This is a genomic window from Paenibacillus sp. FSL R5-0636 (genome assembly GCF_037974255.1).
Classification (GTDB): Bacteria; Bacillota; Bacilli; order Paenibacillales; family Paenibacillaceae; genus Paenibacillus_AQ; species Paenibacillus_AQ odorifer.
The window spans coordinates 3,171,931-3,287,273 of the sequence record NZ_CP150232.1 but is presented as its reverse complement, the minus strand read 5'-3'; the positions used below and the strand labels follow the sequence as shown (position 1 = coordinate 3,287,273).

The following is a 115,343-nucleotide window of genomic DNA, read 5'->3' as shown; positions in this document are numbered from 1 at the left end:
TCAGTGGCTTCAATTTTTTTCTGCTGTGCATGGTACTGCCGGATATGGCTCTCGCGAAAATGCTCCTTCTGTCTCAAAAAATCAGCATATTTGCCATGATATTTCTTAATCGTTTCCCCTTCAATATCGCAAATGCTTGTTGATATTTTATCGAGAAAAGTATAGTTATGAGAGACCACAATGAAGGCTTGATCGAACGCTATCAGATATTCAGCAAGCCAGTTAATATGCGTGGTGTCGAGATAATTGGTGGGCTCGTCGAGCAATAACACATCAGGTTGTTCAAGCAACAGCTTTGCCAATATAACTTTGGTTCGCTGCCCCCCACTAAGCTGTTCAATAGGACGGTCCATCCCCATTACGTTTAACCCTAGCCCCGTAACCACTTTACTGATATTGCTCTCGATAGAATAATAGTTGAGTGCCTCGAGTCGTTCCTGAAGGTCTGCTGCCTTCTGCAAAAGCACTTCATTGCCAGTAACAGCACATTCCGCATAAAGTGCATTCATCTTTTCTTCCATTTTGTATAATTCAGTGAACGCTCGCCTTAAATAACTTTGAACTGTACTTGACCCATCAATAACCGCGTATTGATCAAGATGGCCTATTTTGATATTGGGCTGCCATTTAATCGTTCCACCATCAGGGATCACCTCGCCCGTCAGAATACCAATTAATGTGCTTTTCCCTGTTCCATTCTGACCCACCACACCTACATGCTCCCCTTTGTAGACTTCCAAAGAAACCTGTTTATACAGCACTTTATCTCCAAAAGCATGTGATAAATTAGAAACCTCAAGTAAACTCATTTACTTTCCTCTTTTCTATAATTGTTTTTAAGCACAAAAAAAGCAGAAGACACCGCGCCCTTGGGCGCAAGCCTTCTGCTTATCCGTGCACGAATAGACGGCACAAATAGATAATTGTCAGTTTGGAAACTGAACATTACAAACACAAAAGGCTGTAGACGAAAATTGTCTACAGCCTCTTAATCATTAACATCGGAAGATGGCGTAATCAAATAAGCATGAATAATCACACTAAAATGACCTAGCTATCTTTCGATGATATAAAAAGCGATTCGCTTTTTGATTAAGCTCCGGACAACGTTTCATCGTTTGTATCCGATTGTTCGGAGCAGCTTCTGGTATATAATTTTTCAGTTTCCACATGAATCATGTTGAACCATCCCTTCGTTTGGCTACATTTTAAATCGTGTACCCGCACTTGTCAACCACCATCCGAGAGGTGCTGTTATTTTTTGCGGGCGCGTTTGACCGTACCGATCCTAGTCCCTTGAGGAATTGTAATGAACTGGCTCTTCGATACACCGATAAGCTGTGAAGTATAAATACTACTATGTCCGGAGAATAAATAACTCACCACACAAGCGATAAACATGTATATGGCTCCTTCCGAACCAAACAGCTCGATCCCCATTAAAAAGCAAGCGATAGGCGTGCTAGTAGCTCCACAGAAGACAGCAATAAAACCGAGGGCAGCTAAAAAGGGTCCATACACATGTAATATTTCAGCCAAAGCATTGCCTAGTGTGGCACCAATCACAAATAACGGAGTAACCTCACCACCCTGAAATCCTGTTCCTAAGGTAAAGGCAGTAAAGATCAGCTTCCATAAAAAAGCGAACGGTGAGATATCTCCCTCAAAAGAATCCTTGATTAATGGAATTCCGAGGCCTAAGTAATCACGAGACCCTACAAGGAATACTAAGGCAATGATAATTAATCCACCTACTGCACCTTTTATCATTGGATTGCTTATCATGGCGGTGAAGATTCTTTTTAGAAAATGAGTCAGTTCACTGAAAAGCATACTCACGAGACCAAAAATTACAGAGGCCAATACCACTTTTAGAATAATCATTAAACTTAAGGCTGGAAATTCATTCACTACATAGTGTGTATGATGAACGCCCCACAATCGAGTGGTGACCAGATCACCAACAAAGCTAGCCACAAAACATGGAAGTAATGCCTGTTGACTAATAAGTCCAATGGTTACTACCTCTAGACCAAACAAAGTTCCTGCTAGTGGAGTGCCGAATATAGATCCAAAACCACCGCTAATTCCGCACATTAACAATATTTTGCGATCCATAGGACTGATTTTAATCAGCTTTCCGAACCATTCCGCAAGGCTTCCGCCCATTTGAACAGCTGTCCCTTCACGCCCAGCGGATCCACCAAATAAGTGGGTTACTAATGTTCCGAACAACACCAATGGAGCCATTCGCAAAGGTATGGTTTCTTGTCCGTCCTGAATTTGTTCTAGAATGAGGTTATTGCCTTTAGAACTGTTCTTGCCATATCGCATATATAAGAAACTAACAAGTACTCCCCCAAGAGGCAACAAATAAAGTAGCCACGGATGCTCTAAACGTACATCTGTAACGTAATCCAAGCTTTTCAGAAAAAAAGCAGAGGCGGTGCCGGATAAAATGCCAACCACACTACCAAGCACAATCCATTTGATAAAAGTACTCCAAAGTGCAAAATAACTTCGCTTCTTAGTGATTTCAAACCATCGGGTAGACCATGGATTCATCTCGACAGCTCCTAAGGACAAAATAAATTAGTCTCAACAATAAAACAGACCCCTACCAGGGAAGCTCACACTGGTAGGAGTCATTAGTCTCAGAGAGACAGTTATGGCGAACTCCATCGCCCTTTATAAAACTTAAATTATTCTTCTTCTGAATCTACGTTATGATACACTTGTTGAACATCTTCCAGGTCTTCCAAAGCATCAATCAATTTCTCGAATTGAGCTTGAGCATCTTCTGGGAGTGCCACATAGTTTTGTGGAAGCATGTTTAACTCAGCAACAGTAAATTCAGTGATGCCTGCATTTTTGAATACTTCTTGCACTGCATTGAACTGATCAGGCTCTGCATAAACAATAACTGCATCATCCTCTTCCAGCACATCGCGTACATCAAGTTCTGCATCAAACATCATTTCAATTACTTCATCAGCAGTTTTACCTTCCACACCTATAACGGCCGTAGAGTCAAACATGTAAGCTACTGATCCGCTGACACCCATATTTCCGCCATTCTTACTGAAGGTTGAACGGATCAATGGAGCTGTCCGGTTAACGTTATTTGTGAGCGCATCAACGATGATCATTGAACCGCTAGGTCCAAATCCTTCATAACGAAGCTCTTCATAATTTTCTTCAGCGCTGCCTTTAGCTTTATCAAGCGCACGGTCAATGATCGCTTTTGGTACATTGTAAGTTTTTGCACGTTCTAATACAACTTTCAGAGCCCGGTTCGCTTCTGGATCGGGTTCACCCTTCTTTGCTGCTACATAAATCTCAACACCAAACTTTGCATAAACACGACTTGTGTTTGCGTCTTTGGAAGCTTTCTTTTCTTTAATATTATTCCACTTACGACCCATATTGTTCCCGCTCTCTTTCAACATGAATTAAAAACAATTGTTACTTATTATACCCTTCTTCGATAGCTCTAGTAAAGTGCAGTAGTAGGTTAATCCTCTAAGCTGTCACAATACGCATAGAAAAAGGCTTCTGATTCAATCAGGAGCCTGCTAATTTTTTATAGATTACTGCCATATTTCATCTGCAATCTCTTTAATAAACTGCAGTTTGTCCCATTGTTGTTGATCTGTCAGATGGTTTCCTTCTTCCGTAGAGGCAAAACCACATTGTGGGCTCAGGCACAACTGATTGATATCCACATATTGCGAAGCTTCTTTAATCCGTCCTATGATTTCTTCTTTATTCTCAAGCTCACCTGACTTCGAACTGAACAAACCTAAAACCACTTGTTGATCTTTAATAAATCTAAGGGGTGCAAAATCTCCGGCCCGATCCGTATCGAACTCCAGATAGAAACCATCTACATCCACCGTTCCGAATAACACTTCTGCGATAGGCTCGTATCCGCCGGATGCTGCCCAAGTGGACGCATAGTTCCCACGGCATACATGCATCGTAATTACCATATCTGCTGGATGATCTTTTATCGCTTCGTTATTTACAAATGCGTATAGCTTAGCGATTTCGTTAACATCTACACCCTCTTTTTGACGAGCTTCCCAATATCCTTTATCACAGAGCATCCCCCATGTGCAGTCGTCCAATTGCAGATTACGGCAACCTGCCTCATAGAAGTCGCGAATAACTTCACGATAAGCTGCAGCAATATCAGCCACTAGTTCATCCTGGTTGTTGTAAACCGCTACAGTAGTCTTTTGATTGCGCTGAAGTTCAGCAAGGAACTGCGCTGGCGAAGGAATCGTTTGGCGAGCTACTACATCATTTCCCGCTATGCTAACCAATTGTCTGTAGTCAGCGATCATCGGATGGTTAGTCCCACGGATTTTTCCGGATAATTCTGCAGTTTCCGCTCTAGTCTCTACACCATTAAACAGGTAGCCCACTGGGCTGACTTTCTTTGTTACCCCTTCAAGGCCCCACATAAAATCTAAATGCCACCAAGAGCGGCGGAACTCTCCATCCGTTACACCTTTTAATCCGACCGCTTTTTGTCTTTTCACGACTCTGGTAATCTCTGTATCTTCAACCTTGCGCAATTCATCAGCGGAGATTTCATTATTTTGATATTGGACACGAGCTCTCTTAATCGTTTCCGGACGTAAGAAGCTGCCCACGATATCTACTCTGAATGGCACTTCAGTTCTTTGATTTCCTTTTTGGATGGTACTCATAGGGGTTCGTCCTCCTTCATTGTCTGTGCCTTTCTGTTGAATTCACTATAGCACTGTACAATCAGGACAGGGTAACTCCTAAAAACTATGGCCTACCATAAGCTTACGCTATAGCAGGCCACCAAATTAGCTTATTTAATTATAACCAGACCTCTCGGGCGGTTTCGATCACAAGGCGTACTTTATCCCACTGCTCTTCTTCGGTTAGAATATTTCCTTCCTCCGTAGAAGCAAATCCACACTGGGGACTTAGGCACAGCTTCTCAATATCTACATATTGCGCGGCTTCTTCGATCCTTGCCTTAAGCTGCTCTTTACTCTCCAGACCCCCATGTTTGGTTGTCACTAATCCCAACACTACAAATTGGTCTTTAATAAATCGTAAAGGCTCGAAATCACCAGCTCGTTCATTATCATATTCCAAGAAAAAGGCATCAACTTTTGTATTGGAAAAAAGCACCTCGGCAACAGGCTCATAACCACCAGCAGCGAACCAAGTGGAGCGAAAATTACCTCGGCATACGTGCAGAGCGATGGTCATATCATGCGGACGCTTCGCAATACTCTCATTAATCAGCCTAACATAATCCTTTGCTAACTGATCTGGATCTGTACCTCTACTGCGTAAATGTGCGCGATGTCTACCACTGCTCAGCGTTCCCCAAGTTGTATCGTCTAACTGGAGGTAACGGCAGCCTGCATCGTAAAATGCTTGAATCGCAGTTTGGTAAACCGCTATGATATCTTGAAATAAAGTTTCCTTATCAGGGTAAACTTCATTTCCATTAAACTCCTCCACAAAGTGAAATAATGCAGGTGAAGGAATCGTCATTTTGGGTATTCGGTCTCCCGCCATTTGCTTGAGCTTGATAAATTGCTGGAGCATCGGATGATCTTCAAAGGAAATTCGGTCAACAATTCGGAATGATTCCGCGCGCTGAACCGTTTCCGCTCTTCCACTCCCTTGGTTTAAGTTAATTTTTTCAGTTCCTTTAATTCCAACAAAGAAATCAAGATGCCACCAGGAACGGCGAAATTCACCATCTGTAACTGCTAATAATCCTACTTCCTTTTCTAGTTCCAGTAGTTTAGCAATCTCAATATTCTCTATTTCATAAAGCTCACTTCCTGTGATTTCACCATTCTCATATTGGAGGCGGGCTGCTTTAATTTCTTCCGTACGCAAGAAGCTGCCGACGATATCATAGCGAAAGGGTGGAGCATTTCTCTGGGTGCCAGTTACGGGTCTAATCATACCGATCCTCCTACAGCTATAGTAAAAAATGATTTAGATCAAAATAACTTCCGGAAACCAAGTCATTTAAGATTTCTATATACTTGGATGCCATCACACTAGGTCTGCGATCTTTATGTGCAATCCAACCAACCGTGAATACTTCATTACTCTCAAATGGAATCGTCTTCAGTCCATTACCATTCAGATCGGATGCCATGATTCCTGTACCCACCGTATAACCGTCCGTGCCCATTAATAAATTGGTCAAGGTTGCCCGGTCATTCACTTTAATATTCTTCTCAATCTGAGAAAAACTTAACATTTCCTCCGAGAAGTGAAGTGAATTGTTCTCACCTTGTTCAAAAGTAATATACGGAAAAGGTAAAATATCGTCCTGCGAAATCCTTTCCTTCTGGGCAAGCGGATGTCCAGTTCTGACATAAAGATGTGGGTCGGTATTAAAGAGTGGCGTGAATTTCAGATTACCATCACTGAACAGCTTATTCATATGCTTATAGTTGCTCTCGTTAATATAAAGAATCCCTAAATCGCTACGGAGGGTACGCACATCTTCGATGATATCGTAGGTTTGCGTCTCTCTCAAGCTGAAGTTGTACTCTGAGACATCACTTTGCTTCATGAGACTCACAAAAGCATCTACCACAAAAGCATAATGCTGAGTCGAAATGGAAAAATAGATTGGGCTACGCTTTTTCCCAGTATAACGATTCTCCATAAGCTCTGTTTGTTCAATGATTTGACGGGCATATCCGAGAAATTCCATTCCTTCTACAGAAATGCTGATTCCACGGTTCGTCCGTTCAAAGATGGTAATCCCAAGTTCATTTTCAAGCTCTTTAATAGCGTTGGACAGGCTCGGTTGAGAAACAAAGAGCTTCTTTGCCGCCTCATTCATGGAGCCACTATTTGCAATTTCGATAGCGTAGCGGAGCTGCTGCAACGTCACTCCTATTCCCCCTGTTCCAGACCTATTCGTACTGCATTCTGTTTCATACTAGCTGATATCGTAGCATAAATACATCTCTCATTCCAAGATAATCCTTTTCAGGTGCCCAATAACGCGTACTTATTGTGTTCTCTTTTTCCCAGCATCAATCTTGGCAGGATCTAGTCCTTTCCAAATATTTGGCATATCAACCTGTTCTGGATGCTCAAAAACTAAAAAGGCTGTAGGCAAATACCGCTCACCATATTGGGATGAAGGTTTATTCATAATCTCATTGTCTTTTACAAGTACCGTAGAAGATCCACCATCAAGATTAGCCGCTATCACGGCTCCATGCTTAAGCAAAATTTGCTGCACATCATAGAGATTTGCTCCAATACTATAAGTAGGCTGTCGACCGTCAATTACCACAAAAATAATAGCGCCATCTGCCCGCTGACCCATTGCTGTTCTAGGTGCAATCCCCCAACCTTCCGCTGCATTCTTAATCAATCCTTTGCCATTGACGATTAGCCGCGGGCTAAAAGTAACTGCCTCCTGAACCCCCATTTTACTAATCTCATCTAGTGTATAATTCCCGGCAACCATTTTTCCTTGTTTATCAAGACCAACAATCTGTGTAGATTTTTTACCGCCTAGACCGTTGTAATATAATTTACCTTGAGAGACTACAATTCCTATAGGTTTAAAACCGTTACCTTTCCAGTTCGGATCAGCGAACCCACCACCGTTAACTCCGGCGACAGCGCCTGTACGCTTCACCATACTGGTTACTTTTTCACCTGAACCAATCTTATTAGGTATTCCTAGCCGGACTTTGGTTGGATCATTAACAATCATTACATATCCGGTATAACCACTGCCTGAGACATTCTCAATCTCGACAAGTGGCTTCTCTACCACCTCAGGTTCGGGAGCGATCGTATGTGTATCTATTTCGTCCCCCATCTCTTCAAAGCGGGCGGTATACTCGGTTACCCGGTCCTTCAGTTGATCTTCACCTATAATATATTTAGCCATATAGCGATGTTGTGTTGTAATTAGCGTATCTGCGATCGTATAACGTAAGTTCTGAGCCGAGGGTGCAAAATAAAGCCATCCACCAGCAGCGATCATTAAGAATAAGCAGAATAAAAAAACTTTGGATAAGGTGCGAAAAAAACTTCGTTTCTTACGCTTTTTTATTGGTTTCTTAACAGGTTTCTTATTGCGTGCATTGGAACGTTGAGGTAATGATGAAGTGCTCACTTCTAAGTATTCCTCCCTAAATATTACTAATTTGATAATATGTACAACTCGTCCTTATCATAGACGATGATTTTCGTTAAAAGTTTCTGTTAAGAGAATTACTAGTTATAGTAAGTTTCTGAGCATACTCAAAAATATCGCCGTACGATTCTCATCATACGACGATTGTTAGTTCTCTTTTATAATTTCGCCATTATTTGTGGTCTCTTTATTCGCTGCAATACATAACAAATGAAGAATAGATTTATTCCCAGCAAAATAATCATAATCCCTGCTGACCACTCTAATGGATGCTTTCCACAAAATGTAACCAGTAAAGACGGCACCATCGTCAAGAAGCTTAGTGCTGAAGTAATATGTAAACCTTGTCGTGGCTTTTGCATTACCATGGATAATATTCCAGTTATAAAGATCATGAATATGCAAATCAGAAGATTATCAAAGATTAATATACTTTGTGCTGTTGAGAACCAAATGAGGCTGGTTTCATGCATAAAAATATATTGGATGAAGTTTGCTGTCAGCCAAGTAAACAATGACGATACTACCAGCATTACTAGTGAAATCAGGATTGCAATCACACTCTTCCCAATGAACATTGACTCTGTTCGTATTGGCGTTGACAATAAAGATTCAAAGGTCTTATATACTTTTTCTCCTCCAATCGAATATGAGATCATATTTACTGTTATTCGAGGCACACCTAGAGCCATAATGATGATTGGATAATAAAAGTTCAATTTGTCAAAATAAATATAGGCTAGCATCGTAAAGATGGCTGGTGCAACAATTAAGAAAAGCATGCTAAACCGAAATCGCTTTAAAGCTACGAAATATTTCCATTCATGATGAAGAACACTAGATATTTGTGATTTCATCAGTAACACCTACCTTTTTATATGATTCCGCAAAAATACGAACGATCCATTTTCTTAACTTTTATAAAGATAAAATAAGAGTTAACCCCCATCAAAACAACTAAAAATACTGCTGATAGTAAATAAGTAGCCACCATCAAATGCTGAGTAAATAAATTAAAAAGAATAACAATATAAATGTAAATCGGATAAAAAACTATAGTTAGCTTACTATTAGCCGTCTGGATATCATCAGAAGTACTGGATCTATCTACTCCTATTAAAGTGACGGTTAATAAAATTTGAATAAATAGAATCAACATACCTACCCATTCCCAAAAATTTATTTGAAAATGTTCTTTTGTGAAACTCTTCACTAATAGTATTAGAATGAATATGGATAAATAATAAACTCCACTGCTAACGAAGCAATACATACATTTTCCATAGAATAGGCTTTTGCTCTTAATTGGTGAGGATAATAATGTTTCTATCGTTTTCATTTCTTTCTCGCCCGCAAAGCTGTTGGCTGTCCATTGCTTTAACAGAATAAGTGGAAATAAGATTGATCCACTCAACAAAACAGTATCGTTCATTCGAAATACAGGAGCAACGATCCCTATGAGAACTACAGCACATAAATGAAAGATCAGAGCGCCTTTATCCTTGAAATACTCTTTTATCTGCATCCTAAAGACGATTTCTATTTCATTCATTTGGTTTCTCACCATTTTCTACCTGCATATACAGCTCTTCGAGGTCAAATTCCTTCGTTTCAATATTCTTCACATCTATCTCTAATGTGGCTAATACTTTAATCAACTTCGAAATGGCAATATTTTCTGTTAGTTCAACGATAATCGTATTTTGCTGTACCTTGTATTCAATATTTATTTCAAGACTAGACAACGCCTTATGAAGACGTTCCAAATCAGCGGACAAATCTTGGTTGCAGATAATACGGACTTTACTACTGGCTTGCTCTTTCAATGCTGCCATTGTGTTAGTATATACGTTTTTCCCATGTCGCATTATTGTGATCTTATTACAGATCTTTTTTACTTCTTCTAAATTGTGTGTGGTCAAAATAATGGTGGTCCCATACTTCTGTGCTAAATCATGCAGCATTACTCTTAAATGATCGATGCTTACTGGATCTAGTCCATTCGTGGGCTCATCTAATAGAAGGATTTCGGGTTTGTGAAGTAAGGCTCTAGTTAAAGCAACCTTCTTCTTCATCCCTGTAGAAAAACCCTTAACAGGCAAATGCTTCTTATCTAGTATTTCAAAATCACTCAATAGCTCGTCTATTCGTTTGTCGTAATCACTACGTTTCATACCATATATTTGAGCAAAATAACTTAAGTTATCATATACACTCAAAGGTTCATATAACCCAACGCCTTCTGATAAAACACCACACATTTTACGAACAGTGTCACCCTCCAGATTAGGATTACAACCAAATACAGATACTTCTCCCTCATCAGGCTCTAAAAGTCCTAATAAGAAACGAAGAGTAGTTGTTTTCCCAGCTCCATTATGTCCCAATAAGGCGTAAACATCTCCCTCCTGAATGGAGAGGCTCAATCCATTGATAGCATTTACACTCCCGAATGTCTTTTTCACATCTTTCAGTTCAATTTTCCGCATCGCACAATCCTCCTTAAGAAACCCAAAATAAGTATAGCAGACTATACATTTATTGTATAGTTAACTATACTTATTTTGATTGTGATAAAATTTTTTATTGATATAATAAGAAAGTACGACGTTGTCGTTTTTGGTTTTCATCATGAAAGCAATTTTCGATATTAATTATTACATGGGAGCATGACATGAAAACAAAAATAAGAGAATTGCGAAAAGAGCGAAAAATATCTCAAGAGGAATTAGCAAAAGCGGTTCGTGTCACTCGTCTAACCATTATTTCAATTGAGAATGAAAAATACACAGCTTCTTTAATCCTTGCTTATAAAATAGCTAAGTATTTTGGATTAATGATTGAGGAAGTATTTGATTTCTCTGAGGTGGAGGAAAATGATGAATCAAAAATATAAAGCACGGATTCAAAAACGCCTACGCGCCAAAATAGTTATCGCTGTTATTGGTGGACTTGCTGTAATAGGTACCTATTTCATTAAATTGCTCAATACCACGGCAGATTTCGCTTCTATTGATGCGTATATCACAGGATTTTTCTTTGGTATTGAAGGCGTCTGTGTGATGAACATAATACAGCTTAGAAAGCTGCTTAAAGACGAGAATGCGCTTGAAGAAATGGTGATCTATGAAGAAGATGAAAGAAATCAAAGTATCAAATTAAAAAGTTACAGCTCCACTATAAATTTTATGATTTGGTTGCTTTCATTTGGAGGTATTATCTCATCTTTCTTCAATCAGGTTATCTTTTTCACATTGGCAAGTGTTCTTGTGGTCTTGTTAGTCGTGTCTTCATTATACAGATGGTTTTATACTAGAAACTGAGTGGGGTACTTAATCTCTTTTCCATTTAAATAGCTGTCTCAGTAGTAGAATTTCTACTTGTGAGACAGCTCCTTTGCACCTCTTATTAACTACATGATTTATTTAGTGTCTTCCTACTCCACCGCCGCTGCTAGCGCTACCGCCGCCACCTGATGAGCCACCACCACCGGAAGAGCCACTATCATTGTTAGATCTGCTGCTGCTTGAAGAGCTGGAAGAATGTCTTCCTGCTCCTCCACCACTGCTGGAACCTCCACCACCATGGTTCTCGTTGCTTGAAGAGTAACGCCCTGCACCTCCACCTCTAGTAGATCCGCCTCCACCACTGTTTCCCCAGAAGCTTGATTGCGAATTGTTTGTATTCCTATGATGGTGATGATAATAACGTCTATGCCAGCGTCTGCCATAACCGTAATCAGCTTGACCATGCCAAGGACCATAACGGCGTATATTCCTTTGGCTATATGGATTAAATGGCAAACCATACATTTCTATATATCTATTGCGTCGTGAAGCAGTAAATCCAAATAAGATGAGCGAACCAAAAATTGCTGAGAAGATTAGAAAAGCCTTGCTTTTACTAACCGCCTCACCTCCAGTTATAGCAGTAGTAGAGGAAGTACCAGAGTTCGTTGTAGTTCCAGGATTAACATTGTTTCCGTTGTTTACAGTGACTCCTTGCGGATGATCCGCTCTCGCTAACAAGAAACTGTAGAACGAATTAACTGTCGTTGTAGCTCCCGTTCCGTAATCTTTTTTCACAAATTGGGGTTCAAGCACGGTATTTAAAATATTACTAATAGCCTCATTGGTTAAAACCTTGTCGATATCCTTGCCTTGTAGAACATGATAGTTGTCTCCGCCTATGTCCAATACAAGCATAACATCCTTAGGACCAGCACCTACCGAAGCAAATTTCATATAGGTATAGTCCTGCAATGTTTTATCTCCAGCATTTTTTACAGTAACCACATAAATTCCACTTCCGGTTGTTGTTTTATATCTGTTGCTGGAATCGTTCAGATAGTCTTTAGTTACTTTTTTGAGCACACCCGCATTATCGGATACGTAATTTTTGGTGCCAACATTTTCTGCCCAAGTACCGCCCATAGCTTGAATAAAAGCTCCATACGTCTTCCTAGCACCATTACTGTATGTTTTAGCTGCGAAATCCGGCTCAAGATATTGTGAAAGAATCTCTTTAATCTTACTGTTAGGCAATGATTCCTCTATACCTTTACCTTGTACCGCCCAATAATCATCATCTTTTATAGAAAGGAGCAGCAGCAGACCGTTATTTTTATCCGCAGCCCCCACACCCCAGCTATTGAAAAGCGATTTTGCATACTCTTCCATCGAAACCCCTTCAGTAGAGTCGACAGTTACAAGCACCACTTGAGCTCCAGTAGCCTGATGTAATCGAATACCGTAGTTCACCATGTAATTCTCTGCTTTCTCGTCAATCACATTCGCAAAATCATTTACATAAAATGAACCCGTATGCTTAGGTACAGCAGTTTTGGCTAAACTTACAGCCGGCAAAAGCAATACACTTAACAATAAGGCAGCAAGTGTGGTACGTAGCAGTATTTTTAGAGTTCTCGTGTTCATATGTACCTCCTGATCTATCATTATCTCTCTTATTTATCGGTTACGCGCGGTTAGCGGAATAGTTCCATTTTATTCTAAACTGGAAATTACACAACAGGAAAAAACGGTTAGAATTTGTGAGGCAGGTGATTTAAGGCGTGCGAGTCGCTTTAGGGGCAATCATCGTGTTGTGTTGAGGGATCAAACTCAAGAACATTGGAGTTTTGGAATCCTCCTACTGGATAACATACTTTTCGCCGATGCATCGGACGCAGGAGACGTTATTTAGTTCATTTGCGGGTTTACTGTAAGCTATCGGACTCAGTTGCGGCTATTTACTCAAAACCACACCACTTATCCGCAAATGTTGGCCTATAAGTGCTATGCAGTCCGATACCTCGGCAAAATGAGCTTAAAAGGCGAAATAGATGCTATACGGTCCGTAACACACTAAACTCTCTTAGCTACTTGTAATAATGGAAGTTTTGGAATCCCTCTTAAACTTCTTAGTTACTTGAGATACCCGGAATCTTGAGATACCCAGCCAATACTCCAACAACAAAAAGACTCAGCATATTGCTGAGCCTCATGATTTTAAAGCCAATTAGTTGGATCTCGAGCTCATGTTCCGTTAAAAATCAAACAGAGTAGTTGTTAAGTAACGCTCACCGGAATCCGGCAGAATTACCACGATGGTCTTGTCTTTATTCTCAGGACGCTTAGCGATTTGTGTAGCTGCGTAAACAGCTGCTCCGGAGGAGATACCCACCAGCAAACCCTCTGTTCTCGCAAGTGCACGTGATACGCTATAGGCATCATCATTTCTCACCTGAAAAATCTCATCCACTACCTCATTATCGTAATTCTCCGGAATAAAGTTAGCTCCAATGCCCTGAATCCCATGTCCCTTAGGACGGCCTCCTGATAAAACAGGGGAGTCAAACGGCTCGATGGCAACGATTTGGACTGCGGGGTTCTTTTCTTTCAACGCTTTTCCAACACCCGAGATAGTGCCTCCAGAACCAACACCCGCTATAAAAATATCTACATCTCCATCGGTATCCCGCCAAATTTCCTCAGCTGTAGTCGTTCTGTGTATTTCCGGGTTCGCAGGATTGCTGAATTGTTGGGGAATAAATGAATTTGGAATTTCCGCAGCTAATTGTTCTGCCTTTCTTACAGCTCCGCTCATCCCTTCAGTTCCCGGTGTTAACACAAGCTCAGCACCTAGTGCCAGCATTAATTTACGGCGTTCAATACTAAATGTATCTGGTAGGACGATGATCAGTGAATACCCCAAGCTAGCAGCTGCAAAAGCAAGTCCAATCCCAGTGTTTCCACTGGTAGGCTCAATAATGACAGAATCTTTATTGATGAGACCTCTCTCTTCCGCATCTTTGATCAATGCATACCCAATACGATCCTTAACACTACCTGCAGGATTAAAAGATTCCAACTTGGCAAGAACCCTTGCTTCTACGTTTTGGGTTTTACTATACTTTGAAATCTCTAATAACGGTGTATTTCCGATCAGATCGGTTAAGCTCATGTAAATATTAGCCATAATGATCCGCACCTCATTTCTTAATTTCCAATCAAATTACTCTGTATTAAGTCTAGCAGGATTTAAAGGATTTACAAGCTATTGATTCTTATTAGTCGCAAATTGAGGCCGTTAATTCGTACTACGTCTAACCGAAACACTCGACTCTCGCACGATTAATCGTGGATCAAGCTGCACCCTTTGATACTCCCCGGTAATATTATCCTGAATACGTTGTAAAAGAAGCTGTGTGGCTAAACGCGCCACTTCATTCCCCATGATGGAAACCGAACTAATCTGAGGCGTTGTAATAGTTGTCCATGAGTTATTATCCACCCCAACCACCGCCACATCTTCCGGAACACGAACGCCTAATTCTTTAAAACGATTTACAATACCTATCGCCACCATGTCATTCACTGCATAAATAGCGTCTGGCATATGTGTCAGGCTGTAGAAATAATCAGCGGCTTGTAGCCCCGTTTGCAAGGAAAAGTCTTCGCCAAAATAAACAAGCGAAATATCCACTTGTTTTAAAGCTTGCTGATAGGCAAGATAACGATCTTCAATAAGATCTTTTTGAGCTCCTGCATATGCAATTCTAGTTCGACCGATATTGATTAAATGCTCCATCACTAATTGACCTTCAAAACGTGACAAGCTGACGATGTCTGCTTTCACATTTTCTGTGATTCTTTTCCCGTAGTTAATGATGGAGACCGGAACACTCGATTTATTAATTAACTCTACCATGGTCTTTGGATAAGCAAGAGGCATGATAATGAGTCCATCTACATGTAATTTTTTGACCTCACGAATCGTTTCGAGCTCAGTGCGCGGGTTGCCAGAAGTATTAATTTGAATTACCCGATAGCTATGTTGTTTAGCGGCTTGCTCTACGGACCAGGCGATATCCGGAATAATTGCGTTGCGGATGTCAGGAACGGCCAGAGCAATTTGCTTCGTTTGGCGGATTTTAAGGCTTTGCGCAGAGGTGTTCGGAGTGAAACCCATCTCCTCAATCACTTGAAGTACCAGCGCCTTGGTCTTGGAACTAATTCCCTCTGAATTATTAATGGCTCTTGAGACAGTAGCAATACCTACCCCCGCCCGTTTCGCTACATCCTCTATGGTTACTTTGTTTTTATTAGCCACTCTGATAGTCCCCTTATTTCCGGAATCGTTTTCGTATTTATCTTTATTCCGCTCATCTAAAGTCAAAATTTCAATGTATAGATTATAACATAATAGTACATAGAAGAATACTTATCTCAGCTGCTAATGCGAACCTAAAGTCTTGATATACCTCTGTTTTAGTGAAATATTTCACTAATTTTCGATATTAATATTTTCATTATTTAAATTTGACAATATGAAAATTATGTGACATATTTGTTCTCGGAAACGTTTCCTCTTTTCCAAAAATAAAACACTATTTATTATCAATTATTAATCTAGGAGATGAATGATATGCAAGCATTAAGATGGCATAACGTCAAAGATCTACGGTTAGAAACGATTGAAGAACCAGCAGCCCTTGAAGGAAAAGTGAAAATCAAAATCGAATGGTGCGGAATTTGTGGCAGCGATCTTCATGAATATGTAGCCGGCCCTATTTTCATCCCCCAAGGTACTGTTCATCCCCTTACTGGTGAAAAAGCTCCAGTCGTAATGGGACATGAATTTTCTGGACAAATCGTAGAAGTAGGTAAAGGCGTTAGCAAGTTTAATGTTGGTGATCGCGTCGTCGTCGAGCCTGTTTTTGCATGTGGTGAATGTGTGGCTTGTCGACAAGGTAAATATAATCTTTGTGAAAAAATGGGCTTCCTAGGTTTGGCTGGTGGTGGCGGTGGATTCTCAGAATACGTCGCAGCAGACCAACATATGGTGCACAAAATTCCAGACAGCTTATCCTATGAACAAGGTGCTCTCGTGGAACCTTCTGCCGTTGCTCTACACGCTGTTCGTTCCAGTCAACTAAAGGTTGGAGATAAAGCTGTAGTATTCGGTGCTGGCCCAATCGGTTTGCTGGTCATTGAAGCTTTGAAAGCATCCGGTGCAGCGGAAATCTATGTTGTAGAACTTTCTGAAGAACGTAAGAGTAAAGCTGAAGAACTCGGTGGTATTGTAATCGATCCTAAACAATATGATGTGGTCGAAGAAATTCAAAAACGTACCGATGGTGGCGTAGATGTTGCTTTTGAAGTCACTGGCGTCCCTCCCGTTCTAACCCAAGCCATTAATTCCACTAAATTGAGTGGACAAATCATGATCGTTAGTATTTTCGAAAAAGATGCTACGATTACTCCAAACAATATCGTACTTAAAGAACGCAACTTAACTGGTATCATCGGATACCGTGATGTTTTCCCAGCTGTAATTAGCTTGATGGAACAAGGGTACTTCCCTGCTGAGAAGCTTGTTACTAAGAGAATTAAACTGAATGAAGTGATTGATCACGGGTTTGAGGCACTTTTGAAAGAAAAAAATCAAGTGAAAATCCTTGTAAGTCCTAAACAATAACCATAAGCAGCCTATTGGCTGAATCATAAAAGAAGGCGCTGCCCCAAGCAGCTCTTTCTAGAATTTGTAGCGGTCTCTGTTATTAAAAAACAACCAGGCAGCGATACTCCGGGAATTGGAGTATCGCTGCCTGGTGTTTTTGATCTGTAGCGGGGCTTAAGCAAATTTATGGGCAAATCCTTATACACTCTGATTTAACCCGCTTAAACATCCGCTGATCCACCAAAGTATAATTGTCCACACACTATGCTGGAGCTGCCAAGTCTGATGCTCTTGAGGGATCCTTTCGAACCGTCCGTAGCTTCCGTTGTATCCCCTCTTAGTATACTTCTAGCACCTAATTTAAAGGATTTGAATGAATAATGGAGAGTGATATAGGGTAAATGTGAAATAACTGCATTCTGTGCACTTATTCCGGATGAAAAAGCAACTATACTTGTTTTAATTGTATTCTGTACAATTAAAAACCTAAAAATCTACCTATACGGAAGTAAATGAGGAAAATAGATGTACTAAATACAGTTATATCTATGACCCAACCAATTAAGGAATTATAGTTGTACAAAATACAATTAAACGCTCTGCTTCAACTAATTGCTTCCATCGCCACTCTGATTCATCTATTCTAGATGAAGTGTAGCTCCCTATGGAACAGCCCCTAGCCCGTTTGTTTGCTACTATCTATACTTATGCGTATTTATCATTTATCAAATAATGCAGATTCTCTTTTACAGCAGGCCATTCGGTATCCAATATGCTAAAGACCACATTATCATGAATCGATCCGTCAGACTTGATTCTATGTTTGCGCAGAACTCCTTCTTTAACCGCCCCAATTCGTTCTACTGCTCTTTGTGACCTCAAGTTGTTCGCGACCACTGTAAATTCTACACGGATCAGCTTAAGTTCTTCAAAACAATAGTGTAGCAGCAGCGACTTGCCCTCTGTGTTCACACTAGTCCTCCAATAATCAGGCGAGATCCAGGTACATCCGATTTCCGCATTGCGATGAACCAAATCCGGATGCATAATCCTTGTGGTTCCGATAATTCGCTCCGTTGCTTTATCAATGATAGTAAAGGTAATTTGTGAACCGTTTTTTTGATTTGCTAAAGCTGTTGAGATTAATCCTTGCACCTGCTCGTCCGACGTTATTTTTCGCCAGGTAAATTCCCAGATGTCTGGATTTCTTAACACTCTCGCCAATCCTTCTGCATGACTTTCATCTATTGGAACCAGCTTAATTGTTTTCCCGTCAAGTAGTTCAGTATTCATAACACTCATTTGGTGCACCGTTCTCTCAATGAAATATGCTGAATGATATCTGCAATTTCTTCCACACGAAAGGCGATATGGTCTGCTCCGGCTTGTTCAAGCTCTTCCTTGGGACCATAACCAAAAGTCACTCCAATAGATTCGACACCACAGCCAATAGCACCGATCATATCATGCTTACGATCTCCTATCATTACCGCTTCCTCTGGATGTATGTCATTCTCATCAAGCACGTACTGAATAACCTCTTGCTTCTTAGAACGGGTACCGTCCAGATTACTTCCTCCGATATGTTTGAAATAATGATCGAGCTTATAATGCTCAAGAATCTGTGCTGCAAAAACAGTCGGTTTGGAGGTTGCTACATACAATGAGTATCCATTCGTCTTAAGTCCCTCCAGCAATTGGGGTATACCTTCAATCACCATATTCTCAAATAATCCCGTGGCACTGTAACGCTCCCGGTAAAAAGCAACCGCTTGAAGCGCTTGTTCCTCAGTGAAATGGTGCAGCTCGATAAATGAATCATATAACGGAGGACCTATGTAAGGAAGAAGCTCATCCAAATGTTCGATCTGTATATCAAATTTGTTCAAAGCGTATTCTACGCTTTTGGTGATGCCTTCTTTGGGGTCTGTTAAAGTACCATCTAAATCAAATAAAATGTTTTGTAATCCTCTTCCCACGGTTGTCTTGCTCCCCTCGACTGTTATTATTGCATATATTTATCATACCTTCGTTTCCACATACTTTCCACATACTTCTCGAATACGATAAGTAACCGAAGCTATTACATATTATCGGAGGAATATCTTATGAACATGACGCATTACATGTCTTTGCTAGCGGACAACCAGCCTTGGAACTTGATTATATTCATGGCAATCCCCGTGATTTTCGCTGAGACGATTACCATTACAGAGTTTATTATTTTGTTCACCAAGAATCTAACAGCCCCGCTACGATCCTTCAACAAAGTCTGCAGCATACTCGCAGGGTTATATTTCACAGGGGTATTCCTTTACTTGTTCCCAACTGCGTTTATTCCTTTGTCTGTGAATGGGGAATGGCACACATGGGTTGATATTGTAGCCGTGGGCTTCTATTTAAGCGGAGTACTCTTCTTATTGCCACTGGCTTTGTTAGATCTTGGTCTAATTGCTCGTAAACGATCGGAAGAGCACAAGATGAAGCTGCATTTTCTGCTTATTAGTGGATTCTTGGTCGTAGCGCATATCGCGATGATATTTGGGATGATTAATCCGGAAATTGTGGGCAGTATGGGTGGAATGGGCGATATGATGCATTAAAGTTTATTAACATAACGTAATCTAAGACAAAAAGCAGATCAAGGATCAAACCTTGATCTGCTTTTTGTCTCGTACCGGTTATCCCGCGCTTTGTACAGTTACCACAGTACGCTTCTTGCGTAATAAAAACATCAGCGGAAATCCAAACAACACGATAATGGAACCTACCACAAAAACATCATTCACACCCATCGTGAACGATAGTAAACGTATCGAATCTGTATTACTTGCACCGGAGCTGATCAACTCTTTAGAGTGGAGTAAAGATCTACTCGACAACAGGGAAGTGAATACTGCAATCCCAAGTGAGCTTAACACATTGCGGACCCAGTTGTTGATCGACGTAGCATGCCCAGACCATTCGACGGGAATTTCCTCCATTGAGGCTGTACTGCTTGGAACATTGGCTAGTCCAATGCCGAGATTACGAACGACCATCGCCCACATAATAAAGCTATAAGATATGTTCGTTTGCAGCCGACTAAGCATGAATAAACCGATGAATATAAATAAAATACCCGCAGAAATCAACTTCACAGGTCCGAACTTTGGATACAGCTTACCTACGATTGGACTCAGCAAGGCAAGGAGGATCGAGGACGGCAATAAAATCAGCCCTGTTTTAAGCGTTGTAGCCCCTTCTACCGTTTGTAAGAACAAAGGGGTTAAATAGGTTCCGGCATACATCGCAATCGTAACCAAACTATAGATACTAAGCATGGCGGTAAAACGGCGATTACGGAATACACGCAAATTCAGCAGAGGCACCTCCGCCTTCAGCTCGCGCAAAACAAACAAAATTAACAACACAACCCCCAAAAGGATTAACGATAAAGTTTTCCATGAAGTCCATCCCCAGCTGTTGCCTTGGCTAAATGCGGTTAATAACGATAAACTACCGAGGACAACGGTGAGGAAACCAGGAATATCAAATGACTTCGGAATATTCATTCGATAATATGGGATTAACGTTAGGGTTAGAATAACAGCTATAATTCCAATAGGAATGTTAATTAAGAATAACCAATGCCAGCTGGCATATTGGAGCAGCCAACCGCTAAACGTCGGACCTATGGCTGGCGCGACCATCGCGGATAGCGACCAGAGGCTTACAGCAAACGGTCTGCGTTCTCCCGGTATTACTTGAAATATGATGGTCATCGTACAAGCCATAATGAGACCGCTACACGAACCCTGAAGCATCCGAAATACAATTAATGATGTTGGATCCCATGCCAAAGCACAAAGCAAAGAGAACATGGTGAATCCCATCAAGGCGAAAAGATAAAGCCTTTTGTAGCTGAATCTTCCTCCGAGATATCCGGCGAGTGGTGCGGTTACTCCTGTCGCCAGCATAAAACCGGTGACCATCCATTGCATGGTGTTCAGACTCGTATTGAAATGATCCATTAAAAGAGGAACAGCAATGTTGATCGTCGTTGTACTTAAGACAGAGACGAAATTTCCGAAGAATATGGCAATCATGATCGGCCAAAAATGTATTTTGCTTGCTTGATTTTCTTCCATGCTTCCCCTCCTCATTATTTTTTATATGTCTACTTTTACATATATAAGGTGACTTGAATAATGTTATAATCGTATGATCAATATGTCAATGATGACATATCCCCGAAAAATTCAATGAAAACGGATTTATAATAACTGGAGGGCTTTATAGTAATGAATACACTGTCTTATGGACTTCTAGCTTTACTTAGCGCTAACTCATTGTCTGGATATGAATTAACTCAGAATATCAAGCCGCTCTGGCGTGCTGGACATAGTCAAATCTACCCTCTATTAATGAGCATGGAGCAACAAGGTTATATCACCTTTAAGCTCATTGAACAGACCGACAAACCGGATAAAAAAGAATACTCCATTACGGAAGCAGGACTGAAGCAATTGCGGCAATGGGTGGAAACTCCTGCTGAGCCTCCGGTGCTGCGGGATGAACTGCATTTTAAGCTGTATAGCTTATGGCTATCCAACCCGGCAGAAGCCAAGGACCTATTACTAAAACGTGCAGAGTTTTGTAAGAGTGAGTTGGAGCGATACAAGGTTTTGCTCAAAGCAAACGAAGTCTTGCGTGATGAACGCGGTGAGACTCGTGAGTTAAAAGCCACAACTTTTGGACGTTATTTACTGATCCGCAAACGTGTGCTTGATATGGAGAGCTCTATACAATTTTGCGAATGGGCACTTGAAGAGCTTGAGTCGAATCAATAACATTATAAACAAGCAAAAAAGAGACCTCATTTTGTATCTGAAGTCTCTTTTTACTTACATTTATTCGGATTTAGATAGATTCAATAGTTGCACCTCGCAACGAGTACCCGCTCCAGGCTGACTTATCATTCGAATCTTGCCTCCATGCAATTCCACCAGCTTTTTAACAATGGAAAGTCCCAGACCTGAACCGCCGTATTGTCTTGAACGTGATTTCTCTACCCGGTAGAAACGCTCGAAGATATAGGGAAGCTCTTCCTCAGGAATACCTATTCCTGTATCTTCAACAATTAGAGTTGCAGCATCCGCTGCAAATTCCATATGAACAATAATCTCACCTTCATCCGTATAACGAATTGCATTTTCCAGAAGGTTCATAATAATCTGTTCCATACGTTTTTGATCTCCACGGATCATATACGCATCTCCGCTAAGCTGAAGCTTCAGCAGTAACCCCTTCTCCTTTGCTTTCAGTTCAACTCTGCGCACGGCTTGTTCCGCTAGCTGACTGAGATCGATCCACTCTTGGGTAAGAGTAACCTTTCCTTCCTCCATCTTTGCCAGTTCAAATAAATCATCCACAAGATGCTGGAGCCGATGTGCTTCCTGATGAATGATATCCAAGTATAGATCTCTTTCCCCTTCGGTCTCGTAAAGTCCATCTTTTATTACCTTGGTATACCCCTCCAAATATGTAATGGGCGTTCTCAGCTCATGTGAGATATTTGCCAGAAATTCCTGACGTGTATCCCTGTATCGTTGCAGATCGACAGCCAGATCATTTATAGCCTCTGCCAAAAAACCAATCTCATCGTTGCTACGTATAGAAAGTCTCGTTTCCAGCTCGCCAGCCGCGATTTTCCGGGTTGCCTTTTGCATCTTGATCAGAGGTTTGGACAAAATCATGGCGATCACACCAGTGATCCCTATAGCCAATATAAAAGCCCCTATTCCTGCAATCAGCAGCAGGTTCCGGATGGAAGCCAAAGATTGCTTCATACTCTCTGTAGAGGACATTACATAAAGTGCAGACTGAGTTGTATCCCCCTCCATTATTGGTTTTCCAATGATAAAATAGGAATGTCCAGCAGGATCTTTATACTCAAAATCAACACTTTTCCCAGCGAAAATCCGGCTAACATCCGAAGCTTGGATGAATGAACGATCCGAACGATCATGTACACCCGAGTGGAGTATCACATTGCCATCCTTCGAGATATTAAAGATACTGACATCCGAAAATTCTGCAAAGGTACTCATCATCTGCTCATTTGAACTATCCTGCGATTCCGCCATTCCGATAAAATGTGAGGTGAGTTCCTCCGTCTCTTTTTGCATCTCGTTGTAATAGAAGCTTGTAAACATCCGGTCTATAGTAATTCCAAGAACAAGCAAAACTACTAAAAAAACAGACATTATAATATAACCAAGCTTAAGTCCGATGATGTTATTTTTCATACCAGATTACCTGGAGCGTGAAATTTATAACCTAACCCCCACACTGTTTGAACCGGATTATAGGAGAGGCCTGCCTTATGCAATTTCTCACGGATATTCTTAATATGGGTGTCGATAACACGATTCTCCCCCTCATAATTATTCCCCCATAATCGTTCCACCAGTTCTTCTCTCGTAAAAACCCGGGTAGTGTTTTGCGCCAAAGTAGCCAGTAAATCAAACTCCTTGAGAGTGAATTCAATGGATGTATCCTGAATATGTACCTCCCTAGCTTCTGGGTATATTTTAAAATCAGGGTATGTGAGCACCTTATCCTGAGGTTGGTGGGCAAATGTAAGTGTTGAACGCCGCAGCAGAGAATAAATCCTAGCCACTAATTCTTCCGGCTCAAACGGTTTAGTAAGATAATCATCTGCTCCTATACCGAGACCACGTACCTTATCCTTGGTTTCAGAACGTGCGGTTAGCATTAGAATTGGGATAGAGCTTGTCTCCCTCACCAGCTTGCAGACCTGCCAGCCATCCATATCCGGCATCATCACATCCAGCAAGATTAGGTCAAAGCTGTGTTGTTTCAACAGTTGGAGTGCCTCATGACCCGTTGACGCCTCTTTTGTAGACATCCCTTCTTTACTTAAATAAATCCGCAATAAATTCCGCATGTTCCATTCATCATCTACGATCAGTATCTGTAGCTTATTCAAGCCGTTCACCCTCTTTATGACCTAGTTCTTCTCATTATACAAAAAAATACAGAACAAGCCGACATCATCCCTAAATGATGCCAGCCTGTGATTATGGTTAGTGGCCGGAATGCGGATTGCCTCCTGCAGCAGGTGAGATTTCTAGCATATCATCAATTTCACTTTGTGCTCGCTCATTTATTGCAAGGTTATCTCCAGTTATCCAAGCATGATTGTAAGGACCTTCCGCTGGTGAATCTTGAAATTTAGGTTGAAGCTCCATCATATACTCCATTACTGAATCTGGCAGCCCGTCTTTTTCTGTAAAAATAAGCGGCGCATGTTTCCCCAAATGGGAAAACGGCGCAGCGGCGATAGCGAGCATCGTTGAATCCGTGGTTAACAAAGACAGGTTATGACCGGGTGTAGTGATTCCCCAGCCGAATCCGTTATTGGCATCCTTAAAACTTGCAAAAGCTATAGCGTTCTTAAAAACATCTTGTCCAGCTATACGGGTAACTGTTCCGTATTCTTTTAATTGCTTTTCTACATCTGCTGAGACAATGTCTTCTGGTCCTAGGATATAAATAGTTGCACTACCTCCACGTTCTTTTAAAGCCTCGACCGTTGAGTTAGGAATTTCGTCTTTGGTTACATAGAGTAGAGGTTCCGGCATATGTGCGATCCAATTCACTGCTGGCAGCGTGTACTCAGGGCTATCCATAGAACCAATTATGACCGACTTTGGAAGTTCGCCGGCTGCTTTAGCGTAATAAGTATCTATAGCCTGAGCTACAGCCGCTGGCTCATCCCCTTCTATCCGGTCTACTTTTAAATCAATGGCCTTTAATTGTTGTTCTACATTAGATGCCATAGGCCCAACAAGCACTACCTGAACCCCATTATTGCCATCAGCACCTATTGGATTCAGTCGCTTAAGTTCTGCGAGGGTAACCTCAGGAACCCCATCTTTTGTGGTATACAGGACGGGGCCGTTACTGGGATGATGAATCAAATCTGCACTAACTGCGGCAATCTGCCAATTACTCACATCCGTCAAAACTACACTTGAGGGTCTATTATTCTTTGTTTGCGCAGTCCATAAAGTCTGAGAAACTAACACTGCGGCTTGAATCGGATCTGAAGTGTTAATGCGAGTAGTATTCTTCGTAGCTATCCAAGGTGGCTCCACCGTTGCAGAACTAGCATGCGAATTAACCTTAGATGGAACATTATTGCCTGATTGGCAGCTTGTTATCACTGTACTCAAAAGCAAACTAACGGCAACAAATGGTATGATTTTTTTCATCCTAAACCCTCCTGTGTGATGTTCTCGCTTGATTTAGAGTAGTTTAGTCTACAAATGTGTGGAAAGTATGTAGAATTTAAAATAAATAAAATTTGTATATAATGCAAAAAGAGCATCCCGTAAGCCATGTATGACTCAGGATGCTCTTGGTTTAAAGTTTTTTTCAACACTTACCAGTGTTTAGCGATAAAAGTATCCCGACCGGATTGCTCCCGATCTTCTTTGTAGTGCTTAGGATTCTTATGATGATAATCCTGATGATACTCTTCTGCACGATAAAAAGTTGGCGCCGGAAGAATTTCCGTAACGACTGGACCGGAGAATCTGCCGCTGCCCGCAACCTGTTCTTTCGAGGCAAGAGCCGCTAACCGCTGTTCTTCATTATAATAGAAGATCGCTGTCCGGTACTGAGTTCCTCGATCCTGGAATTGCCCACCATCATCGGTAGGGTCAATCTGAGGCCAATATAATTCAAGCAGCTTCTCGTATGAAAAAAGCGCTGGATCAAACGTAATCTGCACAACCTCGTAATGCCCCGTTGTTCCGGTTTTGACTTCTTCGTAGGTTGGATTCTCAGTTAACCCTCCCGCATATCCCGATACAATTCCATGAATGCCTGGTAATTCCTCAAACGGTGTCACCATGCACCAAAAACATCCGCCTGCAAACATCGCTTGTTCCATATGATCAAATCTCTCCCTATCTATCTTCATCTAATAAATAATATATGCTATGACGATAAAGCCAAAAGATCATAAAGTCAATGGAAGTCAGCAGCACCATTAGAATTCAAATCTCCAAAACGTTATAATATAACAACAACAGAAGTAGAAAGGAATGCGCTATGAGAAAAAATCGTTTAGGACAATCCGATTTGTATGTAAGTGAGATAGGACTTGGCTGTATGTCTTTGGGTACGGATGAGGCGAAAGCCATTTCCATTGTTCATGAAGCACTCGATCAAGGAATCAATTTTGTTGATACAGCAGATCTTTATGATGAGGGCCGTAATGAAGAGATTATTGGCAAAGCCATTCGTCAACGTCGTCAGGATGTAATCCTAACAACAAAAGTTGGCAACCGCAGAATTCCCGGTCAAGAAGGCTGGAGCTGGGACCCTTCAAAAGCCTATATTAAAAATGCAGTCAAAGATAGTCTCAAACGGCTGCAAACGGATTACATCGATCTATACCAGCTGCATGGCGGCACTATTGAAGATCCAATTGACGAAACGATTGAAGCTTTTGAAGAACTTAAGCAAGAGGGTCTTATCCGCTATTATGGGATCTCTTCTATTCGTCCTAATGTAATTAGAGAATATGTGAAAAAATCAAATATTGTAAGTGTTATGAGCCAATATAGCATTTTAGATCGACGTCCTGAGGAAGAAATCCTTCCTCTGCTAGCTAAGCATGGAATTAGCATGATCGCACGCGGACCTTTAGCAGGGGGCATTCTATCAGAGCGTGGTCGCAGCAAGGCGGAAAAGAATTACTTAGATTACAGTAGTGAGGAACTTCTGAATTTGCATGATCGGCTTTCACAGGAAACTAGTGACTCTCGCAATCTTGCACAAACAGCGCTGCATTATCCACTAGCTAATCCATCTGTAGCCGTTATTATTCCTGGGGCAAGCAGTCTGGAGCAATTAAAAAGCAATGTAATGGCTGCTGATGTAGCTCCACTCACTTCGGAGGAACTTGCAGACATTCAGCAGATGAGCAAAGCAAATCGTTACAAGCTTCATGTATAGATTAGTCACTTTCGTTAAAAACAATGGGGTGTCCATAGCCATACAATGGCTGTTGGGCACCCTTACTTTTTGAATCTAACTGATCGCTGATCTAATCCTTAAACTTGGTTTGATTAGATATTATTCACACGAACGAAGCCGCTATAGGACACAGTTGACCTTATGCGCTACTTTTTACTATATTAAGGGTGCTCGCGGACTCCATAGCCGCTATGAGCTTGATAATCACCATATATCATCCTCTATTTAAGGAATAGCAGCACTGGGGTCCGAAATCATGCTCCAAAGGCTAAATATATGCAAATAACGTCATCTGAGTCTGAAAGTATTCAAGTCACTCCGCGTGACACATCCAGCCTGCCATAATTCCAGTAGAATAAAATCGAGTGATTCTCGTGAAGCCTGATTCTTTCAATAACTCTTCAATTTGTTTTTCAGGAAGAAAAGAAATTTTCGTAATATTGCTACTTACATTATCAAACGCTTCGGGAGATTCATACCCTGCAACCCAAAAGCTTTTCCATACATTTATTCTGTCGTGGAGTTCAGGATCATCCAAATCTCCATATGCACTTACGAGAACAAATGGAGCACCCGGTTTCAGATTATCCTTTATGGAGCGAAGCAATTTCAATTTTTCTTGAACATCATGAATGAAATGAAGGACCAAAATACAACTTGCCACATCGAACTTTGAGTCCTGCTGAGGAAGATCATCGATTGTCCCAGGAATCAGACTGACACGGCTCTCTAAGCCCAGTTCATCTATCTTTAACTTCGCGATCTTAAGCATATCTTCCGAAGGATCCACTCCAGTAAATGTCCAGTTTGGGTTAGATGGACCCCATGCCGAAAATTCATTTCCTCCCCCCGCACCGACCACGAGCAAAGATACAGGGATGTCACCTAATTCGAAGCGAAAATAAGATTGGATCATCGAAAATAATGAATCATAAGAGGGAATCGAAATACGAGTTGTTTTTTCATAGGTCGCCCTCTTGGCATTTAATTTTTGCTCATCAGTCATTGTAATCATCCTCCATTGTTTTAAACTTCACATTTTAGTATCAAAACCCGCATTAAAGTTATTACGGATTTATATTATCCCTAATAAGCCCGAAAAAAGAACGGATCTTTACTCCGTCTTCATCGTTTTTGCCAAATCTGCAATTTTCGTGTTCTCTAAGTACCGCTCCATCTGTCGCTCAGCGTCAATCACAACCTGTTGAATCAGACATTCACTTCCGTGATCTAGACTGCATTCAAAAAAGGAAGCCGTTCCTTCGATTGCATGGATAATATCCAAAAAAGAGATTTCTTCCGACTTGCGTCTGAGACGATAACCACCATTAGCGCCAGGTGCAGATTGAATTAATCCAGCCTTCACTAGCTTAGTCATCATTTTGGACAGATAGGTTTGGGAAACACCCAGCTTCTCAGCAAGCAATTGAACACCCACCGGCTTATCAGACGCCACCGTCACCATATAGAGCATTGCATGAAGTGCATAATCTGTCGCTTGGGAATATTTCATTCAGCACCTCCATTAACGACTTTAGAAATCTATGATAACTCTAACATTTTTAAAAGGCAAGTATATAATTCCTACACTCGCCCATTAAGCAATCTTCTTCATCCTCAACTAATTGGAGTATACTCTCCATTAAACTCAAATTCATAGTCATTAGCGATACGGATATAGCCATATACGCAATGCCAGCGATCTCTGTAGAAAACACTGGAATAATTCTGATTATCCCTATTTCCTTCAGCAACTAAGATCTCTTTGTCATCGCATGCTAAAACAATACCTGTATGATCGTGAGGGTCATTAGTTAGCAATTTTTCATAAATCACAATATCACCACGTTGAGGAGTAAACCCCTCTTGCCCGTCAAAATAAAAAAATGCGGTCTCAGGTAGTTGCGCCCACTCTAACCATGCCCCTACGCCAGCTAATCGAAAATCAGCATTCGGATATCGAATCGGCAGCAGAAAGCCAGCTTGCATACAGCAGTAATATACAAATGCTGCGCACCAATTGTTTTGTAATACTTTATAAATCCCTTGGTCAGGCCAATATTTACAGATTTCTCGATATCGTTCGTTTCCTGGTATTCCAACAATGTTTTCTTTTCCAAATGCTTCAGCAATATTAGCCAACTTGCCTCGTTTATCCGTAGGCTGGTGAACTTCAGCCCCGCTACTGTAATCTATCTCTTCCAAAAAATCCTCTGGAATCGTCATTTCACGAAGTACATTCCGAAGCCTATTCGTGTCCTGTTGTGTTACATTACAGTCCCTATTCTGCAAATGTAATTGTAGAACTTGAGCATCCTTTAGAATCTCTTCATAGTGACCCTTAACTTTATTCCTATCCCCTTGATGGAAGATCGCCTTTAGAATTTGAGTCAGCTCTTCATTGGTGAACATATTCAAGTCTCTTAATAAAGGCCTTACGGTATCTGCACTGTTGGGACCTGGAAAATCCTTGACTCCGGTTTTGAAGAAATAATAATTATGAAGCAGTCCTATAATGGCTGCCAATTCCTGATTTTGTTCTCTTTTCATGGCAAGCAATGAAGCGAAGCTAGACACTCCGTACAGGTGAACACACGCTTCCTGTTTCCGTTGTTCGCTACCTAAAGACATGATCATTTCTTGAACCAGCACACGCACACTATCGAGGCGCTGGTTCACTTTTGTTATCAGTCGTTGAGTCACTGGAAACCTTCCCCCTCCGTTACTGCTCAGCTGTAATAATACCAAAGCTAAAACTGACATAAATTTTTTTATCAATTCAGTCCCTAAAGACTACCTTTTTCTGTCCATCCTTGACGAATTCCACACCAAAATAATCGGTATTACCGTTCGCCCCGAATTCAGCGATCCGAGCATCAGGCTTACTCTCAAAGTGAATGTTATGTTTAATATTAGATCTTGGTAACAATGTAATCTCTTGCGGCTGAACCTCTGCGAATGACCAAATCCCTTGAGAATTACCATACTCTCGAAAGATTGGACGAATCATAACGGTTTCATTTTGCCCGCCATAGTTGATTAGCCTGATTGTACATTGAACCTTCACTATATCCTCTTGAGTACCGTACATACAGTGCGAATCTTTTTCCAGAAAATCCACAACTTCAATTCCCTCATTGTTCATATTCACAAGATAATACAATCGTTCTGTTAGAAATGGATATAACGTAATGAAAATGATGATAGCAAGCAAAACGGTTCTGCCTACATATTTTTTATAACGCTGTCTAAAGTGCTTTATAGTTAAACTCCCACTGACGATTAACATAATGATCCCGAATATCGCTGAGTAATGTAAACCATGGTTTGTCGCAGGCTCGCTCCAAGGCGGAATTCCAATGGTTTTGAAGAGGTAATCCCCAAACATAGTCCCCTGATGTGTGATTCCCACAAAAACTAAAGAAAACAGCAAAAATAAAACAGCCATCCATCCTTTACCCTTGATCATTTCATCCCTCCCAACCAATAACAGTTATGTCTTCTCTATCCTCCAAGGAAAGATTCCTATGCATATGCAATACAATTTTTTTACCGCTAAAACTTAAGGTGTAATCAACTACGTAAGGGGTTTCAATGTAATATACCGTGAGGATTAATTTAGAATCAGCATATTGCCAGCTTGCAGATGTACAAACATCCTGCTCACTAAGGGATAAGTCTTTAATAAATAAACATTTTGCATAGGCAGGCTTTAAAAAATTGAAGTTAAATTCATCTAAATGATCGTCGTAAAGTAAAGAAAAACTAAGGTGATCTTCTTCAAACTTCAGTGTTAATTCTTTGATTTTATGCTTATTATCTTCAAAGATATAAATTCCACTGTACGATCTATAATCTACTTTAACTATCCTGTCTACTAAGGAGGTAAATGTAGGAGGTTTAATAATGTTAGATACAACCGTTGGCCAATCAAGGTTCAGTAAATTTGCATATATGATATCTAAAAAATCCTGTAACTTCTTCATCTCGGTAAAACTTGAAGTTGCAGCAATCACAATCTCTCGACTCGGATCAATGAAACACAATTGACCAAAAGCTCCATTCCCCATCTTACATCCATTCCTGCACATAAAGAACTGATAACCATATCCGTTTGACCAATCAGCCTTATTTTGTCCCCAACGATTATCGCTTTGTTCATTTAGCGCCAGCTTTAAATAATCTTCAGAAACAATTCTACAGCTATTGTAAACTCCTTGATTGAGGAGCATCTGGCCAAATTTCGCAATTCCATCTGTTGGTATGCTTAGTCCCATTCCACCAGCAACAATTCCTAACGGGCAAGTCTCCCAATCCGGTCTTTCTATGTCCAATGGAGTAAATAATCTTGGCATTAGAAAATCAACAAGATTCTCTCCAGTCGTCTTTTCGATAATAGCCGAAACCATATAAGTGGCGTGTGTATTGTAATTGTAATAACTTCCCGGTTCATCTTCTACGTCCAAAGCTAAAAAGGCACGAACCCAATCAATTTGCTTGGCTATCGCACCATATATATTATTGTTATGCCCCGTATTCATGGAAAGAAGATGATGTATCGTCATCTTAGCTAAATTAGGCGAGATTGAGCTAGGAAGCTGATCCGGGAAAAAAGAGACCACTTTATCCGTTAATTCAAAATAACCGTTATCCCATGCTATGCCTGCTGCAATAGATGTAAAGCTCTTACTCAGGGAAAATAAAATTTGGGGAACGTTTTTGCGGTACGGTTGACGATAAAACTCGGTAATAACTTCTCCCTTTCGCAATAGCATAAAAGTATTAACCGGTAAATCAGATCGTTCAAGTTCTTCATAAAACTTAGACAGCGCTTGGGTCAAAATCTCTGGCTGATCCATATAAACCTCGCTTGTCATTATATTTTTGAGTTTTTTAATAATTCTCAGGTGGAGCGCTAAGTCTCGTGTCAGGTCTAAAATACTTGATATAGTTGTGGTATATTTCCGTTTCTTTAAACCCAAGGCTCTCATATAAGGCTTTCGCAAAATTCCCCTTCACTACTTCAAGTATGACCTTATCTTCACCTCTACTAATGATTTCATTAATAAGAAATTTCACAAAAGATCTTCCATAACCTTGTGATTGATGTTCTATCGAAATAGCAACCATACTTATTTTATTTCCTGCTATCTTGCCTACTGCTACTATCGTTTCATCAACTATCATTACAAACATATTATCTTTATTCTCCGCATACTGTTCCCGTTCCCATTCCACAGGTTTATAAAAAAACGAGGGATACATTCCTACACGTTGACGCATATGATAAAAAGCTAATTCGCAAACTCTGTCCCATTCAAAGTAATCCTTTTCCTCATAATTTCTAACCAGGATATTCTCTGAAGGAAAGGGAGCGCCTGTTCGTTCCATATTATAGATGGCAAAGTATACGCGATAATTATTTTTTTCCAAAACGCTGATTAATTGAGCATTGCTAGAAAGAACATTGAATACTGTATGCTCTACTGTTTCATTATGTATAAGCATGTTTTCATATTCTTCTATAAGCTTGGAGCCGACTTCCATTGTGTCATACTCATTATTAACAAACAGGATTGCTTGTGGTTTTCTTCCAAACCCGTTAAATGAAAGAAAGCCTATGGATGTATCATTCATAATGGCAACCACAATGTTCTCTCTGTTGCTTTCTTCATTTTGATAAAAACTCTTTAATAAATCCTTATTGTGAAGTAACATATGTTCAATTTGCGCCTTATCTCTTTGCGGACTATATTTTTGTATTAAAAATGAGTTCATCTTGCTCCTCCATTTGTTCATTTAGACGGCAACCTTGTCATGCTAAACCTAAAGACTTGTTATAAGTCTAGAATGATTACGGTTTTGCCAATCCAAACTCTAAAATATAACGAGCGGAACTTTACCGGTTTCACTATGCCTTTTTCTTCATATTCCGTTCCATCCTCTAACTCCGTTTCAGTTCTAATAAGCCATGTATTGCCAAGACCAAATTCGATATACTTCAGAATCTATCTCCCCCGTACAAGAGCTGCTTTTATTGCTCAATAGTTTTTATTAGATAAAGGCAGAGATCATCGTCCACACAAACATGTGCCCCAGGCTCAACAGGCTTATTATCGTACATGATTCCCCGCCCATCAGGGATAAAACCACGCTTTATATACATCCGTTGTGCGGTTCCATAGTCAGCGTATAATCCAAATCCAATACCAATAGTATTAGATATAGTAAAAGCATCTTTTTCAAGAGCTTCAATTAATACACTTCCTACCCCACGTTTCCTAAATGGCGGGATGACGTCAAAGTTTTGAATTTCAGGTATATTATTCTCTGCAAAATAAGGATATTCCGACCTGTATACCACATGTCCCCATCCAACAAACTCATTTTCACAAAAAGCTAAAAGTGTAACTCGCTTTTCATTTTGATTTTCTTGCCAACAACGCTGGACATAATCAAGAGGTTGGCTTACGTCATGCTCAGATAACCCCGTATGTATAATAGCAATATCGTTTTGTGTCATTCGACGGATTTGTAAAGGTAAGGCCATAATATAATTCCTCCTAACTTATTAAATGAGTCCATTCCTATATTAACATACTAATTAGGATTAATCTGGTAAAAACAATTATTGTTAAACTACCCTGTCAGATAAAAGAACAGGCTGCAGAATATACCGGCAGCCTGTTCTGATTTTGTTATTTTTTTATTTCTTTAAGGTAAAAGTCATATAATTGATCAATAGATGAACTTGAAAAGATAGACGTGGCTTGTTCAATTTTCTCACGTTTCCAATCGAACCAGCACATTTCCTTTAACTTTTCGATTTCTTGATCTGTAAACCGTTGCTTGATCACTTTAGCAGGATTGCCGCCTACTATCGTATACGGTGGGACATCCTTTACAACAACTGATCCTGCCGCAACAATAGCACCTTCGCCTATTTTCACACCGGGCATAATCATTGCATTCATCCCAATCCAGGCATCACTTGCAATGATTGTATCCCCTTTGGATTCGTAAGAGTTTGCAATCTGATCTACAAAAGGATACACGGTGATCCATTCAGGATGATGATTGTGATTCCCACCCATGAGAATAATTACACCACTAGCAATACAAACATAATTTCCTATAATCAATTTATCTAAATGCCAACCATAATCTTCACTGGGATTAAACAACTTTCTTGATTGTTCATCACCCCAAAGGTATCTAACACACCCATCTTCAAAATCAAGATTATCGTAATAACCAGAGTAGTAAGAGTACTCTCCTACCTCAATCATTGGGTTGGTGACAATATCCTTTAAATACTTAATTTCAGACCAGTGGCTGAACTGATGTTGTTTCATTTTCTTTCCCTCGCTTCTAAGTAATGTAATTCATTTATACTTAGAAGCTTGATGCAGTAGCGACATTCTTAAACCTTTTCAAACGACGAACCATCGTCCTCATCCTTTTCCTAATTGATGCCGTCATTGTAACAAACGAATGATTTATTCGTCAAATCAACCGTATTGTCCGAACTCAGCTCAATTATGAATTTATCGGATTACGGCTAGCCTTAACATGTTTAAGCTGGGCAACTATAATGACGCTAATGATCACTAGAAGGAACCACGAACTGATCTTACTGAAACTAACCAGTTGCCACGTTTGATATTGATCAGGATATTTCCATGCATTAAAAAATGTAGCGATATTTTCAGCTAACCAGATAAAAAATCCTACAATAAAAAAGGCCAGTGTCAAGGGCATTCGATAGGTAACCGTCCGTACCCTATAAATGATCCATGTTTTCCAGAAGACAACAACCACAAGCGCTGTCAGCCACCAACGAAAATCAGGAATGAAATGATGTGTGAAAAAATTTAAATAGATGGCTCCTCCCAACAATCCCGCTGAAGCAAGCCCCGGCCAACCGGTCATATCCATTTTCAGTCTTCGCCATATCTGGCACATAAAGCTTGCGACACTCGCATACATAAATCCACTATAGAGGGGTACACCAAACACCTTCGTAAACCCTGGCTCTGGGTATGCCCATGAACCCATCTTTACCTTATAGATTTCCAGCAACAAACCAATAACGTGAAATACACAGATTACTTTTATTTCATCCAGTGTTTCTAATCCAGTACGGTACATGAGGTACTGCACTGTAAGCAGTATTAGAAGAATGGCATCATAACGGTAAAGAAAAGGCATTTCTATTATGTTAGAAAGAGCTAAAGTCCCAAAAATCGCAATAGGAAATATGCAACTCATCGCCTGATGATATCCAAAATGCAGCAATTGTGTTATTGACTTCATTCTTAACTTTCCTCATCATTTTTGTATTCTAATAGATCTCCAGGCTGACATTCCAAAGCCTTACAAATTGCCTCTAACGTTGATAATCGCACCGCTTTTGCTTTTCCATTTTTCAATATAGAAAGGTTAGCCATTGTTATTCCAACTCTCTCCGAAAGCTCAGTAACACTCATTTTTCTTTTAGCCAGCATCACGTCGATATTAATTATAATCGCCATTGTTTTCACCTCAGACAGTTAAGTCATTTTCTGATTTTATATCAATAGCTTCTTTTAAAAGCTTTTGTAGAACTGCAGCAAAAACGGCAATCACCATGGAGGCAAAAATGATAATCAAACCGATGACTATAATCCCGGGGGCATCATCTTTCTCCGCCATGAGGTAAAAGAGTGGCATACCAACTACATACAAGCAACTGATGATGATTGCACAATATTTTATTTTCTTTAAAACCTGTACAGACATTTCCGAGAAAGCATTGTTCTTGTCAATATAGCCTAACAGTTTAAAAGCTTGATACAGTGCAAAGTAAAAAGGTATCGCCGAGGCATACAAATCAATGGCAATGAGATATTTCAATAAACTATAATCCGGATACAGTTCTGCTGCGAAACTCGCTATCTCCGGCACCACAAATATGCACAAAGCAAGCACCGGGATACCTATAAGAATAACCGCTGCCCTTAAAAAAAGTGTTGATCCTCTTTCCATAAAAAACACACCTCACAGATTTATTGTGAATTGAATTTATCACATTATTTATCGTTTTACAATATATTTTAATCGAAATACAGTTATTATTGGCTGTTTTATAATTTTCGACTAAAAGGCCAAGCTAATTGACTATTAGAAGTCATTAGCTCGGCCTTGGTACCTTTTCATATCTCTTTATCTCTATTTTTCTATTCTACAAGTAATTCTAATACTGACCGAGATCGATAAAATTCAAATCCATGTTAGTTTCATCTTCAGCCTGATTTGCAGCCTCCGTTGATACTACTTTTCCTTCGTATTCAAGGTTACCGCTTGTCAAATTGAATACATATAGACGATTACCTTTGAAATTCTTATAACCCACAATATAGAGATAGTTTTGTTTAAAATCATAGGTAATGTTTTCACTTAAATCTATATTTGTATTCTTCAAAGTAGTCTCATATTCTTTACTCACGAGATCGTAAGAAATAACAGTAAATCCTATATTCTCCTTACCCGATACAGCTTTTTGCAGGAAATAAATTTTCTGTCCATACGCATTCATAATATTATTCAATAACATTTCATGCCCTTGGAACGCGAGCGGCGAGATTTGTCCTGTTGCAACATCTACTTGATATGCCTTTTTATGATTATCTTTACTAACCGTTAAAATCCATTGATCCGTGTGATCCAGATTTTGATTGGCTAACCTAACGAATTGATTATCCCCATTTGCTGCTTCAGATTTAGCTCCTGGTAACACGAGCGGCTCATTTGTAATCTCCTTTGTTGTTAGATTAACACGGATAATCTGCGGTTCAGATACATAACCTTTGGCGCTGTGATTCAAAAACACCATTGCAACAAGCTCTTGATCAACAAGCTGTACATTTTGTACATACATATCTGAAACATCATGATCTACATTGATATCGGATGTGATTTCCAGCGTATTGTTCTTCTGCTTGTTAAGCACAGAAATACTGAGCTTAGCATTTTTCTTCGCTGAAGGATCATTGGATTGCTGCTTATCTACGGTCCAATTCACGTAAGCAAGCATATCCTGATTTTCATAAAACCCAGCTAAGTTCTTCTTTCCACGCATGAACTGACGATGCTGATCCCTCCATTTATCCAATTGTGTGTTCACTGGTCTTCGGTTTAAGCTTTGGCTGATCGTTAACTTTTCATCTGGATAATCTGTACCATTTGTAGTGATATTAGCTCGTTTGATGCCAAAAACACTATCCTTAGTCAGATAATTTCCGTATAAAGCTATATCTTCAACGAGAGAAGCATCCCCTTGAACCATCGTCAGCTTATAATTAGGTGGTGTCTCTTGTGAAGCCTGTACATAATACGTCCCGATTGTAACAACCGCGAACACTACAAGAACGGCGGTAACCATATATTTTCTCATTCCTTAACCTCCATTCCCCTTCAATTATACCGATATTTTCTTACGCAATAGATACAAGCTGTACCAAAGCGAACCTCCAGCAATAATCACTATTAATCCGAGACAAGCACCTAAGATTTCTCCGGGATAGAAGTAGCAATCGTATCTGCTATAACCCATAAGATAGGGTATTGAGGCTAATCCAGCTAGAACCGCTAAGTATAATACGATAAAGCCGATCCCTTTCAGTCTGTAGCTCCGCTCAATTAGAATCGCTGTGAACAAGACGATCAAGCCCGTAATGCCCAGTCCATAATATAGAACAAACTCAGAAAAGTAGGGCGGAACCAGTACTCTAAGCACAGTAGGATACTTCAAATAATCAAATACCGAGATGTTCCGATATAGTTCAGCAGGAAGAATCGACTGTGCTATCAAACGCTCCAGTGGCACAAGCACAATTTGCAGGGCAACAAGTCCAAATGCGAATAGCAAGATCGTAACCAGCTTGGCAAAATACAAATTCGCCCGATTGGATGGCAAGGTGAGCAGGCGATATACTATCGTATTTTTACCTCTCCAGTCACGGTACCAGATGAAGCAGCTATATATTAGTAACACTGTTATGCTCAAGAATATGGGTCCGAAATATAGAAGTCCATTATAGCGAGCATACATCATACTGTTTAGCTGAATATATCCAGTCACATTGTGATATTGCTCAAGCGTCCATTGATTCACTCTCATTGCCTCATTCGCAGAATCCAGCCAATGATTAGCACCGATGGTGACTGCTGCAAGCTGCAAGGCAACTGTCAGCACCATGAGTCCAATATATATTTTGGCAAATCGGTTCATTTCAAAATTCAATAGCTTCACAAAAGCTCTCATTTCATGTACACCTCTCTCATTACGTCCGTAATGGACTTACCTTCCTGCTCGCGAACTTCTTCACAGTAGAATTCACGCTCTACCTTCCCGTGCTGTAGCAAGACCGCTTTATCAATTAAATGCTCAATATCGTTAATTTCATGAGTTGTAATAATCACACCACGGTCCTCGATCAATTCACTCGTGAACACATCAGTAATTTGCTCGCGGCTGAACATATCAATCCCCGAGAACGGTTCGTCCATTAGGATGTAATCACAATCCAAGGCTAGTCCCAGCAACAAATTTACCTTCGCAGCCATCCCCTTCGACAATGAGGATACGCGATCCGAAGAGCTCAGTTGGAAGAACTTAAGCAATTCCTTTGCACGTTCAGCGTTCCAATTCCGATAAAAGTCAGCCATAAAGATCAAGCAATCAGCAATTCGCATATTGGAGGGCATCGTTAACGAATCTGGAATAAAAGTGATTTTCTCATACATCACAGGTGTTAGTGATACATTATCGATTAAGACCTCACCTTTGTATGGTGTCAGTCCCATGATGGACTTCAGCACCGTTGACTTCCCGGCACCATTGATTCCGATCAGGCAGGTAATCTCTCCTTTGGCAGCAGTGAAGCTAACGCCATTAAGTACCTTCTTGAATCCATAATTCTTCACCATCTGATTCACTTGGATCATCTTGTGTCACCATCCTCTGGAGATAACTTTCGCTCGGATGTATATTTTGTCTTTATGATCTCTACCAGTTCTTCAACTGGAATTTGAATATTCTGAATGGAGCTGATGAATATATCCACTGCACTTTCGATTAATTCAGCTCGAATCGAGTTAAGTATTTGCTGATCCTGTGTAATTCGGCTCGGGGAATTCCCTTCTGTTACGATCAAACCCTGTTCCTCCATTTCCTTATATGCCTTCTGCGCCGTGTTCGCATTAATCTTCATTACTGATGCAAGTTCACGCCGTGAAGGAATTTTGTCTCCCGCTCCGATTTGCCCTGTGGCGATCTGTTCCTTGAAATGACGCACAACTTGAATATATACCGGCTCACGAATATTAAAGCTGACGCCTGATTTCTGTTCTTCTGTCATACAACCAACTCCATATACTAAGTGTGTGTACTAAGTGGTTCATACATCTTATTTATGTACTATACGTGTAATACACTTTTGTGTCAATAGTTCAGGTTTGAGCAGAAAAAAAAGCTGCCTCTCGGCAGCCCTTTTATTACTAAAACACCTTTTGATTAAAAACATGTTCTTTTCCACCTAAACCCAGTGTAGCTGCTGTTGTAGTATGAATTTTCTGCAGAAGCACGGGATTATCCATAAGTGACAAGCCATAAGAAGGAATCATTTCTTTTATTTTGGGTTCCCATTCTTTTATATATTGAGGGAAACATTTGTTAAGCACTTCAAGCATCACGTGAACAGCCGTAGAAGCTCCAGGGGAAGCCCCTAACAGTGCTGCGACCGAACCATCAGCGGCACTAATAACCTCGGTACCAAATTGAAGTGTGCCTTTGCCAGCTTCTGTATCTTTGATAACTTGCACACGCTGACCAGCTACAACAAGATCCCAATCTTCAATTTTGGCATTGGGGATAAACTCTTTCAGTTCTTCCAGACGTTTTTCTTTCGATAACAGCACTTGTTCGATCAGATATTTTGTTAATGACATATTTTTAGCACCTGCCGACAGCATTGTTATGAGGTTATCCGGTTTTACAGAAGTTATTAAATCAAACATTGAGCCCGTTTTTAAGAATTTAGGTGAGAAGCCGGCAAATGGTCCAAATAACAGTGATTTTTTATTGTCGATAAATCTTGTGTCTAAGTGCGGTACGGACATTGGAGGGGCTCCAACTTTAGCTTTGCCGTATACTTTGGCATGATGCTGCGCAATAACTTCCGGATTATTACACACCATAAAAATACCGCTTACTGGGAATCCACCTATATGTTTTCCTTCAGGAATACCTGATTTCTGCAGTAAGTGCAGGCTTCCTCCCCCGCCACCAATAAACACAAATTTCGCTGTATGTTGTTCAATGTTACCGCTGGCATTTCTGATTTTTAGATCCCATAAGCCAGCACTGTTGCGCTTCATACTATTGACACTATGCTTGTAGTGGAGATCGACGTTTTTACTCTTTAAATGCTCAAATAAGATACGCGTTAAAGCACCAAAGTTAACATCCGTTCCAGAGTCAATTTTTGTAGCCGCAATGGATTCGTTCGCTGGACGATTTTGTATAATAAGCGGAATCCATTCCATCAGTTTTTTAGAGTCAGCAGAAAATTCCATACCTTGGAATAATGGATTTTTTGAGAGCGCTTCAAATCTTTTCTTTAAAAAAGCTATATCCTTCTCCCCTTGCACCAAACTCATATGAGGTAACGGCATAATAAAGTCCTGGGGATTATGTATCAGCTTACGATTTACAAGATAAGACCAAAACTGCATCGAAAGCTGAAACTGTTCATTAATCTGAATAGCTTTGCTAATATCTATAGATCCGTCTGGCTTTTCAACAGTATAATTAAGCTCACAGAGCGCCGCATGCCCGGTTCCTGCATTATTCCATTCATTAGAGCTTTCTTCCCCTGCTTTTTCAAGCTTTTCAAATACTTTAATTTTCCATTCCGGTACTAATTCCTTCAAAAGTGTTCCTAAAGTCGCACTCATGATTCCGGCACCAATTAAAATGACGTCTGTATCAGTTGCACTTTTGCCCATTATTACCATCCTTATCCCCTGAATTTTGCAGAAAGGATGTGGGCGCTCCTTCTTAGGCGTCACACCTTTTCTGTATCAATTATAACCTTATCATGGTGTATTACAATTATTTATAAATTTAATATCTACTATTATATGAAAAAAATAAAATATTTAAAAGCTTGTAAAAAAGATAGAAATAAGTCCTCAAGATTTATGGAATAAAAAAGCTGTATCATCCCCTGTTCTCATTGTAGACAATTCCGTTTTGATATCCCAAACCTACTATTGTTTTTTGAATTTCCTGATCTACTTTTCTTTTAAAAGTTGCAAACTCTAATGTAGTTAAGCCAATTGGAAGCTCTTGTTCTATAAATGAATCAAAATCGATCGCCGTTTTGAAAATACGAAGCTTGTGCAGAAAAGGTAAATGCTCCATTCCCGTCAAATGAGCCAATGTTTTACAATTCATAATCGTTAGCTCTTCCAATGTCTTCATCTGCTGATCAAAGTTAATCTCACGTAGCTGGATTTGATCTTCAATCACAAGCTTTTTTAACGCACGAAAAACCGAAATATTACTCAGATCATGAAAGCCACGAACTCTACAAATTTCCAGGCTCTCGATCTCATTCTCTTCGATGTCCTGAATATGTTCTCTGCCTCCAAGTAAAATGCGAAGTTCTTTCAATTTCTTTAGCCGATTAATAAAATGTAAGGGTTTGTTGCTAATGGAGTGCAGCGCGAGATAGGTAAGATCCTCCAGATCTCCAATAGCATCAAGGTTTTTAACCTTTCCTATTACATGCAACTGTTCTAGACGAGAGATTTCTTTTAGGTATTCCAGATTAAGCGTCTTTTTCTCCGAACTAATATTTAAAATGCTTAAAGACCGCAACGTATCTATACTCAGAATCTCCGAATTCTCAAGCTCATAAATACCCACGCTCAGACTATACAGGTTATTCAGCTTAGCCAAAACGTTCGTGTTATGTGCCTGGCGAAGACAATTCAGCAGCAGCATTTTAACATTTGGAATCTGCAGGAGTGTCTCACAATCAAAGGATACAGAATAATGGCCATAAAAACGCACTCCAAAATTTTCATCAAAACGCGCGCAAAGCTCATTTACTTCATCCAGAATCGAACCATAGGTCGATGGATCAGAGAACTGAACAATCACTTGGTTGCCGCTGTACAAGTCTTGCTGAATCTGAACTGGATCTAGTGAAATAGGATCATTGATCAGAATCCTTCTTTTCCATGTAACACTCATTCCTAACCCCTCCTACCTGCCGTTACTCATCATTTTATATTTATTGTAAATCTACGAATTACTTACCCAAGAACATAATTACATAAATCAACCCCATGGACAAGCTAAAAAGGTAGGTTATAGAATATTTAGAGTTCCGTTGATTTATGAGGATTGAGAATAAGTGATTCACATTAAAAATACAATAAGCTGTATCATTCGTAGAGTAATCTACTTTTGATACAGCTTATTTATTATTTATTCAGCCTTTTGCGATGAACTATAAATCCCCGCCACCAACTCCAGCGCTTTTATCCCTTCAGCACCATCCAACCAAAACTTTTGACCCCTGGCGACATGCTCATAGAAGTCCTCAATCAGTCTCTTATGCCCGGTACCCCAATAGGATTTACCTTCCGTAGCACTAAATCTAGGCTCACACAGCAAGGTTTCCTTTCCATCTTTCCAAAGATATAAATGATCTCTGCGGAGGTTGATAGTACCTTCTTCAAAAACTAGCTCCAGCTCCACTGGAGAATTCTCCAGATAGGTATTTGTACCATAAAAGAGCCCTCTGACATTACTAGTGAAATCGATGCAGGCGTGGGCGGTATCTTCTACCTCTATGACCCCATTTAGCACATCCGTGGTAATACTGCCTTTCACCGATGCCACCTCTCCACCAAACCACTGAAGTAAATCCAGTGTATGAATGGTTTGGTTAATTAGCAGACCTCCACCTTCCGTAGACCAGCGTCCTCTCCAGTCACTATCGCTATAATAACTTTCGCTGCGGTGCCAGGTCACGATTCCTTTCATGCAGAGCAGCTTCCCATATATTCCTGAATCAATGACCTGCTTAATATATATGGAGGCATCATTATAACGGTTCTGAAACACCACACCAAGCTGTCCTGTGCTTTGCTGTGCGGCTTCAAGTGTTCGTCTGGCTGAAGGAAGATCTGCCGCCATAGGCTTTTCGGTAAGGACATGTTTTCCTGCTCGTAACAACTCCGTAGCCATTTCTGCATGTAAATAATGAGGCGTACAGAGATGTACAACATGAATACGGTTATCCTTTAAAATTTCTCTATAATCATTAGTAGCTTGGCAGTCATATTCATTAGCCGCATGTAATGCTTTGTCAGCATCAATATCTGCAACTGCAAGTAGGCTCACACCATCGATGCCTGTTAATGTTTTTGCATGAAGAGGGAAAATGGCTCCGCATCCAATAATGGCTGCTCCAAGTTCTTTCATCTATATTACCCTCCGTTCATCATTCAATCGTTATCTGAGTATTGCCGGGGTTAGATTGATCGCTTGTTCTTGAGCCTTCAGACATAGCTCGGCAGCTTTGAACACATGGCTCTGTGTCATCGCCAGCTCTGTCCGATTCAGACAGTCAAGGATTAGCTCACCAAAGAAAGGAAAACCAACCTTCCCAGCTACATGCTCATAATGTTCCCCTTCCCCATTGACCCAGTACACATGATCCGGTGTATTTGAACGACCCATATCAGTATATTTACGCAGTTCAATATATCCTTCAGTACCCATAATCATCGTGCGCCCGTCTCCCCATGTGCCCAGCCCATCAGGCGTAAACCAATCCACACGAAAATATTGTGTTGCCCCATTGTCACCTACAAGAGTAGCATCACCAAAATCCTCTAATTCGGGATAAGTCGGATGGTTGTAATTGGCCACTTTACTATGAATAACCGAAGCATCCTGACAATCTGCATAATACAAAAATTGTTCTATTTGATGACTGCCTATGTCACACAAAATCCCACCATATTTCTCCCTTTGGAAAAACCATTCCGGCCGGTTAGGAGCATTTAGACGATGTGGCCCTAATCCAATGACTTGCAGGACACGGCCGATAGCTCCTTGCTGAATCAGCTGCCCAGCATAGATAGCGCTTTCAACGTGAAGGCGTTCACTGTAGTAGACCATATATTTCTTATTAGTTGCTGCTGCCACTGCTCTAGCGGATTCAAGCTGTTCCAGGGTTGTAAAGGGTGCTTTATCCGTAAAATAGTCCTTCCCGTGAGCCATTACCCGATTGCCTAAAGGTCCGCGTTCAGATGGAATTGCTGCCGCTGCTATTAATCGCACTTCGGGATCTTCCAGAACTTCTTCCACAGATCCTGCAGCTTTGACACCGGGATATTTACTAATAAAATTTCTGACCTTTTCCTCATCCGGATCATATACCCATTTCAGCTCTGCCCCTGCTTCAACCAGTCCGTTACACATCCCGTAAATATGACCGTGATCTAGGGCAATAGCGGCAATGATGAATTCACCCGGCTTCACTACAGGTTTGGATTCATATGTTGGTGCATAGGTCATCCCATTTTTCCGATTCATAAAACCCCTCCTAATCAGTATTACTCCATTCTATAACGTATTAAGAAGATAACGCAGACTGATCTCCAAGCTTTCAAAAGGATCACGACGGCAAACATCCTGCTCCACTACGAACCAATCAACACCCGTTTCGCGACAAACATTGATAATTTCTTTATAGTTCATATTCCCTTCACCGATTTCAGCAAAGATCTGTTTTCTATTAACAATCGCCATATCTTTTAAATGCACTACCTGCATTCTGCCTGCAACTTTGCGTATCCAATCAGCCGGACTCCCTCCGCCTGCTTGAACCCAATATAAGTCCAACTCAAAACCAACGGCAGGATCAGACTCAGTGAGCAGAATTTCCATGCCAGTCATTCCATCAAAGCGTTCAAATTCAAAATCGTGATTATGATAAACAAATTGCAGATCATGTTGATCTTTTAAAGTAACTGCAATGTCCGACATCAGCTTTGCGAATTCACGGTAACCATCTTGTCCCGTACGGAATTTTTCCGGTAAACTTCCTAGTCCAATATTTTTGCAGTTCCACAGCTTATGTTCAGCGGCTAAAGCATCCAAATCGTTCGTTAGGCGATCCCATGACACATGGGTTGCACATATTGCCAGACCTGATTCATCCGCATACTCTTTTACGAGTTTCGGATCGATTGGCCCGATGCCTGAAATCTGAATAGCTTCATAACCCATAGCAGAGACCTTTTGAAAAGTGGATCTTAAATCCTCCGCAGTTTTAGTAAAATCACGTAATGTGTACATTTGAGCAGCAATGGTTGAACGATTCATAGGATCTTTCCTCTCTGATTAGAATTTAATGAGTTCCCTTAACATCAAAGGTTTGGGCGACTGTGGTTTCTTTGTTGAAGTTAGAATTCTCTACCTTTTCCATGAGCTTCTCATAAAATAAATCTTCATCAATCGGTAACTCCACCCAATCGTCGGTCCAAGCCGATAAATACATTCCATTAGATAACGTTAGACCGTGAATACCTTCCTCACCCGGAGCTAACAATTTCTCATCGTGTAGAATGGCATTCGTAAAGTTCCGCAAAATTCCTTTATGCTGTTCACCGCCACCTTCTTCTACAGGAATCTCACATTTCCAACACTCTGGGCTGCCGAATCCTCCCGTAAACTCTGCATTGAATTGCGGCTCCGGCGTGCGTAGACGCCAAAAGGTTAGCTTCCCGTCTTCCACTACGGTTTTTCCATGATCACCAGTAATTTCGAAACGGTTAGTTCCCGGTGCTTCACCTGTTGTGGTGATAAAAAGCCCTGTCGCACCATTTTCATATTCCACATAAGCGGTTACATCATCTTCAACCTCAATATTGCGGTATTTACCAAAATGACAAAACGCTCTGATCCGCTTAGGCATCATACCTGTCGTCCACTGCCATAAATCTAGTTGATGAGGATCTTGATTCAGCAGCACCCCACCACCTTCGCCTGCCCATGTAGCCCGCCAACCACCGGAATTATAGTAACTTTGTGATCTGTACCAGTTGGTGATGATCCAATTTGTGCGGCGGATTTCGCCTAGTTCACCAGACTTTATGAGATCCCTAAGCTTTTGATATAAAGGATTCGTCCGCTGGTTATACATGATTCCGAATTTGCGATCAGACTTTGCTGCAGCTTCGTTCATCTGCTTAACAGCTTTGGTATAGACCCCAGCCGGTTTCTCTACCAATACATGATAACCATATTGAAAAGCCTCGATAGCTAAAGTTGGATGATCATAATGTGGAGTACAGATTAATATCGCATCTATGAGATGAGACTCATATAACTCTTGGGGTGTTGCAAATTTCTGTACACTTTCCGGTAAATGCTCTTCTGCCCATTTCAAACGTTCTTCCCTTACATCACATACAGCAGCAAGCTCAGCATCTTTAATATGATTCAACAGACTTTGTGCATGTGCACTCCCCATATTCCCAATTCCAATAATGCCATACCGTACTTTATTCAATCAGATCACTTCCCTATTTGAGGTTATGTTATGAGAATATACTTAATTAATAGACATGAACATGATCGAAACTAAGCATTATTTGCATAATAATAAGATGATTTAGTTAAATAAATTCGTTATAATAAGGATAATCAAGTCATAGAGGAGCTAGATGATGAATAATCCAGGTAACCTTACCGGCAGATTCCTCCAGAATCTTACCGTAAAAGTGACCCATGCCCAACTTAGAAGCGGATATAGCGGGTGGAATCGTACGCTGGAAACCCCAACATTTAATCGGCTGTATTTTATTGACCGCGGTGAGGGAAAAGTTATCATTAACGGTGTTACTTATTATCCGAGAGCAGGTCAGCTAATGATCATGCCCGCAGGAAGCACTCAAACTACAGAAACGTCAATGAATGATCCCTATACACGCTATTTCTGCCATTTTGATGCTGATATTGGGGAGTGGCCCTTGTTCCATTCGGCAAACAAACTGTTTATCTGTGATGCGCCCGACCCAGATTCCGTACGGGTTATTTTCACAGAAATGATCGAACAGTTTCAAAAAGATGATGTATTGTCCATTCTGCGTACTCAGGCGAACGTCCTCAATCTAATTGCTACTTGCCTTGAATCGAACGAGAATATCAAAACAGACTTTATGCAAGAATTTATACATACGGGGGATCAAGGAAAGCTCGCCTATGTTCTTCAATATATTGATGAGCGGCTGGATAAACCCATAGAAATAGAAGAGTTAGCAGAAATTGTCCACTTACATCCGAACTATTTCATCCCCTACTTCAAGAAATTTATAGGGGTTCCCCCCATGCATTATGTACAATTGAAAAGAATGGAGCATGCTAAAAGACAGCTTTCTTATAGCAATTTCAGCATTTCAGATATCGCGGAGCAAGTAAGTATGGAATTAGCCCATTTCTCTAAATATTTCAAAAAGACAATAGGAATCTCCCCTTCTGCCTATCGTAACAGCACTAAGTAAATTTATTAGGGAATGTCCGGATCTATGTGTTGGAACAATTAGGAGAACGACTACAAGAAATCGGAACCCATAGAGATCATGCTGTATATGTAGCTGAATCAGATCACCGATTGGTAGGATGGATACATGCGACCGTTCGAATTTTGCTTGAGTCTCCTTCATTTGTTGAAATCGGAGGTCTTGTTGTTGATCAGACTTGCCGCGGAGAAGGAATTGGCAGACAGCTTGTAGAAACCTGTGAACGATGGGCAATCCAAACAGGGATTAGTTCGTACTTGATAAGGAACTTTAATCACACTCAGGACTTTTAGGGAGGCTCAATGGTTATGCTAGAATTAACTTTGCATCCAACATTAGAAGGAAAAATCGCTGTGATTACCGGAGGAGCCGGTGTATTATGCCGGGTTATGGCGCTAGAGTTAGGTCGACAAGGAGCTAAAGTCGCGATTCTAAATCGTACCGCAGCTAAGGGAGATTTGGTTGCCGCTGAAATTACTGCCGCAGGCGGTCAAGCAATTTCACTTTCCTGTGATGTTACAGATCAACAGAGTGTTATGAAAGCCGCAGAAGCTGTTAAGAATCACTGGGGTCCTTGCGATCTATTAATTAACGGTGCTGGCGGAAATGATTCCTCAGCAAATACGACCCAAGAGATTTTCAAAAATGATGACCTGGAGAACCCGGACATATTCACTTTTTTTGACCTTAGTGTAGATGGATTTCGCAACGTGATGGACCTTAATCTGATTGGAACATTGATCCCAACCCAAGTTTTTGCCAAGCAGATGCTCGGCAGAACGGGCACATCTGTTATTAATATTTCATCCATGAGCGCACCTTCTCCAATGACCAAAGTACCTGCCTACAGCGCTGCCAAAGCAGGAATTAATAATCTCACCCAGTGGCTCTCCGTTCATTTCGCTGAGTCTGGTATACGTGTGAATGCCATTGCCCCTGGCTTTTTCCTTACTAAACAAAATGAGAAGCTGTTGGTTCGTGAAGATGGCGAGCTTACAGACCGTTCCCAAAAAATCATCTCTCATACTCCAATGCGCCGCTTTGGACAGCCGGAGGATCTGCTTGGCACACTACTCTGGTTAGCAGATGAAGCAATGTCCAGCTTTGTGACCGGAGTTACCGTCCCCGTTGACGGTGGATTTTTGGCTTATTCGGGAGTATAGACTAATCTAATGAGGGATTAAAATGATTGTAGATCCATTACGCGTATTCGTTACTGTAGCTGAACTGAGTCATTTTTCCAAAGCAGGAGAAGCGCTGAATTTATCTCAACCCGGTGTCAGTCTGCATATCCGGAATCTTGAGAATGAGCTCGGTGCTAAACTCCTGCATCGTTCTTCTAAACAGGTTAGATTAACAGAAGCCGGTAGTATTCTTTATAAACACGCCAAACAAATATTGGCTCATTTCGATGAAGCAAGTCAGGAAATCCATATGCTTCAGGACGAAGTCACTGGGAGTATACATATCGGCGCTAGTTTTACTATTGGTGAATATATTTTGCCGGCAAGACTTGCTGATTTTGCCAATCAATATCCGCAGGTCAAGCTGCAAGTGACGATAGGCAATACTGAGGAGATTATTGGAGGCGTTAAATCCAACGAACTGGACATAGGGTTTATTGAAGGCGAGGTCCATGAGAATGATCTCAACGTCACTCCTTATATGAAAGACGAGATGATTATGGTCGCCCCTGCTACCCACCCTCTGTCAAAAGCGATTTCTGTGGAGCAGAGCATGTTGCAGGATCAGGTTTGGGTGCTTCGCGAGCATGGCTCGGGCACACGAGCTTTCAGCGATCATTTCCTACAGGAGGAAGATATTTCTGTTAAAAGATCCTATGTCTTCAACAGCTCTCAAGGTGTTAAAGAAGCTGTGGCCTCCGGTCTCGGAATCGCCATGCTCTCCAGATGGATTGTACGGAAGGAACTGGAAAGTGGTGAGATCAAGGAGCTGCCAATCAGGCAACATCATCTGGAAAGGCAATTCTCGATCATCCGACATCAAGAATGTTCTTCTTCCTTAGCTACCGATGTCTTTATAAAAAAGCTACTTGTCTTTAGAAAAGACAAGTAGCTTTTTTTCTTCCACACTATGAAATTATACTTGATGTTCAACCAAATGCCCGTCTTCCAGATGCAGAACGCGGTCACACCATTCGAGCATCCGTTCATCATGAGTGACCATTACCGCTGCTTTCCCCTCACTCTTCACCTCATCAGCGATCATGCGTACAACTTCTCTTCCGCGTTTGAAGTCCAGACTGGCTGTCGGTTCATCTGCAAAGAGAATCGCTGGTTTATTCATCCATGCTCTAGCGATAGCTACACGCTGCTTCTCCCCACCGGATAGCTGCTCCGGATAGTGATTACGCCGTTTCCAGATATCCAATCGTTTCATCAAATCGGCAGCCCGTTCCTTCGCTTCCTTAGCACTCATTTTCCCCTGCTTAGCTACAAAAAGGAGTTGCTCCTCTACCTTCAAATAAGGCAATAGTTGAGCGCTTTGGAACATAAAGCCTATCTTCTCTAAACGGAGCTCTGTCAGCTCACTTTTACTTTTATCTGTAAGTGATTCTCCATCTATAAAAATCTCACCGCTAGTAGGTGTTAGAAGCGCACCAGCCGCTGAAAGGAATGTACTTTTCCCTGTTCCCGAAGGTCCAAGGACAGCAACGAATTCCCCTTCATTAACGATCAGATTCAAATTGTTCAGCACAGACACCGTTGTGTCGCCATCACCGTAGTTTTTGGTTACTTGCTTCATAATTAGTTTTGCACTCATGCTCCAGCCCTCCCAATAGCTTCTAATGCATCTACTTTTGCCACTTTAGCGACAGAAATTAGTGATCCTAAAAGAGACATCCCAACGAATAAACAGCTGGTTAAAAGAATGGTGGAAGGCTCTAGTTGGAATGGCATCGAATCTGGCAGGACCTTATTCATCCCAAAGGTAAGCAGTAAGCTAATGCAAAGACTTGATATAGCTAAAATCATGACCTGCCCTACCACGCTCCAAGCCAAGTAAGACATTTTAGTACCCATCGCCTTCAGAATACCAAACTGACTTGTTTTCTGAATCGTAATGACATAGAAGAATACCGCCAGAACAAACGCTGCGATCACAAACAGGAAAACAATCATCATTAGCAGTGAACCCTGCTCTGCCGAGTAGCCCGGAATATTGGATATAGCTACTTTTTGCGTAATGACCTCTACATCTTTTACATTCGTTGAAATCTTATCTACTTGATCAGCATTCGCATTCAGGGCAATCACATTAAACGGTACCGACGAAGAGGTTTCTTCTCCTTGGTTAACCCCCTGCTTCATAGCTTGCCAATCCTGATTGTTGATATAAACTACTGGGGTATGGCTGTATGAGCTATCCTCAACAAAACCTGCAACAGTAAATTCCATCCCGGTTGCCTGATCACGAATAATACTGCCAAGTTTGATTCCTGACTGTTCGAGGTCACGATCAACAAGGACTTTACCGTTTGTCTCATTAGTAATCTTGTCACCTTCAACTACTTTAGGGGCTAATAACCCATTCATATCTACTGCAAAAAAAGTAATATCTGCTTTAACGTCTGCATCATTAGCAGTGACAGTGCTCATCTGCATTGCAAGTGAAGACGCATTATTGTCTCCAACTACTGCACGTACATTCTGGAGCTCCGTATCTGTTAACTGAGAACGTCTAAAGGTCTGATCCGCATCACCTTGTACTACAAAATAATTCGCCGGCATGTTCTCTACTGCAGAGATATTTGCATACGCTAATCCTCTGGCTAGTCCCGTGACGAAAAGTACAAGAAAGGAAACCAATAACATGATAACCATAATTAATAGGTATCTGGCTTTAGAATGTCGCATTTCCCTTAAGGCTAAAAACATATTACCACTCCTTCTAATCTGTATAGTCACAGTTTAGAAGATGAAAATGAACGGAGTATGAATAATGAATTACAAAAGCGGAAGTGTAACTGTAAAGGTAGTCCCTTCACCCAAAGTACTGGTTACTTCAATGTTTCCGTTATGCGCTTCTACGATTTTTTGAGAAATCGCAAGTCCAAGTCCGCTGCTATGTGTTTCATGCGTTCGTGCTCGATCTACTTTATAGAAACGATCAAAGATTAACGGTAACTCCTCGGCTGAAATGCCTTCACCAGTATCCGACACAGAAACAATACAGTTCTGTTCCACTAGCTTCGCGGAAATCATAATGGAACCTTCAGCAGGTGTGTATTTTATGGCGTTGGAGAGCAGGTTCATCCATACCTGGAACAATAGATTTGAATCACCTAGAACGCTGATGTCAGCAAGATTCAAACGCACGGCCAGTTGTTTCTCCGTTAATCTCCATTCCATGATTTGTACGACCTGTCTTAGTTGTGCACGCAAGTCTGTCGACTTTTTCTGTATGGAATTAGGATCATAATCAAGTGAAGACAAGGTAAGCAGCTGTTTGCTAAGCAATGAAAGACGATGGCTTTCTTGGTCAATAATATTGAGATACTGTAACCGTTCATCCTCAGGTAAGGTAGAATCTTTTAAAGCTTGGGCAAATCCCTGAATAGATGTTAATGGCGACTCAATTTCATGCGATACATTAGCGACAAATTCCTGACGTGCCCGATTTGTTCGTTCCAGCTCCCGGCTCATAATCATAAAATGGGAAGCTAGCTGACCAATCTCATCACGCCGCCACGTATTCAATTTGATATCGTATCTGCCTTTTGAGATCCGTTTAGTGGCCGTCGTCAAACGTGTAATAGGTCTAACTACATGTAGTACGCTAATCATTACAAAGCCTAAGCTAAACAACACGGTGAACCCAATGATCACAGCGAAAAAGACGCGCAGCTCACCGAACTGTACTTCAGCATCCGGACGCATAAACAAAGCATACGTCTCATTGTTTACTTTTACAGGAACACCAATTGAATTACGCAGTTGATTATCAAAAAATCCGGTAATAAATGCACTGTCCGGGAAATCCGCGACCCCATGATAAATTTGCCCATTCAGAACCTTCTCTAGTTGCTGCTCATCCAAATCTTCTTTTCTAAAGGGCTTACCGTAGAATCTTGATTCCCCTTCAGCATCAGTTAAATAGATTTTATAACCCAGCTTGGCTATACTCCGCAAATAATCCTCCATCGTTTCCGGATGTGATTCTGCGAATTGTTGAACCTCGATAGCCATTCCGGTAAGTTTGGCATCGTTCTGAGATTTAATCTGGGCTTGATAGTAAATATTAGACACCAAAAATCCAAGAAGGCTACTCACCACAATTACTGAACAGAAGACAATACACATCCGGACATACAAGGATCTCATACGTTAACCATCTCCAATTTATAGCCAATACCTCGAACTGTTCGGATCACAAAATCTTCCTGATAATCTACGAAGCGCTGACGCAAACGTTTGATATGTACATCGACTGTTCGCTCATCACCTTCATAATCCATGCCCCATACCAGTTCAATTAACTCACTACGTGTATATAACCTGCCTGGATATTGCGCCAATTGAGCCAGAAGCTCAAACTCTTTTACCGGCAGCAGCAGAACCTCATCACCATCGGTTATTTCATAATTTTTGCGATCAATAACTAGAGAATTTAATCGAATCCGATCATCTGAAGCAATGGAATAGCGGCGGAATAAAGCTTTGATCCGAAATAGCAACTCTTCAGGCTCAAAAGGCTTCGTTACATAATCATCCGTCCCCCGCAAATAACCTTGCTCTTTATCACTCAGCTGCTGGCGTGCTGTCAATAAAATGATCGGAATATCATACGTTTCTCTAATATGCTGACATAGCTCTAACCCATCTACATGTGGCATCATTACATCTACGACCGCTAAATCCGCAATACTGTCCTGCAATTTATGTATCGCATCTCGGCCATCACTGGCCTCCATCACCTGATATCCTTCCCTTGTTAGTACATGTTTTAATAATGTTCGAATATTCACATCGTCATCTGCTACTAAAATCTTCTTCATCATTTACACTCCCTGAATAATGGATGAACTCATAGTAACAACTTTATAACGATAGAACAACTAAAGTCAGATCAAACAAAAGGCTTGATACTCTCTCTAAGTGTGGTAACCGGCCGCTCCATCAGTCTCTCCAGATCTTTTGATGTAGAAGCAGTGCCTATCTTCGCAAGAAACGAATATATCCAATGTTGAACGCTTGAATCCTCGCGAAACGTAATTCTTTTCCCTGATAACTCTGATAATACATCAACTAATTCGTTAAAGTCCCAAACGCTAGGTGCGGCTAGTTCGTAGATTTGGTTCTCATGTCCACTCGTTGTAAGAACCTTTGCCGTAGCTAAAGCGAGATCCTCACGAGTGACTGAGTTAAACTGCCAGTTCCCTGGATAAGTGGTTAGCTCGCCGCTTTCCATGGCTTCCTTCAACCCAAGCACACCCACAAAATCTATATACAAAGCGTTACGCAGAAACGTATAATCTATCCCTGATTCAAGAATCATCTGCTCAGTTAGTAAATGAACATGATAAGAAGGAATCGGACCTTTGGGGGGAAAGGTAAATCCAGTATAAAGCAGATGTTTCACATCGGCTTTTTTTGCTGCATGAATGACCTGAGCATGCTGATTTAATCTGATCTTATCATCGGTATGAGAGCTGGAGATTAGAAGTAATGTTGTGACCCCTGTAAAAGCTTCAATCAGCGAATCTAACTGGTCATAATCGCCAAAACGGACTTCGAACCCTTTTTCTAAATAATTAGCAGCTTTCTCTGGCTGACGAACACAAGCAATAACCTGACTAGCTGGAACATACTGCACAAGCTTCTCCATAATTAAGCTGCCTAATTGGCCTGTGGCTCCTGTAACCATAATCGACATACATAACACCCTTTCTGTTATTCGAATGTACTCAGTTTTTGTAATAAAAAGATAAGTTGGTGCAGCTCCTGATCATTCAGATTCTGCATTCTCTCTGCGACAGCCTGACGATTCTCTGGAAGATGCTCTAAAAGTAATTGCTTGCCTTCACTTGTAATCGAAATGACGCTTTTTCTGCCATCCTTGGTATCATTCGAACGGGTTATTAATCCATCTCGTTCCAATGGTATTAACAGCATGCTTATATTAGCTTTGGTAACTCCAATAATTTGAGCCAATGTAGAAGGTAAAATCGCACCTCCTTGTTTAGAGATCTCCACCAAGATACGAATTCTTGCTCCGTTCAATCCTTTCGACTGCCAATATTTCTCAGAGACAGAAACCAAATTTGCAGTAGCTTCAACTAATGTAAAAAATGCTTTGGTATGCAATGGCTGATTCAGCACAACTTGTTGTAAATGATCCATATTCTATAATTCAGCTCCAATATAGTTAAGTCCTTAACTTTTTTTCAAACATACTACAATCCCCATGCGTTGTCAAAAAAAAGAAGCTGCCTCACCTAGCAGAATAAATCTGCTGATGAAACAGCCTCTAAATATAAACTCACCTTAGATTAACACCGTTTTTGTGGAAACAGGCTCTTCACTGTATTTTTTAGAACCCTCCAGCATAACCTCCAGCTTAATGATCTCCGACCGGCTTGCTAAACGAATTGGGGGTCCCCATGTTCCATAACCTGACGACACGACTACATGCAAATTGTCCTTACGAAGATATCCCCAGTCCAGCTCGAACAAACGTTTAGTGATCCAGTGATTTGGAGCAATCTGTCCTCGGTGTGTATGACCAGAGAGTAGAACGTCTACCCCAGCTTGAGCGGCTACGTCGAAGCCTGTAGGCTGATGATCCATCATAATCACAGGACGTGTAAGATCAAGTCCTTCGAGCAAGGAGCTTACACTTTGTCTGCCACCGGCTTCCATCGCCTCGGCTGTCTTATCTTTTCGGCCTACAATATAGGTTCCTGCGACTTCTTCAACCTCATCTTGCAGGACCTTGATCCCAATACTACTCATCAAATCGGTATATTCCTTAATTGATCCACCATAATATTCGTGATTGCCCAGTACTGCGTAGACACCATAACGAGCTTTTAACTGTTTAATCTGTTCACTCATACTATTGCGGATAAAAGGTTCAATGCTGTCATCCAAGACATCTCCAGCCAGCAAAATCACATCGGGTTGCATAGCGTTCATTTGTGACACCATTTTTTTGAGATGACGATTGCCCACGATATTCCCTAAGTGCAGGTCTGAAGCAACCGCGATCGTTAATGGCGTGCTGGTGCCAATAGATTTATCAATAGGAATGGAATGTGTGCGTATCACGGTACTCCAGGCGTTGATTGAACCCCAGATCAGAAAAACTGCCAATAATATCAGAATTGTCCCGCCCGCTTCTGCGATGTAATAGGTACGATCGATTCCCGACCATCCCAGTATCACATATAATAGGTCTGCCAAAGGTAACGTAATGATAGCAAATTCCATACAGGCTAGATAATACGATCCAATCACTTTAAAGAATCTGGCGATCGGTTTAACCGACTTTGGCCATGGAATCATTCCAATGACATACGCAAAAGCGATGAGCATAAATAATGTCCAGAATACTGCTGACGAAACACCTGAAAACCATTCATGAATAAGTAACCAGCCGTGATAGCCAATGTAGAAATTAACAAGACCCAGAATGAGCAGCATAGCAAATCCTGAAGCTAACATTCGTAATGTTTTCATCGTTTCTCTCCCCTTTACCTTACTACTTCTCTACTTCTTATCTCAAATCATAACACAAACCGTTAACCCAGTATAAACTGCAATGCGGTGTTCGGAAAACATCGGAACTAAAAAAAGAAAATGCCCATCGGCATCTTCTTTGGAGGTTTATCTTATATCGCTTTATCACGTGTGGCCATACATTGACCAATCAGCTTATCGCATTTATTGATGTGATTTATCAGCCAGTCTGTTAACGTTCGATTAAGCTTGATGGTTGAGAGTACGGATACTCCCTTTGTTTTGACCGTTTCTTCCAATTCGAGAACTGCCTTCACGAAATCAGCATGCGTCTGACGATGTTCAGCTAGTTCAGGGAAGTTGATCTCCTCCATCAGCTGCTCTTCATTACTGAAATGTTCAATCGTGTATTCTTTCAAGAATTTCAGCGTTTCCTCAATCTTTTCTTTTCCTTGCTGATTACTGCATGCTTCAAAGAACTCGTTCAATTTCGCTAACAACTGTCTGTGCTGGCAGTCAATTTTTTCTACACCGATATCATATGAATCTTTCCAAGCGATCATGAAATCACCATTCCGTTTCTTGAAAATTACATTTCAATTTTATTTTCCACCTTTCTCCACAAAAGAACTATTAACAACATCACAGGCGTCTATATTCAACCTTTAGCTGTACATATAGCACCTACTGATTTGGTACCTATTTAATAATTTCTACTTCATCACGGGTTCGATATGTACAAGTACATTGGAAACTTGGTGCCGGTCTTTTAACTGTTCTTCAATTTCTTCCGTAATATCATGGCTCTGCACCACACTTAGCTGAGAATCCACTAGTACAGTTGTGTCTACTAATACGTTATTCCCATGGATACGGGCTTTGATATCTTTTATGGATTGTACGCCATCAATTTCTGCCACAGTTTCTTTCATCTGTTCAAGCTCTTCCGCATCAAATCCGTCCGTTAGATCATGCGTAGCCTTGCTAAAGATATCCCATGCCGTCTTACAGATGATTAGTCCGACAATGATAGCTGTAAGCGGGTCAAGCCAAGGAACGCCTAAGGAGGAAGCCACAATTCCGATAAAAGCGCCCACGCTAACTATAGCATCTGATCGATTATCCAGTGCTACTGCCCGCATTGCGTTACTGTTAATGGCGCGGGCCAGCCTAATATTATACATATAGACAGCCATCATAACTACAGCACAGCCCACTGCCGTCCACGCCGCTATGAGGTCAGGACTTTCCAGTGCTGGTTGAATAAACTTGTTCACAGCTTGATACAAAACTTGAAGCCCTACCGCAATCATAATGAATGAAGCAATTAATGAAGCCACGGTCTCCGCTCTAAAATGCCCGTAGCTGTGGTTCGAATCCGGCGGTCTTCTGGAAATCTTCAGGCCAATTAGTACCGCGATAGAAGCAATAATATCGGTACTGTTATTCAATCCATCTGCAAGCAACGCTTGAGATCCTGAGACTGTACCTATGAACAGCTTGATAGCTGATAAAAAGATATAAGCAACGATGCTTAGCCAAGCTCCTTTTTCGCCTTGTTTAATGTCGTTATAAGTTTCCAAAAAAAGAACCCCCAAAGAATAGTATTGTTCTATACTACACTTTGAGATTCGGGTGGGTCTAGAGAAACAGTGTTGCTACGGGGCGTAATAGTTCCCTCTGTCAAATAGAGTTGCAAGGTCGTAACTGTTTTGCAGAACGTAACATAGTTTGCCCCCGTTCAACTTTGCTTCCATTCTTCTGGAATAGTAACTTTTTGCTATTTTTATTGTCTAATTATAGTAATGACAAATTTAAAGGAGCGTGGAGTGATGATTCAGTCTTTGCCGAAGAAAATTGTTACGTGTTTAGCTATAGGGAGTATTTTAATTCCAGTAACAAACAGTGGATCAACGTCAGTCATTTCCGCAGAAAAAGCAGTTGTAAGCCTAAGTAACACTTATTACAGTGAAGTCACAGCCCCGATCCTAAAACCTGTTTGGTCAGCACAACTCGCCATTTTAAAAAAAGACAGAATCACCGGACAGGACATTACAGCACTCGCGGAAAACGGGAAGATCTTTGCGTTGCAGCGCAATGAAAAATTAACCGCAATGAATGCGGCAACAGGCAAAAAATTATGGGAGTTCGGAAGTGGATTAGCGCCGCTATTCACATACAATAATGGATTTATCTACGGTCTGACCCAAAGCGGCTCCCTATATGCCGTTAGTGAGGCAGGTAAAAAAGCATGGTCGGCTTCCATAACACTCCCCAAAGCTACAAATATACAGCGTTTAGGATCTACTATTTATGTTACACAAGAGGAACAATTAGCAGCAGTTGACGCCGTAACCGGAAAGATCAAATGGAAGGCTGTAGAAAAAAGTAATAACTTTACAGGCTTATCAGATCTCATGGAAACAGATGGGGTCGTTATTCGCAGCTATCTGTCTCAAGGGGCCTTAACAACTGCTGGACTAGCCGCCTATGACAGTCTGACAGGAAAAAAACTATGGGACCAGACCCGGCAATGGATGCCGTTAGCAGTGAAGGATGGACTTCTCTACTCCATTACGAATACATTTATGATGGATGATGACCCGGTAAATCGTAAAGTCAAAGTATCCGTGTTCAACATAAAGACGGGAGAATTAAAAGGAGAACGTTTATATAAATGGACAGATACCGAGAATAAGGATGGTGTGTACACTTATAATGGGATGAATGGAAACGCGTTTTTGGATGGAAAAGACTTTTATATCTTTCAGGGTAGTAAGTTTGTGAAATATGATTTCTGGAATTATTCTGCAGAGGGTAAACCGGTGCAAACCTGGACCTCGATGGTTAAAGAAAAAGACTCTCCACTGAACCAAGTTTATCAACAAAGAATGTTATTTCAAAATCAAGATAAAGGTACTTTATCCGCACTTAAGCTAGGAACTGGACAGCTTGTCGACCTCAATATTGGAGAGAATCCAGTGGTACAGACGGATCTGTTCGGAAACGTGGTTTATAGTGGACAATCTGATGGCCTATTTCACGCTTATGACATGTTAACTCTGAAGCCTATTTTCACTGTGAACACAGGCTCTCGTAACTTTGCCCCTTCCCTTAAAACTGGAGGGATGCTGATGATTCGAACGGATAATAAGCTGCTCGCCATTAAACTTCCTGCATCTATAAAATAAAAAAGCCTGATTTCTCAGGCTTTTGGGCTTCAATAACTTATTCAGCCGGAGCTGTAAAAGTACGTGCAGCAAACTCGGCATCCAGCATGTAGAAGGCGTTGCTATCTTTATCAATTCGTTTCAGTTTACTGATGATGTTGCTAAAGAGTGCTTCTTCTTCTACTTGCTCGTCTATAAACCATTTCAAGAAATAAATCGTCGCATGTTCACGCTCATCCAGAGCAAGATCAGCCAAATGATAGAACCGTTTAGTGTTCTGTTGTTCATGCGCGAAGGCATGTTCAAAAGCATCTAACATCGAGTTATATTCGTTCTTCGGCTCTGGTAGTGCTTCTAGCGTAGCACGGTTATCCCGATCGTTAAGGAACTTATAAATCTTCATGGCATGGAACCGTTCTTCTTCGGCTTGAATTAGAAAAAAGTTTGCAAATCCATCCAGACTTTCGCCGGAACAATAAGCAGCCATCGCTAGATAAACATGAGCGGAATAAAACTCGAAATTCATCTGTTCATTAAGTGCTTGTACTAATCCATCTTTCATTGGACCGTCACCTCATTATTCAAATTTAATATGTAAATATTTAAGTTTATCTTATCACCGTGCTTCTAAGTCAGCAAGGATTCCTCTCCCAATATCTAATTTAGCTAACGAAAGGACGACTATTCAGATGATTAGATTGACCCGTCACAGCCTAAAGCCTAAGATTTCCGGTACACTCTTCATTATTGCAGCTATGGTGTCACTGTTCCTCATAGCTGGCTGTTCCAATAGCAGCAATAATTCACAATCTGAAGCTACCGCTACACCGACCTCCCAATCCACACCTTCACCAACCGCTAGCGTGGCTCCCACCCCCTCAGCAATCAGCGATCCAATTGCTCTTCAGGTTGCTGAGATGACTTTGGAAGAAAAAATCGGACAAATGCTCCTAGTTGGAATTGATGGAACTGTCCTTGATGAGCAAGCTAAAAAGATGATTACCGAAGACAAAATCGGTGGAATCATCCTCTATAAGGACAATATTAAAAGCCTGAAAGGGATGATCAGTCTTATCAATTCTATGAAAAAGAGTAACACTGGCAACCCCGCCCCACTATTCATGAGTGTGGATCAAGAGGGTGGAAAAGTCAGCCGGATGCCTAAAGAATATGCTACATTCCCTTCTAACGGAACAGTGGGTGCAAGTAATGACGCTGCTGCTGCCGAGAAAATGGGAAAGCTGCTCGCAAGAGAAGTACGTTCAGCCGGATTTAATATGAACTTTGCTCCCGTTCTCGATATCAATAGCAACCCAGATAATCCAGTCATCGGAGATCGTTCGTTCGGTAATGCTGCTGGCCAAGTCATTCAACTAGGGATTGCCGAAATGAAGGGAATTGAGAGTGAAGGCGTCGTTCCTGTTGTCAAACATTTCCCAGGACACGGAGATACCTCTGTCGACTCCCATCTGGCTCTGCCGATTGTGAATAAAACAGCCGGTCAGCTAGCCGAATTAGAATGGCTCCCCTTCCAAGCAGCCATTAAAGAGGGGACGGACGCCGTAATGGTCGCTCATATTTTGTTTCCAAAATTAGATCCAGACAAACCCGCATCCTTATCGCGTACCATTATTGGTGAACAGCTTCGAGATGAAATGGGCTACCAAGGAATCGTAATTACAGATGATCTAACCATGGGAGCCATCATGAAGAACTACGATCTGGCTGCTGCAGCTGTAGATACTGTGAATGCAGGTAGTGATATTCTCCTTGTCGCTCATGGCTATGATAATGAAAAACGGGTCATGGACTCCCTCCTGCAAAACGTAAAAAACGGTAAGATTCAAGAAACACGGATTGATGAAAGCGTCTATCGGATCTTAGCCTTAAAAGCCAAATATAACCTTTCCGATGAGCAAATCCCGGTTCCTGATCTTACCGATCTTAATAAAGATATTAACGTTTGGCGGCAAACGATTGAGAAGTAAATCTAAGCGTTAGTCATTTTTACTGAAGAACAACAACATCTCCAACCTTCAACCCAGAGAGAACCTCTGTTTTGTCCGTTGTTTCCAGACCCACTTCGATATCTTTTCGTTCATATTGCCCGTCCCCTTTATCCAGCATAACGTAGGAGAGGTCTCCTTCATGCATTACAGCTATGCTGGATACAACGGTGGCATTTTCTTTGCGAACTGTTTCAATTTCTCCGTTTAAGCTTAAGCCACCGATCAAATGCTCGTCAGGCTGCAGCGTGATCACCACTTCGAATTGAGGAACTGAACTGGTAGTGGCATTCTGACCTGAAGCAGTCTTTGCAAATTTCGCTACCTTCGTAACTTCTCCAGATAACTTCAAATCTTTTATAGCTGTCATTTTTACGTCGACCTTCATGCCTGTCTTTATACGGAAGACGTCTTGTTCACCTACAAGAGCAATGAATTCAAGCTTGTTCATATCTACTATTTTTCCGATATATTGATTATCTGTCACTGTTTGCGGAATTTCGCTTGCACTGTCAAATAAGAAAATGCCGGATGCCGGAGCATAATAAAGTGCTGTTTTGAGTTTGGTTTTTTTCTCTGTTAATTCGCGTGCCTGTATTTCGGCATTGACCTGATTAAGCTCGTCCCCTAGCCGTGTTGCTTCTTGGGCTGTGAGTGCTTTAATCCGTTCTGCTTCAGTCGCACCAAGGGCTGCATTCTCCTCGTCTTGCTGGCTCACAAATTCATTCAGCTCTGCTTCCAGCTTTGCTTTTCGGATAGTCGCCTCTTGTGTAGCAATCTCATTCTTTAAGGCTTCCTGATCGAGAGTAAACAGTAAATCGCCTTTTTTGACTTGTCCACCGTTCTCAACCTTCCACTTTGTCACCTTTGAAGCATATGGAGCATAAACAAGCGTTTCTTTCTCATAATTAGAATTACCTTTAACCTGTATGGAATTGGTAATGGTCTCCTGTGTGACCTCAAAAGTTATTGCTTGTGGGGGTTCAACAGGCTCTAACTGCGCTTCAGGCTTATACATCTTATTGTATAGAAAATAACCTGCTGCAATTATAATCAGTACCAATACTATCCACTTGATTCTCCTCTTCATCACTTTGGCTTCCTTTCAACTTAAAAATAGCTAATCCCGTTTAATCGCCGTAAGTGCATTCGTTCTGGATGCACTGATCGCCGGATAAATACCTGATAATACCCCTGTCATTACCGCAAATGCGATCCCTACCGGGAGAGTCATCAGAGGAATATAAATCACCAAAGGCTCGCCTCCACCCATTCCTGAAGAGGTACCGATGAGCTTATTAATTCCTAATACAATCAAGTATGAAAAGACTATACCAAGCAATCCGCCCAACATCCCGAGCAATGCCGCTTCTGTAATGAACATATTGCGGATCTGGCCCATATTGGCGCCCAGCACTTTCATGATACCGATCTGCCGCCGTCGTTGATGAGTGGACATAGTCATCGCAACGATAATGGAGATCGAAGCAATAATTAGAATAAATACTCCTACACCGAGAGCCGCTTTCTTGACCATGCTGAAGGTATCAGCGAGTGCCTCTTTTTGATACAAATTCGTGCTTGTCGTTAGTGTAAGTTTCTGAATAAGCTTCTCTAGTTCCACGATATTCTCAGTGCTGTCTACCTTTACAATTGCTGAGTTATAGACACCCTTTTGCCCAGCGGTTCCACTCGATAGCTTCATTTGTTCTACAAGCCGCTCGCCAGTCTCTAGTGACACATAGATCTTCTTGTCGTACATAGCCATATTCTCGTTCGTTCCACTCGGGTTGTCGAGGATCCCCACCACTTGAATCGGTGAGCTAACTAACATCCCTCCGGTTTGAGAGGCGGGATCAAAAGATTGTAATTGAACCTGTTGCTTGTACATATCTGTTGGAAGCATACTTAAGCTGTTGTACTGTTCCATCAACTTATTGTTATATGGATCTGTACTCAGTTGTTCAAAAAGCCGCTGCCGAGTTTCGTTATCAATCAGTCCAACGGTTGCACCATAGTTCAGTACAGCCATTCCCACTAAATCAGAAGCCCCGCCTTGTTTGAATTTCTTATCATATTTCGTTAACAGGCGTAGATCGGTTCCAATAAGCTGTACATCTGTTATTTTATTATCGATAGTCAACATCTGTATGTACCCTAGCTCTTGAAAGGGAGCTGCTGCAGTTACATGCCGCAAGCCTTTAATAATCTCCAGCTTTTGCGCCGTCAGCCTGCCGGGATCAAGCTTTTCATTGGCCGCAGACGATCCGCTGCCACCGCTGCCTCCTCCTTGGGAGGGTATACCTCCGTTGGGAGACACCGTAATTTCATCCATTTTGAAATTGCGGTTGATTTCCCGCTCCGTGTAGCTCTGTGCGGAGTCTCCTATACTTAATGCAACTATGATTGCAGCACATCCAATGGATATGCCAGCCATACAAAGACCTGTGACAACTTTCCGCCGTTTGACCTGTTCCCAAGCCAAGCGGGAAATATCACTAATCCTCAATGAGTATACCCCCTTCGAGTTCAGTATCCGAAGAAGTTTGTTTTTCAGTAATCATATATCCGTCCCGAAGCGTGAATATCCGCTGCATTTGCTCCGCGACTTTTAGCTCGTGAGTTACAACTATGAAGGTGGTCTTCATCTTCTTGTTCAGGTTAAGCAGGATATTGATAATTTCTTCTTCTGTCTTCGAATCTAGGTTTCCGGTTGGTTCATCTGCAAAAATAACAGACGGTTCCGTAATCAAGGAACGCGCAATACTGACACGCTGCTGCTGTCCGCCAGACAGCTGGGAAGGGAACAAGTCGGCTTTATCAGGAATGCCGACCCCTTCCAACAATTCTAAAGCTTTTTGTTTACGTATAGAGGGTGCAACGGATTGAAAAACCAGCGGCAGCTCTACATTTTCACGGACTGTCATGCTAGTAATCAGCTCATACGCTTGAAAGATAAACCCGATATTTTTTCTGCGAAATTCCGATAGCTTATTCTCACTCATCTTCACGATATCTTGATCGGCAATATAAATATGGCCTTCAGTAGGCTTCATTAGTCCTGCCATCAGATTCAGCATCGTTGACTTACCGGAACCCGAGCTCCCTAGCAGTGCTACCATCTCCCCCTCTTTCACAGAAAAGTCAATTTGATGAAGCACTGCTGTAGTTTCATTACCGTTTTTATAAGAATGCGTTACATTTTCCACTCGCAACATTGGAGCTGCTCCTCTTCGTACAATAATAGATATGAAATGCTATTTCTCAGTTACAACTGCTCTATCAATCTTGATGTTATAAGCTTGACTAGCCAGCTCGATCCGTTCGCCTTGGAATTCATCGTACAGCGTGATCCGGTAGGTACCTCCTGACAAATTCTTATACATATTATTGCTAAAGCTTGCTGTATACGAGTTGTTGGTCCCTTCAAGAATATCAGTACCGATGTTCAAGCTTCGTTCCTGAGAAAGACCATATGGGTCCGTCATTTTCAGGACCAGTTTATGCGTGAAGGTACCCATATCATAGCTGCTATCACGAAGAAGATTGTAATTCATAACTATATTTATAGAGTCACTGCCTTGCAATGAGCGCCCTTCTGAACTTAGAACGGACATGGTATACGGATAAATTGCCACCTTCGTCAAGTTTTTCTCTGGTGGAGTGGTAACCGGATTTAATGACAGTGAAGCCATATTAATAAATCCAGTGGATTCCTGACCCGGTTCCGTCAGCTTATTCCCAGTAATCCCTGGCCCTAGGAACAGGCTAACATCAGAAGTATTAACGGCCTTCGGAACCTTCGCCCAGAAGGTGATTAATTGCTTACCGCCCGGAGTAGCAGAAGTATCTGGTTGATTGGCTGTAGCTTCGAATAGCTGACCGTCTCCCGTTTTGTAATAAGCTTGGAGGCGAGCCATTTTGCTTTGTCTTTTCTCTTCAATGCTCAAAAGGAGCTCTGTGTATACGAGATTGGAGTTAAGTCCTTCATAAATAATGGTTTTGTTCTCTTGCACTTTAGCGTTCTTACCTTTACCAGAGATAACATAACTTCCTCCAGTTTCAATAGAAGCTACAGCGTTCATCATGCTGTTAGTAGTAACTGATAGGAACGAGCTCTTCTCTTCTTTTACCATAGAATAAAGATTTAATTTTAGTTTATCGAACTCTTGTGTATAAGGAATTTTGGCAAACACATAGATTTCAGCGTTTTTACCTGGTCCAATCGTTGAAGTTTCCTTATCCATAAACAGTTCCGTTGAAGATGACATGTCCTCATTGTCTACCTGAACAGCTCCCTTTAATTCCGGCAGAGACAAGGCAACCGATTGGGTATTCGTAATATTTAATCTGGCAACTACGATATCGTCGTCTTTCCATGGAAAACGCTGTAAGGAAACTAAACTGTAAGTAAACGTCCCATATTCATTTGTTGCTCTATATTCGAGCCCTTTCTGTACCTCTGGACGCAAGGTATAGGAGATTGTAAAGTAAGCAACCGGAACAGTTAGTTTAGCTGTGTTGCCCGTAACGACATTGGTTCCACCAGTGCTTCCAGTTCCTGCTCCGTCTCCGGTAGTTCCCGTCTCACTATTATCTGGAGCAGAAACAGCCTCAATCATCTGCAATTGCAGTGAATTCTGTTCTACTTCAAGGGGGACTTGTGCGGTAAGTGGGATGATTTTTTCCTCCAGAGGTTTTATGGTTAATCCGCTCAAGCCCTTAGAATTGATCGGAAAGGTTGTCCCAGTTGAGGATTTGACGGCAAGCTCATAAGAAGGTAACGTAACGGCTGTCTTCCCTGTATTCTTCACTCGCAGCTGAAAAGTCCAGAATCCCTTATTGTTCTCTGCGTATACGGTTGCGTTATTTAATTGTGTTTCAATCGTATTGTTATTGATGGTAATTTTCTTGATTACACCTTTGCCAACTACCAAATTTGGTGTTGTAGCCGCAGGCAGCTTGTACGAAGATTTGGCAATCTCCAGCTTCAGCGCCTCATCCTTTTGGGTGAATTGCAGTTTCATATTATCCGTCTTCATATACGAAGGAATTTCTGTAAGATAATAAATGGTCTTTTTCTCTTGTGGCTGAATTTTATAACTAAGCTGAGAACGGTCAAGGGCTAATTCATACGAGCTTCCCCCTGCCGAGACCAAATATGCTGCGTAACCAGGATCACTTAATACTTTGCTGCCTTTATTGGTCAAGCTTATGCCCACCTTGGCATAAACCTTTCCGCTGTATTTGTAGAGCTCCAAGGATTCGCTTTTAGCAACAACCGGAATGTCATTCATTGTAGTGCTTACAGTTTTACCGTTTACAGCGGTTGGCGAATAGTTGGCGGGTATATTAAAAGTTCCTACTTGCTTGAGATACCCCTTGGTTTTGGAATCCCAAACGTACATTGGAATCTTGATACCTTTTAACGAATTTACCTGGCCGACATTAACATAATATGTAACGCGCAAGCTTTCATTAGAACCCACTTTTTTCTTAGTAGAGTCAGCACTTAGTGGATTCCCTGGAATGACAGAGCCGCCAGAGGTCATAACTCTCGAAAAATAATACAATAGGCTAGCACTTTTGTTGCTGCCATTCGAATAGTTAATTGTATAAGTTAAAATATTGCCTCCAGGTTGTGACCAAATATTCACATCTTCCAGTGTAGCTTTGATATTAGCTCCTAAAGAAACGGAACCCAGATTACTAGGAGCTGCTACAGTTGCAGCAGCTACCGCAGATTTTGGCTGAACAGAACTAACTGATGCAGCCGAAGCGGTATGCCCTGTCAACTGGCTTATGACAAAGGTGCTTAAGAGTAAAACAACATATGTACTGCTATGCTTTCTCATTGACTTCCCTCCACGAGTATTTTACTAGAATTATTATAGTGGTTAGAGCAGATCCAATTGTATCCATGTTGTAACACTTACAGGCCTTTTGTAACCTATTTGTTCCAATTTGCATATATTCTGAAAACGATTCTATAATTTCAGTTGATTTTTCAAGGCTGCAATATCAGAAGCCGCAGGCTGGTCTTCTCCGTATCTAACTTTTTCATATATTTCAATCAATTGTTCTGACGCAGCTATAGAATCTTCATCTCCCTTACGTTTATGCTTGTTACGATCTCCCCATAGCAAAACATCCCTTTTTGTTTCCTGCGGCGTAAGATAACTTTTCATTTCATAACCGTTATCGCGCTTTATATTTAGCCACCGCCGATAAAGCCAACGTACACGTTCCTGCTCGCCATTCATCTGTTCCCAGCGATCCTTTCGATGTTTTGAAGGAAGACGTGAGCTCCAGAAATCCTTCAACCCTCGAACGGTTTGTTCCCAAGTAAAGACGCTTTTCTCTTCGTCAAGATATGCTGTATTATTCTTAGGGGCATGTTCCCTACGTAACATCGATAACAATGCATCTATGGCTCTCCGCCACTTTTCTCCAGCATTTCTGTACAACCAGCGAAGTGCATAATAGGCTACAAACCCCAATAATACCGCTGCCAAAATATAGAATCCGTACTCTAGTATAATAGCTAGCCAGCCCCGCTTTTGCTCGCCAACAGGCGGTAACATCGGAGTTGCTGGCGGCAATTCTGCTGGCGGAGGCTCTGGTTCTTTTGTGCCAGAAAATAACTGATTAATAAAATTGAAAAATGAGCGTAAGAGTCTCCATACCAGTGTTCCTATAGCTTTGCCGACACCTGCTGCTAGTACAGCTGCAATAACTCCAATCACAATGACATATATACGATTATTCCGTTGTATTCCTTTGGGCAGCGTTTCATTCTCTTCAGTAAGTGCGCTGTATCGTATATAGCTGCTATTAGAAATAAGTAAAGTCAGTATTAAATACAGACTGCCACACCAGGTCAATAACGGCACACTTGGCTCCAATTCAGGAACTCTATGAAACGCTATAGTAGCTACAAAATAGATTATTATACCTATCCAAAACATTCTGAATCTATTATTTCTAGAGTCTACCGTCATCCCTAAAAATGTACATATAAATCCAGCCACACCTAAGGGAAGGCTTTCGATGGATAAACTCCCTGAAACCGCACCTAATAATACCCCGAGGATTAAGGCGGCAAGCAATTGCTTCCATCTTACATTGCAAAAATTGCGCAAAAGAATGCCCGCTAAAGCTAGTATAGGCAGCGCAATCAACCATATTTGTTCATCTTGTTGGGGCAACAAATAAATCTGAAATAGAACCCAAACCGGTAGAAATAGCAACAATTCAATAACAGACCACAACCAGAGTTTGACTGTTTCCCTTACATAGCCAGACAACGTAAGCTTCATGCGCTCTCTCTCCCTTGTTCCGGAATATCCAGCCATTCCACACCATTGCCTTGCTGCATTAGGAGATCCGTCGCCTTTTGCAATTCTGCTCCTCTATGGCAGCTTATGATTAGAAAGTCTGTGTCACTAATTCCACTCTCAACCTGCAATTCCAATAGTCGACTCATAGGAAGTGTTCTATCCAGCTTCAGCCTTGCCAGCAGCTCTAACATATCTTCGAGCTGAGCCATCGGCTCTGCTTCAATTGGATCTCTTTCGCCAGCATCGTCCAATCTGCCATTACAGATTAATCCGGTCTCAATTCCATGCTGCATTGCGTATTCAGCTATAGTCGCTGCATATCTTATTCCTTGCTCGACTCGTTCCACATCAGTCACCGTTCTCCACATGGAATCACTGTCCTCTATATTCAGACAGATGACGAGTCGGGAGTCAGCAGTATAATCTTTTTTATGAACCTGCATAACACCAGTACGTGCTGTAGCCTTCCAGTTTACCAATCCCATAGAATCTCCTGAGCTATACTCACGAATGCCAGCAGTCAGAAAAGGGTCTTCAACGATCCATCTTTTCACAGGAAGCTCACCCAGCCAGCTATGAATGGGCAATGGAAGCTCGTCTAGATTCAGCAGAACGGGATAGATCAATAACTCTAACTCGAGTGGATACGTTTTGTTTTTTCGAGTCAAACCAAATGGATCTCCCGTTGTCATAGTCACGGATTCCAAACGATATAAACCACGACGCTCACATGTCACCTGATGCCGTCTTTTAATATGACGATAAGATTTTAAATAGAATAAACTAATATGATTCTGAGAGATTTCTCCTGTACTAATCCCAAGATTATCCTGACTTCCAAATTCCAGACCTCTCGCAATACTAGACTCCAATCGGAGCCACGGCAAAGGAAGAAGTTTCGCATTAACGATCTCCTCGATCATCTCAATACGTTCTCCTTCATAAGCAGTCTTGCGTGAAAAATAGCGAGAATAACTAAGCGCTTTCAGGCCATTCCGTTTATAAATGTCAGCAAGAAGTAACACCAACGCCACAGTAATGAAAATGAACCAAGGCAAAGCCATAGGTCATTCCACCTTTCCGCCTCTTAAGGACGTCACGGGTTCAGCAGGCACCTCAACTTCACGAAGCACTTGCAAAACAATATCCGCGGCTTGTCCCTCTCTTGAGCCTAATCCCCGATGAAGCAGCAGACGATGTGCAAGCACGGAAACAGCCACGGCTTTGATATCATCCGGTGTTACATAGGACCTGCCTTGAATAAGTGCATATCCCTGAGCAGATCTAAGCAACGCGCCACTAGCACGTGGACTCGCCCCCAGTTTTACTGCCGTAGATTTGCGGGTAGCTTCCGTTATCCGTACGATATAACCTAATAAATCATCACTGATACTTACCGATGCGGCTAAACGCTGTGCGGCTTGAATATCTTGTGCCGTTGCTACAGGAAAAGACTCTTCGAGCGGATTATTCTCACGAAAACGCTGTAAAATATGTATCCCTTCATCGAAGGTAGGATAACCCGTAGTAATCCGCATCAAAAATCGATCTAACTGAGCCTCAGGCAGTGGGAAGGTCCCTTGGTTGTCTATCGGATTCTGAGTAGCAATGACAAGAAATGGTGCTTCTAATCTGTGCGTTACGCCATCGATAGTAATTTGCCGTTCCTCCATACACTCTAATAGGCTGGATTGAGTTCTAGGTGTTGCACGATTAATTTCGTCAGCCAGCAGTATATTAGCAAATACCGGACCTGGTCTGAACTGAAACTCTCCCGTCTTCTGATTGTAATAGTTGATCCCGCTTAAATCAGAAGGCAATAAATCCGGTGTAAATTGAATGCGCTTAAATGAACAATCTAATGATTTGGCAAGAACCTTTGCGAGCAAGGTTTTACCCGTTCCTGGTACATCTTCCAGCAGAACATGTCCATTCGCAAGTAATGCGGTCAGCAGCAGGTCTACTCCATCCTCTTTTCCTACAATGACTTTGGCAAGATTGGCCCTAATAGATTTGATAAGTTCAGTAACTTCTTGAAGATTCATGTGAATGCACCATCCAATCTGAGGATAATTATGTAATAAGTGCTTTAATCATAACAGAAAGCGTACCCAATTTATAATTCACACAAAAAAGGCACTGTCCATAATTAGACAGCCCCCGTCATCCTTTCGATTTTCATTTCACAGTCTTATGCCGATATCGAATGAAAGCTACAATCCCATAAAAGATAGGTATGCTTTCTACGATTAGCCAAATGATCACAATTGCAAAGCTTTTATAGTGTTCGTAATATCTGCCGACGTTTCGTGAATATAAGTATGCTATTGTCACTGAAGTCAGTGTTAAAAGAGGAACGTAAATTTTTTTACCATTAGTATTGAACAAACTCGATAGACATTTTGAAGCTATGTAGATAAGGAAAGAGCTGTGAATAAACATAGATGACGACCATATTCCAATCAAAAGCGGGTCAGTATTCCCTAATAAATTCTCTTCTTTCGAACTACGCACCATCTCAAGAAAAGGATATTGGAGCTGCTGACCAAGATGTGGACCAAAACTCAGCATCGTCAATATCCATCCAATTAAGACAGTGATTGATACATAGAGCTGTGCAAATACCAATCTTTTTAACATCTTTGCTTCAATTTTTAAATCAGGTGCAACGAACAAGAGAACAATCCATTCTCCAAACCATGACATGACCACAATAGAGTCTTTCATGGCGATTCCAGGATCATGATAATGAATAAAAGCTGGTAACATATTAAAATCCGCGTTCGAAAGGAACAAATTAAATAAAATGATCGTGGTTATTAGAAAAATAATAAATAATCCGTCGGCCATATATGTAATCGTTACAAAACCTAGACTTGCTGTGTACATAATCACCAAACCAATTACAAGCTGAATAAACAGCGGCGGAGTTCCTCTTAAATAATTTGAACCAAAGAATAGTACAAAGTTCTCTATATCGTAAGAAACATAATAAACACACCAGCATAGTAGGACCAGTAGCATAAATTTGTGTGGCCATTTGCCAATGATCTCTTTTCCAAAGTGAACCCAAGCTTGATTAGGTCGCAGCTTACCAACATAGATTGTAAACCATAATAAAATCAAGCCTAATAAAGAGCCAACTATTAATGCAATCCAGCCTTGATAGGAGGAACTAGCAATAATAGTTGGAATCAAAAAAATGGTGGTTTGTGAGCTGAAAAAAATAGTGATAAACCGGAACAGCTGCCACTTTGTTGTACGCATAACTTTTCCTTCCTCAGTTCTTTATTTTGCTGTTCCAAAATCTACAATGCGAAAGTCCGTTGCCACCTTAATATCTGCCTCGTGAGTGTAGTAATTATCCCAACGTTCTCTTACTTCCTTCCAAAGTTTCGGATCATTCCATTCCAGTAACATGCCGAGTTGTAGAACATCCGCACCTGCTTCTTGGGATAAACGTATAGCTTCGGTCAGATTAGCAGTAATTTTATCGCTTAGTTTCTCTGTAATGATATTACTGATCTCTTCTAGATTTCTTTTCTTAGGGTCCCTTAAATAAATCACACTAGCTTTTCCTTTTAATTTCACTGTGAACACTGGGCCTTTATCCGTTAGTTTTACTTTCTTTGAAGCTTTGGTGCTAACAAATACAACACTTGCCGCACTTTCTCCTCCATCCCAGGTAACAGAATAAACCGACAGCTTAAGCTTGCCTGCGGCCCATGCCAATGCCCTACCTTCTTTAAGCTTTAGTATTCCCTTCATTTTCTCATTCTGAAACAACATGGCCCCTTGAATGCCTGCCCAATATTGTGGTTTACCTTCTTTTGTAGTTTCCTCTTTTTTACCAAATGAAAGATTATTTATAGCAAACCCAACTCCAGATGCCTCGGCGAACAAGCAGTCCTTGATTGTAGTTGAAAACATATATTTTTCTGTTCCAAAGCTCATTAGTACATCAGAAGGCAATTGTTCGTAGATAGGTGTTAATGTATTCATCTCTTTGGCACTGCCGGGACTCGCCATGACATAGGTTCCAAGGGGAAGGGCTGGCTCTCGTCTAATCCATAACAGAAGTTCACCGATTCCTTGTTCTGCATAAGCTTTCCCTAAGACGATTATTTTTAATTGGGAAAGACTAAGCTGACGTGTTAGGTCTTTTTGGACTAGTAACATGGCATCTGCTATCGTATCTGCGGTCTTGGAAACTGTAGAATAACTATTTCCATCGCCGCCACCACTAGCGGGTTGGCTTGATGAGTTAAGACGATTGGGCAAAGGAGAGTTAATCGTAATTTCAACGGTGCCTGCTTCTTTGCCTACATCTATAAACAAGCCGTATACAAAGGTTAATTCGTCCAGTTCCACCTTGGACGACCAGCAGCCTGTTACATTTAGGAGTAGAAGTATAACAACTCCAATTTTTAGAGTTCTCATTTTTGTTTCTGTCTCCTTAGATTCCTGTTGCTATAAATGTTGCTTCGTTTCTTCATATAGTTAGAGGGAAAACGAGATAATGTGTCCTTCCAGTCTTGTAACACCAAAGGAGCAACGGGTTGTAAATACGGTGAACCTAACGGCCTAAGATTAGCCAGATGCCCGTAAATCAAAAAGGCTGTAATATATACCCCGAGTAATCCCATCGTCCCCCCCATAATCAATAAAGGGAAACGAAGTAAACGAAAAGTCAAACCCAGCTCATAATGGGGAATGATGTAGGTGGCAATTCCGGTAATAGAAACAACAATGACCATTGGAGCAGATACAATTCCTGCTTGTACCGCAGCTTGACCGATGACTATACCCCCAATAATAGAAACGGTCTGGCCCACAGGCTTTGGTATTCGGGTTCCAGCTTCTCTAAGGGCCTCGAAGGTAAGCTCCATGATTAAAGCCTCAGTCAAGGCTGAGAAAGGAATATTCTCTCTGGCAGATGCTATCGTAATTAACAGGTTTGAGGGAATGATCTGAGGATGAAAGGTTGTAATCGCAACATAAAGCGATGGAAGAATCATGGATATGATGGAGAACACAAATCGAACGATTCGAATCCAGCTTGCTGCATAGAAGCTTTGATAATAATCCTCAGAGGATTGTAGCATTGTAAAAAAAGATGTAGGTGCAATCATTGCAGTGGGTGTGCCATCCTGTAATATTCCAATCCGGCCTTCCATTAAAGAAGCTGCCACCGAGTCGGGGCGTTCTGTATATTGAAATACCGGAAATGGTGTCAAGTTCCCCTTCCGCAATTGTTCCGATATATAACTAATGCCCAATATTCCGTCAATTTCTATTTCATTTATTTGCTTTTCAATTTCAGCAAGAACTTCTTTTTTATAAAGACCTTCAATGTATACAACATACACATCGGTTTTTGTATATTTACCAATCGTATAATGAATAGTCTTTAGATCCGGATGTTTAATTTTGTGTCGGAGCAGGGACAGATTCGTTTCAATATCTTCAATAAATGCCTCTTGAGGTCCAATCACCACAAGTTCATTTTGTGATTCCGTGACCGATCTTTTCTGATATTGCGTGATCTCAAAATAATAAACATAAGGAAGCTCCTCAAAACAAAGCACTACTTTTCCAGCGACGATCAGATCTACAGCCTTGTTTACGTCAAACTCCTTAAGATACGGGATTGGAAAAACAGCTCCTCGATCCAGTCGTTCTAAAAAATCAGACCATTTGTGCTCTGAATTTGCTTCATTTCTTAGCGGCAATGCAATATCCTTATGAAGACTCAGGGAATTCACAATGAATGGGATATAGATCAAGTGGCAGGAATGCCCGTGAAGGCGAATGGATTGAAAAACTGCATCACTAGATCCCTCTAGTTGTTCTTTAATTGTTTCAATAATTCCAGACATCTGCGGCATACCTCCAAGATTGTGACTTGTTAATCTGGCTTAGTTTGCCAATGAAATGGAAGGTTTATTCTTATATCAGAGCAAAAAGGCATGAGTCCGGTATAGTACCGAACTCATGCCCATCAAACCCCTAGATTTCAAATCAAGGAAATGTAGCACCAATATTAGTTCCGCTAGGTGTTCCAGATCCGATTAGGTCGCTACCCCCAGTTAATTTGAGGAAACTGCCCAGACTAAAAGATCCATCAGCATTTCGCACCACTGAAGGCGTAAGACTTACAAAATCAGCGGCACTGGCTACCAAACCCTTGGCATTGGTACTTGCATTACTCTTCCACCACACATTAGTACTTAGAATATCGGTGCCACTTGTTTTATCGCTCGATCCTCCTGCAAAAGACAAGTTGTTCGTAAATTGGTGAGTACCGGTATCAAAAGCAAAGTTACTCTGTCCGTTACTCCAAGAAGTATTATTTGTTAACTGGATGGAACCTGGATTACTGTTGTAAGTGAATCCGTGTTTTTTATTTTGAAATGCGATGCTATTCAGTACAATGTGGTTTACTGCAATCTTTTCACCACCTAGTTTGAATCCATTCCCATCGCTGTTTGCCGTTGAATTTCCATCTGAGGTCTGTCCGTTCTTATAGGAGATACTATTCTTGATCGTCACCACTCCGATGGGGCCTGTTTCTGATTTACTGTAAAGATCCCAGCCGTCATCTGTATTCCATGCAGCTATACATTTATCAAATACGTTACCAGGACCTATAGTCAGCTTAGCAGCAAAACCATCAGCGTCTTCTCCATTATCTGGATCATAATTATCATGAGAGTATACTCCAATGATTTGATTATAGCTCGGCCATTGACTCATGCTGGTCAGAGATGAAGCATAACGGCTGATTTGCAGTCCCGAATCCCGATTATGATGGGTTTCAACATTCTCAATAATGTTATAGTTCCCGCCAATAAAGAGCCCATTGTCTCCTGAGCCTCTTATCTCTAATCCTTTTACCTTCCAGTAGTTACCGTATATCTGCAAACCACGTTGAGCTGGGTCAAATGGCTGGGCGTAAAAATCCAGTATAGGCTTCTCAGTCCCATATGCAGCGATGTTCTTTCGTAAGTTAGAGCTTCCGCTATTATCTTGTCCAACAATTATTGTTGAAGAATACGTGTAAACCCCTCCACGCATATAGATGGTTTCCCCGGGGGCTACCTTCGTAATCGCTGAGGCCAGTGTGGTTGGACTACCAATTGTTCCTGCGTTGCTGTCCAGACCATTAGGGGCTACATAAATCGAGCCTGCAATTGGTGTTGCAGTTGGAGTGGCGGTTGGAGCTACTGTCGCAGTGGGGTTTGCGCTTGCTGTTGGAGTAGCCGTAGGAGCTACCGTTGGTGCAATTGTTGGTGCTACGGTAGGCGTAGATGTCGGAGTGCCCGTTGTGATATCGGAGACATTGATATTGTCGAACTTCGCTGCTGTCTTATAAGCTACAAGTCCAATACCTCCTGCCGTCAAATTGTTATCGTGTGCATTTAACTGCAAAACATCATTCACATACATTTTAAGCGAATCTCCACTAAGCTCCAGCCTAACTGTATAGGCAGTTCCAGTGGTTATAGGAAAATCAGTTTTACTAGCCAGTGTTGAACTTGAACCATTCACCTTTTTTCGTATTTCAAGCGTCCCACCATTACTGTTAGATAGAGATGCAGCATAATAGTTATTTCCGTCAACATAGCGCCCGCACACATAAGTTCGATTAGTTCCATTGAAATTATCAATCTTCACATCGGCTTGAACACTGTAATCTGTCCACGTGTTACTACCGGAGAACGAACGTCCTTCGTTTTGACTGGATTGATAATACATATGATTGCCACTCTCTTCAACTACAGACCAAGTTCCTGTTGTACTCGTCCAATTGTCGGCATTTCCATTCTCAAAATCATTGCTAAAAATATTTGCTGCCTGTGCGGTAGGGTTACTCCATACCAAATTACCTAGAACCAGCGAAGTTGTAAGCGTAACCATAATTCCGAATGAAAATTGTCCTTTTAGTTTCACGTGAACATCTTCCTCCTTGTTTTTGTGATTTAAATAAAAAGCGAGGACATTCCTCCAATCCTGTGTCATCTATAACTCCAGCCTAATCTCAACTATAATTAATATTTTGAAGTTGTACAGCTACTTTGTGCCCATATTATTACATTTATTTAAATTAATATAAAAAACACCCTCGATCTCACTCGAGAGTGCCTTATCTATACCCTTAGTTTTGAATTAACGGTTTCAAAACCTTCAGTGAAGCTTGCAATTGCTCCGAACATTGTTCATACATTTTTTTAGCTTTTTCGTTATCTGTTGATAAACTGAACATCTCTAAATCAGCTTCACACTTTTTCAGCAAAGCATATAATTGTGGCTTATCCTGCGGCTGTGGGACTTTAAAGTTATCGGCATACAAATCGACTGTCAGCTCACCATAAGAATCAACTTGTCCAAGAAACACATTTTCAACAGTCAGACCCATTTTTTCAAGGGCACCATCAAGCCAGCTTCGCGTTAGATTTAGAGTATCTAATGGTTTGTCGAGCACTTTACCATCCATAATGACAACTTGTGACTCTTTCTCTGGAGCAACCTTTATACCCAATTGCTTAGGGGTTAGCGGCTGATTTTCACTCTTAAGTAAAACATTTATGGCTCCATCAGATTCCATAATCGCAAATTCCACTTCCGATATATTGAAAACGTCTTTTTTGCGTAACTCCTCCAGCAGTTCATCTGTGGTTAAACGTTCTTTTTTCATGTGATCTTCGAGAATTTTCCCGTCCTTAATTAGTACGGTAGACTTGAAATCAATAAAGTCTCTTGCTTTTTTACTCTTCATCTGAAGGTATTCGATCCCTAAAGAACAAGCTACCCATACAATCAGTGCAATGAGCCCTAAATGCCATAACTTATCCGTATCCAAAGAAATGTAAGCGGCTAAGCTGCCGACGGTTATCCCCGTAATATACTCGAAGAACGAGAGCTGCGATACTTGTCTCTTTCCCAGTAATTTTGTTAAAAAGAAAAGTACAACCACAGCAAAGAGCGTTCGAACTATAACCTCCAACCACTCCGGCATTACAAATACCCTCCTTTTTGAATCAAAGCTTGTTTACTAACACTCATTATTTGTCAATAAAGCCGCATTCACTCCGGAATTTCACTACTTATTTATGGAAAATCCTCTATTACTACAAACATGAATTTTTTTCCTGCATAACGATAGATGCATTTGAGGACAATAGCAATCGTCATGCTAATAATCCAACACAGAGGAGAGAAACTCAATGACAGTAGCCTCACAAGTAAAAACATGTTTATCTTCTTTAAAAGGTGCTCAAGCCAGTCTTGAACAATTTGCACTAGAAACACAAAACGAGAGTGCAAAAACCTTGTTCACAAACGCAGCTGAGCAAACACAACAAATCGTAACTCAAGTAGAGAACCGGGTAACCGAATTAGAGTCCGAAGAGCCTCAATATAAAGGGTTCTAATTAAAGCTAAAGGGGTCTTAGGCTAGAAAAACTAGCTTTAAGACCCCTTTTCATCATGTACAATATTCGAACGAATGCCACGCTTGCCCTTATTAGCCGGAATAAGTATCTGAACAGAAGTGCCAATTCCGACACGACTAAAAATGGTTACGCCATACTCAGATCCATATTGCAGTTTAATCCGCTGATCCACATTACGGACCCCATAACCTGTATTCGTATGGCCCTTTGGATCAAAAATTTGATCAATACGTTCCTGTCTCATGCCGATTCCATCATCAATGATGCGGAACAGAATATCATTGCCCTCTTTACGCCCAACAATGCGTAAATGAATGTGGTCACCACACCAGGCGTGCTTCAGCACGTTCTCGATAAATGGTTGTAGAATCAGTTTTATGGTCTCATAAGGCCAGATTTCTGTATCAAAATCAAACATAACTTCCAGACGATCACCGTATTTAATTTTCTGAATTTCTAAATAAGCGTTTGCTTGTTCAATTTCAGTGGGGACCGGAATCATGGTACGTCCTTCATTAAGCGTCAGGCGATAAAACTTCGCTAATTCCAGCACCATCTGCTGCAGCTTTTCATTTTGACCAAACTTGGCTAATTGAATAATAGATGACAACGTATTATATAGGAAATGAGGATTGATTTGTGATTGTAGAATTTCAAGCTCTGCTTCCTTCTTCTGGAGCTGCGTCAAATATACTTCTTTAATCAACATATCGATATTCTCGCCCATATCATTTAACGCGGTTGCAATCTGAGAGAATTCATCCTTGCCTCGATAGGAAATACGCTTGTGAAGATCACCTTCCCGATAGGCATTCAGCACGTACACGAACTTATTAATCCGAATTGAAAAATATCGGGATATAAATATGCCGACAAAACTAAAGACAACACAACAGATGAGACACATTAAAATAATAAACAGTCGTACCTTCACTGCATCCTGTTCAAGTATCGTAATTGGAACTAGCGCGTTTAATTGCCAAGCTTGGTTAGAAACCGTAACTGTTTCACTAATCGTCAGGTAATCCTTATTAAGTTCGGCTTCATTGGTATAGTGCTCTGGTAGTTCTCCCGATTGGTACATCGTTCTTCCGAACTCGTTTTTTAAAATTAGAATACTTCCTTTTCCTATCTTCGTATAATTCACACTATTAAACAGATCTGGAATGCCTACATTAATCCGCAAGAAGCCAATCTCCTTAGGCACGAGAGGGTCGTATGTATCTATTAATCTACGGAGCAACGAGATCCGATTATTTTCTACATCGCGCTCGATCTGCCACCATTTCATAGTCTCCGCGTATTTCTCGGTTGGAAAATCATAATACCAGGATTTCCCTTCAATCCGTTTCATATGGTAAAGATGATAGAAGCTACTATTATCCAGATAGCCCTCAAGTGAATTCGAATAGATCTCAGGAATGGATTCATTCTTTAAAAATAGCGACATCCCAATCCTCATACCCGTTGATTGAATAGCTACGTCCAGCTTTGGAAGTACCTTCATAGACATCCTATCATAGTTTTCCCAGCCTTCTTCATAACTTCGCAGATTCCGATAGAAATCATAATCACTATATAATTGCGTTGATATCCGAATAACTTCCCCCATTTTATAATCAATATTATCGCGAATCTGCAACAACGTACCTTTAATATTCGAACTTGTATGCTCGCGTAATGAATCATTGTACATAGAGTGAGAGACAAAACCGATCACGGATACAGGGATAATAATGAAAAAAATATAGGTCAGCATTAATTTATACCCTATCGGCACATACTTATGTTTTCTTCTTGGTTGTTTCATGCAACATCATCCCCCATCACTTCTCCCGCTTACGATACTCCATAGGTGTCATACCATAGGCTTCTTTGAATTGTCTGCTGAAGTAAGGAAGATAACGGTAACCTACCTGGCTCGCGATTTCATAGATTTTACACTTCGGATCTTTCAAAAGCTTGCCTGCTTGTTCCATTCGCAGCTGAATGAGTACTTCGCTGAACGTTTTCCCAGTTTCCTCTTTAAATAGATATCCCAAATAGTTGGGTGAGAAAGAGAACTGCTGTGCAATATCCTTTAACGTAAAATTCTCGCTCATCTTATCCTTCATCATTTGCATAATTTCTCTAATCAGTTTATTGTTCACTGACTCTGTTTTGCTTCGTAGGTACTCGGATATTTCAAACGTTTTGAGTACAAGCCAAGAGCGTATATCACTGATCGTATCGAATTGAAGCAAAATATCTAAACTATGTAACTCCATACCTAAGATTTCAAATAAATCCTCGCTAACCTCCTTCAACTGCTGATCCAGCTTCCATATAATATACATGGCTAGATTATGAATCGTAAATTTAGATCTTAGACTACTCACGGATCTGAACAGCTTATCGATCTCATCATAAATAAGGACTAACTCATATTCTTTCATCGCTTTAAAAAGCGTATCCATACGGGTATCCAACGTACGGGCATCAATCATTCCAGGTTCGCTGCTAACCGTTTCATACATAATAAGTTTGCCTTTGCCAAGAAACATCTTTCCGTCAACGGCTTCCATAGCTTGCCGATAGGAGGTGTGGACCTGTTCCATAGCAAATGTAGGCTTCCCTACACCTACGGTCATAGTGACAGGAAATTTTGTACGAATCGAGTCATAAATTTCTTCAATAAACCTCTCCATCTCCTGTTCGTTAATCAACAACGCGATTCGATAAGACGATACCTTATAGCAATGAGGCATCCCGTGCTTCTGAGCAATTGTATTCACTTCATATAGAAAGTCCTTGGACATTAGATGTTTAGTTAGATTATCCTGTTCTTGAAACCAGTTGAAATAGTCCAGCTCCAAGACCGCCACACGTATAGGCCATTCCAGCTTATCCAGACCGTAGGATTTCATAAGCTTCAACATTCCAGCTTGAGTATCCCCCTCCCATTCCCCTTCAAACAAGCGGATCAACAAATCATTTTTGGCCATAGGAATCATATGCTGATAAGCTTCTTCAACGTCACGCCGTTTACTTTCATCATCTAAATCCTGCTTAACTTTCTGAAGTGCAGCAATAAGTTCCTTGTCATCCATTGGTTTAAGGACATAGCTATACGCTTTTAGCGAAAGCGCCTGTTTCACATAACTGAAATCCTGGTAACCGCTTACAAAAATCACACGTATATCGTTTTTTTTCTCTATGGCAATCCGAGCCAGCTCTAGACCCGACATATTCGGCATATTCACATCACTAACAATAATATCAATAACATGCTGTTCTAAAATATCGCATGCGGTAAACGCGTTATTCGCTGCCTCCACGACCTGCATACCCAGTTCATTCCAAGGAATGAATTGTCTCATGCCTTCAAGATCAAGCATCTCATCGTCTACTAATAATACGTTGTACATCAACACAATCCTCCTTTGAAATGTTTTTAAACCAACCTGCTGAATTCTACTAACCAATCTTTTTCAGTATACCATTCATTCTCTTACCTAACAGCTTATAAAGCAATGAGCACTAGAAATGGGACGTAAAAACGAAGGCTCGCTAAATAGCAAACCTTCGTATTACAAATTATTATTTACCTAAAGCTTTCTTATTTTCTGTCCATACTTTTGTTACATAATCGAGGAATTTCTCATAGCCAACCTTGATAGAATCTTCATGTGCTTTATCAAGAATTGCTAATGCTTCTACATCAGTCTTCGCATACATTGATTTTGCTCTTGCTGTTAACCAGATATCTCTGACACTTTGTCTAATAATACCTTCTTCACTGTCTGGAGCCGGATCCCAATTCAGGAACTCCGTAAAGTCACCTTGTGAAGCCCAAGTAACTTCCATCTGCCAACGGTTACTAAAGTCAATCTTGTCAGCTGGAAGGGTTTGCAACATCATTTTCTTTGTATTATCCAAGAAAACTGTATTACCTACCCATACCAAGTCACCGGCTTTTCCGCTAATTTCGGACAGAGCTTCTGGCTCATTCAGATACTTATCTTTATTAAATTTAGGAGTAAGTCCATCTGCTTCAAATCCATCCCAATAACCATCTGGTCCTGGAGGACCCCAGTTAAGAACCATAGAACCTTCTGGTCCTGTCATCCAGTCAAGCATAGCGAATACAGCCTCTGGATTTTTAGCGTTTTTAGTGATTGTAGCAACGTTCCAACCTAACTGATTGTACGTTCCTGGAGTAATCTTACTTTGATCCAAACCAGCTTTGTAAATCGGTTTAATAAACATATAACCAGCTTCTGGATCCGTCTTCTTCATCTCTTCATCAGCAGTGGCGAGCAATTTCATTGGATCAAAAGTCGCAATAACAGCAAACTTGCCATTCATCGCTTTCTCTCTAATTTGATCTTCTGTTTGTGTATTCGCATCCTGCGTCATTAGCTTCTCACGCATTAATTTAGCAGCAAATACAACAGACTCACGGAATCCTTCATCCTTGTATATCGAACCCATTTTGTCGCCATCAGGTACGGCGTATATTCTAGTATACGACAGATTATTCTCTTTAAAAGAGGAAAATAACTGGTCAATTCCGTTACCATCTCTCGCTAAGCCTGTCTCGAACGGAATAACGTCAGGGAACTTCGCCTTAACAGCATTTAAATATGCATACAAATCATCTGTCGTTTCTAGCTTAGGAGAACCAAGCTCTTTGTAAATCTTCTTATTAATAGCATAACCGGCATTTCCGTTTGGTTGAGTTGTATAATAATTCGGCAGCTGATAAATCTTCCCATCAGGGGAACGAAGTAATTCCAAATGTCCAGATGTTAGGTATTTCTTAAAGTTTGGATATTTATCAATATATTCATCTAAAGGAACTAGCATATCCGCTTGGCGAAGACGTTCTACGTCAGCACCTTTCTCGGTCCACACAATATCCGGCAGCTCGTTACCAACGATCATCGTTTGCAGCTTTTGAGCGTTATTACCACCAGAGCTAATTCCTGTGACATTAATCTTCAGATTATCTAAAATCCATTTAGAAGCAGCATCTTTGCCCCATTTCGGCATTTGATACCAGCCGTAATTTCCGTAGAATGAGACTTCAAGCGGTTCTTTCCCTAATTCATACAAATCAGCCGCGGGAGCTTCAGTTGCTGTGTTGACCGCTGTTCCTCCTTCTTTCTCTGGTTCAGCAGTTGCCGCTGGAGCGCTTGAATTGTTGCCACTACAACCCGCCACCAAAGTCGTTAATAGCAAGGTAGACATCATACCGAGAAGCATCTTTCTCTTAGTCTTCAATGTATTTTCCCCTTTCAATTTGTAATCTATGTTCAAAGCAATACGCTCTAAACCCAATCTCATTCTATCATCCTACTCTTTCAATGATCCGACCAAGACCCCTTTAACGAAGAATCTTTGTAGGAATGGATACACACATACAATCGGAATGGTTGCAACCATAATCGTAGCCATCGTTAATGACTTCGAGGTTATTTTCTTAGCCGAGTTAATATGAGCAATGGAGCTTGCATCTACATTAGACAGCTGTTCTGAAGCAATATTAGAGAACAGTATCTGTCTTAAGATGGTCTGAATCGGCATTAACTCCTCTTTCGTAATGTAAATACTCGCTACGAACCACTCATTCCAGTGATTTACTGCTGTGAATAAAGATAATGTTGCTATAACTGGCCCCGACAAAGGAAGTACGATGCGGACAAAAGTCCCCCAATACCCGCAACCGTCAATCTTTGCTGACTCCTCTAAACCTTGTGGAAGACCTTGAAAGAAGGTCCGGAATATGATCATATTCCATACGCTGACCAGTGCAGGAATAATAAACACCCAAAATGAGTTGAAGAGACCTAAACTTCTGATAAGCATGTATGACGGAATCAGTCCCCCACCGAAATACATAGTAATGATACACATAATCATGTAGTATTTGCGACCCATCAGTTCACGCTTCGACATTCCATAAGCGAATATCGAAGTGGCCAGTATCGCTGTTACTGTACCGATTACCGTCCGCAATGTAGCAATGACGAATCCACCCATTAGACGAGAATCTTCAAAAACGATCTTATAATTCTCAAGCGTGAACTCACGGACCCAGAAAGTAACTCCACCTTTCGAAGTATCCATCCCCTCATTAAAGGAAATAACAAGTGAGTTCCAAAATGGATAAAAGGCGGAAAATGCCAGTAAAGTCAAGAATACATATATGAATCCTATAAATATTCGATCTCCTATATTAATACGTTTCATAGTTTGGTCCCCCTATATTGAGTAATTCATTACCACAAGCTGTTCCCTGCTCTTCTGGCAATGAAGTTGGCAAAGGTAAGTAATGTCACGCTGATCACGGCCTTAAACAATCCGATAGCAGTCGCATAGGAGTACCTGAAATTGTCTATACCGACACGTACAACATATACATCAACTGAATCTGACACTTCTCGTAGTGCTGGATTAGAAGCTAGGATCAAAATATCTTCGAATCCTGCATTCACCAGATTTCCGATTGCCAAAATCATAAAGATGATTACAACTGGCATAATTGAAGGCAACGTAATCAAATATATCTGTTTAAACCGACTTGCACCATCCATCGAAGCCGCTTCATATAAATGCGGGTCAATACCAGCAATGGCAGCTAAATAGACGATTGAAGCAAATCCAATTTCTTTCCATACATTGGTTGTAACTAGTATGCCCCAGAAATATTCTGTCATGGAAAGGAAGTTGATCGGTTCATCAATAAATTTCAATTTCTCAAGCAGCATATTTATACTGCCGTTATCTACAGATAACATCGAGGTAACCATTGAGCCGATAACTACCCAAGATAAGAAGTGAGGCAAATATGTAACGGTCTGAATAACCCGTTTAAAGAACATCTTACGAACTTCGTTCAGCATTAACGCCAAAATAATCGGTGCAGGAAATCCAAAACAAAATTTCAGTAAGCTGATGATGATTGTATTTTTCATAACCACTTCAAATTCAGGTGCATTAAAAAAGTAAATAAAGTGCTTAAAGCCAACCCAGTCACTGCTAATAAAACTATTCCCTAACTTGTAATCCTGGAATGCAATTAGAATCCCGTACATGGGGATATAGGCAAAAATAAAAACTAGAACAAGTGCTGGTAATACCATAAGCTGTAGATCTATTTGCTTAAAAAAGCGTCTGATCCCGCTAGTTCGTTGCTTGTTGAGATTCGGTCCGGATCTCTTGTCTGGTGCGACGCTTGCGTTCGCCATAGGTGAATCCTCCTTGTGATGATTTTGAAGATATGTACAGATAATTGATGTCCTTTCTCCCTCCGCTATAGTTGCAACATTTATAAAATAATCATAAGGTTTAAGCGCTTTCAAAAATATATGACAAAACAACTATTATTGATACTTTGACACTCTCTTGCATTAGCTCGTCTCATATTCCTTAAGCTTGAATAAAAAAAGACACATACAGAGATAACATCTGCATGTGTCTTTGACTTTCTCCTTAATTAGCAAGAGTACTCAGTATTTCTTCATTTATCTTTTCAGTAATTACTTTTTGGACCTTCCCATTATCCAGATAAACAATAGAAGGAACTGAATCTATTCCTAGCTTGGCGGCAAGTCCGGGTGACTTATATACATCTACCTTTGTGACCCTGACATCCGAATGGGATTGCTCAAATCCTTCAATAAGAGGCAATAACTCCCGACAGGAAGGATCTGTGGCATTCCATAAATAAACAACAGATGCTTTGCCTTGATTCAGAATTTGATGCTCATACACCTCACATTCAGATATATACTTCTCTGCACCATACCCTGCAATGGCACCATCGCCAACAGCGGTAGCAACTTGTTTTAGAAACTTATCGCACACATCTCCTGCTGCAAAGACCCCAGGGATATTCGTTTCCATTTTCTCATTAATAAGTATATATCCATTACGATTCAAATCTACTACCCCTGATAAAACTTCTGTGTTCGGGGTGTATCCAATAAATAAGAAACATGAATCGACCTTTACGTTTTGCAGTTCATTAGATTTTAAATTTTTCAGGACGACGGAATTTAAACGTTCCTCACCTTCGAAAGAATTTACCACCGTATTCCACATGAATTCCATTTTAGGGTTTTCTAGTGCCTGCGTTTTGGCAATTTCATTGCAATCCATTTTCCCATGATCATGCATGACAGATACGATCACTTTATCAGCAAACTTAGTCAGAAACATCCCTTCCTCAATAGCTGCATCACCACTGCCAACGACCATAACTGTTTTCCCCGTATTTGCCGCAGCGTCACAGGTTGCACAGAAGGAAATCCCTTTATCATATAAGAACATATCTTCATTAGCTGCACCTGTAATTCTTGGTTTTCCTCCACTGGCTATGATAATGACTTTACACTCATATCGTACCCGAAAGGTCTCCACTACTTTAATGTCTTCTGCTACCGAGACAGATTTGACATCTGTCATTTTGAAATCAACACCAAATTTTTTGGCTTGTTTATGAAATAATCCCATAAGGTCTGTTCCGGTCGTTCCTTCAGGAAAACCAGGATAATTTTCTATTTCATTAGTATAAGTCGCAAGACCGCCTACCAGCGATTTTTCCAAAAGGAGTGTCTTCAATTTTGCTCGTCCACAATAGATCCCTGCTGTTAATCCAGCAGCCCCGCCACCGATAATGACGACATCATACTGTTCTGTCTTCTTTTCCATTTCAATTGTCCCTCCTGTGTAGATTTTGATTTCAATAAAATAGGCTGACTCTCGTCAGCACTATAAGCTCAGCCTATTTCACTTTTACATAAAGAATTTGGCTAATAATTTACTGCCTATAAATGCACCAACCAGCAGGAACAATCCAAAAATCCAGCCTGAAAGCGATAAAGAAGCTATAGCCGTAAATAATGCACCTATATTACATCCATTAGCCAGTCTAGCTCCGTACCCCATGAGCAACCCACCAAGTACAGCCGCCACTACCTGCTTTTTGGACTTAATTTTCTTAAGCTTGAACTCGGAAGCAAACAATGTCGCTGCTAATGCACCTAAGATAATCCCTACATTTCGAATGGACCCACCATCATTTAAAAATCCGGAAGATAATGTTTTTTGAGCTTTCTCCGTACTAAAGTAAGCCCAGTTATCTACATTTCCTCCTACCAGTCGATACGCCCAAGCTCCCCAGTCCGCGAAGGCGCTGGTTACTCCCCATCCTTTTGAGAAAACAGCCAGATGTGCTGTAGCGAACACAGCCAGAAGTACAGCTCCAGTTACATAAGTAAACGGTTCTTTGAGCAATTGCTTGTAAAAGCGGTTAGACGATATCTTCAACCAGAATTCGTTCACCGTTTCATTCACCGTCCTTTCCTACTCAGCGATCCTATTTTACCTTCTCAATAACAACTTCCCACTCGCCATCATCGACCTCTTCGATTTCCACATTATGTCCCTGTTTTCTCGCCCATTCTGGTACGTTTTTCATTGCGCAACTATGATCAATAGCAACAACTAAAACGTCTCCAACATTTAGTTCAGTCATCTTCTTTTCTGTTCTCATTAACGGTACCGGACAAGCTTCTCCCATGCAATCAAGTGTGAATTCAGCCATCTTAAAAACCACCTTTATATTTTTTTGATACCAATAGTGAAAATATTCACGTAATAACTTATACTAATCTGCGCTTCCCATCTTTTTCTCTTGCCATTTAACTGCAGCGATGTACAACAGAAGAATGATCAGGAACTGAACAACTAGTGCTCCAAGCCAACCAAAGACGTCTGGTAAAAATACTGTTGGTGCATCCTTTATAACGTTAGCTCTCCACCAACCCATATCATGTGATCCCCAAAGTGAACCAATGATAAAAAATACAAGCGACAGCATCTGCATTGTGAACCCTTCACCTACACGCATCAATGTACCCGAAGCGCAACCACCTGCAATAACCATGCCAATTCCAAATAATACAGCGCCAATTATCAAAGCAAAACTGATTTGACCCACATTGTCCATCCCAGGAATCGGTTTACCTTCCAGGAACGCTGGATACTTAATGGCTGTAAATCCGATCGTAGCGAGAGAAAATGCTATCAGTACAGCTCTTGTTACCGATGTGCTGCCTGTAATACATGGATCTCTAAGTGATGCAGTAAAGCAGAATCGTGATCTTTGCAAAATAACGCCAAACGAAATACCGAAAAGCAGGTAGACAACCATTTTATCGTGGGAATGGTCTAGGAAAAAACCAAACCCAATAATGAGAACTGTAACCAGCAACGCGATGGGCAACTGACTCTTTTTAGGTTTTCTAGGAGCTCTGGTTCGGGTTGATTTCGTTTCGGGACTTACGGTTTGCCCCATAGTCTAACACCTCCATCGTTTTATGTAATTGACTATGTGAAAATAGTAACATACTTATTCGAGCTGTGGTTATCTGCTTTCTTTATGCTGTATAAGTGTTACTAATGGCACAGATGGAGCGTAATCAAGTATGCTATAGTGTGCACTAACAGCGGGCAACAGGAGGAATAAGTATGAATATGGAAACGCTTAAATTATTTTTAGATATTGCTTCGTTAAAAAGTATATCTAAAGCCGCTCAGAAATCTCATATCACCCAATCCGCACTTAGTCAGCAGTTGAAATCCTGGGAGAATACCCTGGGTTCTGAGCTTTTTGTGAGAAGTAATAAAGGGGCCAGCCTTACAGAAGCAGGGATTATAGCGGAGAAGTATGCAGAGCAAATCTGTAAATTATATGATGATATGGTCACAGAAATCAATCATTTACAGCCAACACAACATGAGCTGTCTATTTATGCGATTCCAGAAGTCTGTAATTATGCCCTGCCCTGTACCTTATATGAGGTAAAAAAGCATTTTCCCAATTGCCATATCACTCTAAACGAAGGGGCATCGTCACTAGTAGAGGAACGTTTGCTTCTTGAAGAAGGTGATGTTGGCTTTATTTCCGGGCCTTCCCCGAAATCTGAATTATGCTCCAATATGGTATTTTCTGATCAAGTTATGTTAGTGGCAAGCAGTACGACCGTATGTCCTGATAAAATCACACTGAATGAGCTCCCTAAATATCCGTTAATCTGGTCCTCACAGCTTCATTGTGTGCAAAGGGCTTTGAACAACATATCTGCAGGGGAGCTTAAATTAAATATACTGTTTAATCTGGACTCCATTGAGGCGGTAAAGCTTGCTGCTATTAGAGGACATGGTGTCGCCTTTCTCCCTTATATGTCCATAAAAAAAGAGTTGTATAGTAAACAACTCAAGATCATTCATATTGATCAGTTCCAGGTAAATAACGATGTCTACATGGTAAAAAAACACAATCAGCGTTGTGACAATGATACGAAACAATTAATTCGTTATATAGAAAAGACATTGATTGATACATTATGTTGAACTTATAGCTCAATCGTAATCTCCCATACCCCATTAATGACTTCTTGAATGGAACATTTTAGATTTGAACCACGACAGTAATCCGTGATAGAAACTTTCGCGCAGCTATGATCAGTAACCAGCATCACTTTTTCGCCATTTTGAATGGCTTTTTGATGTTTTTTTAACATCATTACTGGTACTGGGCAGATTTCTCCCAGACAATCAATTTCAATCATGAGGTTACCTCCATTCCATAGATCATTAAAGTTCTAATAATGACCCAGCATTATTTTCTTCACAAAAGGAGTTGATCTAACTCTTCTAACTGGGTATCACTAAGACTCCGTACACTCCAAGTGAGTATATTTTATCATTTCCCTAAATCTACCTCCCCCACAAACACCGCAGTTCCAGAAATAAACACATCCATTCTATCAGAATCTAGTCGGTACACTTCTACATTTACTTTCCCATCTCTACCGATTTCTTGTCCTTGTTCTACATCAAATTGGATTGAGTCCATGTGCGGATTAATATATTTTAAATAATAAGCCCCCATAACTCCCGATGCTGTACCTGTTACTGGATCTTCAACGGTTCCCGAAAAAGGCGATGAGAAATGTCTGGCGTGCATTAAAGCGTGCGTATCAAGCGTGTGGAGTGAAAATGGGTGTATCGATGCTTTTGGAAGCTGCGTTAAAATCTCCGGAAACAACTCGTTTATCGGTTTCATTTTATTAAAGCTATCTATACTCTTAATTGGAACTAATAGAGTCCATGCGCCAGTACAGCCATAAACAATCGGCATATCCTCATCAAATTCGTCAACTGTTAAGCCTAAAGCATGGGCAAGCTTAGCTCTATCACCGTCAAATTCAATAAACTCGGGATGATCTTGCTTCATTTTTATAAGTAAATGATCATTGTTGTCCATACTGAATTGAATCGGGAGCACACCCACGTTTGTTTCGATCTTTACCGAGCTTGCCTCTCCAAGGATACCCTTTGTTTTTAAAGCAAATAAAGAAGCCATAGTTGCATGCCCACAAAGATTGATCTCATGGCCTGGCGTAAAATACTTAAGCCTTAAATCAGCTACATCCGATGAGACTACAAAAACTGTTTCATTAAAACCGACCTTATGAGCTATTGATTGCATGTCACTTTCGCTCAAATGAGCCGCATCTAATACTACACCAGCTGGATTTCCTTTGTTCGGATAAGGAGAAAACGCATCATAATGAAGCACTTTGATGTTGTTCACTGGTACGTCTCCTTTATTAAAGATTTATGAAGGTTGGATGACTGAGTATAATAATTCAGCAGTGAATATCCTAACTCTTGGCGTTCACTATTTTTTATTTCATCATCATAGCAAGTTTCATTGATAGCCTAATGGGGAGTGCAGGATTACCCATCTGGTTTAGATCCCCCACAATGAATAAATTTTTAATAGGATAAAAAAAGGCAAACGAACCTGTTGAACCGGAGTGCCCTAGTAACTCACCTTTCCCCATGTAAAGCGTGGACAAGCCATCCAAAGGAATTCTCATATAGCCGCTGCTATAGTAAATAGGTCCCATCGATAATTGAAGTTTATTAGAAGCCGATAGCATCTTAAACAACTCATTTTTAAATAGCATCCCACCAAAGAAAGCTTTGATAAATATCATTAATTCACGAGCTGTGGTGATACATCCTCCACTCGCACGACAACTCCTAATAAATTTGGAACGGTTAATTGATTTATTTTGATAAAAGATATTCGGTACAAAATCGTTGTCACCTTCAGGGAGATATGTACTTACGAGTGACAGGGGATCAAATATGAACCGCTTATAGACTTCTGCTAATGTTGACTGCTCTACCTTCTCAATGATTTCACCTAGTAAATCAAAATTTATATCCGCATAATATGCTTTTCGTTTGGTACGAGGCATAAAATGAGGCTTCAATTTTTTAATTAATGCAATCTGTTCCTCGAAGGTAATATAATAATCCTCCTTAATCGCACGACGCTTGTCATTCTCTTTTCCTTCTTCAAATACATCTGGCAAGCCACTAACCTGAAACAATAAATCGGATATTGTCAGGTCAAACGAATAATCATTACCACCAAAGACATGAAGACCACTTAACACAGCGTTATCAAAATACTGTGTAACCTTGTCATCCAACGACAGTTTACCTCGCTCTTGTAGGGCCAAAATACAGGTGGTGGTAAACAGCTTGGTGATGCTGGCCATTAGCAAAGGTGAGTCTATATTCTTCTCCCCATATCCAATATTATAGGAGTAGTCGCCATCTGTATTCTCAATGTATAGGACGCCTTCGTGAATGTGACGTGAGCTTATCGTTTTTTTAAAGGCTTGTTCTATCTTTTGTGATGTATTAGTTGTCATAGATCATCCTTTCCTCCGCTTCATTATCCAAATAATTAATAAGACAATAACCGATGTTCCCAATAAGAAATACATCCAAATCGTTTTTTCAACCAATTCATCATTGGGATAATGGCCTTTATTATAAGCTTTTACAAAGATACCCTCTTGGGTCTTAATAGCAATAAAATCTTTTGGATCGGTATTGATAATTGAATAGTAGGGCGTACCTTTAGGATAAATATTCGAGAAATTCCCCCTGTACGTTCCTTCCTCATCGGAATATTTAGTTACATGCCCTATCTTCTTATCGATTTCTTCCGAGGGGATGAGTTCATCATCTGATATTTCGTAGATGTCACCTGAATAAACAACAAACGAACCGGCCCAATCCGCGGAGACCGCATGTAATGGCGATAAAGCAATTATAGCTAGAATTACAATAATGAATTTCTTCATCTCAACCTCCTAGCTTTGGGATTCGATTGATTTATAGATTGTTTTGAACTCTTTTCCATTATTTAATCCATCAATAAGCTCTACTAAACCTGACTTTCCAACGATTCCAAACCATCTATTAATTTCTGAATGGGCGATCTCATAATTTTCTTTTACATGTGAGGGTTCATAAAAGACATCTCTACTACTTAGCTCATTTATCTTGTCAAAACTTATAAACTTATCGCTGTTATATCTATAGTCAACTAAGGTAGCCAAACCTTCATCAAACCACACCGGAACATCATCCTTATTCTTCAACCTCTTTCTTAACTCACTATGCATCAATTCATGGGCGATTACATCCGCGTTAAATCCGTCTGGACCAATAACAATGTAATTTCCCCAATAAGTATAATAAGTCTGGCCCGTTCGATTCTTCTGAGCATACTTCTCAAGAGCGTGTGGAGATTGAACAAAAAGAAGGGTTGGATTGTCTTGTAAATCTTCGAAGAACCCAGAAACTCTCTCCCTCGATTGTTCGAAATCGTTCAAAAGTATCGTTGTTGTGACCTCTGAAATATCTGGTTCTACATAAATATGCTCACCTTGCTTCTCCATACTAGAAAAGTCTACCATCATTGCATTAACAGGTTGAGGATTTATCATATAGACTACAATCAGCATCAGAAGTAAAAATGAAAGAAATGCGGAGATGATTATGAGTTTCTTTCTTCTTTTGATCATAGGGATTAACTCCTTACGGTTTAGATACAAAGAGATTTCCGATAAATATATTTATGATCCTCATCCATATCCGATGATTTCATATATCCCACACTGCGCCAAAACCTTTCATTTGCATCATTAGTCGGGGTTAACTCGATATACTTTGCACCGTCTGCATAAACATGTTTTTCGACCATTGAATAGGCAAATTCACCATACCCTAAATTCCGATACATAGGTTCAATATAATACTCCATTAAAAAACACTTTCCACCCTCATTAAAATAAGTAACATACATTAAAAATCCAAGCATAGTACCGTCCTTATGTATAAGAAACAAATTTAAAGGATTTATTTCTCTTGTTCTTAGCTCTTCAATGATCTCTCTATACTCGTCTGAATAAAAGTAATCCAGGTCAAAATCATCGCCCATAGATACATGGAGAGATAATTCTTTTATGTAACTATTAAAGAGTCCCCAAAATATATCCACATCCGATTGATCTTTTACTACAAAAATCTCTAACTGGGTCGTATTCATTTCAACCTCCTTAATCATAGTTTTTAATAAAAATCTTAAACGAGCTTTCAATAGCGTCAAAATCAGTCGAGCCAATAATTTGATCCATAACCTTGCCATCAGAGTTTATAAAAAACAACGCAGGAAAAGCTTGTTCACCAAATTGTTTATGGAGATCACCTGTTTCATCTAGGAGAACGGGATACTTAATGTTGTAATTCGCCACGTATTGTTCTACATCAGAAAGATCATCTTGATAAAGCAAATTGATTCCGTATATGTTCACTCTATTTTTATATTTCTCATACAATGAGACAATCTTAGGAGCGTCGTCATTACAATATGGACACCATGAGGTGAAAAATACGAATACAGTGGGTTTCTTCGAGAAGTCCACTTGTATTTTGTTTCCATTCGCCAACTCTTTTATTTCAATGTTCTCAGGACTTTTAATGGGTTTTGCAGAGTTGTTTACCACGACAAATATAATCGAGCTTAATGCAATCAAAAATATAAATGTACTTACAATAATAGATATTTTCTTCAAAAATAATCCGTCCTTTTATACTTCCTTAGTTACATTAAGTTTTTTCCATTTGCGAATCTTAGAACGAAAAGTCTTAAACGGTGCTACTGAATTAATATGAATCCATTTGACCATAGGCCATCTTGGATTGTTTCCTGTCCATTTCCGCACGCCTTGCGTAAAAAGTTCTTCATCACTTAAAGAATCAATCCAGTTCTGCCACTGATGTTCTGTCTCTTGAAATAAAGATCTTAACTCGTCTAATGAGTAGGCAGCATATGTATGATAAAACGATTGATATAATCCGCCAAGTTGATTCCATTTATAATCCGGGGAAGGTGTAATAACGGTTAACCCTGCTTTTTCATCCTTATCCCATTTCATAACAAGATTCAACCAGCCCAATTGATAAGCAATGATTTCTGCTGGGGTTCGATCAACCCCTTCCATACGATTGTCTCTTTGGGAGTTCTCAATGCCATCAAATTCTTGATCAAGAGACTGATAGGCAATATGAATCGCATCTTTCAATTCTTCTTTTGATAGATAATCGGTTGACATCATACCCCTCCTTTAAATCACTTTATTAAATTACTTTACAAATGTATTAAGTACTCGCTCTGATTTCAATAAATATGCAGTCCAAATTGCACAAGTAAACGCTGACCTAATGATCCTTTTGAGTGAATCTCCATTTCCAAGTTCTCTGGCAAGAGGAATTTGATAAAGAAGTACAACATCAATGATTCCTACTACAGGGATTGCAATATAGAAAATAATCAATAACCGTGGTAAAAATGCTTTTTTTCTGTAGAAATTAATTAGAATATATACACTAAACGCTAATATAGCTATATTGAAAGTGGTTTCAAAAACAATTATAAATCCCCACAAGGGATGATAGAAATCCGAACCTTTAGAAGTAAAAGCAGTCCAGATATCGGCATCAAATGCTGTAAAAGAATCCTGAAAAAGCTGCATCAACTGAATGATAATCGTCCCATAAAGACCGATTTGTACAAGAATCAACCATCCCCCAAGTCCTGATACCCCTAATGGTTTATAATCATTTTTCTTTTCGTTTAAATTAGTTTCCACGTCAACTCTCCCTGTTTATCATCTATCACTGCTATTTATCCATAATATCCCTAAACAATTGTTCTTTTTCTTCATCTAGATCCTGATAAATCCCTAAATAATCAAAGATTTCAAATGAAAAATCAACAAATGCACGGCCTTTAGCAGTAATGATATGTTCATCTCTAACTACTCTCTTATCAACATAATTGTCTCTTGGAAATGGATCCTCTACATTAAGTTTACTGATTCTTTCCACTGAACACGAAGTAGTGAATTTACAATGGTCTAAAATGCCCGCTCGTCCTAAATACTGTGGTCCATGACATATGGCTGCCAGCATCTTCTCTTCTCGATCAAGATGGTTTATCAGATCAGTTAAATCCTGTTTTTGATTTACAATCGGACCTCCGGGAAAAATTAGCCCTTCAATATCATTAAGCTTAACTGCTTCTTTGAGGACCAAATCAGGTTGATAAGTCAGACCAGATTCGCTAACTACAGATTCATAACTGTATCCTACGGATAACACTTCTTTTTTTCCAACATTTCTAATCTTATGTAGTGCCAAGGTAATCTCAAAATCCGCAAAATCATCAGATATGAAGCAAAGAATTTTGCCCATCGCACACTCCACCTTTTTTACAAAGTGATTTTATCGCCCACAACAATACACTTACTGTTACTGCCATGCCCAATCTCAGCTGTCTTTATGATAGGAATGGAGGTGGAATGGCTAATTTCCTTCACATACGCTTCTACTATCGGAAATTCATTAAAGTTCTCTAGTTCTGAAAATGACCCTAGAATCAATCCAGCACAAGCATCAAAATATTTCAATTGCTGGAGCTGAGCAAAAAAGGAGACTATTTTGTTAGCTCTGCCACTTAAACTCTCCAACAATAATATTTTGTCCGAAGGATCCGGAAAATAGCTTGTCCCTGCCAGCTTCAAAAAGCAGCGAATATTCCCTCCGATTACTATCCCGCTCATCTGGTTACCACGGACCCAATGATACCGGAAATCGTAAAGATCGTTTTGCCCCTCGAAGAATGTTCGATAAAAAGCCCTCTGCTGCTCTGCCCCATCAGAAGACACTAAATTCATCAACTGATAATGATAGGATTTCGAATTATTTTGCGTAAATAAAGCGTTCAAAATAACTGACAAATCACTCATTCCAAAAAAGGGTTTGGGGTTCATACGGATACTTTCGTAGTCTATGTACTCTAAGATTTGGTTGGCAGAATCCCCACCTGAAATATCGAATATCGCGCTAATTTCAGTATTTTTAAATAGTTGATTCAGCTCCGCTGCCCTTTCCTTTGGATTTCCACTGAAATAACCATCTTTTCTAAACAAAGTATTAGCCACCACTACATGGAGTCCAAATGAATGCAAAACTTTTTTTAATTCCTCTACTTTAGGTAGGTTCTCTACTCTCACACCATCTGAACAAGCAATCAGTCCGACTTTATTCCCGTGTGTGAATTTTAAGGATGTGTTCATTTTAATAATCCTTTCGATTCTACTTTTTAGTTTAATCACCGCAAATTTACGATCATATTTACACCATACCATATTTAGGGAGTTGAATCATTTTCTTCTTGAAATTATGAAACCACAACATGGTAATATAAGTATAATAATGCAAGATCAAATACATTGGGGGTGTACTAATGCGTAAATCACCGTTGATATTGAGTATGATATTATTATCTCTTGCGTTAATTATCGGATGTAGTTCAGAGGTAGATGATGCCACTAAAGCCGCAGAGAAATATAAAAATGTAGAATATACCGTCAAGGCTTCTGAGGATTTAATGTCTGATGAATCCATTCTTGCGCGAAATGAAGAGATGAAACCGTATTTTACAGAATACTTTACTGAAAAGGCTATAGCGAGCCGAATTACAACTATCCCAATTAAAATCGCTGATAAACAAAAGCTTTCTTTAAAACCGGAAAACCTAAAATTTAACCTTTCCGAACAAAAAAAAGATATTATCGAGTTAAAATATACGGTGGATCTTGTCTTATTGGATAAGGATGACAAAGAAAGTAAACGTGTGCCTTTGGAAGGTATATTGACTCTCTTTGATGTGGACGGTAAATGGTTAGTGCAAGGGGATCGATTTGATACTGTAGCATTAATGAACTTGATTGATGGGTGAATTTGAATATCCTTCTTATTACAAAAAGCAGACTGCTCTAATGAGCAACCTGCTTTTTTGAATTACATTATTTTTTTACTCATCCTATAATTGACCAACAGAACACCTTTTCGTTCTACACTTTGTTTCGCAATAAGCTGGTATCCCCGTCGTTCAAAAAAAGGTTTAGCAGTGATGCTTGCTTCGGCATCCATTTCATAAAGACCCAGTTCTTTCGCTTTCAATTCAAGCTTACTCACCAATGCAGAGGCTATACCTAGTCCTTGGTAATCTTTGTGAACATATAATCGATCCAAATGTCCCTCTGCTGTCATATCAGAAAAGCCCACAATAATATTATCAATTTCGGCTACATAAGTGATATTTTGACGCAAAGAAGCTCTCCAAGTATTATGCTTAAGTACCTCTTCCTCTTTAGGTGCCCAAGCATCTAGCTGTTCCTGTGAATAGTCTTGTTTGTTTACGGAATGAACTGTTTCGTAGAACAATGAGACAATTTGACTAATATCCGATTCTCGGTAAGCTCTAATATCCATTTTGATCTCCTTGCCGGCGATTGTAGTAACAGAAGTCAATCTCAGAACTCCACTAGATCGATTTTCCGGCCAGATTCAGCACTTTCGAGCGCTCCGAACACCATTGCCATACTATACCGATTATCTCTACAATTCGTCTCTGCAGGACGTTGCTCTGCCAATGACAAGAACATCTCATCCAAACACCCGTGATGGAATGTTTTATTCATCTCAACATTATCTCCATTTATACGCTTTACGTCACGAATGAACTTATCGCTCTGATCTCCTGCAGTAACTACCTCAGCATATGGCAGCTCATGACCATCCCAGATTGCTGTTCCTTTCTCCCCGTTAACCCGCCAAGAAGCTTCCCATGACGTGGATGCACCTTCTGCACACCAAGATCCCTGATAGGTAAATATTGAACCGTCGGACATCTCGAAAATGCACACTGCCGACGCATTCCCCTCATACCATGAACCGGGAGGATTAAACTCCTGACAGTATACGGACACAGGGTTCGCGCCACTAATAAACCGGGCCTGGTCGAAGGTATGAATTGCCATATCCAACAGCAGCGGACTTTTCATAACATCACGGAATCCCCCGAAATGGGCCCCAAGGAAAAAGCTTGCACCGATAAATCCTGTTCTTCCGATGGTTCCTGATTCTATGATTTTTCTTAAAGAACGAATTCGAGGATCATAACGGCGGTTCTGCATCACAGCATGAGCATTTCCAGTCCGTTCCGAGATCTCAACAATCTTATTACATTCCTCCATAGTCTCAGCTAACGGTTTCTCACTAAACACATTACACCCAAGTTCCAATGCAGTACTAGAAATATTGAAATGACTTCCGGGAACGGTAACGTCAAAGACGAGATTTGCTGCGGTCTCCTGAATTGCCTGCTTAATATCCGTAAACGTCAGACATGAAATCCCATGCTTCGCAGCCATCGCCTCAGCCGACTCCAACCTTATATCTACTAGAGCAACGATCTTAGTATCTGGACGCAATAAAGCGTATTCAATCCATGCGTTAGCCATTCCTCCGCAACCTGCAACCGCTACACGGTACTGTGCTGTCATATTTCTCCCCCTGACTTATTAAAGCGGATTAGGCACAAAGCTGCCCCCGCGGCATTGTTTTAAATAATTCAAGGCATGTACTTGACCCATCATTTCCAGCTCATCCCGATAGACAGGATCATGCCAACCTTCAATATCAATGGTACCTTTATAACCAGCCTGACGCAAAATGGAAATAACATCCGTCCAGTTCGTATCACCAAAACCCGGAGTACGGTGCCATACATAAGGTTTTGGGCCGTGGATTCCATATTCTTTTACAATATCCCAAGCGATGGTGGCATCCTTGCCGTGTACATGGAAGATCTTATCTGTCCATTTGCGCAGCTGTGGAATCGGATCAATCAGCTGCACCATCTGATGGCAGGGCTCCCATTCAAGTCCCATATTGTCAGCAGGTACAGCGTTAAACATCTTTTCCCAGGCTATTGGATGATGAGCGATATTCCAGTCCCCTGAAGTCCAATTGCCATCCATGGAACAGTTCTCGAAGGCAATTCGTACCCCGCGATCTGCTGCTCTTTTTGTCAGCTCACCAAATACCTCGGTAAACTTCGGAATCGATTCATCAATGGACACTCCTGGTAGTCGTCCCGTGAACCCTGATACCATATCAGTACCAAATACATGAGCATGATCAATAAGCCGTTCCCAGCTCGCTAATGCATCGGAATTGTCACCAGTATTCGTCAAAGGATTGCCAAAGATGCCAACCGATGAAATCACAAAATCATGTTTTGCCGCAAGTTCTTGCACACGCTTACCAGTTTCCACAAGATCTGTTTCACCTGTAGTCTGCCAGAAGGTTAAGCTAAAAGATTCGAAGCCATGACATACGATTTGCGGAATCACTCTAACAGCATCTCCGCCACCAACTAATGTGCCTATACGCATTGTATCCTTCATCTTGTGTACCACTCCAATATTGGTTTATAGTAAGTTCTATAACCCGAGTATATACTGCATTTAAGCTTAAAACTCTTATTATATTGTGTTTATATAGTCGTATATTGTGGGAGTTGAATAAATATTGAGCTATCCTAATGATCTTAAAGAATACCCTCAATTAGAAGGAAGCATCTATCCATTTCGATTGTTTTTTAATGAATGCAGACATGCGAAAATCGGCCAGAACATCCTTTTTCTACACTGGCATGAGCATTTCGAAATCATTATCATGCAAGCAGGCAGCGCCATTTTCCACATTGACAGCAAGCCCTACGAACTGCATCCCGGAGAGGTTTTGTTTGTTCCTTCTGGAGGTTTGCACGTTGGATATAGTCTGCGGGATGATCATGTCCGATTTATATCCGTCGTATTTCATAGTTCTTTATTTAAAGATTGGAAGCAAGATCCTCAACATGAGCAGTTCGTAGCTCCCTATTTGGAAAATCGATATCAGCTACCAGTTAAACCAGCAGCACTTGTTCCAACCTGTTCTACTTATTACTCTCTTCTAGACACTATCGTGGATGAAGTGCATCAGAAAGGTCCTGCATTTCAGCTAATCATCAAAAATCAACTTCATCTGCTTTTTGTATTGCTCTCCCGTACCTTTTTGCCTGAGCGGGTTTCTGGCAGAACAAATGAACGTCATTCCTTCAATCGTGAGCGTTTTAAGCCACTGCTGGAGTATATGGAGAACCACTTTGATGAGAAAATGACTATTGAAAGCGCCGCGAGATCCGTTAATCTAAATCCATACCATTTCTGCAAAACCTTTAAGAAGCTCACCGGCCGAACCTTCATCGATTATGTTAATCTTTGCCGCGTAAATGAAGCAGAACGACTGCTGCTGGAGACAGATTTTACTGTAACGGAGATTGCTGGACGAGTGGGCTGCGACAATCCTAATTATTTTACCAAGCTGTTTAAGCAATATAAAGGAACTACACCATCCGGTATTAGAAAATAATTCACACTGGAAAATAGGAGCATGTAAAATGAATTTAAAAGAAACGCTGATATGCATAAAAGAAAATGATTACCAAGCACCTCCCGATACAATCCAGTTGGTACAAGAAATGATAAATAACATTGGTTCTTTAGATGCCCAACTACGGGATGAGCTAATTTATACAACCTTATCACATTGGATCCCAGGTAATGCTCTAACTACAAACGAACTGGAGCAACTTATACCCGTTATCTTGGATAAAAACCATTTGCATTTTAAGCTTGGCGAAACCAATGCAGACTCTGTCTTTACCAGATCTTTCTCTATGCTAGTCATCCCACTCCTCTTCATGAGGCATAAAGAATCACCATTTCTCTCAAGAGAGCAAATTCATCAGATAAAGGAGAAGGTATTTTGCAGTGTGCAAAATGAGCGTGATTACCGGGGGTATGACGAAGAAAAAGGCTGGGCTCATGCCATAGCCCATGCAGCAGATACTTTAGATGAATTGGCTCAATGTTCCGAACTGGATAAAAATGACCTTATAACTATCCTCGATTTGGTTCACGAAAAGATGACCATAACAGATCGAATATACTCCGATGGGGAAGATGAGCGAATGGTAAGACCCATAATTAGTGTTTTAGATAGAAAAATGCTTAGTCAGACTTATGTAGAGCAATGGATTCGAAGTTTTGGTGATATGGAGAAAAATCCAGAATTTCTTCCTGCTTTTAAACAAAAAAATAATATAAAGAATTTCTTGAAAAGTTTATATTTTCGAGTTAAATATTACAAAGTAGATGCCAATCTCTGTCCAACAATCGAGCATACATTATATAAAGTAGAACAAGTATACTATTCCTAATTAAGAAAAAGTGAGGGTTAGAGCACCCTCACTTTCCATCTACTGTTCAAATGAATGGAGCACTTGCTACCTGTTGACGGGTCTATTAGATTATTCAGTAACTGCTAGCTCCATTCTCCGCACACTCGCAAGCGCGGGAAAAGATTCCAGCACCATCCCTGTATTCCATAACTTAACCTGCTGTCCAACCTGCAAATCCTTAAAGCTGATGGTCTCTCCAGCTTCATTAAACATTTCAGATTTTGCATTGATTGTGAACCAGTAAGATGGATCTTCGTTTCCAGGTTCAAGGATTAGTATCCGCTTTGCCTGTTTAGTGTCGATCTCAACGATTGTACCCACTACATGTGGATCACCTATTTCTGAAATATCATAGGTCAACATCTCTGGATCGATCCACTTTTCAATTTCAAGCTTGGCTGCTTCCGCATCATCAGACGGAATGGTAATAGTTACTTTATTACCAATCGTATCTACACCAGAGCCGTAGAGATTCAGCTTCTGGTAGAGTTCTTGTTCATGCAACAATTCTTGAGCAGCTAATAACTCTTGCATTGTATATTTCACATCATGAAGCTCATAAGTACCTGCAGTGAAAGCCTGAGCAAAGCTCTGCTCAATCTCCGAGTTCAAACCTACAATATTAATATGAACCTTGTTATCTTGCAGATAAATATCTCCGTTAGGAATCTTCTGAGCAGATAAGAAAGTCTTAACCTCGCCTGGATCATCCATTGCAGGGTTCTTAGAAGCTAGAATTTGTGGTTCTGAACTAATTACAGGAGTAGGAACCGGCTCCTTATTCGCTTGTTGAGCCTCTGAACAGCCACTGATTAACAAAATAACAACGGGAATCCATATCCAACCAATAATTATCTTACGCATCCTATTAACACCTCCACTCTTCATCTTCTCAAACGAAGACCGGAAGTGATAGGTTGCAGATTCAGGAAGAATTCTCTAATCCAAAGTGTTAGGAGCAAGACCGATTGGAAGTGCCGCAGGACGAGTGCAGGTGCTTTCCATTTCGTAGAATGAATGAGCATCAGAAGAATCATGGAAAGCCCACATTGCTTCTAATACGTGATAAGCCAGTTCTCCACTGGCACGATGCCCTCTACCCGTCCGAATGGCGTAAGCCATATCTGCTGGTCCAATCCCGCGGGTATTCTGATCATACCCTGACAACAACGGCTGTTCCGTCCATTCATTCTCACCCATAAGCCGGAGTTTCACGGGACCCCCAAAGTTATTCGGGTCTGGAACTTGAATCGTTCCTAGCGTTCCGTAGATTTCTATATGCGGCAGGTTGCTCCCGCCAAAGATATCAAAGCTTGTAATCAACGTTGCAATGGCACCATTTTCAAATCGTAAGGTTCCGGCTACGTGAGTTGGAATTTGAACAGGAATTTTTTTCCCAAATTTCTTCTCGCTTGTAATCGTACGTTCTTCCAGCGCTTTCCCAGTCATTCCGCTAACCGTATGAATAGGACCCAGCAGCTGCACCAAAGCCGTCAAATAGTAAGGACCCATATCGAACATTGGACCTCCACCAGCGGCATAATAAAATTCCGGATCTGGATGCCAATGCTCATGTCCACGGCCCAGCATAAACGAAGTAGCTGCAACAGGTTCGCCAATTACTCCTTCATCTATCAGCTTCAAAACCGTTTGAATTCCCGCTCCGAAGAACGTCTCCGGTGCACTGCCCACAAGTACTCCCTTTTCCCGCGCCGCAGTCAGAACTTTGCGTCCTTCTTCTCTCGTCACAGCTAGAGGTTTCTCAACGTATACATGTTTACCCGCTTCAATAGCTTTCAGGCATACTTCCGCATGAACAGCTGGTATCGTTAAGTTGATTACGATTTCTATCTCTGGATCATTCAGTAATTGTTCTGTGGTATAGACGTTTGGAATATTGTATTTATCCGCTTGTTCTTGTGCTCTCACCAAATCTAAATCCGCACATGCAACTAGATCAAGGATCTCGAACTTTTGACAGTTCTCCATATAGATACTACTGATTTTACCGCATCCAATAATACCAACTTTGACTTTATCCATTCGCTGATCGCTCCCAGAATTTATTGACTGTCTGCCATTCCACTATAGCTATTACTAACCCCCGAAACATTGGATAATGCTTGCGCTTTACCTTCAGCTGCCCATATTAATCCTCTGCGCATCATTTCACGCACTTGCGGCTGATCTACAATGTCCGCATGATGCCCGAGTGAATTATAATAAACTCTGCCCAAGCCCCAACGTTTTGTCCAAGCTACTGGCATATCAACAGCCTTATTATACGAATGAGGCCCTTCAACTACTGGAAAACGAGTCGTAGCAAGAACTTCAACAGCTGGATCTACATGAAGATAATATTGCTCTGAGCAAATGCTGAAATCTTCTAATCCTTCTACCAGAGGACTTGAGCTTTGACAAATCTCTACGGTATAGTTAACGCCGTCATTACCAGGATGAGCTACCCATTGTCCACCCGTCATAAACTGCCAATCTACATTATTACGAAAAGAATCACACATCCCGCCATGGCAACCGGCAAGACCTGTTCCATGCTGTACAGCTGCTGAGACATTATTCACAAGTTCCTGCTCGATTGTGCCCATTGTCCATACCGGCACGATCAAATCTAGTCCAAGAAGCTTATCTGCATCAGCAAAAGCCTCCAGTGTATTCGATACTTCAACTTCAAACTGTTCCTCTTGCAACATTTTAGCGATTATATCAGCTACCTGCTCAGGCTCATGACCATCCCAACCGCCCCAAACAATCAATGCTTTTCTCATTTTCAGCACTCCTTCTAAGGTTAGATTACATTTCGGATAAATCGACCCAACGGCGTTCATCAATAGAGCGTTCTACAGCCTCTAACACCGCTTGGCATTTCACTCCATCATTGAAGTTTGGTTCTGGCTGACGACCTTCTTCAATTGCGTTAGAAAGCTCCAGCATTTCGTGAATAAACGTATGTTCAAAACCAATCGTATGACCAGGCGGCCACCAAGCCTCTGCATACTCATGAGCAGGATCGGTCGCCAGCACACGGCGAAAACCTTGTACATCCTCGGCATCCGAGGTCAAATAAACTTCTAATTCATTCATACGTTCGAAGTCGAATTTCACACTACCAAGACTCCCATTGATCTCAAAAGAATTGGTAGAGCGATGACCCGCTGCGAATCTTGTAGCTTCAAAGCTGCCCAGGGCACCATTATCAAAACGGGCTAAAAACAAGGTGGCATCGTCGACGGTAACCTTACCCTTGGGTGCATCTTTATCTCCTTTAGCGCTTAAACCAGTCATTTCAGCGGCAAGCGGACGCTCTTTTATGAAGGTCTCGCTCATACCGATTACTTCCTTCATATCGCCTACTAAGAAATGAGCCAAATCTATAAGATGCGCCCCCAAATCTCCATGCGAACCTGAACCGGCGATATCCTTCTGCAGTCTCCATACTAAAGGGAAATCCGGATCTATTATCCAATCTTGTAGAAACCAAGCCCGAAAATGATAAATCTTTCCCAGACGCCCACTCTCTATGAGCTTCTTAGCCAGTCGAACTGCCGGAGAAAAGCGATAATTAAAACCAACCATATGTGTAACTCCCGCGTCTTCAGCAGCTTGCAGCATTTCACGGGAATCTGCCAAGGTCAGCGCAAGTGGTTTTTCACAAAAAATATGTTTACCTGCTTTGGCTGCTGCCAAAGCTATCTCCTTGTGCGCGTTGCTGGGAGCATTAATATCTATAAGATCAATATCCTCTCGAGCGATCAGATCCTTCCAATCCGTAACACAATCCGCCCAGCCTAACTGCGATGCAGCTTCTTCAAGCGCTTCACTATTACGTCCACAGATTACAGACATTTCCGGTTTAAGCGCTTTCGGGAAAAACATAGGTAAACTGCGATAAGCATTACTGTGGGCTTTACCCATAAATTTATAACCGATCATTCCAATGCGAAGCTGTTTCATCTTATTCCTCCTAAGTGTTGATAGATTTAGATGAAGCTCGTATAACTAGTTCTGTCGGTAATTTGATCTGTACGGCTGGTGCGGGTATTTCTGCCAGATTGTTTCCCAGCAATTCAATGATTTGGGCTGCGGCAAGTTCACCTAGTTCGTAAAAGGGAACCCGCACACTGCTTAATGCAGGTGTGGTAAGCTCCGCAGCTTCCGAATCATCATAACCCACAATAGCTGGCAGGCGATCCCTTGGTATTCCTAGCTCCTGCAGCCCTTGCTGCAAACCAATGGCCATCCGATCATTGGCGACCATAATCGCATCAATCTCATCCAGCAGAGGCAACATTTCTTTGGCAGCTATAATCCCGCTTTTCCGGCTGAAGTTACCTTCGAACAAAAGTGAAGAATCTACAGAAAGATTCACCTCTGCCAAAGCGCGGGCATACCCCGTTAGACGATCTCGGCTGTTGGAATAAGATTCAGGCCCATTTAGAAAAGCAATCCTCGTAAAACCTTGTTCCAGTAAGTGTTTAGCCGCTTGCCAGCTTCCTTCGACATGATCGGCATCCACCTCGTGAAAAGCTTCCCCTGCAAAATGCTGATTAATCAGACAAAAAGGATGGTTTTCTTCCTTCAAACGGCGGAGTGAGGCTAGCTCACCTGGCTCTTCTTTAGCGCCAAGCACAATGCAAGCATCGATCTTCCGCATCTTAAACAACCCGCTATAATCCATTGGCTCTTCGGCATTCCGAAACAGCATTAACAGATCATAACCCTCTTCTCGCGCCTTGCTCCCTATTCCACTTAATATTTCCGAAAAATAATAAGTGGAGAACAAGCGGGCTTTCGGCAAATAAGGCATCACTACACCCAAGTTCCCGCTCCGTCTACGTGCAAAGCTCTGAGCGAGTGAACTAGGGGTATAGCCTAGCTTCAGAGCAGCTGCCAACACACGTTCCTTCGTTTCTTCCTTAATCGGGCCAACGTTATTTAACACGCGAGATACTGTGGCTTCTGACACACCTGCAAGCTCGGCAACCTCTTTACGGCTGGCGATATAAATTCCTCCTTCTCATAGGTTATGAACAGTGACATTTAGCCTCGTTCAATACACTATTCGAAAACGCATTCATTTAATGTACGCGCGTACATTTTCTCATGAACAAGGCTCTTCGTCAACCCTAAGATTGGATAAATTTAAAAGACGTTCATATACACTAAGGAGAAGAACGTCTTTCTATTTCTTTTCAACTATCCGCGAGGTACTAGCAATAGGACACCAAGTAAAATGATAATCAGAAATAAGTAACTCTCAAATTTCTTAGCAGGAATACGTTTATTCACATATACACCAAGCACTGTAGCTAAGATAATTGCTGGAATAGAATATCCATAAAGAACAAGAGCATCCGCAGTCCACAATCCCCCGATAGCATGACCAGTTACAACGAGTACACCAGAAATAAGAAAATGAGCTTGCAACGTACCCCGAAAGCGATCAGGATTCCACTGTCGTAAAGTACCATAGATCACGACCGGGACACCATTAAAGTTATAAGCACCGCCAAGTACACCCGAAGCGAATCCGAAGGGATACACCCAGCCTTTTGCCTTAAGCAAGGGATGATCGATCGTCTTAACTATTCTCTTCTTAATCACTGAATAAACTCCATAAACAATCAAAAATATACCAAGTCCAGTCATAATTACACTTGCAGGTGCTAAATAAAGCATGACTAGTCCTACAGGAATTCCTATCACAGTTGAGAGTGCTAATCGAATCAGAATAGGTCGTTCTATATGCCGCCACCCACTCACAACTGTAAGTGAGGCAACCGTGAGGCCTGCCAATCCAATCAAAGAAACTGAGGTATGTATAGGAATCGGGAGCAGTGCAAGCAGTGGCATGCTCACAATCGCTTCACCAAAACCAAACATGGTTCTCATCAAGGCACCTATAAATACTGCTAATACGACTAGTGTAATAATTGTAACGGACAATCGTTTATCCCCCTCCTAATCTCATCCATCCGTAATTGTGTATAAAATCATCACATAGACAGATCATCTGGAATACATTTCTTTTTCCCACTCTTCTAATTATAACATATCATTCGCTAAAAAACAGATATCGTTAGAGAACAAACGCGCATTTTAACATCCCTAGAATCCATCACATTGCCGTTATAACTACACAATAATGGAGATATACATATATTTAATTAAAAACCTTTAAAATCGATTACAGAGGCCAGTGTGTATTTCCCTTTTTCTAAAAAAAAAACTAAGTATCTAAAAAAAAACTGATTCCCCTAACGTTGATGAGGTATCAGTTTCTTATTTTTTGACGTATTTATTTAGGCGTTATCTTTCAGCCACACTTGCACATGCTTTAGAAATTTTTTGGTGACGGGAGAAGCGTATTTCATAGAGTGGACAGCAATTCCTAACGATCTGAAACTTCGTTCCTCTAATTCTAACATGGCTACATTATAATTTTGCCGGGTTAAGACAAGCTCTGGCAAAATACTAATGCCAAGACCTTTCTCCACCATCGACATAATGGCATAGTCATCACCTGCTGAGAATTTAACATTAGGTTTAATACCCGCCTTATCCAGCACACGTCTAACATCATAATCCGAACCTGCTTTCGGGATAATGAAATCCTCCTTAGCAATTTGCGATAAGGAAAGAAAGGGCTCCGTGCTTAGCGGATTCTCTTTAGATACAATCCCTAACATCCGGTCTTTTTTTAAAGGAATTACATCAAACTTCTCACGTGTAGGCAGTGAAATAAAACCGCAGTCTACGACTCCAGCCTCTATCCATTGCTCAACCTCCAAATAACCGCCTTCCATCAGCTTGATTTCTATATAAGGGTATTCACTGCGAAATTGCTTAATCATCCCTGGCAGCCAATGCACAGACACACTGGTGAACGTACCGATGGTAATCGTGCCAATCTCTAGCCCGTGGATGTCCGCTACCTCCTGCTTCAATTTCTCGTTCCACTTCAAGATTTCACGGATAGGCTGCAGAACTTGTTCTCCGTTTACCGTCAATTTCACACCGGATCTATTTCTAATTAATAACGCGAACCCAAACTCCATCTCCAAGCTGCTAATGGTGTGACTAATTCCGGATTGCGTAAAACCCAGTACATCTGCTGCTTTTGTTAAGCTGCCTAGCTCCACAACTTTCAGAAAAATCTCATATTTATTAATGCTCAACCTCTGTTCCCACCCTTATAAATTGCATAAGTTTTACTCATGTATTCTATGATAAACATTCAGTTACCTTATGTATAGAGCCGTATTATACTATATTGAGTTGAAATTGAAGAAGGATGGATGAAGAGATGAAACCGCTCAAAGCTGAGCTGCTGCTGTTAGTTGTAACATTATTTTGGGGCTCCTCCTACATATTTATGAAAATGGGGTTAGGTACGTTAGGCGAATTCAATCTGATTGCACTGCGCTTCGGACTTGCTTTTATATTAGCCGCTATGATATTCCACAAACGATTAAGACGAGTAGACATCAAAACATTAAAATATGGCGCCCTACTCGGATTCCTCCTGCTCGGCGTATTCACATGTATAACCTTCGGACTTCAAACAACCACCACCTCAAACGCAGGATTCCTAGTTGCGTTGACGGTTATTTTTGTACCGATCTTGGATCGAGTTATTTTCAAAAAAAGAGTTGCACCTCCACAAGTGTTCGGCTCCATCCTCGCCATAGCCGGGATTGGACTCCTTACCTTAAATGCAACCTTAACTATTCAGCCGGGTGATTTCCTGTGTATCCTTTCGGCAGTGTTCTACGCGGTACAGATCTTATTTACAGGCAAGGCGGTAAAAGAATGTGATTCCCTGAATATCGGAATCTTGCAGTTAGGATTTGCCGGAGGGTTGGCCTTAGTGTTGTCCGCACTCTTCGAGACACCTACGCTACCGTCTACTTTGCCAGGTTGGACTGCAATTCTTGCGCTTGGTATCTTATGCAGTGCCTGTGGCTTCATCCTGCAACCTATTGCTCAAAAATATACATCACCGACCCGCACCGGACTAATCTTCTCCCTTGAGCCGGTCTTCGCTGCGATGTTTGGTTATTGGTTCGCTGCTGAGAAGTTATCGATGCAGGGTTATGCTGGCGCAGCGCTTGTTCTGCTCGGAATCGTGGCTTCTGAATTGCTTGGTAAAGCAACACTCCCCGCATCGTGGGCTCAGAAGAAACCAGAGCATTTATAACAATAAAGGCGTCGTTCAACTATACAAGCTGAACGACGCCTTTTCTATGTTTATTGGTTCAATTAATGCCCCATCATCATCGCCGCATCTGCCTTCTGTCCCTCTCCAGAGGAAGGATCGCCAGCGGAAAGCTTAGGCTTGCGCAAAATAATACTCATTAATACACCTACCACACCTATGCAGCCAGACAGGAAGAACACATCATCAAAACCACTAACTGCGGCTGTCAAAGGATTACTTCCCGCTTTCAGTGCTCCCATATGAACAGCGATCTGACTAGTCAGGTAACCTGTCATTCCAGCTATAGCAAATGAAACAACGACTTGTTGAGCAGCAGCAGTAAGTGAAGTTACACTTCCCACCCATTCACGTGGAGCAGCATTCAAGACATGAGTATTCAAAGGCATCATCGTTAGACCCATACCAAAACCTAAGAAACCCAGGTATGTCATAATTAACGATAAATTTGTTGTAACACTAATTCCGGATAACAGGAACAAGGTGACCGTAATGATACTAAGTCCAACAAACGCCAGCGGACGAGCCCCGATCTTATCAAACAACCTACCGCCAATCGGCATTCCGATTGCTGAAGCTAAAGCCTGCGGAAGTAGAATCAGACCGGTTTCCAGCGGGGTATAGCTTCGAATCTGCTGCAGGTAAAGGGGCACAAATAACATGGACCCAAACAAAGCAGCTTGCATAACCCAAGTTAAAATAATACCCCGAGTGAAATCCGACGAACGGAAAACTCGCAGTTGTAAAAGCGGATTTTTGTGAAGCAGCTCCACAATGACAAGAAGGATCAATGCAACCCCTCCAACAGATAAGCCAACAATAGCGGGAGTAGACGACCAGCTTGTTCCACCGCCTTCATTCACCCCATAAGCCAACATAGAGAAGGCAATTGGGGCAAGGATAATGCCTAGGATATCGAGTTTGCCTTTGCTCTTTTTTTCAGAATTCGGCAAATATTTAACACCAAGAATAATGCCAACGATTCCAATAGGTACATTAATCAGAAAGATCCAGTGCCAGCTTACGTACTCCACCAGCCAACCGGATAAGACTGGACCGAGTGCCGGAGCTAAGAGCATTGGAATACCAAGCATCCCCATAATAGAACCCCGACGTTCTACTGGAGCTAATTTAAAAACCATCGCCATCCCAATGGGAGCAACCATCCCCCCGCCAAGACCTTGAATGACTCGAAAAATAATGAGCTGAGATGAGCTTTGTGCAACCGAACATAACATAGAGCCAAGAATAAACATCGTAAGAGTTGCCAGAAAAACTTGTTTCGATCCAAAACGATCGGTCATCCAGCCCGCGAGTGGGATTACAGCCGCTAAAGCTAAAGTATAACCCGTAATCGCCCACTGAATCGTTTTAAGATCGGAAGCAAAATAATCAACCAGCTTGGGAACGGCCACATTCACAACAGTACCATCCAGAATAACCATAATCATACCGACAATAATAGCAAGAAGCGGGGGGATGATTGCTTTTAATGAAAAGGGTTGCTCTTCTGCAGTACTCATTCCAGTCATAGTTTTTGTCATCCAGTACTCCACTCATTTCTCTAATTTAATTAAATGCTTTATTGATTATTTCAAATTTTAATTTACATTCGATGAATCTCGAAGTCAACAAATAAAACCATTTTTCCCATTAAAAACACATCGAGTTTACGATACCCTTCAGAAATTATCTTGAAATGTATATTAGAACAGCAAAAAGACTATGCATAATCCCCTTAAATCTTCTTGCTTGGGAAATGTGCATAGTCATCATGGAATCATTTTCCGATTAGAGCGTCTCTCTTAATTCTATAATTTTGCCCGATGTGTTCAATATAATTTCAAGTGGAATCTCTATCTCTGCAAAATCCAATACACAGCGAATAGAAAATTGATCCTCGTTATAGCTACTTTTTGTAGATTTAATCCCATGATAATTCCCGGCTTTTACCGTAATTTGCTTCCAGTCTTCCAGTAATCCATTTGAGCTCGGCTTATTTACGACCACATCATAATGATATCGCTCCGATAATTCATTATATTTACCGCCGACCAGTAACCCCGCTATAACGCTCGCTGTCACTTCAGGGGTATACACTTCAACTTGATTGGAATCACCATCATATATGGTTACTAAACCAATAGTCTTAAAAAAAGAGATTGGAACGTAGATATGATCCTCTCTGAATTCGATATCATCTTTAAAAAACAACTCTTGTGTATCATTGATGCTAACCAAATGTTCGTTAAGCTTCCATTTAATTATTTCATTTATCCTTGTTAGTGTTATAGTTTCTGAACTTTTTTGATATGTTGTTTTATATTTCAATGCATTAGAAGCCTCTCTGAGCGGAATCATGACTGTGGAACCCTTCTTGAAGGCTGAATGGGGATCAGTATCCAGTACTTTACCATTCAAAATTACGCTAACCTGGCCGGAGTCTGCCCATACTGTTGGAGCGGCAAATCCACCAAATCCATTAGTTAAAAATAGAACACCTAACACAACAACCGCTGCCATTTTGATCATCCGTTCGAAACCTCCCTTTTAGTTATTACAAGTATTATGTGCGTTTCCAGCATGTGCTAATCCTAATGATAATCAAGACAAGCAAAAAAAAGAAGCCGTTCAACATTATGTTGGGCCGCTTCTTTTAAATAACTATTCCACTTTGAAGTCAAAATACTGCTTAGGAAAAGGTTCTTTTATCAGCGTAAAATGCCACCATTCCTTACTATAAGGTTTAAAGCCTTGCTTCACCATAACCTCTTTGAGAATTGCGCGATTTGCTTTCTGAGTCTTGGTGATTAACGATGTATCATAAAAAGAGATATCTCCGAAAAAATCAAACGGGCTGCCCATATCTACATCTACACCTGTCTCTTTATTGACGATCGTTAAATCGATGGTACTGCCACGGGAATGTCCTGATTTTTTCGCTATAAATCCGAGTTTGAATAAATTACGTTTATCCAGTAGCGGGTAATATTGCTGCTTCATCTTAGTATCCGCGGAATTCTGTGACCATCTTACAAAATGATTCACCGCGGTCTGCGGACGATAAGCATCATAGATTTTTAGGATATATCCTTTTTTGGCTAAATCCTCACTTACTGCCTTCAAGGCTGTAGCCGCAGTCCTTGAAAAGATCGCTAAAGGCGCTTTATATCCATCAATCCGCTTCCCTACAAAATTATTGTCTCCGTAATAACGAATCTCAAATTGAGCAGTAGGAATTACTTCATCCAAATAGACAAATCCTTGCGGCAGGCTGTTTTTCTTCTCCAGCTGCATTTGCTGCAGTACATTGTCTGTAGATGAGCCAACGTAAGCTGCATCTGCGCTGCCCATAACAATAGTGTTTGTCCATAACAACAGCACAAATGCGAAAACTATGATTTTTGTTCCTCTAAATCCGGTTCTCAAAGGATCCCGCCTCTTCATTTCGAATTAACCGTTTGATTCAGAAATTTTTCCACTTCAGGTGTGAGTTTATTATTCGTGGAATCAAGTAACTGTAGTAGTTTTTCTAAAATCATTAGGATTCTGGTGTCGCCTTTGTTTCCTTTTAATGCATTCTCATACGCCTTTTTCACTTCAGGTTTGATTATTTGCTCATCATAGTCATAAGCTGGTGTGTTGCTTGATCCATATAATAAGCGTGAAGTTGCATTGAGCAGCTCTTTTTGAAGAACAGTTGACCGATTGGAAGCTGGATATTTCGTCACAAAATCCTCCAGTGCTAGCGCCCTGTTCGTTAACTCTGTCCAACTAATCACAATAGCTGCATCAAATACACTTGGTTGATTCGATTCAGTGGCCATGATGTCAATGTAAGCTGCGATGTCCTTCGTGACATACGGCTTAAAGCTTTTGAAGCCCTCATAATGCATCACTGGATAGTACATGCCTTCACTAGCCTCCAGCTTATATCCCTTATCCCGTCCTTCAATTAACATATTGCGTACATTGGCATCTTTGATCGAATTAAGGAGTGTGCTGTAGGTTAGATTTTTGCTTTTGGAAAAAGCATTATTTATCTCTTTCTGAACATTCTCCGGAAAAACCTTCTCAGAGTACACAGGTAAATATGCCTTCTGTGCATTTTCGAGCTGGAGTGTCATTTGAGTTGCTGTCCAGGTATCCACTTCTTTGATATGGTTAATCAAATAATTCCGTGCGTTAGCCAGAGATGCCGGCTTCTGTACATATTGCTGGAATTGATTATAGACTTTTGCAGATTCTTTCACAGTTGCGGCAGCTACAGTATCTGTTGTATGTATACTCCCAAACCCTCCCATAGAGCCTAGGGCAAAGGCAACACTTAACAAGCCTGTTTTTTTCCATCCCATTAAAAGACCTCCCTTAAGTATTCATACTTAATAATTAGACATACGAGAGGATCCTGAATCTAACTTAGTACAGTATTATCCTGGACGCCTCCAATGTCCTTCCTACGATAAATACCCATCAGAAGTCCAATAGCCGCATATTCAAACCACACATGACTCCCATAGCTCAGGAAAGGGAACGGGATAGAAGTCAGCATCATTCCACCGCTCAAAATAGCAAGACCATAGGTTAGTCTTATCGCTAGCAAAAATGCCAAACCCAACACTAGAGCTTGTCCATAGGGCTCACGAATCGCTCGTATCGTAGATAGAAGCTTGATGAAGAACCAGGAGATAACTGCCAGCAAAAGCAGTGCCCCCGCCCAACCAAAACAATGAATAAGATAGACAGGCAACATATCTGAGTAGACATACGGCAGCTTTTGTTCTACTGCTCCGAATCCGTGCCCCCACCAACCCGCTGAACTAATAACTTCACGCATTACTTGGTATATATAGCCATAACCGTCTGGATCTAAAGAGGGATTTATAGCACTAATGATTCTGACCATCAGGTAGTCGCTATTGAAGATGAACATTAGTCCAACTATTAC

Annotated in this window: 115 protein-coding genes, 2 pseudogenes and 1 riboswitch (2 of these 118 only partly in view); of the genes and pseudogenes, 18 read left to right on the top strand and 99 right to left on the bottom strand. The window is 40.9% G+C overall.

The genetic code is table 11. The features are described 5' to 3' along the window. The 10 genes from MKX34_RS14970 to MKX34_RS14925 form a co-directional block, all read right to left on the bottom strand. Nucleotides 1–809: the 5' portion of an ABC-F family ATP-binding cassette domain-containing protein gene (locus tag MKX34_RS14970; protein ID WP_076296727.1), read on the bottom strand. 757 nt of this gene lie to the left of the window's left edge; 809 of the gene's 1,566 nt are visible here — the first part of the coding sequence; it begins with the start codon at nt 807–809; its stop codon lies beyond the left edge, outside the window. A 445-nt stretch (nt 810–1,254) separates the two neighbouring features. After that, on the bottom strand, nt 1,255–2,565 hold the full coding sequence (locus MKX34_RS14965) for a voltage-gated chloride channel family protein (RefSeq protein ID WP_038570813.1): 1,311 nt from the start codon (nt 2,563–2,565) through the stop codon (nt 1,255–1,257). Between the two features lie 67 nt (nt 2,566–2,632). Continuing rightward, nucleotides 2,633–2,695, bottom strand: a riboswitch (Fluoride riboswitch). Nucleotides 2,696–2,702: 7 nt separating this feature from the next. Then, nucleotides 2,703–3,425, bottom strand: a complete 723-nt coding sequence (locus tag MKX34_RS14960) for a YebC/PmpR family DNA-binding transcriptional regulator (protein ID WP_036678376.1) — start codon at nt 3,423–3,425, stop codon at nt 2,703–2,705. 165 nt (nt 3,426–3,590) lie between these two features. Beyond that, nucleotides 3,591–4,718 (bottom strand): 5-methyltetrahydropteroyltriglutamate--homocysteine S-methyltransferase, encoded by a 1,128-nt coding sequence (locus tag MKX34_RS14955; RefSeq protein WP_076105623.1) that lies wholly within the window; start codon nt 4,716–4,718, stop codon nt 3,591–3,593. A gap of 139 nt (nt 4,719–4,857) precedes the next feature. Further along, entirely contained in the window at nt 4,858–5,973 is a 1,116-nt protein-coding gene (locus tag MKX34_RS14950; RefSeq protein WP_036678098.1) for a 5-methyltetrahydropteroyltriglutamate--homocysteine S-methyltransferase, read from the bottom strand. Between the two features lie 16 nt (nt 5,974–5,989). Continuing rightward, nucleotides 5,990–6,922, bottom strand: a complete 933-nt coding sequence (locus MKX34_RS14945; RefSeq protein ID WP_076105621.1) for a LysR family transcriptional regulator — start codon at nt 6,920–6,922, stop codon at nt 5,990–5,992. Between the two features lie 120 nt (nt 6,923–7,042). After that, the gene (locus MKX34_RS14940) at nt 7,043–8,170 is read right to left on the bottom strand and encodes a phosphodiester glycosidase family protein (RefSeq protein WP_036678103.1); all 1,128 of its coding nucleotides are present in this window, start codon (nt 8,168–8,170) and stop codon (nt 7,043–7,045) included. 179 nt (nt 8,171–8,349) lie between these two features. After that, on the bottom strand, nt 8,350–9,048 hold the full coding sequence (locus tag MKX34_RS14935; protein ID WP_076296728.1) for a hypothetical protein: 699 nt from the start codon (nt 9,046–9,048) through the stop codon (nt 8,350–8,352). Nucleotides 9,049–9,065: 17 nt separating this feature from the next. Next, nucleotides 9,066–9,743 carry an ABC transporter permease subunit gene (locus MKX34_RS14930; protein ID WP_076296729.1) on the bottom strand — a complete coding sequence of 226 codons (678 nt, stop codon included), beginning with the start codon at nt 9,741–9,743 and terminating at the stop codon, nt 9,066–9,068. Continuing rightward, nucleotides 9,736–10,680, bottom strand: coding sequence for an ABC transporter ATP-binding protein (locus MKX34_RS14925; protein WP_076296730.1), 945 nt, complete (start codon nt 10,678–10,680; stop codon nt 9,736–9,738). The genes MKX34_RS14930 and MKX34_RS14925 overlap by 8 nt, the downstream gene beginning before the upstream one ends. 185 nt (nt 10,681–10,865) lie before the next feature. Here MKX34_RS14925 and MKX34_RS14920 point away from each other — a divergent pair, with 185 nt between their 5' ends. Beyond that, nucleotides 10,866–11,087, top strand: coding sequence for a helix-turn-helix transcriptional regulator (locus tag MKX34_RS14920; RefSeq protein ID WP_076296731.1), 222 nt, complete (start codon nt 10,866–10,868; stop codon nt 11,085–11,087). Beyond that, nucleotides 11,068–11,514, top strand: a complete 447-nt coding sequence (locus tag MKX34_RS14915; protein ID WP_143763732.1) for a hypothetical protein — start codon at nt 11,068–11,070, stop codon at nt 11,512–11,514. The genes MKX34_RS14920 and MKX34_RS14915 overlap by 20 nt, the downstream gene beginning before the upstream one ends. A 102-nt stretch (nt 11,515–11,616) precedes the next feature. Here the strand turns inward: MKX34_RS14915 and MKX34_RS14910 are convergent, their stop codons facing one another. From MKX34_RS14910 to MKX34_RS14900, 3 genes are all read right to left on the bottom strand, one after another. After that, complete coding sequence (locus MKX34_RS14910; protein WP_076296733.1) at nt 11,617–13,125, bottom strand: TPM domain-containing protein; 1,509 nt, start codon at nt 13,123–13,125, stop codon at nt 11,617–11,619. A 610-nt stretch (nt 13,126–13,735) separates the two neighbouring features. Next, complete coding sequence (cysK, locus tag MKX34_RS14905; RefSeq protein WP_076296734.1) at nt 13,736–14,668, bottom strand: cysteine synthase A; 933 nt, start codon at nt 14,666–14,668, stop codon at nt 13,736–13,738. A 111-nt stretch (nt 14,669–14,779) separates the two neighbouring features. Beyond that, complete coding sequence (locus MKX34_RS14900; protein ID WP_036678110.1) at nt 14,780–15,802, bottom strand: LacI family DNA-binding transcriptional regulator; 1,023 nt, start codon at nt 15,800–15,802, stop codon at nt 14,780–14,782. 315 nt (nt 15,803–16,117) lie between these two features. Between MKX34_RS14900 and MKX34_RS14895 the strand changes: the two genes are divergently transcribed. Beyond that, nucleotides 16,118–17,170, top strand: coding sequence for a 2,3-butanediol dehydrogenase (locus tag MKX34_RS14895; protein ID WP_038570804.1), 1,053 nt, complete (start codon nt 16,118–16,120; stop codon nt 17,168–17,170). A 687-nt stretch (nt 17,171–17,857) separates the two neighbouring features. On the opposite strand, the gene MKX34_RS14890 is transcribed toward MKX34_RS14895, so the two are convergent. Continuing rightward, nucleotides 17,858–18,445 (bottom strand): GNAT family N-acetyltransferase, encoded by a 588-nt coding sequence (locus tag MKX34_RS14890; RefSeq protein WP_244886482.1) that lies wholly within the window; start codon nt 18,443–18,445, stop codon nt 17,858–17,860. Between the two features lie 5 nt (nt 18,446–18,450). Beyond that, nucleotides 18,451–19,131 (bottom strand): HAD family hydrolase, encoded by a 681-nt coding sequence (locus tag MKX34_RS14885; protein WP_036678119.1) that lies wholly within the window; start codon nt 19,129–19,131, stop codon nt 18,451–18,453. Between the two features lie 129 nt (nt 19,132–19,260). Here MKX34_RS14885 and MKX34_RS14880 point away from each other — a divergent pair, with 129 nt between their 5' ends. Then, a complete protein-coding gene (locus tag MKX34_RS14880) occupies nt 19,261–19,755 on the top strand; it encodes a DUF6803 family protein (protein WP_076296735.1) in 495 nt (164 codons plus the stop codon). A gap of 78 nt (nt 19,756–19,833) precedes the next feature. On the opposite strand, the gene MKX34_RS14875 is transcribed toward MKX34_RS14880, so the two are convergent. Beyond that, entirely contained in the window at nt 19,834–21,282 is a 1,449-nt protein-coding gene (locus MKX34_RS14875) for an MDR family MFS transporter (protein WP_038570799.1), read from the bottom strand. A gap of 153 nt (nt 21,283–21,435) precedes the next feature. Here MKX34_RS14875 and MKX34_RS14870 point away from each other — a divergent pair, with 153 nt between their 5' ends. Further along, nucleotides 21,436–21,984, top strand: coding sequence for a PadR family transcriptional regulator (locus MKX34_RS14870; RefSeq protein ID WP_036678125.1), 549 nt, complete (start codon nt 21,436–21,438; stop codon nt 21,982–21,984). 60 nt (nt 21,985–22,044) lie between these two features. Here the strand turns inward: MKX34_RS14870 and MKX34_RS14865 are convergent, their stop codons facing one another. From MKX34_RS14865 to msrA, 4 genes are all read right to left on the bottom strand, one after another. After that, nucleotides 22,045–23,442: a HAMP domain-containing sensor histidine kinase gene (locus tag MKX34_RS14865; RefSeq protein WP_076296736.1), complete on the bottom strand. Its 1,398-nt coding sequence runs from the start codon at nt 23,440–23,442 to the stop codon at nt 22,045–22,047. Then, nucleotides 23,439–24,146 (bottom strand): response regulator transcription factor, encoded by a 708-nt coding sequence (locus tag MKX34_RS14860; protein ID WP_176462543.1) that lies wholly within the window; start codon nt 24,144–24,146, stop codon nt 23,439–23,441. The genes MKX34_RS14865 and MKX34_RS14860 overlap by 4 nt, the downstream gene beginning before the upstream one ends. Nucleotides 24,147–24,243: 97 nt before the next feature. Further along, nucleotides 24,244–25,434: an ArsR family transcriptional regulator gene (locus MKX34_RS14855; RefSeq protein WP_076222602.1), complete on the bottom strand. Its 1,191-nt coding sequence runs from the start codon at nt 25,432–25,434 to the stop codon at nt 24,244–24,246. Nucleotides 25,435–25,604: 170 nt separating this feature from the next. Next, nucleotides 25,605–26,117, bottom strand: coding sequence for a peptide-methionine (S)-S-oxide reductase MsrA (msrA, locus tag MKX34_RS14850; protein ID WP_036678131.1), 513 nt, complete (start codon nt 26,115–26,117; stop codon nt 25,605–25,607). A gap of 161 nt (nt 26,118–26,278) precedes the next feature. On the opposite strand from msrA, the gene MKX34_RS14845 reads away from it, so the two are divergent. Further along, nucleotides 26,279–27,187: an aldo/keto reductase gene (locus tag MKX34_RS14845; RefSeq protein ID WP_076296737.1), complete on the top strand. Its 909-nt coding sequence runs from the start codon at nt 26,279–26,281 to the stop codon at nt 27,185–27,187. Nucleotides 27,188–27,521: 334 nt separating this feature from the next. On the opposite strand, the gene MKX34_RS14840 is transcribed toward MKX34_RS14845, so the two are convergent. The 22 genes and pseudogenes from MKX34_RS14840 to MKX34_RS14735 form a co-directional block, all read right to left on the bottom strand. After that, nucleotides 27,522–28,214, bottom strand: a complete 693-nt coding sequence (locus MKX34_RS14840; protein ID WP_076146100.1) for a class I SAM-dependent methyltransferase — start codon at nt 28,212–28,214, stop codon at nt 27,522–27,524. A 108-nt stretch (nt 28,215–28,322) separates the two neighbouring features. Further along, on the bottom strand, nt 28,323–28,721 hold the full coding sequence (locus MKX34_RS14835) for an Rrf2 family transcriptional regulator (RefSeq protein ID WP_076296738.1): 399 nt from the start codon (nt 28,719–28,721) through the stop codon (nt 28,323–28,325). 104 nt (nt 28,722–28,825) lie between these two features. Continuing rightward, nucleotides 28,826–29,911 (bottom strand): CHAP domain-containing protein, encoded by a 1,086-nt coding sequence (locus MKX34_RS14830; protein WP_249267729.1) that lies wholly within the window; start codon nt 29,909–29,911, stop codon nt 28,826–28,828. Nucleotides 29,912–29,987: 76 nt separating this feature from the next. Further along, on the bottom strand, nt 29,988–30,677 hold the full coding sequence (locus tag MKX34_RS14825; protein WP_076296739.1) for a hypothetical protein: 690 nt from the start codon (nt 30,675–30,677) through the stop codon (nt 29,988–29,990). A 1-nt stretch (nt 30,678) separates the two neighbouring features. After that, nucleotides 30,679–32,085 carry a serine hydrolase gene (locus tag MKX34_RS14820; protein ID WP_076296740.1) on the bottom strand — a complete coding sequence of 469 codons (1,407 nt, stop codon included), beginning with the start codon at nt 32,083–32,085 and terminating at the stop codon, nt 30,679–30,681. A gap of 16 nt (nt 32,086–32,101) precedes the next feature. Beyond that, on the bottom strand, nt 32,102–32,986 hold the full coding sequence (locus MKX34_RS14815; protein WP_076296741.1) for a GNAT family N-acetyltransferase: 885 nt from the start codon (nt 32,984–32,986) through the stop codon (nt 32,102–32,104). Nucleotides 32,987–33,054: 68 nt separating this feature from the next. After that, nucleotides 33,055–33,213: pseudogene (locus MKX34_RS14810) on the bottom strand (DUF3977 family protein); the annotation flags it as partial. A 29-nt stretch (nt 33,214–33,242) separates the two neighbouring features. Next, nucleotides 33,243–33,758: a GNAT family N-acetyltransferase gene (locus tag MKX34_RS14805; protein ID WP_076099317.1), complete on the bottom strand. Its 516-nt coding sequence runs from the start codon at nt 33,756–33,758 to the stop codon at nt 33,243–33,245. Between the two features lie 148 nt (nt 33,759–33,906). Next, nucleotides 33,907–34,563, bottom strand: a complete 657-nt coding sequence (locus MKX34_RS14800; RefSeq protein WP_038570785.1) for a CatB-related O-acetyltransferase — start codon at nt 34,561–34,563, stop codon at nt 33,907–33,909. Nucleotides 34,564–34,747: 184 nt separating this feature from the next. Then, nucleotides 34,748–35,524 (bottom strand): DUF817 domain-containing protein, encoded by a 777-nt coding sequence (locus tag MKX34_RS14795; RefSeq protein WP_038570784.1) that lies wholly within the window; start codon nt 35,522–35,524, stop codon nt 34,748–34,750. Nucleotides 35,525–35,526: 2 nt separating this feature from the next. Beyond that, nucleotides 35,527–35,742, bottom strand: coding sequence for a helix-turn-helix transcriptional regulator (locus MKX34_RS14790; protein WP_036678155.1), 216 nt, complete (start codon nt 35,740–35,742; stop codon nt 35,527–35,529). A 10-nt stretch (nt 35,743–35,752) separates the two neighbouring features. Continuing rightward, nucleotides 35,753–36,235 carry a DUF2975 domain-containing protein gene (locus MKX34_RS14785; RefSeq protein WP_038570783.1) on the bottom strand — a complete coding sequence of 161 codons (483 nt, stop codon included), beginning with the start codon at nt 36,233–36,235 and terminating at the stop codon, nt 35,753–35,755. A 208-nt stretch (nt 36,236–36,443) separates the two neighbouring features. Next, on the bottom strand, nt 36,444–37,643 hold the full coding sequence (locus tag MKX34_RS14780; RefSeq protein ID WP_036678162.1) for a hypothetical protein: 1,200 nt from the start codon (nt 37,641–37,643) through the stop codon (nt 36,444–36,446). 24 nt (nt 37,644–37,667) lie between these two features. After that, complete coding sequence (locus MKX34_RS14775; RefSeq protein WP_076296742.1) at nt 37,668–38,513, bottom strand: hypothetical protein; 846 nt, start codon at nt 38,511–38,513, stop codon at nt 37,668–37,670. Next, nucleotides 38,510–39,196, bottom strand: a complete 687-nt coding sequence (locus MKX34_RS14770; protein ID WP_036678167.1) for an ABC transporter ATP-binding protein — start codon at nt 39,194–39,196, stop codon at nt 38,510–38,512. Before MKX34_RS14770 ends, MKX34_RS14775 begins: the two co-directional genes overlap by 4 nt. Continuing rightward, the gene (locus MKX34_RS14765; RefSeq protein ID WP_076105609.1) at nt 39,193–39,609 is read right to left on the bottom strand and encodes a GntR family transcriptional regulator; all 417 of its coding nucleotides are present in this window, start codon (nt 39,607–39,609) and stop codon (nt 39,193–39,195) included. The genes MKX34_RS14770 and MKX34_RS14765 overlap by 4 nt, the downstream gene beginning before the upstream one ends. Before the next feature lie 139 nt (nt 39,610–39,748). Continuing rightward, complete coding sequence (locus MKX34_RS14760; protein ID WP_076296743.1) at nt 39,749–41,257, bottom strand: malate:quinone oxidoreductase; 1,509 nt, start codon at nt 41,255–41,257, stop codon at nt 39,749–39,751. Nucleotides 41,258–41,471: 214 nt separating this feature from the next. Further along, on the bottom strand, nt 41,472–42,512 hold the full coding sequence (locus MKX34_RS14755; protein ID WP_076296744.1) for a hypothetical protein: 1,041 nt from the start codon (nt 42,510–42,512) through the stop codon (nt 41,472–41,474). A gap of 237 nt (nt 42,513–42,749) precedes the next feature. Further along, on the bottom strand, nt 42,750–43,751 hold the full coding sequence (locus tag MKX34_RS14750; RefSeq protein ID WP_076296745.1) for a Gfo/Idh/MocA family oxidoreductase: 1,002 nt from the start codon (nt 43,749–43,751) through the stop codon (nt 42,750–42,752). A gap of 30 nt (nt 43,752–43,781) precedes the next feature. Continuing rightward, nucleotides 43,782–44,870, bottom strand: coding sequence for a Gfo/Idh/MocA family oxidoreductase (locus tag MKX34_RS14745; RefSeq protein WP_076296746.1), 1,089 nt, complete (start codon nt 44,868–44,870; stop codon nt 43,782–43,784). Nucleotides 44,871–44,900: 30 nt separating this feature from the next. After that, nucleotides 44,901–45,662 (bottom strand): sugar phosphate isomerase/epimerase, encoded by a 762-nt coding sequence (locus tag MKX34_RS14740; RefSeq protein ID WP_076296747.1) that lies wholly within the window; start codon nt 45,660–45,662, stop codon nt 44,901–44,903. 25 nt (nt 45,663–45,687) lie between these two features. Continuing rightward, a complete protein-coding gene (locus MKX34_RS14735; protein WP_076296748.1) occupies nt 45,688–46,851 on the bottom strand; it encodes a Gfo/Idh/MocA family oxidoreductase in 1,164 nt (387 codons plus the stop codon). Between the two features lie 154 nt (nt 46,852–47,005). Here MKX34_RS14735 and MKX34_RS14730 point away from each other — a divergent pair, with 154 nt between their 5' ends. Genes MKX34_RS14730 through MKX34_RS14715 form a run of 4 tightly spaced genes read left to right on the top strand, consistent with a single transcriptional unit; the run spans nt 47,006 to nt 49,936 of the window. Next, the gene (locus MKX34_RS14730; RefSeq protein WP_305953517.1) at nt 47,006–47,842 is read left to right on the top strand and encodes an AraC family transcriptional regulator; all 837 of its coding nucleotides are present in this window, start codon (nt 47,006–47,008) and stop codon (nt 47,840–47,842) included. Nucleotides 47,843–47,868: 26 nt separating this feature from the next. Then, nucleotides 47,869–48,153 carry a GNAT family N-acetyltransferase gene (locus MKX34_RS14725; protein WP_076105606.1) on the top strand — a complete coding sequence of 95 codons (285 nt, stop codon included), beginning with the start codon at nt 47,869–47,871 and terminating at the stop codon, nt 48,151–48,153. Between the two features lie 15 nt (nt 48,154–48,168). Next, entirely contained in the window at nt 48,169–49,023 is an 855-nt protein-coding gene (locus MKX34_RS14720; RefSeq protein ID WP_076099325.1) for an SDR family oxidoreductase, read from the top strand. Nucleotides 49,024–49,045: 22 nt separating this feature from the next. Then, complete coding sequence (locus MKX34_RS14715; protein WP_036678189.1) at nt 49,046–49,936, top strand: LysR family transcriptional regulator; 891 nt, start codon at nt 49,046–49,048, stop codon at nt 49,934–49,936. A 24-nt stretch (nt 49,937–49,960) separates the two neighbouring features. Here the strand turns inward: MKX34_RS14715 and MKX34_RS14710 are convergent, their stop codons facing one another. The 9 genes from MKX34_RS14710 to MKX34_RS14670 form a co-directional block, all read right to left on the bottom strand. Continuing rightward, the gene (locus MKX34_RS14710; RefSeq protein WP_036678191.1) at nt 49,961–50,644 is read right to left on the bottom strand and encodes an ABC transporter ATP-binding protein; all 684 of its coding nucleotides are present in this window, start codon (nt 50,642–50,644) and stop codon (nt 49,961–49,963) included. Next, nucleotides 50,641–51,705 (bottom strand): ABC transporter permease, encoded by a 1,065-nt coding sequence (locus MKX34_RS14705; protein ID WP_256718479.1) that lies wholly within the window; start codon nt 51,703–51,705, stop codon nt 50,641–50,643. The genes MKX34_RS14710 and MKX34_RS14705 overlap by 4 nt, the downstream gene beginning before the upstream one ends. A 123-nt stretch (nt 51,706–51,828) precedes the next feature. Continuing rightward, the gene (locus MKX34_RS14700; RefSeq protein ID WP_076272492.1) at nt 51,829–53,205 is read right to left on the bottom strand and encodes a HAMP domain-containing sensor histidine kinase; all 1,377 of its coding nucleotides are present in this window, start codon (nt 53,203–53,205) and stop codon (nt 51,829–51,831) included. Then, the gene (locus MKX34_RS14695; protein WP_036678199.1) at nt 53,202–53,879 is read right to left on the bottom strand and encodes a response regulator transcription factor; all 678 of its coding nucleotides are present in this window, start codon (nt 53,877–53,879) and stop codon (nt 53,202–53,204) included. Before MKX34_RS14695 ends, MKX34_RS14700 begins: the two co-directional genes overlap by 4 nt. A gap of 71 nt (nt 53,880–53,950) precedes the next feature. Then, nucleotides 53,951–54,757 carry an NmrA family NAD(P)-binding protein gene (locus MKX34_RS14690; RefSeq protein ID WP_076296749.1) on the bottom strand — a complete coding sequence of 269 codons (807 nt, stop codon included), beginning with the start codon at nt 54,755–54,757 and terminating at the stop codon, nt 53,951–53,953. Between the two features lie 17 nt (nt 54,758–54,774). Then, a complete protein-coding gene (locus MKX34_RS14685) occupies nt 54,775–55,224 on the bottom strand; it encodes a MarR family transcriptional regulator (protein ID WP_076099328.1) in 450 nt (149 codons plus the stop codon). Between the two features lie 144 nt (nt 55,225–55,368). Next, nucleotides 55,369–56,562, bottom strand: coding sequence for a metallophosphoesterase (locus tag MKX34_RS14680; RefSeq protein ID WP_076274429.1), 1,194 nt, complete (start codon nt 56,560–56,562; stop codon nt 55,369–55,371). A gap of 152 nt (nt 56,563–56,714) precedes the next feature. Beyond that, nucleotides 56,715–57,125: a bacteriohemerythrin gene (locus MKX34_RS14675; protein WP_051491008.1), complete on the bottom strand. Its 411-nt coding sequence runs from the start codon at nt 57,123–57,125 to the stop codon at nt 56,715–56,717. Between the two features lie 150 nt (nt 57,126–57,275). Then, on the bottom strand, nt 57,276–58,145 hold the full coding sequence (locus tag MKX34_RS14670) for a cation diffusion facilitator family transporter (RefSeq protein ID WP_036678210.1): 870 nt from the start codon (nt 58,143–58,145) through the stop codon (nt 57,276–57,278). 222 nt (nt 58,146–58,367) lie between these two features. Here MKX34_RS14670 and MKX34_RS14665 point away from each other — a divergent pair, with 222 nt between their 5' ends. Beyond that, complete coding sequence (locus tag MKX34_RS14665) at nt 58,368–59,753, top strand: PQQ-binding-like beta-propeller repeat protein (protein ID WP_244886479.1); 1,386 nt, start codon at nt 58,368–58,370, stop codon at nt 59,751–59,753. Nucleotides 59,754–59,790: 37 nt separating this feature from the next. Here MKX34_RS14665 and MKX34_RS14660 read toward each other — a convergent pair whose 3' ends face one another. Then, nucleotides 59,791–60,294: a ferritin gene (locus MKX34_RS14660; protein WP_036678216.1), complete on the bottom strand. Its 504-nt coding sequence runs from the start codon at nt 60,292–60,294 to the stop codon at nt 59,791–59,793. A gap of 127 nt (nt 60,295–60,421) precedes the next feature. Here MKX34_RS14660 and nagZ point away from each other — a divergent pair, with 127 nt between their 5' ends. Next, a complete protein-coding gene (gene nagZ / locus MKX34_RS14655) occupies nt 60,422–61,720 on the top strand; it encodes a beta-N-acetylhexosaminidase (protein ID WP_051491009.1) in 1,299 nt (432 codons plus the stop codon). 19 nt (nt 61,721–61,739) lie between these two features. Here the strand turns inward: nagZ and MKX34_RS14650 are convergent, their stop codons facing one another. The 12 genes and pseudogenes from MKX34_RS14650 to MKX34_RS14595 form a co-directional block, all read right to left on the bottom strand. Then, nucleotides 61,740–62,828: an efflux RND transporter periplasmic adaptor subunit gene (locus MKX34_RS14650; protein WP_036678218.1), complete on the bottom strand. Its 1,089-nt coding sequence runs from the start codon at nt 62,826–62,828 to the stop codon at nt 61,740–61,742. Nucleotides 62,829–62,858: 30 nt separating this feature from the next. Further along, nucleotides 62,859–64,247 (bottom strand): ABC transporter permease, encoded by a 1,389-nt coding sequence (locus tag MKX34_RS14645; protein ID WP_170914247.1) that lies wholly within the window; start codon nt 64,245–64,247, stop codon nt 62,859–62,861. Further along, entirely contained in the window at nt 64,237–64,956 is a 720-nt protein-coding gene (locus MKX34_RS14640) for an ABC transporter ATP-binding protein (protein WP_076099331.1), read from the bottom strand. Before MKX34_RS14640 ends, MKX34_RS14645 begins: the two co-directional genes overlap by 11 nt. A gap of 39 nt (nt 64,957–64,995) precedes the next feature. After that, complete coding sequence (locus tag MKX34_RS14635; RefSeq protein WP_076296750.1) at nt 64,996–67,593, bottom strand: hypothetical protein; 2,598 nt, start codon at nt 67,591–67,593, stop codon at nt 64,996–64,998. A 132-nt stretch (nt 67,594–67,725) separates the two neighbouring features. Then, entirely contained in the window at nt 67,726–69,057 is a 1,332-nt protein-coding gene (locus MKX34_RS14630; protein ID WP_036678223.1) for an FUSC family protein, read from the bottom strand. Beyond that, on the bottom strand, nt 69,054–70,142 hold the full coding sequence (locus MKX34_RS14625) for a DUF58 domain-containing protein (protein ID WP_076099333.1): 1,089 nt from the start codon (nt 70,140–70,142) through the stop codon (nt 69,054–69,056). Before MKX34_RS14625 ends, MKX34_RS14630 begins: the two co-directional genes overlap by 4 nt. A gap of 3 nt (nt 70,143–70,145) precedes the next feature. Then, complete coding sequence (locus MKX34_RS14620) at nt 70,146–71,123, bottom strand: MoxR family ATPase (RefSeq protein WP_038570741.1); 978 nt, start codon at nt 71,121–71,123, stop codon at nt 70,146–70,148. Nucleotides 71,124–71,256: 133 nt separating this feature from the next. Continuing rightward, complete coding sequence (locus MKX34_RS14615; RefSeq protein WP_076296751.1) at nt 71,257–72,345, bottom strand: GerAB/ArcD/ProY family transporter; 1,089 nt, start codon at nt 72,343–72,345, stop codon at nt 71,257–71,259. Nucleotides 72,346–72,366: 21 nt separating this feature from the next. Beyond that, nucleotides 72,367–73,518, bottom strand: a complete 1,152-nt coding sequence (locus MKX34_RS14610; protein ID WP_036678233.1) for a Ger(x)C family spore germination protein — start codon at nt 73,516–73,518, stop codon at nt 72,367–72,369. Further along, on the bottom strand, nt 73,515–74,966 hold the full coding sequence (locus MKX34_RS14605; protein WP_076099335.1) for a spore germination protein: 1,452 nt from the start codon (nt 74,964–74,966) through the stop codon (nt 73,515–73,517). The genes MKX34_RS14610 and MKX34_RS14605 overlap by 4 nt, the downstream gene beginning before the upstream one ends. A gap of 133 nt (nt 74,967–75,099) precedes the next feature. Continuing rightward, nucleotides 75,100–76,269, bottom strand: a pseudogene (locus MKX34_RS14600) (right-handed parallel beta-helix repeat-containing protein); the annotation flags it as partial. Nucleotides 76,270–77,236: 967 nt separating this feature from the next. After that, nucleotides 77,237–78,097, bottom strand: a complete 861-nt coding sequence (locus tag MKX34_RS14595) for a DUF421 domain-containing protein (RefSeq protein WP_036678238.1) — start codon at nt 78,095–78,097, stop codon at nt 77,237–77,239. 208 nt (nt 78,098–78,305) lie between these two features. Here MKX34_RS14595 and MKX34_RS14590 point away from each other — a divergent pair, with 208 nt between their 5' ends. Next, the gene (locus MKX34_RS14590; protein WP_036678243.1) at nt 78,306–78,512 is read left to right on the top strand and encodes a DUF1657 domain-containing protein; all 207 of its coding nucleotides are present in this window, start codon (nt 78,306–78,308) and stop codon (nt 78,510–78,512) included. A 37-nt stretch (nt 78,513–78,549) separates the two neighbouring features. Here the strand turns inward: MKX34_RS14590 and MKX34_RS14585 are convergent, their stop codons facing one another. From MKX34_RS14585 to MKX34_RS14545, 9 genes are all read right to left on the bottom strand, one after another. Further along, nucleotides 78,550–80,343, bottom strand: coding sequence for a sensor histidine kinase (locus MKX34_RS14585; RefSeq protein WP_036678245.1), 1,794 nt, complete (start codon nt 80,341–80,343; stop codon nt 78,550–78,552). Between the two features lie 16 nt (nt 80,344–80,359). Then, nucleotides 80,360–81,940: a response regulator gene (locus tag MKX34_RS14580; protein WP_036678246.1), complete on the bottom strand. Its 1,581-nt coding sequence runs from the start codon at nt 81,938–81,940 to the stop codon at nt 80,360–80,362. A 172-nt stretch (nt 81,941–82,112) separates the two neighbouring features. Beyond that, nucleotides 82,113–83,798, bottom strand: coding sequence for an extracellular solute-binding protein (locus tag MKX34_RS14575; RefSeq protein WP_179089295.1), 1,686 nt, complete (start codon nt 83,796–83,798; stop codon nt 82,113–82,115). Nucleotides 83,799–83,870: 72 nt separating this feature from the next. Beyond that, entirely contained in the window at nt 83,871–84,767 is an 897-nt protein-coding gene (locus MKX34_RS14570) for a carbohydrate ABC transporter permease (protein WP_036678249.1), read from the bottom strand. 29 nt (nt 84,768–84,796) lie between these two features. Continuing rightward, a complete protein-coding gene (locus MKX34_RS14565; protein ID WP_036678250.1) occupies nt 84,797–85,765 on the bottom strand; it encodes an ABC transporter permease subunit in 969 nt (322 codons plus the stop codon). Between the two features lie 244 nt (nt 85,766–86,009). Next, the gene (locus tag MKX34_RS14560; RefSeq protein ID WP_076105589.1) at nt 86,010–87,230 is read right to left on the bottom strand and encodes an FAD-dependent oxidoreductase; all 1,221 of its coding nucleotides are present in this window, start codon (nt 87,228–87,230) and stop codon (nt 86,010–86,012) included. 84 nt (nt 87,231–87,314) lie between these two features. Continuing rightward, entirely contained in the window at nt 87,315–87,875 is a 561-nt protein-coding gene (locus tag MKX34_RS14555) for a YeeE/YedE thiosulfate transporter family protein (RefSeq protein ID WP_232061338.1), read from the bottom strand. Nucleotides 87,876–87,897: 22 nt separating this feature from the next. After that, nucleotides 87,898–88,125, bottom strand: coding sequence for a sulfurtransferase TusA family protein (locus MKX34_RS14550; RefSeq protein ID WP_036678256.1), 228 nt, complete (start codon nt 88,123–88,125; stop codon nt 87,898–87,900). Between the two features lie 63 nt (nt 88,126–88,188). Further along, the gene (locus MKX34_RS14545) at nt 88,189–88,878 is read right to left on the bottom strand and encodes a YeeE/YedE thiosulfate transporter family protein (RefSeq protein ID WP_036678259.1); all 690 of its coding nucleotides are present in this window, start codon (nt 88,876–88,878) and stop codon (nt 88,189–88,191) included. A gap of 173 nt (nt 88,879–89,051) precedes the next feature. Between MKX34_RS14545 and MKX34_RS14540 the strand changes: the two genes are divergently transcribed. After that, nucleotides 89,052–89,936 carry a LysR family transcriptional regulator gene (locus MKX34_RS14540; RefSeq protein WP_036678261.1) on the top strand — a complete coding sequence of 295 codons (885 nt, stop codon included), beginning with the start codon at nt 89,052–89,054 and terminating at the stop codon, nt 89,934–89,936. A gap of 2 nt (nt 89,937–89,938) precedes the next feature. On the opposite strand, the gene MKX34_RS14535 is transcribed toward MKX34_RS14540, so the two are convergent. The 11 genes from MKX34_RS14535 to MKX34_RS14485 form a co-directional block, all read right to left on the bottom strand. Next, a complete protein-coding gene (locus tag MKX34_RS14535; protein ID WP_036678264.1) occupies nt 89,939–90,154 on the bottom strand; it encodes a sulfurtransferase TusA family protein in 216 nt (71 codons plus the stop codon). A 134-nt stretch (nt 90,155–90,288) separates the two neighbouring features. Then, nucleotides 90,289–91,182, bottom strand: a complete 894-nt coding sequence (locus MKX34_RS14530; protein ID WP_076296752.1) for a PhzF family phenazine biosynthesis isomerase — start codon at nt 91,180–91,182, stop codon at nt 90,289–90,291. A 94-nt stretch (nt 91,183–91,276) separates the two neighbouring features. Then, nucleotides 91,277–92,320, bottom strand: coding sequence for a serine hydrolase domain-containing protein (locus MKX34_RS14525; RefSeq protein ID WP_036678270.1), 1,044 nt, complete (start codon nt 92,318–92,320; stop codon nt 91,277–91,279). Nucleotides 92,321–92,323: 3 nt separating this feature from the next. Continuing rightward, the gene (locus MKX34_RS14520) at nt 92,324–92,758 is read right to left on the bottom strand and encodes a hypothetical protein (protein WP_176462545.1); all 435 of its coding nucleotides are present in this window, start codon (nt 92,756–92,758) and stop codon (nt 92,324–92,326) included. A 9-nt stretch (nt 92,759–92,767) separates the two neighbouring features. Then, nucleotides 92,768–93,484 (bottom strand): hypothetical protein, encoded by a 717-nt coding sequence (locus tag MKX34_RS14515; protein WP_076296753.1) that lies wholly within the window; start codon nt 93,482–93,484, stop codon nt 92,768–92,770. A 20-nt stretch (nt 93,485–93,504) separates the two neighbouring features. Continuing rightward, nucleotides 93,505–94,008 carry a GNAT family N-acetyltransferase gene (locus tag MKX34_RS14510; protein WP_076296754.1) on the bottom strand — a complete coding sequence of 168 codons (504 nt, stop codon included), beginning with the start codon at nt 94,006–94,008 and terminating at the stop codon, nt 93,505–93,507. Nucleotides 94,009–94,018: 10 nt separating this feature from the next. After that, a complete protein-coding gene (locus tag MKX34_RS14505; protein ID WP_076296755.1) occupies nt 94,019–94,534 on the bottom strand; it encodes a TlpA disulfide reductase family protein in 516 nt (171 codons plus the stop codon). Nucleotides 94,535–94,549: 15 nt separating this feature from the next. Next, nucleotides 94,550–95,077 carry a ClbS/DfsB family four-helix bundle protein gene (locus MKX34_RS14500; RefSeq protein ID WP_076141689.1) on the bottom strand — a complete coding sequence of 176 codons (528 nt, stop codon included), beginning with the start codon at nt 95,075–95,077 and terminating at the stop codon, nt 94,550–94,552. A 27-nt stretch (nt 95,078–95,104) separates the two neighbouring features. Then, a complete protein-coding gene (locus MKX34_RS14495; RefSeq protein ID WP_076296756.1) occupies nt 95,105–95,611 on the bottom strand; it encodes a DUF2569 domain-containing protein in 507 nt (168 codons plus the stop codon). Between the two features lie 31 nt (nt 95,612–95,642). Further along, a complete protein-coding gene (locus MKX34_RS14490; RefSeq protein ID WP_076296757.1) occupies nt 95,643–96,215 on the bottom strand; it encodes a DJ-1/PfpI family protein in 573 nt (190 codons plus the stop codon). A 17-nt stretch (nt 96,216–96,232) separates the two neighbouring features. After that, on the bottom strand, nt 96,233–97,099 hold the full coding sequence (locus tag MKX34_RS14485) for a S66 peptidase family protein (RefSeq protein WP_076105583.1): 867 nt from the start codon (nt 97,097–97,099) through the stop codon (nt 96,233–96,235). A 170-nt stretch (nt 97,100–97,269) separates the two neighbouring features. On the opposite strand from MKX34_RS14485, the gene MKX34_RS14480 reads away from it, so the two are divergent. Beyond that, nucleotides 97,270–97,764 carry a hypothetical protein gene (locus MKX34_RS14480; RefSeq protein WP_076105582.1) on the top strand — a complete coding sequence of 165 codons (495 nt, stop codon included), beginning with the start codon at nt 97,270–97,272 and terminating at the stop codon, nt 97,762–97,764. A 62-nt stretch (nt 97,765–97,826) separates the two neighbouring features. Here MKX34_RS14480 and MKX34_RS14475 read toward each other — a convergent pair whose 3' ends face one another. The 3 genes from MKX34_RS14475 to MKX34_RS14465 are packed head-to-tail and all read right to left on the bottom strand — an operon-like array spanning nt 97,827 to nt 100,279. Next, nucleotides 97,827–98,300 (bottom strand): GNAT family N-acetyltransferase, encoded by a 474-nt coding sequence (locus MKX34_RS14475; RefSeq protein WP_036678422.1) that lies wholly within the window; start codon nt 98,298–98,300, stop codon nt 97,827–97,829. 41 nt (nt 98,301–98,341) lie between these two features. Next, the gene (locus tag MKX34_RS14470; protein WP_036678288.1) at nt 98,342–99,373 is read right to left on the bottom strand and encodes a Gfo/Idh/MocA family oxidoreductase; all 1,032 of its coding nucleotides are present in this window, start codon (nt 99,371–99,373) and stop codon (nt 98,342–98,344) included. 18 nt (nt 99,374–99,391) lie between these two features. After that, nucleotides 99,392–100,279 (bottom strand): sugar phosphate isomerase/epimerase family protein, encoded by an 888-nt coding sequence (locus tag MKX34_RS14465; RefSeq protein WP_076274420.1) that lies wholly within the window; start codon nt 100,277–100,279, stop codon nt 99,392–99,394. A gap of 124 nt (nt 100,280–100,403) precedes the next feature. Between MKX34_RS14465 and MKX34_RS14460 the strand changes: the two genes are divergently transcribed. Together MKX34_RS14460 and MKX34_RS14455 are read left to right on the top strand one after the other, a co-directional pair. Continuing rightward, nucleotides 100,404–101,288 carry an AraC family transcriptional regulator gene (locus tag MKX34_RS14460; protein ID WP_076296758.1) on the top strand — a complete coding sequence of 295 codons (885 nt, stop codon included), beginning with the start codon at nt 100,404–100,406 and terminating at the stop codon, nt 101,286–101,288. A 28-nt stretch (nt 101,289–101,316) separates the two neighbouring features. Beyond that, nucleotides 101,317–102,138, top strand: a complete 822-nt coding sequence (locus tag MKX34_RS14455; protein ID WP_076296759.1) for a DUF2785 domain-containing protein — start codon at nt 101,317–101,319, stop codon at nt 102,136–102,138. Nucleotides 102,139–102,228: 90 nt separating this feature from the next. On the opposite strand, the gene MKX34_RS14450 is transcribed toward MKX34_RS14455, so the two are convergent. The 7 genes from MKX34_RS14450 to MKX34_RS14420 form a co-directional block, all read right to left on the bottom strand. Further along, complete coding sequence (locus tag MKX34_RS14450; RefSeq protein WP_076105577.1) at nt 102,229–103,023, bottom strand: hypothetical protein; 795 nt, start codon at nt 103,021–103,023, stop codon at nt 102,229–102,231. Nucleotides 103,024–103,098: 75 nt separating this feature from the next. After that, nucleotides 103,099–104,202: a Gfo/Idh/MocA family oxidoreductase gene (locus MKX34_RS14445; protein WP_076296760.1), complete on the bottom strand. Its 1,104-nt coding sequence runs from the start codon at nt 104,200–104,202 to the stop codon at nt 103,099–103,101. A 20-nt stretch (nt 104,203–104,222) separates the two neighbouring features. Further along, on the bottom strand, nt 104,223–104,945 hold the full coding sequence (locus MKX34_RS14440; protein WP_076272475.1) for a ThuA domain-containing protein: 723 nt from the start codon (nt 104,943–104,945) through the stop codon (nt 104,223–104,225). 25 nt (nt 104,946–104,970) lie between these two features. After that, nucleotides 104,971–106,131: a Gfo/Idh/MocA family oxidoreductase gene (locus MKX34_RS14435; protein WP_038570692.1), complete on the bottom strand. Its 1,161-nt coding sequence runs from the start codon at nt 106,129–106,131 to the stop codon at nt 104,971–104,973. Nucleotides 106,132–106,141: 10 nt separating this feature from the next. Next, entirely contained in the window at nt 106,142–107,185 is a 1,044-nt protein-coding gene (locus MKX34_RS14430; RefSeq protein ID WP_076296761.1) for a LacI family DNA-binding transcriptional regulator, read from the bottom strand. A gap of 188 nt (nt 107,186–107,373) precedes the next feature. Beyond that, nucleotides 107,374–108,123: a sulfite exporter TauE/SafE family protein gene (locus tag MKX34_RS14425; RefSeq protein WP_076272474.1), complete on the bottom strand. Its 750-nt coding sequence runs from the start codon at nt 108,121–108,123 to the stop codon at nt 107,374–107,376. 356 nt (nt 108,124–108,479) lie between these two features. Continuing rightward, nucleotides 108,480–109,355 carry a LysR substrate-binding domain-containing protein gene (locus MKX34_RS14420; protein ID WP_038570683.1) on the bottom strand — a complete coding sequence of 292 codons (876 nt, stop codon included), beginning with the start codon at nt 109,353–109,355 and terminating at the stop codon, nt 108,480–108,482. A 128-nt stretch (nt 109,356–109,483) separates the two neighbouring features. Between MKX34_RS14420 and MKX34_RS14415 the strand changes: the two genes are divergently transcribed. Continuing rightward, nucleotides 109,484–110,377, top strand: a complete 894-nt coding sequence (locus MKX34_RS14415) for a DMT family transporter (protein WP_076105573.1) — start codon at nt 109,484–109,486, stop codon at nt 110,375–110,377. Between the two features lie 62 nt (nt 110,378–110,439). Here the strand turns inward: MKX34_RS14415 and MKX34_RS14410 are convergent, their stop codons facing one another. The 5 genes from MKX34_RS14410 to MKX34_RS14390 form a co-directional block, all read right to left on the bottom strand. Beyond that, on the bottom strand, nt 110,440–111,939 hold the full coding sequence (locus tag MKX34_RS14410; protein ID WP_076296762.1) for a DHA2 family efflux MFS transporter permease subunit: 1,500 nt from the start codon (nt 111,937–111,939) through the stop codon (nt 110,440–110,442). 247 nt (nt 111,940–112,186) lie between these two features. Continuing rightward, nucleotides 112,187–112,927, bottom strand: coding sequence for a copper amine oxidase N-terminal domain-containing protein (locus MKX34_RS14405; protein ID WP_076296763.1), 741 nt, complete (start codon nt 112,925–112,927; stop codon nt 112,187–112,189). A gap of 132 nt (nt 112,928–113,059) precedes the next feature. Next, on the bottom strand, nt 113,060–113,824 hold the full coding sequence (locus MKX34_RS14400; protein ID WP_218642114.1) for a M15 family metallopeptidase: 765 nt from the start codon (nt 113,822–113,824) through the stop codon (nt 113,060–113,062). A gap of 14 nt (nt 113,825–113,838) precedes the next feature. After that, complete coding sequence (locus MKX34_RS14395; RefSeq protein WP_076296764.1) at nt 113,839–114,750, bottom strand: hypothetical protein; 912 nt, start codon at nt 114,748–114,750, stop codon at nt 113,839–113,841. A gap of 59 nt (nt 114,751–114,809) precedes the next feature. Beyond that, nucleotides 114,810–115,343: the 3' end of an FtsW/RodA/SpoVE family cell cycle protein gene (locus tag MKX34_RS14390; protein WP_076099344.1), read on the bottom strand. The gene runs 792 nt beyond the window's last position; the window shows 534 of its 1,326 coding nt (coding positions 793–1,326); its start codon lies beyond the right edge, outside the window; its stop codon occupies nt 114,810–114,812.

Bases quoted from the DNA above. Each gene is read 5' to 3' on its own strand.
- MKX34_RS14965 (WP_038570813.1), bottom strand. From the start codon at position 2,565: ATGAATCCATGGTCTACCCGATGGTTTGAAATCACTAAGAAGCGAAGT.
- MKX34_RS14960 (WP_036678376.1), bottom strand. From the start codon at position 3,425: ATGGGTCGTAAGTGGAATAATATTAAAGAAAAGAAAGCTTCCAAAGAC.
- MKX34_RS14955 (WP_076105623.1), bottom strand. From the start codon at position 4,718: ATGAGTACCATCCAAAAAGGAAATCAAAGAACTGAAGTGCCATTCAGA.
- MKX34_RS14950 (WP_036678098.1), bottom strand. From the start codon at position 5,973: ATGATTAGACCCGTAACTGGCACCCAGAGAAATGCTCCACCCTTTCGC.
- MKX34_RS14935 (WP_076296728.1), bottom strand. From the start codon at position 9,048: ATGAAATCACAAATATCTAGTGTTCTTCATCATGAATGGAAATATTTC.
- MKX34_RS14930 (WP_076296729.1), bottom strand. From the start codon at position 9,743: ATGAATGAAATAGAAATCGTCTTTAGGATGCAGATAAAAGAGTATTTC.
- MKX34_RS14925 (WP_076296730.1), bottom strand. From the start codon at position 10,680: ATGCGGAAAATTGAACTGAAAGATGTGAAAAAGACATTCGGGAGTGTA.
- MKX34_RS14920 (WP_076296731.1), top strand. From the start codon at position 10,866: ATGAAAACAAAAATAAGAGAATTGCGAAAAGAGCGAAAAATATCTCAA.
- MKX34_RS14915 (WP_143763732.1), top strand. From the start codon at position 11,068: ATGATGAATCAAAAATATAAAGCACGGATTCAAAAACGCCTACGCGCC.
- MKX34_RS14910 (WP_076296733.1), bottom strand. From the start codon at position 13,125: ATGAACACGAGAACTCTAAAAATACTGCTACGTACCACACTTGCTGCC.
- cysK (WP_076296734.1), bottom strand. From the start codon at position 14,668: ATGGCTAATATTTACATGAGCTTAACCGATCTGATCGGAAATACACCG.
- MKX34_RS14895 (WP_038570804.1), top strand. From the start codon at position 16,118: ATGCAAGCATTAAGATGGCATAACGTCAAAGATCTACGGTTAGAAACG.
- MKX34_RS14890 (WP_244886482.1), bottom strand. From the start codon at position 18,445: ATGAATACTGAACTACTTGACGGGAAAACAATTAAGCTGGTTCCAATA.
- MKX34_RS14880 (WP_076296735.1), top strand. From the start codon at position 19,261: ATGAACATGACGCATTACATGTCTTTGCTAGCGGACAACCAGCCTTGG.
- MKX34_RS14875 (WP_038570799.1), bottom strand. From the start codon at position 21,282: ATGGAAGAAAATCAAGCAAGCAAAATACATTTTTGGCCGATCATGATT.
- MKX34_RS14870 (WP_036678125.1), top strand. From the start codon at position 21,436: ATGAATACACTGTCTTATGGACTTCTAGCTTTACTTAGCGCTAACTCA.
- MKX34_RS14865 (WP_076296736.1), bottom strand. From the start codon at position 23,442: ATGAAAAATAACATCATCGGACTTAAGCTTGGTTATATTATAATGTCT.
- MKX34_RS14855 (WP_076222602.1), bottom strand. From the start codon at position 25,434: ATGAAAAAAATCATACCATTTGTTGCCGTTAGTTTGCTTTTGAGTACA.
- msrA (WP_036678131.1), bottom strand. From the start codon at position 26,117: ATGGAACAAGCGATGTTTGCAGGCGGATGTTTTTGGTGCATGGTGACA.
- MKX34_RS14845 (WP_076296737.1), top strand. From the start codon at position 26,279: ATGAGAAAAAATCGTTTAGGACAATCCGATTTGTATGTAAGTGAGATA.
- MKX34_RS14840 (WP_076146100.1), bottom strand. From the start codon at position 28,214: ATGACTGATGAGCAAAAATTAAATGCCAAGAGGGCGACCTATGAAAAA.
- MKX34_RS14835 (WP_076296738.1), bottom strand. From the start codon at position 28,721: ATGAAATATTCCCAAGCGACAGATTATGCACTTCATGCAATGCTCTAT.
- MKX34_RS14825 (WP_076296739.1), bottom strand. From the start codon at position 30,677: ATGATCAAGGGTAAAGGATGGATGGCTGTTTTATTTTTGCTGTTTTCT.
- MKX34_RS14820 (WP_076296740.1), bottom strand. From the start codon at position 32,085: ATGACAAGCGAGGTTTATATGGATCAGCCAGAGATTTTGACCCAAGCG.
- MKX34_RS14815 (WP_076296741.1), bottom strand. From the start codon at position 32,986: ATGAACTCATTTTTAATACAAAAATATAGTCCGCAAAGAGATAAGGCG.
- MKX34_RS14805 (WP_076099317.1), bottom strand. From the start codon at position 33,758: ATGGCCTTACCTTTACAAATCCGTCGAATGACACAAAACGATATTGCT.
- MKX34_RS14800 (WP_038570785.1), bottom strand. From the start codon at position 34,563: ATGAAACAACATCAGTTCAGCCACTGGTCTGAAATTAAGTATTTAAAG.
- MKX34_RS14795 (WP_038570784.1), bottom strand. From the start codon at position 35,524: ATGAAGTCAATAACACAATTGCTGCATTTTGGATATCATCAGGCGATG.
- MKX34_RS14790 (WP_036678155.1), bottom strand. From the start codon at position 35,742: ATGGCGATTATAATTAATATCGACGTGATGCTGGCTAAAAGAAAAATG.
- MKX34_RS14785 (WP_038570783.1), bottom strand. From the start codon at position 36,235: ATGGAAAGAGGATCAACACTTTTTTTAAGGGCAGCGGTTATTCTTATA.
- MKX34_RS14780 (WP_036678162.1), bottom strand. From the start codon at position 37,643: ATGAGAAAATATATGGTTACCGCCGTTCTTGTAGTGTTCGCGGTTGTT.
- MKX34_RS14775 (WP_076296742.1), bottom strand. From the start codon at position 38,513: ATGAGAGCTTTTGTGAAGCTATTGAATTTTGAAATGAACCGATTTGCC.
- MKX34_RS14770 (WP_036678167.1), bottom strand. From the start codon at position 39,196: ATGATCCAAGTGAATCAGATGGTGAAGAATTATGGATTCAAGAAGGTA.
- MKX34_RS14765 (WP_076105609.1), bottom strand. From the start codon at position 39,609: ATGACAGAAGAACAGAAATCAGGCGTCAGCTTTAATATTCGTGAGCCG.
- MKX34_RS14760 (WP_076296743.1), bottom strand. From the start codon at position 41,257: ATGGGCAAAAGTGCAACTGATACAGACGTCATTTTAATTGGTGCCGGA.
- MKX34_RS14755 (WP_076296744.1), bottom strand. From the start codon at position 42,512: ATGAGTGTTACATGGAAAAGAAGGATTCTGATCAATGATCCTATTTCA.
- MKX34_RS14750 (WP_076296745.1), bottom strand. From the start codon at position 43,751: ATGAAAGAACTTGGAGCAGCCATTATTGGATGCGGAGCCATTTTCCCT.
- MKX34_RS14745 (WP_076296746.1), bottom strand. From the start codon at position 44,870: ATGAATCGGAAAAATGGGATGACCTATGCACCAACATATGAATCCAAA.
- MKX34_RS14740 (WP_076296747.1), bottom strand. From the start codon at position 45,662: ATGAATCGTTCAACCATTGCTGCTCAAATGTACACATTACGTGATTTT.
- MKX34_RS14730 (WP_305953517.1), top strand. From the start codon at position 47,006: ATGATGAATAATCCAGGTAACCTTACCGGCAGATTCCTCCAGAATCTT.
- MKX34_RS14720 (WP_076099325.1), top strand. From the start codon at position 48,169: ATGCTAGAATTAACTTTGCATCCAACATTAGAAGGAAAAATCGCTGTG.
- MKX34_RS14715 (WP_036678189.1), top strand. From the start codon at position 49,046: ATGATTGTAGATCCATTACGCGTATTCGTTACTGTAGCTGAACTGAGT.
- MKX34_RS14710 (WP_036678191.1), bottom strand. From the start codon at position 50,644: ATGAGTGCAAAACTAATTATGAAGCAAGTAACCAAAAACTACGGTGAT.
- MKX34_RS14705 (WP_256718479.1), bottom strand. From the start codon at position 51,705: ATGGTTATCATGTTATTGGTTTCCTTTCTTGTACTTTTCGTCACGGGA.
- MKX34_RS14700 (WP_076272492.1), bottom strand. From the start codon at position 53,205: ATGAGATCCTTGTATGTCCGGATGTGTATTGTCTTCTGTTCAGTAATT.
- MKX34_RS14695 (WP_036678199.1), bottom strand. From the start codon at position 53,879: ATGAAGAAGATTTTAGTAGCAGATGACGATGTGAATATTCGAACATTA.
- MKX34_RS14690 (WP_076296749.1), bottom strand. From the start codon at position 54,757: ATGTCGATTATGGTTACAGGAGCCACAGGCCAATTAGGCAGCTTAATT.
- MKX34_RS14685 (WP_076099328.1), bottom strand. From the start codon at position 55,224: ATGGATCATTTACAACAAGTTGTGCTGAATCAGCCATTGCATACCAAA.
- MKX34_RS14680 (WP_076274429.1), bottom strand. From the start codon at position 56,562: ATGAAAACATTACGAATGTTAGCTTCAGGATTTGCTATGCTGCTCATT.
- MKX34_RS14675 (WP_051491008.1), bottom strand. From the start codon at position 57,125: ATGATCGCTTGGAAAGATTCATATGATATCGGTGTAGAAAAAATTGAC.
- MKX34_RS14665 (WP_244886479.1), top strand. From the start codon at position 58,368: ATGACAAATTTAAAGGAGCGTGGAGTGATGATTCAGTCTTTGCCGAAG.
- MKX34_RS14660 (WP_036678216.1), bottom strand. From the start codon at position 60,294: ATGAAAGATGGATTAGTACAAGCACTTAATGAACAGATGAATTTCGAG.
- nagZ (WP_051491009.1), top strand. From the start codon at position 60,422: ATGATTAGATTGACCCGTCACAGCCTAAAGCCTAAGATTTCCGGTACA.
- MKX34_RS14650 (WP_036678218.1), bottom strand. From the start codon at position 62,828: ATGAAGAGGAGAATCAAGTGGATAGTATTGGTACTGATTATAATTGCA.
- MKX34_RS14640 (WP_076099331.1), bottom strand. From the start codon at position 64,956: ATGTTGCGAGTGGAAAATGTAACGCATTCTTATAAAAACGGTAATGAA.
- MKX34_RS14635 (WP_076296750.1), bottom strand. From the start codon at position 67,593: ATGAGAAAGCATAGCAGTACATATGTTGTTTTACTCTTAAGCACCTTT.
- MKX34_RS14630 (WP_036678223.1), bottom strand. From the start codon at position 69,057: ATGAAGCTTACGTTGTCTGGCTATGTAAGGGAAACAGTCAAACTCTGG.
- MKX34_RS14625 (WP_076099333.1), bottom strand. From the start codon at position 70,142: ATGGCTTTGCCTTGGTTCATTTTCATTACTGTGGCGTTGGTGTTACTT.
- MKX34_RS14620 (WP_038570741.1), bottom strand. From the start codon at position 71,123: ATGAATCTTCAAGAAGTTACTGAACTTATCAAATCTATTAGGGCCAAT.
- MKX34_RS14615 (WP_076296751.1), bottom strand. From the start codon at position 72,345: ATGCGTACAACAAAGTGGCAGCTGTTCCGGTTTATCACTATTTTTTTC.
- MKX34_RS14610 (WP_036678233.1), bottom strand. From the start codon at position 73,518: ATGAGAACTCTAAAAATTGGAGTTGTTATACTTCTACTCCTAAATGTA.
- MKX34_RS14605 (WP_076099335.1), bottom strand. From the start codon at position 74,966: ATGCCGCAGATGTCTGGAATTATTGAAACAATTAAAGAACAACTAGAG.
- MKX34_RS14595 (WP_036678238.1), bottom strand. From the start codon at position 78,097: ATGCCGGAGTGGTTGGAGGTTATAGTTCGAACGCTCTTTGCTGTGGTT.
- MKX34_RS14590 (WP_036678243.1), top strand. From the start codon at position 78,306: ATGACAGTAGCCTCACAAGTAAAAACATGTTTATCTTCTTTAAAAGGT.
- MKX34_RS14585 (WP_036678245.1), bottom strand. From the start codon at position 80,343: ATGAAACAACCAAGAAGAAAACATAAGTATGTGCCGATAGGGTATAAA.
- MKX34_RS14580 (WP_036678246.1), bottom strand. From the start codon at position 81,940: ATGTACAACGTATTATTAGTAGACGATGAGATGCTTGATCTTGAAGGC.
- MKX34_RS14570 (WP_036678249.1), bottom strand. From the start codon at position 84,767: ATGAAACGTATTAATATAGGAGATCGAATATTTATAGGATTCATATAT.
- MKX34_RS14565 (WP_036678250.1), bottom strand. From the start codon at position 85,765: ATGGCGAACGCAAGCGTCGCACCAGACAAGAGATCCGGACCGAATCTC.
- MKX34_RS14560 (WP_076105589.1), bottom strand. From the start codon at position 87,230: ATGGAAAAGAAGACAGAACAGTATGATGTCGTCATTATCGGTGGCGGG.
- MKX34_RS14550 (WP_036678256.1), bottom strand. From the start codon at position 88,125: ATGGCTGAATTCACACTTGATTGCATGGGAGAAGCTTGTCCGGTACCG.
- MKX34_RS14545 (WP_036678259.1), bottom strand. From the start codon at position 88,878: ATGGGGCAAACCGTAAGTCCCGAAACGAAATCAACCCGAACCAGAGCT.
- MKX34_RS14540 (WP_036678261.1), top strand. From the start codon at position 89,052: ATGAATATGGAAACGCTTAAATTATTTTTAGATATTGCTTCGTTAAAA.
- MKX34_RS14535 (WP_036678264.1), bottom strand. From the start codon at position 90,154: ATGATTGAAATTGATTGTCTGGGAGAAATCTGCCCAGTACCAGTAATG.
- MKX34_RS14525 (WP_036678270.1), bottom strand. From the start codon at position 92,320: ATGACAACTAATACATCACAAAAGATAGAACAAGCCTTTAAAAAAACG.
- MKX34_RS14520 (WP_176462545.1), bottom strand. From the start codon at position 92,758: ATGAAGAAATTCATTATTGTAATTCTAGCTATAATTGCTTTATCGCCA.
- MKX34_RS14515 (WP_076296753.1), bottom strand. From the start codon at position 93,484: ATGATCAAAAGAAGAAAGAAACTCATAATCATCTCCGCATTTCTTTCA.
- MKX34_RS14510 (WP_076296754.1), bottom strand. From the start codon at position 94,008: ATGAATACGACCCAGTTAGAGATTTTTGTAGTAAAAGATCAATCGGAT.
- MKX34_RS14500 (WP_076141689.1), bottom strand. From the start codon at position 95,077: ATGATGTCAACCGATTATCTATCAAAAGAAGAATTGAAAGATGCGATT.
- MKX34_RS14490 (WP_076296757.1), bottom strand. From the start codon at position 96,215: ATGGGCAAAATTCTTTGCTTCATATCTGATGATTTTGCGGATTTTGAG.
- MKX34_RS14485 (WP_076105583.1), bottom strand. From the start codon at position 97,099: ATGAACACATCCTTAAAATTCACACACGGGAATAAAGTCGGACTGATT.
- MKX34_RS14480 (WP_076105582.1), top strand. From the start codon at position 97,270: ATGCGTAAATCACCGTTGATATTGAGTATGATATTATTATCTCTTGCG.
- MKX34_RS14475 (WP_036678422.1), bottom strand. From the start codon at position 98,300: ATGGATATTAGAGCTTACCGAGAATCGGATATTAGTCAAATTGTCTCA.
- MKX34_RS14470 (WP_036678288.1), bottom strand. From the start codon at position 99,373: ATGACAGCACAGTACCGTGTAGCGGTTGCAGGTTGCGGAGGAATGGCT.
- MKX34_RS14465 (WP_076274420.1), bottom strand. From the start codon at position 100,279: ATGAAGGATACAATGCGTATAGGCACATTAGTTGGTGGCGGAGATGCT.
- MKX34_RS14455 (WP_076296759.1), top strand. From the start codon at position 101,317: ATGAATTTAAAAGAAACGCTGATATGCATAAAAGAAAATGATTACCAA.
- MKX34_RS14450 (WP_076105577.1), bottom strand. From the start codon at position 103,023: ATGCGTAAGATAATTATTGGTTGGATATGGATTCCCGTTGTTATTTTG.
- MKX34_RS14445 (WP_076296760.1), bottom strand. From the start codon at position 104,202: ATGGATAAAGTCAAAGTTGGTATTATTGGATGCGGTAAAATCAGTAGT.
- MKX34_RS14440 (WP_076272475.1), bottom strand. From the start codon at position 104,945: ATGAGAAAAGCATTGATTGTTTGGGGCGGTTGGGATGGTCATGAGCCT.
- MKX34_RS14435 (WP_038570692.1), bottom strand. From the start codon at position 106,131: ATGAAACAGCTTCGCATTGGAATGATCGGTTATAAATTTATGGGTAAA.
- MKX34_RS14415 (WP_076105573.1), top strand. From the start codon at position 109,484: ATGAAACCGCTCAAAGCTGAGCTGCTGCTGTTAGTTGTAACATTATTT.
- MKX34_RS14410 (WP_076296762.1), bottom strand. From the start codon at position 111,939: ATGACAAAAACTATGACTGGAATGAGTACTGCAGAAGAGCAACCCTTT.
- MKX34_RS14405 (WP_076296763.1), bottom strand. From the start codon at position 112,927: ATGATCAAAATGGCAGCGGTTGTTGTGTTAGGTGTTCTATTTTTAACT.
- MKX34_RS14395 (WP_076296764.1), bottom strand. From the start codon at position 114,750: ATGGGATGGAAAAAAACAGGCTTGTTAAGTGTTGCCTTTGCCCTAGGC.